This is a genomic window from Streptomyces sp. NPDC049627 (assembly GCF_044465645.1).
Lineage (GTDB): Bacteria > Actinomycetota > Actinomycetes > Streptomycetales > Streptomycetaceae > Streptomyces.
In genome coordinates, this window is record NZ_JBITLW010000007.1 from 410308 (window position 1) to 521551 (window position 111244).

The 111244-nt window shown below is 70.8% G+C and carries 108 protein-coding genes and 1 riboswitch; of the genes, 54 read left to right on the forward strand and 54 right to left on the reverse strand.

Annotation, left to right across the window (positions count from 1 at the left end; translation table 11 throughout):
• Positions 1 to 121: 121 nt before the first annotated feature.
• From ACIBU0_RS21500 to ACIBU0_RS21515, 4 genes are all read right to left on the reverse strand, one after another.
• Positions 122 to 1072: an AAA family ATPase gene (locus tag ACIBU0_RS21500; RefSeq protein WP_398820587.1), complete on the reverse strand. Its 951-nt coding sequence runs from the start codon at positions 1070 to 1072 to the stop codon at positions 122 to 124.
• A complete protein-coding gene (locus ACIBU0_RS21505) occupies positions 1069 to 3222 on the reverse strand; it encodes a trypsin-like peptidase domain-containing protein (protein WP_398820590.1) in 2154 nt (717 codons plus the stop codon). The genes ACIBU0_RS21500 and ACIBU0_RS21505 overlap by 4 nt, the downstream gene beginning before the upstream one ends.
• Before the next feature lie 2 nt (positions 3223 to 3224).
• Positions 3225 to 3611, reverse strand: coding sequence for a CU044_2847 family protein (locus tag ACIBU0_RS21510; RefSeq protein ID WP_398820593.1), 387 nt, complete (start codon positions 3609 to 3611; stop codon positions 3225 to 3227).
• 65 nt (positions 3612 to 3676) lie between these two features.
• Positions 3677 to 4585, reverse strand: a complete 909-nt coding sequence (locus tag ACIBU0_RS21515) for a GNAT family N-acetyltransferase (RefSeq protein ID WP_398820596.1) — start codon at positions 4583 to 4585, stop codon at positions 3677 to 3679.
• Between the two features lie 204 nt (positions 4586 to 4789).
• Here ACIBU0_RS21515 and ACIBU0_RS21520 point away from each other — a divergent pair, with 204 nt between their 5' ends.
• From ACIBU0_RS21520 to ACIBU0_RS21540, 5 genes are all read left to right on the forward strand, one after another.
• Positions 4790 to 6316, forward strand: coding sequence for an aldehyde dehydrogenase family protein (locus ACIBU0_RS21520; protein ID WP_398820599.1), 1527 nt, complete (start codon positions 4790 to 4792; stop codon positions 6314 to 6316).
• Positions 6317 to 6379: 63 nt separating this feature from the next.
• The gene (locus ACIBU0_RS21525) at positions 6380 to 7909 is read left to right on the forward strand and encodes a GMC family oxidoreductase (protein ID WP_398820602.1); all 1530 of its coding nucleotides are present in this window, start codon (positions 6380 to 6382) and stop codon (positions 7907 to 7909) included.
• An 80-nt stretch (positions 7910 to 7989) separates the two neighbouring features.
• Positions 7990 to 9051 carry a glycine betaine/L-proline ABC transporter ATP-binding protein gene (locus tag ACIBU0_RS21530; RefSeq protein ID WP_398820844.1) on the forward strand — a complete coding sequence of 354 codons (1062 nt, stop codon included), beginning with the start codon at positions 7990 to 7992 and terminating at the stop codon, positions 9049 to 9051.
• Complete coding sequence (locus tag ACIBU0_RS21535) at positions 9051 to 10997, forward strand: ABC transporter permease (RefSeq protein WP_398820604.1); 1947 nt, start codon at positions 9051 to 9053, stop codon at positions 10995 to 10997. Before ACIBU0_RS21530 ends, ACIBU0_RS21535 begins: the two co-directional genes overlap by 1 nt.
• Before the next feature lies 1 nt (position 10998).
• Entirely contained in the window at positions 10999 to 11964 is a 966-nt protein-coding gene (locus tag ACIBU0_RS21540; RefSeq protein WP_398820607.1) for an ABC transporter substrate-binding protein, read from the forward strand.
• Between the two features lie 3 nt (positions 11965 to 11967).
• Here ACIBU0_RS21540 and ACIBU0_RS21545 read toward each other — a convergent pair whose 3' ends face one another.
• The 3 genes from ACIBU0_RS21545 to ACIBU0_RS21555 all read right to left on the reverse strand — a co-directional run bounded on the left by ACIBU0_RS21545 (position 11968) and on the right by ACIBU0_RS21555 (position 13746).
• Positions 11968 to 12720, reverse strand: coding sequence for an isocitrate lyase/phosphoenolpyruvate mutase family protein (locus ACIBU0_RS21545; RefSeq protein WP_398820610.1), 753 nt, complete (start codon positions 12718 to 12720; stop codon positions 11968 to 11970).
• 76 nt (positions 12721 to 12796) lie between these two features.
• On the reverse strand, positions 12797 to 13243 hold the full coding sequence (locus ACIBU0_RS21550) for a carboxymuconolactone decarboxylase family protein (RefSeq protein WP_398820613.1): 447 nt from the start codon (positions 13241 to 13243) through the stop codon (positions 12797 to 12799).
• Complete coding sequence (locus tag ACIBU0_RS21555; protein ID WP_398820616.1) at positions 13240 to 13746, reverse strand: carboxymuconolactone decarboxylase family protein; 507 nt, start codon at positions 13744 to 13746, stop codon at positions 13240 to 13242. Before ACIBU0_RS21555 ends, ACIBU0_RS21550 begins: the two co-directional genes overlap by 4 nt.
• 47 nt (positions 13747 to 13793) lie before the next feature.
• Here ACIBU0_RS21555 and ACIBU0_RS21560 point away from each other — a divergent pair, with 47 nt between their 5' ends.
• Complete coding sequence (locus ACIBU0_RS21560; RefSeq protein WP_398820618.1) at positions 13794 to 15179, forward strand: PLP-dependent aminotransferase family protein; 1386 nt, start codon at positions 13794 to 13796, stop codon at positions 15177 to 15179.
• A 22-nt stretch (positions 15180 to 15201) separates the two neighbouring features.
• Here ACIBU0_RS21560 and ACIBU0_RS21565 read toward each other — a convergent pair whose 3' ends face one another.
• Positions 15202 to 16110: a hypothetical protein gene (locus tag ACIBU0_RS21565; RefSeq protein ID WP_398820846.1), complete on the reverse strand. Its 909-nt coding sequence runs from the start codon at positions 16108 to 16110 to the stop codon at positions 15202 to 15204.
• Between the two features lie 138 nt (positions 16111 to 16248).
• Between ACIBU0_RS21565 and ACIBU0_RS21570 the strand changes: the two genes are divergently transcribed.
• Together ACIBU0_RS21570 and ACIBU0_RS21575 are read left to right on the forward strand one after the other, a co-directional pair.
• On the forward strand, positions 16249 to 16611 hold the full coding sequence (locus ACIBU0_RS21570) for a hypothetical protein (protein ID WP_398820621.1): 363 nt from the start codon (positions 16249 to 16251) through the stop codon (positions 16609 to 16611).
• Between the two features lie 35 nt (positions 16612 to 16646).
• Entirely contained in the window at positions 16647 to 17831 is a 1185-nt protein-coding gene (locus tag ACIBU0_RS21575; RefSeq protein ID WP_398820624.1) for a glutathionylspermidine synthase family protein, read from the forward strand.
• Between the two features lie 10 nt (positions 17832 to 17841).
• Here the strand turns inward: ACIBU0_RS21575 and rocD are convergent, their stop codons facing one another.
• Positions 17842 to 19047, reverse strand: coding sequence for an ornithine--oxo-acid transaminase (gene rocD, locus ACIBU0_RS21580; RefSeq protein WP_398820627.1), 1206 nt, complete (start codon positions 19045 to 19047; stop codon positions 17842 to 17844).
• Positions 19048 to 19139: 92 nt separating this feature from the next.
• Positions 19140 to 19237, forward strand: a riboswitch (ZMP/ZTP riboswitch).
• Between the two features lie 33 nt (positions 19238 to 19270).
• Here rocD and ACIBU0_RS21585 point away from each other — a divergent pair.
• On the forward strand, positions 19271 to 20719 hold the full coding sequence (locus tag ACIBU0_RS21585) for a glycine hydroxymethyltransferase (RefSeq protein ID WP_398820630.1): 1449 nt from the start codon (positions 19271 to 19273) through the stop codon (positions 20717 to 20719).
• 406 nt (positions 20720 to 21125) lie between these two features.
• On the opposite strand, the gene ACIBU0_RS21590 is transcribed toward ACIBU0_RS21585, so the two are convergent.
• The 3 genes from ACIBU0_RS21590 to ACIBU0_RS21600 form a co-directional block, all read right to left on the reverse strand.
• A complete protein-coding gene (locus tag ACIBU0_RS21590; RefSeq protein WP_398820633.1) occupies positions 21126 to 21830 on the reverse strand; it encodes a hypothetical protein in 705 nt (234 codons plus the stop codon).
• Positions 21831 to 22031: 201 nt separating this feature from the next.
• Positions 22032 to 23051, reverse strand: a complete 1020-nt coding sequence (locus ACIBU0_RS21595; RefSeq protein ID WP_398820635.1) for a hypothetical protein — start codon at positions 23049 to 23051, stop codon at positions 22032 to 22034.
• Positions 23038 to 23598, reverse strand: a complete 561-nt coding sequence (locus ACIBU0_RS21600; RefSeq protein ID WP_398820638.1) for an RNA polymerase sigma factor — start codon at positions 23596 to 23598, stop codon at positions 23038 to 23040. Before ACIBU0_RS21600 ends, ACIBU0_RS21595 begins: the two co-directional genes overlap by 14 nt.
• 131 nt (positions 23599 to 23729) lie before the next feature.
• Here ACIBU0_RS21600 and trpS point away from each other — a divergent pair, with 131 nt between their 5' ends.
• Together trpS and ACIBU0_RS21610 are read left to right on the forward strand one after the other, a co-directional pair.
• A complete protein-coding gene (trpS, locus tag ACIBU0_RS21605; RefSeq protein ID WP_398820641.1) occupies positions 23730 to 24743 on the forward strand; it encodes a tryptophan--tRNA ligase in 1014 nt (337 codons plus the stop codon).
• 125 nt (positions 24744 to 24868) lie between these two features.
• Positions 24869 to 25441, forward strand: coding sequence for a 2'-5' RNA ligase family protein (locus ACIBU0_RS21610; protein WP_398820644.1), 573 nt, complete (start codon positions 24869 to 24871; stop codon positions 25439 to 25441).
• Between the two features lie 127 nt (positions 25442 to 25568).
• Here the strand turns inward: ACIBU0_RS21610 and ACIBU0_RS21615 are convergent, their stop codons facing one another.
• Both ACIBU0_RS21615 and ACIBU0_RS21620 read right to left on the reverse strand, forming a co-directional pair.
• Positions 25569 to 26324 carry a decaprenylphospho-beta-D-erythro-pentofuranosid-2-ulose 2-reductase gene (locus tag ACIBU0_RS21615; RefSeq protein ID WP_398820647.1) on the reverse strand — a complete coding sequence of 252 codons (756 nt, stop codon included), beginning with the start codon at positions 26322 to 26324 and terminating at the stop codon, positions 25569 to 25571.
• Between the two features lie 77 nt (positions 26325 to 26401).
• Positions 26402 to 27757, reverse strand: a complete 1356-nt coding sequence (locus ACIBU0_RS21620; protein WP_398820650.1) for an FAD-binding protein — start codon at positions 27755 to 27757, stop codon at positions 26402 to 26404.
• Between the two features lie 133 nt (positions 27758 to 27890).
• Here ACIBU0_RS21620 and ACIBU0_RS21625 point away from each other — a divergent pair, with 133 nt between their 5' ends.
• Genes ACIBU0_RS21625 through ACIBU0_RS21640 form a run of 4 tightly spaced genes read left to right on the forward strand, consistent with a single transcriptional unit; the run spans position 27891 to position 31018 of the window.
• Positions 27891 to 28436, forward strand: coding sequence for a phosphatase PAP2 family protein (locus ACIBU0_RS21625; RefSeq protein WP_398820652.1), 546 nt, complete (start codon positions 27891 to 27893; stop codon positions 28434 to 28436).
• Positions 28429 to 29433, forward strand: coding sequence for a decaprenyl-phosphate phosphoribosyltransferase (locus tag ACIBU0_RS21630; RefSeq protein ID WP_398820655.1), 1005 nt, complete (start codon positions 28429 to 28431; stop codon positions 29431 to 29433). The genes ACIBU0_RS21625 and ACIBU0_RS21630 overlap by 8 nt, the downstream gene beginning before the upstream one ends.
• Positions 29427 to 29936, forward strand: coding sequence for a GtrA family protein (locus ACIBU0_RS21635; protein WP_398820658.1), 510 nt, complete (start codon positions 29427 to 29429; stop codon positions 29934 to 29936). The genes ACIBU0_RS21630 and ACIBU0_RS21635 overlap by 7 nt, the downstream gene beginning before the upstream one ends.
• Before the next feature lie 2 nt (positions 29937 to 29938).
• On the forward strand, positions 29939 to 31018 hold the full coding sequence (locus ACIBU0_RS21640; protein WP_398820660.1) for a YihY/virulence factor BrkB family protein: 1080 nt from the start codon (positions 29939 to 29941) through the stop codon (positions 31016 to 31018).
• Here the strand turns inward: ACIBU0_RS21640 and ACIBU0_RS21645 are convergent.
• Positions 30966 to 32252, reverse strand: coding sequence for a D-alanyl-D-alanine carboxypeptidase family protein (locus ACIBU0_RS21645; RefSeq protein WP_398820663.1), 1287 nt, complete (start codon positions 32250 to 32252; stop codon positions 30966 to 30968). The two genes, ACIBU0_RS21640 and ACIBU0_RS21645, sit on opposite strands and share 53 nt — an antisense overlap.
• A gap of 91 nt (positions 32253 to 32343) precedes the next feature.
• Between ACIBU0_RS21645 and ACIBU0_RS21650 the strand changes: the two genes are divergently transcribed.
• The 4 genes from ACIBU0_RS21650 to ACIBU0_RS21665 all read left to right on the forward strand — a co-directional run bounded on the left by ACIBU0_RS21650 (position 32344) and on the right by ACIBU0_RS21665 (position 36336).
• Positions 32344 to 32583, forward strand: a complete 240-nt coding sequence (locus ACIBU0_RS21650) for an SCO4848 family membrane protein (RefSeq protein ID WP_398820666.1) — start codon at positions 32344 to 32346, stop codon at positions 32581 to 32583.
• Between the two features lie 57 nt (positions 32584 to 32640).
• Positions 32641 to 34065 carry a metallophosphoesterase gene (locus ACIBU0_RS21655; protein ID WP_398820668.1) on the forward strand — a complete coding sequence of 475 codons (1425 nt, stop codon included), beginning with the start codon at positions 32641 to 32643 and terminating at the stop codon, positions 34063 to 34065.
• Positions 34066 to 34269: 204 nt separating this feature from the next.
• The gene (locus tag ACIBU0_RS21660; protein WP_398820671.1) at positions 34270 to 35826 is read left to right on the forward strand and encodes an ABC transporter substrate-binding protein; all 1557 of its coding nucleotides are present in this window, start codon (positions 34270 to 34272) and stop codon (positions 35824 to 35826) included.
• A 96-nt stretch (positions 35827 to 35922) separates the two neighbouring features.
• Positions 35923 to 36336, forward strand: coding sequence for an ATP-binding protein (locus tag ACIBU0_RS21665; protein ID WP_398820674.1), 414 nt, complete (start codon positions 35923 to 35925; stop codon positions 36334 to 36336).
• A 15-nt stretch (positions 36337 to 36351) separates the two neighbouring features.
• On the opposite strand, the gene ACIBU0_RS21670 is transcribed toward ACIBU0_RS21665, so the two are convergent.
• Positions 36352 to 37836 (reverse strand): ATP-binding protein, encoded by a 1485-nt coding sequence (locus tag ACIBU0_RS21670; protein WP_398820677.1) that lies wholly within the window; start codon positions 37834 to 37836, stop codon positions 36352 to 36354.
• Positions 37833 to 38522, reverse strand: coding sequence for a response regulator transcription factor (locus ACIBU0_RS21675; RefSeq protein WP_398820680.1), 690 nt, complete (start codon positions 38520 to 38522; stop codon positions 37833 to 37835). Before ACIBU0_RS21675 ends, ACIBU0_RS21670 begins: the two co-directional genes overlap by 4 nt.
• A 164-nt stretch (positions 38523 to 38686) precedes the next feature.
• Between ACIBU0_RS21675 and ACIBU0_RS21680 the strand changes: the two genes are divergently transcribed.
• Complete coding sequence (locus ACIBU0_RS21680) at positions 38687 to 41101, forward strand: MMPL family transporter (protein WP_398820848.1); 2415 nt, start codon at positions 38687 to 38689, stop codon at positions 41099 to 41101.
• 18 nt (positions 41102 to 41119) lie between these two features.
• Here ACIBU0_RS21680 and ACIBU0_RS21685 read toward each other — a convergent pair whose 3' ends face one another.
• The 5 genes from ACIBU0_RS21685 to ACIBU0_RS21705 form a co-directional block, all read right to left on the reverse strand.
• Positions 41120 to 41920, reverse strand: a complete 801-nt coding sequence (locus ACIBU0_RS21685; protein ID WP_398820683.1) for a TetR/AcrR family transcriptional regulator — start codon at positions 41918 to 41920, stop codon at positions 41120 to 41122.
• Between the two features lie 53 nt (positions 41921 to 41973).
• Positions 41974 to 42990 (reverse strand): trypsin-like serine peptidase, encoded by a 1017-nt coding sequence (locus ACIBU0_RS21690; RefSeq protein WP_398820850.1) that lies wholly within the window; start codon positions 42988 to 42990, stop codon positions 41974 to 41976.
• Between the two features lie 192 nt (positions 42991 to 43182).
• Positions 43183 to 43719: a thiol-disulfide oxidoreductase DCC family protein gene (locus ACIBU0_RS21695; RefSeq protein ID WP_398820686.1), complete on the reverse strand. Its 537-nt coding sequence runs from the start codon at positions 43717 to 43719 to the stop codon at positions 43183 to 43185.
• A 13-nt stretch (positions 43720 to 43732) separates the two neighbouring features.
• Positions 43733 to 44140, reverse strand: coding sequence for a hypothetical protein (locus tag ACIBU0_RS21700; RefSeq protein WP_398820689.1), 408 nt, complete (start codon positions 44138 to 44140; stop codon positions 43733 to 43735).
• 99 nt (positions 44141 to 44239) lie between these two features.
• The gene (locus ACIBU0_RS21705; RefSeq protein WP_398820692.1) at positions 44240 to 44650 is read right to left on the reverse strand and encodes a VOC family protein; all 411 of its coding nucleotides are present in this window, start codon (positions 44648 to 44650) and stop codon (positions 44240 to 44242) included.
• Positions 44651 to 44833: 183 nt separating this feature from the next.
• Between ACIBU0_RS21705 and ACIBU0_RS21710 the strand changes: the two genes are divergently transcribed.
• Entirely contained in the window at positions 44834 to 45460 is a 627-nt protein-coding gene (locus tag ACIBU0_RS21710; protein WP_398820695.1) for a Uma2 family endonuclease, read from the forward strand.
• Between the two features lie 16 nt (positions 45461 to 45476).
• Here the strand turns inward: ACIBU0_RS21710 and ACIBU0_RS21715 are convergent, their stop codons facing one another.
• On the reverse strand, positions 45477 to 46262 hold the full coding sequence (locus ACIBU0_RS21715; RefSeq protein ID WP_398820696.1) for a hypothetical protein: 786 nt from the start codon (positions 46260 to 46262) through the stop codon (positions 45477 to 45479).
• A 100-nt stretch (positions 46263 to 46362) separates the two neighbouring features.
• On the opposite strand from ACIBU0_RS21715, the gene ACIBU0_RS21720 reads away from it, so the two are divergent.
• Entirely contained in the window at positions 46363 to 46782 is a 420-nt protein-coding gene (locus ACIBU0_RS21720) for a hypothetical protein (RefSeq protein ID WP_398820698.1), read from the forward strand.
• Between the two features lie 82 nt (positions 46783 to 46864).
• Here ACIBU0_RS21720 and ACIBU0_RS21725 read toward each other — a convergent pair whose 3' ends face one another.
• The 5 genes from ACIBU0_RS21725 to ACIBU0_RS21745 all read right to left on the reverse strand — a co-directional run bounded on the left by ACIBU0_RS21725 (position 46865) and on the right by ACIBU0_RS21745 (position 51034).
• On the reverse strand, positions 46865 to 47626 hold the full coding sequence (locus ACIBU0_RS21725; RefSeq protein ID WP_398820700.1) for a succinate dehydrogenase iron-sulfur subunit: 762 nt from the start codon (positions 47624 to 47626) through the stop codon (positions 46865 to 46867).
• Positions 47626 to 49380: a succinate dehydrogenase flavoprotein subunit gene (gene sdhA / locus ACIBU0_RS21730; RefSeq protein ID WP_398820702.1), complete on the reverse strand. Its 1755-nt coding sequence runs from the start codon at positions 49378 to 49380 to the stop codon at positions 47626 to 47628. Before sdhA ends, ACIBU0_RS21725 begins: the two co-directional genes overlap by 1 nt.
• Positions 49381 to 49402: 22 nt before the next feature.
• A complete protein-coding gene (locus ACIBU0_RS21735; protein ID WP_398820704.1) occupies positions 49403 to 49885 on the reverse strand; it encodes a succinate dehydrogenase hydrophobic membrane anchor subunit in 483 nt (160 codons plus the stop codon).
• Positions 49886 to 49890: 5 nt separating this feature from the next.
• Complete coding sequence (gene sdhC, locus ACIBU0_RS21740) at positions 49891 to 50271, reverse strand: succinate dehydrogenase, cytochrome b556 subunit (RefSeq protein ID WP_078504082.1); 381 nt, start codon at positions 50269 to 50271, stop codon at positions 49891 to 49893.
• Positions 50272 to 50437: 166 nt separating this feature from the next.
• Positions 50438 to 51034 carry a 2-oxo-4-hydroxy-4-carboxy-5-ureidoimidazoline decarboxylase gene (locus ACIBU0_RS21745; protein WP_398820706.1) on the reverse strand — a complete coding sequence of 199 codons (597 nt, stop codon included), beginning with the start codon at positions 51032 to 51034 and terminating at the stop codon, positions 50438 to 50440.
• A 233-nt stretch (positions 51035 to 51267) separates the two neighbouring features.
• Here ACIBU0_RS21745 and ACIBU0_RS21750 point away from each other — a divergent pair, with 233 nt between their 5' ends.
• From ACIBU0_RS21750 to ACIBU0_RS21760, 3 genes are all read left to right on the forward strand, one after another.
• Positions 51268 to 52881 carry a glycoside hydrolase family 20 protein gene (locus tag ACIBU0_RS21750; RefSeq protein ID WP_398820852.1) on the forward strand — a complete coding sequence of 538 codons (1614 nt, stop codon included), beginning with the start codon at positions 51268 to 51270 and terminating at the stop codon, positions 52879 to 52881.
• Between the two features lie 92 nt (positions 52882 to 52973).
• Entirely contained in the window at positions 52974 to 53471 is a 498-nt protein-coding gene (locus tag ACIBU0_RS21755) for a hypothetical protein (RefSeq protein WP_398820708.1), read from the forward strand.
• 115 nt (positions 53472 to 53586) lie between these two features.
• Positions 53587 to 54159, forward strand: coding sequence for a hypothetical protein (locus tag ACIBU0_RS21760; protein WP_398820710.1), 573 nt, complete (start codon positions 53587 to 53589; stop codon positions 54157 to 54159).
• Between the two features lie 60 nt (positions 54160 to 54219).
• On the opposite strand, the gene ACIBU0_RS21765 is transcribed toward ACIBU0_RS21760, so the two are convergent.
• Entirely contained in the window at positions 54220 to 54714 is a 495-nt protein-coding gene (locus ACIBU0_RS21765) for a DUF1877 family protein (RefSeq protein WP_398820712.1), read from the reverse strand.
• Between the two features lie 184 nt (positions 54715 to 54898).
• Here ACIBU0_RS21765 and ACIBU0_RS21770 point away from each other — a divergent pair, with 184 nt between their 5' ends.
• A complete protein-coding gene (locus tag ACIBU0_RS21770; protein WP_398820714.1) occupies positions 54899 to 55306 on the forward strand; it encodes a hypothetical protein in 408 nt (135 codons plus the stop codon).
• Positions 55307 to 55818: 512 nt separating this feature from the next.
• Here the strand turns inward: ACIBU0_RS21770 and ACIBU0_RS21775 are convergent.
• Complete coding sequence (locus ACIBU0_RS21775; RefSeq protein WP_398820716.1) at positions 55819 to 56709, reverse strand: septum formation family protein; 891 nt, start codon at positions 56707 to 56709, stop codon at positions 55819 to 55821.
• A 374-nt stretch (positions 56710 to 57083) separates the two neighbouring features.
• Here ACIBU0_RS21775 and ACIBU0_RS21780 point away from each other — a divergent pair, with 374 nt between their 5' ends.
• The 6 genes from ACIBU0_RS21780 (at position 57084) to ACIBU0_RS21805 (ending at position 62137) form a co-directional block, all read left to right on the forward strand.
• Positions 57084 to 57476, forward strand: coding sequence for a hypothetical protein (locus ACIBU0_RS21780; RefSeq protein WP_398820854.1), 393 nt, complete (start codon positions 57084 to 57086; stop codon positions 57474 to 57476).
• The gene (locus ACIBU0_RS21785; protein ID WP_398820718.1) at positions 57473 to 58339 is read left to right on the forward strand and encodes a hypothetical protein; all 867 of its coding nucleotides are present in this window, start codon (positions 57473 to 57475) and stop codon (positions 58337 to 58339) included. The genes ACIBU0_RS21780 and ACIBU0_RS21785 overlap by 4 nt, the downstream gene beginning before the upstream one ends.
• A gap of 104 nt (positions 58340 to 58443) precedes the next feature.
• A complete protein-coding gene (locus tag ACIBU0_RS21790; RefSeq protein WP_398820720.1) occupies positions 58444 to 59061 on the forward strand; it encodes an RNA polymerase sigma factor in 618 nt (205 codons plus the stop codon).
• A gap of 215 nt (positions 59062 to 59276) precedes the next feature.
• On the forward strand, positions 59277 to 60080 hold the full coding sequence (locus ACIBU0_RS21795; RefSeq protein WP_398820721.1) for a hypothetical protein: 804 nt from the start codon (positions 59277 to 59279) through the stop codon (positions 60078 to 60080).
• 435 nt (positions 60081 to 60515) lie between these two features.
• On the forward strand, positions 60516 to 61178 hold the full coding sequence (locus tag ACIBU0_RS21800) for an RNA polymerase sigma factor (protein WP_398820723.1): 663 nt from the start codon (positions 60516 to 60518) through the stop codon (positions 61176 to 61178).
• Complete coding sequence (locus ACIBU0_RS21805; protein ID WP_398820725.1) at positions 61178 to 62137, forward strand: hypothetical protein; 960 nt, start codon at positions 61178 to 61180, stop codon at positions 62135 to 62137. Before ACIBU0_RS21800 ends, ACIBU0_RS21805 begins: the two co-directional genes overlap by 1 nt.
• Positions 62138 to 62395: 258 nt before the next feature.
• On the opposite strand, the gene ACIBU0_RS21810 is transcribed toward ACIBU0_RS21805, so the two are convergent.
• Complete coding sequence (locus ACIBU0_RS21810) at positions 62396 to 63238, reverse strand: L,D-transpeptidase family protein (protein ID WP_398820856.1); 843 nt, start codon at positions 63236 to 63238, stop codon at positions 62396 to 62398.
• Between the two features lie 139 nt (positions 63239 to 63377).
• Here ACIBU0_RS21810 and ACIBU0_RS21815 point away from each other — a divergent pair, with 139 nt between their 5' ends.
• Together ACIBU0_RS21815 and leuE are read left to right on the forward strand one after the other, a co-directional pair.
• Positions 63378 to 64958 (forward strand): methylmalonyl-CoA mutase, encoded by a 1581-nt coding sequence (locus ACIBU0_RS21815; RefSeq protein WP_398820727.1) that lies wholly within the window; start codon positions 63378 to 63380, stop codon positions 64956 to 64958.
• Between the two features lie 16 nt (positions 64959 to 64974).
• Positions 64975 to 65622, forward strand: coding sequence for a leucine efflux protein LeuE (gene leuE / locus ACIBU0_RS21820; RefSeq protein ID WP_398820729.1), 648 nt, complete (start codon positions 64975 to 64977; stop codon positions 65620 to 65622).
• A 34-nt stretch (positions 65623 to 65656) separates the two neighbouring features.
• Here leuE and ACIBU0_RS21825 read toward each other — a convergent pair whose 3' ends face one another.
• Positions 65657 to 67081 (reverse strand): FAD-dependent oxidoreductase, encoded by a 1425-nt coding sequence (locus ACIBU0_RS21825; protein ID WP_398820731.1) that lies wholly within the window; start codon positions 67079 to 67081, stop codon positions 65657 to 65659.
• Between the two features lie 73 nt (positions 67082 to 67154).
• Between ACIBU0_RS21825 and ACIBU0_RS21830 the strand changes: the two genes are divergently transcribed.
• Positions 67155 to 67805, forward strand: coding sequence for a TetR/AcrR family transcriptional regulator C-terminal domain-containing protein (locus tag ACIBU0_RS21830; protein ID WP_398820733.1), 651 nt, complete (start codon positions 67155 to 67157; stop codon positions 67803 to 67805).
• A 25-nt stretch (positions 67806 to 67830) separates the two neighbouring features.
• Here the strand turns inward: ACIBU0_RS21830 and ACIBU0_RS21835 are convergent, their stop codons facing one another.
• The 4 genes from ACIBU0_RS21835 to ACIBU0_RS21850 form a co-directional block, all read right to left on the reverse strand.
• Positions 67831 to 68751, reverse strand: coding sequence for a class I SAM-dependent methyltransferase (locus tag ACIBU0_RS21835; RefSeq protein WP_398820735.1), 921 nt, complete (start codon positions 68749 to 68751; stop codon positions 67831 to 67833).
• A gap of 605 nt (positions 68752 to 69356) precedes the next feature.
• The gene (locus ACIBU0_RS21840; protein WP_398820737.1) at positions 69357 to 70526 is read right to left on the reverse strand and encodes an acyltransferase family protein; all 1170 of its coding nucleotides are present in this window, start codon (positions 70524 to 70526) and stop codon (positions 69357 to 69359) included.
• Positions 70527 to 70775: 249 nt separating this feature from the next.
• Positions 70776 to 72110 carry an alpha-2,8-polysialyltransferase family protein gene (locus tag ACIBU0_RS21845; RefSeq protein ID WP_398820739.1) on the reverse strand — a complete coding sequence of 445 codons (1335 nt, stop codon included), beginning with the start codon at positions 72108 to 72110 and terminating at the stop codon, positions 70776 to 70778.
• The gene (locus tag ACIBU0_RS21850; RefSeq protein ID WP_398820858.1) at positions 72107 to 73084 is read right to left on the reverse strand and encodes a glycosyltransferase family 2 protein; all 978 of its coding nucleotides are present in this window, start codon (positions 73082 to 73084) and stop codon (positions 72107 to 72109) included. The genes ACIBU0_RS21845 and ACIBU0_RS21850 overlap by 4 nt, the downstream gene beginning before the upstream one ends.
• 198 nt (positions 73085 to 73282) lie before the next feature.
• Here ACIBU0_RS21850 and ACIBU0_RS21855 point away from each other — a divergent pair, with 198 nt between their 5' ends.
• The 4 genes from ACIBU0_RS21855 to ACIBU0_RS21870 all read left to right on the forward strand — a co-directional run bounded on the left by ACIBU0_RS21855 (position 73283) and on the right by ACIBU0_RS21870 (position 78173).
• Positions 73283 to 74605 (forward strand): DUF6716 putative glycosyltransferase, encoded by a 1323-nt coding sequence (locus ACIBU0_RS21855; protein ID WP_398820741.1) that lies wholly within the window; start codon positions 73283 to 73285, stop codon positions 74603 to 74605.
• 161 nt (positions 74606 to 74766) lie between these two features.
• Positions 74767 to 76026 (forward strand): cytidylyltransferase domain-containing protein, encoded by a 1260-nt coding sequence (locus tag ACIBU0_RS21860; protein WP_398820743.1) that lies wholly within the window; start codon positions 74767 to 74769, stop codon positions 76024 to 76026.
• A gap of 13 nt (positions 76027 to 76039) precedes the next feature.
• The gene (locus tag ACIBU0_RS21865) at positions 76040 to 76978 is read left to right on the forward strand and encodes an N-acetylneuraminate synthase family protein (protein WP_398820745.1); all 939 of its coding nucleotides are present in this window, start codon (positions 76040 to 76042) and stop codon (positions 76976 to 76978) included.
• A 124-nt stretch (positions 76979 to 77102) separates the two neighbouring features.
• The gene (locus ACIBU0_RS21870; protein ID WP_398820860.1) at positions 77103 to 78173 is read left to right on the forward strand and encodes a hypothetical protein; all 1071 of its coding nucleotides are present in this window, start codon (positions 77103 to 77105) and stop codon (positions 78171 to 78173) included.
• Here ACIBU0_RS21870 and ACIBU0_RS21875 read toward each other — a convergent pair.
• Both ACIBU0_RS21875 and ACIBU0_RS21880 read right to left on the reverse strand, forming a co-directional pair.
• Entirely contained in the window at positions 78121 to 78351 is a 231-nt protein-coding gene (locus tag ACIBU0_RS21875) for a DUF397 domain-containing protein (protein WP_398820747.1), read from the reverse strand. The genes ACIBU0_RS21870 and ACIBU0_RS21875 overlap by 53 nt on opposite strands.
• Before the next feature lie 7 nt (positions 78352 to 78358).
• Positions 78359 to 79210 (reverse strand): helix-turn-helix transcriptional regulator, encoded by an 852-nt coding sequence (locus ACIBU0_RS21880; protein ID WP_398820749.1) that lies wholly within the window; start codon positions 79208 to 79210, stop codon positions 78359 to 78361.
• Positions 79211 to 79436: 226 nt separating this feature from the next.
• Here ACIBU0_RS21880 and ACIBU0_RS21885 point away from each other — a divergent pair, with 226 nt between their 5' ends.
• Complete coding sequence (locus ACIBU0_RS21885; RefSeq protein WP_398820751.1) at positions 79437 to 79850, forward strand: ATP-binding protein; 414 nt, start codon at positions 79437 to 79439, stop codon at positions 79848 to 79850.
• Position 79851: 1 nt separating this feature from the next.
• Here ACIBU0_RS21885 and ACIBU0_RS21890 read toward each other — a convergent pair whose 3' ends face one another.
• Entirely contained in the window at positions 79852 to 80550 is a 699-nt protein-coding gene (locus ACIBU0_RS21890) for a class I SAM-dependent DNA methyltransferase (protein WP_398820753.1), read from the reverse strand.
• A gap of 1868 nt (positions 80551 to 82418) precedes the next feature.
• Between ACIBU0_RS21890 and ACIBU0_RS21895 the strand changes: the two genes are divergently transcribed.
• The 9 genes from ACIBU0_RS21895 to ACIBU0_RS21935 all read left to right on the forward strand — a co-directional run bounded on the left by ACIBU0_RS21895 (position 82419) and on the right by ACIBU0_RS21935 (position 93064).
• A complete protein-coding gene (locus tag ACIBU0_RS21895; protein ID WP_398820862.1) occupies positions 82419 to 83639 on the forward strand; it encodes a M20 family metallopeptidase in 1221 nt (406 codons plus the stop codon).
• A 307-nt stretch (positions 83640 to 83946) separates the two neighbouring features.
• The gene (locus ACIBU0_RS21900; protein WP_398820755.1) at positions 83947 to 84996 is read left to right on the forward strand and encodes a BMP family protein; all 1050 of its coding nucleotides are present in this window, start codon (positions 83947 to 83949) and stop codon (positions 84994 to 84996) included.
• A 313-nt stretch (positions 84997 to 85309) separates the two neighbouring features.
• The gene (locus ACIBU0_RS21905) at positions 85310 to 86359 is read left to right on the forward strand and encodes a BMP family protein (RefSeq protein ID WP_398820757.1); all 1050 of its coding nucleotides are present in this window, start codon (positions 85310 to 85312) and stop codon (positions 86357 to 86359) included.
• 269 nt (positions 86360 to 86628) lie between these two features.
• On the forward strand, positions 86629 to 88215 hold the full coding sequence (locus ACIBU0_RS21910; protein ID WP_398820759.1) for an ABC transporter ATP-binding protein: 1587 nt from the start codon (positions 86629 to 86631) through the stop codon (positions 88213 to 88215).
• Positions 88215 to 89336 carry an ABC transporter permease gene (locus ACIBU0_RS21915; RefSeq protein WP_398820761.1) on the forward strand — a complete coding sequence of 374 codons (1122 nt, stop codon included), beginning with the start codon at positions 88215 to 88217 and terminating at the stop codon, positions 89334 to 89336. The genes ACIBU0_RS21910 and ACIBU0_RS21915 overlap by 1 nt, the downstream gene beginning before the upstream one ends.
• Positions 89333 to 90610 carry an ABC transporter permease gene (locus ACIBU0_RS21920; protein WP_398820763.1) on the forward strand — a complete coding sequence of 426 codons (1278 nt, stop codon included), beginning with the start codon at positions 89333 to 89335 and terminating at the stop codon, positions 90608 to 90610. Before ACIBU0_RS21915 ends, ACIBU0_RS21920 begins: the two co-directional genes overlap by 4 nt.
• On the forward strand, positions 90607 to 91014 hold the full coding sequence (locus tag ACIBU0_RS21925) for a cytidine deaminase (RefSeq protein ID WP_398820765.1): 408 nt from the start codon (positions 90607 to 90609) through the stop codon (positions 91012 to 91014). Before ACIBU0_RS21920 ends, ACIBU0_RS21925 begins: the two co-directional genes overlap by 4 nt.
• 84 nt (positions 91015 to 91098) lie before the next feature.
• On the forward strand, positions 91099 to 92382 hold the full coding sequence (locus ACIBU0_RS21930; protein ID WP_398820767.1) for a thymidine phosphorylase: 1284 nt from the start codon (positions 91099 to 91101) through the stop codon (positions 92380 to 92382).
• Positions 92383 to 92476: 94 nt separating this feature from the next.
• The gene (locus ACIBU0_RS21935; protein ID WP_398820769.1) at positions 92477 to 93064 is read left to right on the forward strand and encodes a Uma2 family endonuclease; all 588 of its coding nucleotides are present in this window, start codon (positions 92477 to 92479) and stop codon (positions 93062 to 93064) included.
• Positions 93065 to 93069: 5 nt separating this feature from the next.
• Here the strand turns inward: ACIBU0_RS21935 and ACIBU0_RS21940 are convergent, their stop codons facing one another.
• On the reverse strand, positions 93070 to 93990 hold the full coding sequence (locus tag ACIBU0_RS21940) for an AEC family transporter (protein WP_398820771.1): 921 nt from the start codon (positions 93988 to 93990) through the stop codon (positions 93070 to 93072).
• A gap of 128 nt (positions 93991 to 94118) precedes the next feature.
• On the opposite strand from ACIBU0_RS21940, the gene ACIBU0_RS21945 reads away from it, so the two are divergent.
• On the forward strand, positions 94119 to 94505 hold the full coding sequence (locus tag ACIBU0_RS21945; RefSeq protein ID WP_398820773.1) for an STAS domain-containing protein: 387 nt from the start codon (positions 94119 to 94121) through the stop codon (positions 94503 to 94505).
• On the opposite strand, the gene ACIBU0_RS21950 is transcribed toward ACIBU0_RS21945, so the two are convergent.
• The 3 genes from ACIBU0_RS21950 to ACIBU0_RS21960 all read right to left on the reverse strand — a co-directional run bounded on the left by ACIBU0_RS21950 (position 94389) and on the right by ACIBU0_RS21960 (position 97269).
• Entirely contained in the window at positions 94389 to 95405 is a 1017-nt protein-coding gene (locus tag ACIBU0_RS21950; protein ID WP_398820775.1) for a sigma-70 family RNA polymerase sigma factor, read from the reverse strand. The two genes, ACIBU0_RS21945 and ACIBU0_RS21950, sit on opposite strands and share 117 nt — an antisense overlap.
• A 190-nt stretch (positions 95406 to 95595) precedes the next feature.
• The gene (locus ACIBU0_RS21955; protein WP_398820777.1) at positions 95596 to 95967 is read right to left on the reverse strand and encodes an ATP-binding protein; all 372 of its coding nucleotides are present in this window, start codon (positions 95965 to 95967) and stop codon (positions 95596 to 95598) included.
• Between the two features lie 138 nt (positions 95968 to 96105).
• The gene (locus ACIBU0_RS21960) at positions 96106 to 97269 is read right to left on the reverse strand and encodes an adenosine deaminase (RefSeq protein ID WP_398820779.1); all 1164 of its coding nucleotides are present in this window, start codon (positions 97267 to 97269) and stop codon (positions 96106 to 96108) included.
• A 148-nt stretch (positions 97270 to 97417) separates the two neighbouring features.
• Here ACIBU0_RS21960 and ACIBU0_RS21965 point away from each other — a divergent pair, with 148 nt between their 5' ends.
• Positions 97418 to 98179: an alpha/beta hydrolase gene (locus ACIBU0_RS21965; RefSeq protein WP_398820781.1), complete on the forward strand. Its 762-nt coding sequence runs from the start codon at positions 97418 to 97420 to the stop codon at positions 98177 to 98179.
• A gap of 86 nt (positions 98180 to 98265) precedes the next feature.
• Here ACIBU0_RS21965 and ACIBU0_RS21970 read toward each other — a convergent pair whose 3' ends face one another.
• Positions 98266 to 99228 carry a LysR family transcriptional regulator gene (locus tag ACIBU0_RS21970; protein WP_398820783.1) on the reverse strand — a complete coding sequence of 321 codons (963 nt, stop codon included), beginning with the start codon at positions 99226 to 99228 and terminating at the stop codon, positions 98266 to 98268.
• A 63-nt stretch (positions 99229 to 99291) separates the two neighbouring features.
• Between ACIBU0_RS21970 and ACIBU0_RS21975 the strand changes: the two genes are divergently transcribed.
• On the forward strand, positions 99292 to 100560 hold the full coding sequence (locus tag ACIBU0_RS21975) for an MFS transporter (RefSeq protein WP_398820785.1): 1269 nt from the start codon (positions 99292 to 99294) through the stop codon (positions 100558 to 100560).
• A 63-nt stretch (positions 100561 to 100623) separates the two neighbouring features.
• Here the strand turns inward: ACIBU0_RS21975 and ACIBU0_RS21980 are convergent, their stop codons facing one another.
• The 5 genes from ACIBU0_RS21980 to afsQ1 form a co-directional block, all read right to left on the reverse strand.
• On the reverse strand, positions 100624 to 100833 hold the full coding sequence (locus ACIBU0_RS21980) for a PspC domain-containing protein (protein WP_398820787.1): 210 nt from the start codon (positions 100831 to 100833) through the stop codon (positions 100624 to 100626).
• 113 nt (positions 100834 to 100946) lie between these two features.
• The gene (locus ACIBU0_RS21985) at positions 100947 to 101498 is read right to left on the reverse strand and encodes a VanZ family protein (protein WP_398820789.1); all 552 of its coding nucleotides are present in this window, start codon (positions 101496 to 101498) and stop codon (positions 100947 to 100949) included.
• A gap of 154 nt (positions 101499 to 101652) precedes the next feature.
• Positions 101653 to 102285, reverse strand: a complete 633-nt coding sequence (locus ACIBU0_RS21990) for a hypothetical protein (RefSeq protein WP_398820791.1) — start codon at positions 102283 to 102285, stop codon at positions 101653 to 101655.
• A complete protein-coding gene (locus ACIBU0_RS21995; protein ID WP_398820793.1) occupies positions 102282 to 103874 on the reverse strand; it encodes an ATP-binding protein in 1593 nt (530 codons plus the stop codon). Before ACIBU0_RS21995 ends, ACIBU0_RS21990 begins: the two co-directional genes overlap by 4 nt.
• Positions 103871 to 104548 (reverse strand): two-component system response regulator AfsQ1, encoded by a 678-nt coding sequence (gene afsQ1 / locus ACIBU0_RS22000; RefSeq protein WP_037886857.1) that lies wholly within the window; start codon positions 104546 to 104548, stop codon positions 103871 to 103873. Before afsQ1 ends, ACIBU0_RS21995 begins: the two co-directional genes overlap by 4 nt.
• A gap of 264 nt (positions 104549 to 104812) precedes the next feature.
• Between afsQ1 and ACIBU0_RS22005 the strand changes: the two genes are divergently transcribed.
• The gene (locus ACIBU0_RS22005) at positions 104813 to 105559 is read left to right on the forward strand and encodes a SigE family RNA polymerase sigma factor (RefSeq protein WP_398820795.1); all 747 of its coding nucleotides are present in this window, start codon (positions 104813 to 104815) and stop codon (positions 105557 to 105559) included.
• Between the two features lie 184 nt (positions 105560 to 105743).
• On the opposite strand, the gene ACIBU0_RS22010 is transcribed toward ACIBU0_RS22005, so the two are convergent.
• The 5 genes from ACIBU0_RS22010 to deoC form a co-directional block, all read right to left on the reverse strand.
• Positions 105744 to 106073, reverse strand: a complete 330-nt coding sequence (locus ACIBU0_RS22010) for a DUF6281 family protein (protein WP_398820797.1) — start codon at positions 106071 to 106073, stop codon at positions 105744 to 105746.
• 57 nt (positions 106074 to 106130) lie between these two features.
• Positions 106131 to 106835 carry a uridine kinase gene (locus ACIBU0_RS22015; protein ID WP_398820799.1) on the reverse strand — a complete coding sequence of 235 codons (705 nt, stop codon included), beginning with the start codon at positions 106833 to 106835 and terminating at the stop codon, positions 106131 to 106133.
• Between the two features lie 114 nt (positions 106836 to 106949).
• Positions 106950 to 107870: an aldehyde dehydrogenase family protein gene (locus ACIBU0_RS22020; RefSeq protein WP_398820801.1), complete on the reverse strand. Its 921-nt coding sequence runs from the start codon at positions 107868 to 107870 to the stop codon at positions 106950 to 106952.
• The gene (locus ACIBU0_RS22025; RefSeq protein ID WP_398820803.1) at positions 107863 to 109299 is read right to left on the reverse strand and encodes an aldehyde dehydrogenase family protein; all 1437 of its coding nucleotides are present in this window, start codon (positions 109297 to 109299) and stop codon (positions 107863 to 107865) included. The genes ACIBU0_RS22020 and ACIBU0_RS22025 overlap by 8 nt, the downstream gene beginning before the upstream one ends.
• A gap of 5 nt (positions 109300 to 109304) precedes the next feature.
• A complete protein-coding gene (gene deoC, locus ACIBU0_RS22030; protein ID WP_398820805.1) occupies positions 109305 to 110297 on the reverse strand; it encodes a deoxyribose-phosphate aldolase in 993 nt (330 codons plus the stop codon).
• 229 nt (positions 110298 to 110526) lie between these two features.
• On the opposite strand from deoC, the gene ACIBU0_RS22035 reads away from it, so the two are divergent.
• The gene (locus ACIBU0_RS22035) at positions 110527 to 111228 is read left to right on the forward strand and encodes a PH domain-containing protein (protein ID WP_398820807.1); all 702 of its coding nucleotides are present in this window, start codon (positions 110527 to 110529) and stop codon (positions 111226 to 111228) included.
• The last annotated feature ends 16 nt before the right edge of the window (positions 111229 to 111244 follow it).

Here is a 111244-nt window from a genome sequence, read left to right on the forward strand (position 1 = left end):
GGAGACCGCGATCGCGGCGGAGCCGCGCATGCCACAGCCCCGCACCCCTGCACGGCGCAGTGCCCCCGCCCCGGGGGCGACCCTTCGGGGCCGCGCACCACCCCCACCACCCCCATCGCCGTCACAACGCCCCGGTCAGCTGGTGCAACACGGCGTCCAGCAAGCCCTCCGCGTCCAGGTCCACCCCGCCGTTGCGCAGGAACACCGCGTTGAGGAGCTGGTCCGTGGCCAGCTCGCCCGGGGCGCGGCGGCGCAGGAAGGCCTCGATCAGGTCGTCCGCGTCGCGCAGGGCCTCCTCGCCCAGGTGGGCGGTGACGATGGCGCGCAGGCGGGCCTCGTCGGGGACCGGGAGGGCGAGGCGGACGCAGCGGCGCAGGAAGGCCGGCGGGAACTCGCGTTCGCCGTTGCTCGTGATGACGACGACCGGGAACTCGGCGCACTGCACCCGTCCCTGGTGGACCATCACCGTGCCGCGGTGGTCGGCGGTCTGGACCTCCACGTCGGCCATGTCCTCGGGGAGGCGGGTCAGTTCGGGGATGTCGAAGTAGCCCTCCTCGAAGACGGTGAGCAGGTCGTTGGGCAGGTCGACGTCGCCCTTGTCCATCTCGTCGATGAGCAGCGCCCTCGGGGCCGCCGACGGGACGAGCGCCGTGCCCAGGGGGCCCAGCCTGATGAAGGTGCCGATCGACGGCTCGCGTTCGCCCCGGTCGCGGCTCAGCGTCGTCTCCCGCAGGCGGCCGATCGCGTCGTACTGGTAGAGCGCCTCCCGTACCGTCGACCGGCTGTTGATGGACCAGCGCAGCAGCTCGCCCAGCCGCAGCTCGTGCGCGATCGCCCGGGCGAGCGACGACTTGCCGGTGCCGGCCGGTCCGGTCACCAGCAGCGGGCGGCGCAGATGCAGGGCGGCGTTGACGACGTCGGCGTGCTCCGGCTGGATCAGATACGGCAGTTCGGGGCGGACGGACGGGGTCGGGGTGAACCGGCGCCACGGCGGCGCCGAGGGCAGGGTGACGGCGCGCGGGACGCCGTCGCCGCGGAAGAGGCGCCAGTCGGCCTCGGGAGCGGAGGTCATGCGCTCTCCTGTGGTTCGCTCAGGTGCAGTCGGGGCACGGTACGGTCGGCGTCGGCCCAGGCGAGGACCGGGCGGCCGGGGAACTCGGGGGCGCGGGTGCCCCGGGCGTTGGCCCGGTAGACCCGTACCCCGTCGGGCAGTTCACGGGTGGCGACGTCCGCCATGTGCTTGGTGACATGCGAGGGCGTGTCCCGGCCGCGGTCCCACACCACCACCGGTATGCCCACGGCGAGACAGATCTGAACGATGGCTTTGCGCGGCTCCGGCGGCACGTCGACGGAGACGCGGACCGTGTCGAGCCGTCCCATCAGCTCGTAGTAGATCTGGTTCGGGTCCTGCGCCGGATCCGAGACGACGAGCGTCTCGCCGGAGTCGAGCTGTCTCCACCGCTCTCGCCAGTCGGGAAGAAAACGCTCGTGCCGGCGCAGGAGTTCCGGACAGTGCACGACCAGCGGGAACTCCACGCCGAGCACCCCCGGCACGACCTCGCCGGGTACCTGGGCCGCCCATTCGTCGACCGGCAGGTTGAGATCGTCGCGGTCCACCAGCACCTCCACCAGCGGCCGCCCGCCGTCCTCGGCGGAGGGCGTGAGGGACTCCAGGACGCGCAGCAGTTCGCGGGCCGCCTGGGACGCCGTGTGGGAGGCGGTGCTGTCCGTCGACACCTGCCGGGGCCCGCTGCCCTCGTCGCACCAGATGCGCAGCCGGTGCCGCCCCCGCCCGGCTCGCGCCACCTGGACCAGGACCCGCTTGCGCGGGGCGCGGCCGCGGAGCATGCGGGCCCAGTCCTGGGCGTCCGAGCGCCGCTCCCGCAGGGCCGCCTCCGGGATGCCGAGCCGCACCCGCACACCGTCCGACCACAGCCGGAGCTCCGCCTGCCGGGGCGCCGGGCACAGCACGGCGACGTACTCGACGACCCGCAGCAGGGCCGGGACCCGGGGCTCGCCGTCGTCGGAGTGGCCGTCCCCGGACAGCTCCTCCAGTCGGTCCAGCAGGACGTCCAGGGTGTCCCCGTCGGTCGGGACGGCCACCCGTTTGGCGGCCTCGCGCACCGCCTCGGGGATCCGCTCCAGCACCGGCCGGTCCACCTTGCGCAGCAGCTGGTGCAGTCGCTGGCGTTCGCGGGGTGAGAGCAGCAGCGGGGTCCGGGAGAGCCGGCCGGCGACCAGCACGCGGTTGGTGGCCGCCGGGTTCCTGGGCCGCAGGATCTCGGTGAAGGCCGCCAGGGCGCGAGGATGGCGGAGCAGAAAGGCCGCGAACTCCTCGATGGGGGGAGGACTGACGGGGCTGCCCTGCCCGACGTCGCACGCGAGTGCCAGCTGGCGGGCGGTGTCGCCGAGGGAGTACGGCGACGGCAGGGCGTTGCGGACCGCGCTCACGAGCATGCCGAAGGCGGGTTCGTCCGGGCCGGTGTCCTCGGTGTCCTCGGCGTCCTCGGTGAGGAGTACGCCGAGGGGACGCAGCTCGGCCTCGATCCGCTGCCAGGGGATGCCCCAGCTGCGCCGGATCATGTGCTGGGGGCTGTGCGGCAGCGGGGCCCCGCCGGCATCGCAGGGCGGCATGAAGTGCGCGGCCACGAGTCCTACGACGGCTCCGTCCTCCTCGGACCACAGCGGACCGCCGCTGTAGCCGGGGCCGACCGCCATGCCCGTGCCCTTGCCGTCGAGATAGCCGATCGGGCCGTCGAGAGCGGCGACCCGCAGATCGGCGAAGGTCGCGCTGTACCCGCTGCCGTGCCAGGCGCGCACCTTCTGACCGGGCACCATGGCCGTACGGCGGTCGGGCGCGGGGACCCTGCCGGGCGGCGTCTCGATCCGCAGCACCGCCAGATCGCCGAGCCACTCCCCGTCGCCGTCGCGCACGGCTCCTCCGTCGCGGGCCCGCGGTCCGACCCAGTGCGCCACGCGCGCGGGGTACCGCTCGGTCTTCCGGTTCAGCTCGACGAACAGCTCGTCGAGACCGGGCGGCCGGGACTCGAACATGGGTCTGCCCAGGGCGTCGTTGACGACGTGCGCGCACGTCAGCACCGTGTCGACGCCGAGTACGACCGCCGCGCCCGCCGTCTTGCCGTCGGCAGCCCGGCACACGGTCGCCACACAGGGGCCGGCGTCGTCGCCGGGCACGGCCTGGACCTGCTTGAACCACCCCACGGTCACTCCGCGCCGGGCGACGGCTTCCAACTGGCGGTGACGGTGAGGTGCGCCTGCCCGTTGCCGCCGACGATCCCGAGCTTGAGGTCCTGCCCGACCTGCACGCCGAAGGTCACGCTGAGTTCGCTCGGCGGATTCGGTGCGGCCGAGGCCGCGTCGTGCACCTCCTGCAGCAGCGGCCCGAGCGGCTTGAGCGCGCTGCGCAGAGCGCCGGTCGCGAGACGGGCGACGGTCCGGCTCCCGCCCGTGGCGACGGGGACGGCCCGCCCCATGCCCTCGGGGAGGTCGTCGTCCCGTGCGGGGGGTGGTTCGGGGGCCGCCGCCGGGGGAGTGAGCAGGAACCTCACCGGCGTACCGTCGTCGAGCTCTGATTCCAGGTAGGTGGACACGACAACATTGTGGCGTAACTTCCGTGGCCGGAAGGAGAGTTCAGAACGGCGACCGGCGGATCCGGCTATGTGGTACGGGTCTGCGGCAGCCGCTTCTCGAACCAGTGGCCGCCGTACACGTCGTCGTTGTAGGCCGGGATCTCGGTGTACCCGCACGCCCGGTACATCGCCTGCGCCTCGGTGAGCACGGCGTGGGTGTCGAGGCGTACCACGGCCAAGTGCCGTGCGGCGGCCTCCTGTTCGAGGGCGGCCAGCAGGCGGCGGGCGAGGCCGAGGCGGCGGGCTTCGGGGTGCACCCAGACATGGCGGATCTCGCCGACGCCGGGTTCCAGGCGCCGCAGCGCCCCGCAGCCCACGGGACGGCCCTCCTCGCGGGCGACGAAGAAGGCGCCGGCGTCGCCGGACACCTCCTCCGGCCGGACCAGCCAGGCCCTGTCGTACCCCTCGGGGAACCGCTCGTCGATGTCGGCCGCGTACACGTCCAGGCAGGCCCGGGCGTCCGGCGCGGCGCCGTCGACCAGGTCGACGGTGATGCCCGCGAGGCGCAGGAGGCGCTGTGCGGTGGCCATCGCCTCGGTCAGTTCGGTGCGCTGCGGAGCGCTGAGGCCTTCGAGCAGCCCGGCGACGACCGCGCCCGCCCGCCGGTTCTGCTCCTTCAGCTCCACCCGCCCGGCCGGGGTCAGTTCGATCATCCGCAGCCGGTTGTCCTGCGGGTGCGCACTCAGCCGGACCATGCCCTGGGACTCCAGCGCCTTCGCCATCCGGCTCAGGTATCCGGCGTCCAGCCCGAGCCGGCTCCTGAGCTCCCGCAGGGACGCGCCGGCCGGGAACTCGGAGATCTCGAAGAGCAGCCGTGCCTCGCCGAGCGGGCGGTCCTGGCCGAGGTAGTGGTCGTCCAGTACGCCGATGCGGCGTGTGAAGTAACGGTTGAAGCGGCGGAAGGCCGTCACGTGCTCCGTCGGTACTGGCTCCATATTTCTTTGACTTTAGTCAAAAAACCTTGCCGCCGTCTACGGATTCCTTTTTTATCCATTTTGTCCTTATGTTCAGTGACCCGGCGCACTTTCGGTCACGGATCGCGCATGCATCCGGAGGCGGGGGGCAGGCGCACTCGGTCCCCGTGTGTGACACCTGTGTGACGCAGGGGCTCTGAACAGGAACGGAAGGCAACACCGATCATGGCGGAAAGTACGGAACTCACGGCGCGCAGCACCATCCACGTGGGAGGGGAGTGGCGTGCGGCCGGCTCCGGCGCGACGCGCGAGATCCTCGACCCCGCGGACGCGGCGCCGTTCGCCGTGGTCGCGGAGGGTGACGAGAAGGACACCGACCTGGCGGTCGCGGCCGCCCACCGTGCCTTCGACGGAGGCCAGGGCGAGTGGCCGCGCACGCCCGTCGCCGAGCGTGCCGCCCTGCTGCGCCGCGTCGCCGACCTGCTCGTGCGCGACCGCGAGAAGCTCGGCCTGCTGGAGAGCCGCGACGCCGGCAAGACCGTCGAAGAGGGCCGGGTCGACATCGACTGCGTCGCCGACGCCTTCCGCTACTTCGCCGAGCTCGTCGCCGCCGAGGCCCCGGGCCGGGTCGTCGACGCCGGCTCGGCCGACATCCACAGTGTCGTCGTCCATGAGCCGGTCGGCGTGTGCGCGCTGATCACGCCCTGGAACTACCCCCTCCTCCAGGCCAGTTGGAAGATCGCGCCCGCCCTCGCCGCCGGGAACACCTTCGTGGTCAAGCCGAGCGAGATCACGCCGATGACGACCATCGCGCTCATCGAGCTGCTGGTCGAGGCCGGGCTGCCCGCCGGGGTCGCGGGCATCGTCACCGGCCCCGGCCACTCCGTCGGCGCCCGCCTCGCCGAGCACCCCGACGTCGACCTGGTCTCCTTCACCGGCGGACTGATCAGCGGCACCAAGGTGGCCCAGGCCGCGGCGCCCACCGTCAAGAAGGTCGCCCTCGAACTCGGCGGCAAGAACCCCAACGTCGTCTTCGCCGACGCCTGCGCCACCGACGAGGCCTTCGACACCGCCGTCGACCAGGCCCTCAACGCCGCCTTCATCCACAGCGGCCAGGTCTGCTCGGCGGGCGCCCGCCTCATCGTCGAGGAGTCCGTCAGGGACCGCTTCGTGGCCGAACTCGCCCGCCGGGCCCAGAAGATCCGCCTCGGCCGCGGCACCGCCGACGGCGTCGAGTGCGGCCCGCTCGTCTCCGAGCAGCAGCGCGCCAAGGTCGAGGGGTACGTCGACTCCGCGCTCAAGGAGGGCGCGGTGCTGCGCTCCGGCGGCAAGCGCCCCGAGCCGTCGGCCGAGCGGCCCGCGAACGGCTACTTCTACGAGCCGACCGTCCTCGACCACTGCCACCGCGAGATGAGGGTCGTACGCGAGGAGGTCTTCGGGCCCGTCCTCACCGTCGAGACCTTCCGCACCGAGGACGAGGCCGTCGCCCTCGCCAACGACACCGAGTACGGCCTCGCCGGCGCCGTCTGGACCGCCGACGCCGGCCGGGCCCGGCGCGTCGCGGGCCGCCTGCGCCACGGCACCGTCTGGATCAACGACTTCCACCCCTACCTCCCGCAGGCGGAGTGGGGCGGCTTCGGCAAGAGCGGAGTGGGCCGCGAACTCGGCCCCGCCGGACTCGCCGAGTACCGCGAGACCAAGCACGTCTACCAGAACCTCGCGCCCAAGCCGGTGCGCTGGTTCGCGGGCTGACCCCTACCCCCACCCCCCCACCCCGGTCAGCCCTGATCAACCCCCCCCTTGGAGTACCACCCCATGCCCGAGAAGACCCACGAGTACGACTACGTCGTGATAGGCGGCGGCACCGCAGGATCCGTCATCGCCTCCCGCCTCACCGAGAACCCCGACGTCACCGTCGCCGTCATCGAGGGCGGCCCCAGCGACGTCGGCCGCGACGACGTCCTCACCCTGCGCCGGTGGATGGGCCTGCTCGGCGGCGAGCTGGACTACGACTACCCGACCACCGAGCAGCCCCGCGGCAACTCCCACATCCGGCACAGCCGCGCCCGCGTCCTCGGCGGCTGCTCCTCGCACAACACCCTCATCTCCTTCAAGCCGCTCCCGTCCGACTGGGACGAGTGGGAGGAGGCCGGCGCCAAGGGCTGGGGCGCGGTGCCGATGGAGGCGTACTACGCCCGGCTGAAGAACAACATCGTCTCCGTCGACGAGAAGGACCGCAACGCCATCGCCCGCGACTTCGTGGACGCCGCCCAGAGCGCGCTCGGTGTCCCGCGCGTCGAGGGCTTCAACAAGCAGCCCTTCACCGAGGGCGTCGGCTTCTTCGACCTCGCCTACCACCCCGAGAACAACAAGCGCTCGTCGGCGTCGGTGGCGTATCTGCACCCTGTGATGGACGAGCGCGAGAACCTCACCATCCTGCTGGAGACCTGGGCGTACAAGCTGGAGCTCGACGGCACCCGCGCCGAGGGCGTCCACGTGCGCGCCAAGGACGGCGAGGAACTGCTGATACGGGCCCGGCGCGAGGTCGTCCTGTGCGCGGGCGCCGTCGACTCGCCCCGCCTGCTGCTGCACTCCGGGATCGGCCCGAAGGCGGACCTTGAGGCGCTCGGCATACCCGTGGCGCTCGACCTGCCGGGCGTCGGCGAGAACCTGCTCGACCACCCCGAGTCGGTGATCGTCTGGGAGACCAACGGCCCCATCCCCGACAACTCCGCGATGGACTCGGATGCCGGGCTGTTCGTGCGGCGCGACCCCGAACACCAGGGCCCCGACCTGATGTTCCACTTCTACCAGATCCCCTTCACGGACAACCCGGAGCGACTGGGCTACGAGCGGCCGGAGTTCGGGGTGTCGATGACCCCGAACATCCCCAAGCCGAAGAGCCGCGGCCGGCTGTACCTGACCAGCGCCGACCCGTCGGTGAAGCCCGCCCTCGACTTCCGCTACTTCACGGACGAGGACGACTACGACGGGCGGACCCTGGTCGACGGGATAAAGATCGCCCGCGAGATCGCCAAGGCCGAGCCGCTCGCCGGTTGGCTCAAGCGCGAGGTGTGCCCCGGCCCGGACGTCACGGGCGACGAGGAGATCGGCGAGTACGCCCGCAAGGTCGCGCACACCGTGTACCACCCGGCCGGCACCTGCCGTATGGGCGCCGCCGACGACGAACTGGCCGTGGTGGACCCGCAGTTGCGGATCCGCGGACTGGATGGAATCCGAATCGCCGACGCCTCCGTGTTCCCGACGATGACCGCAGTGAACCCGATGATCGGGGTGCTCATGGTCGGGGAGAGGGCGGCGGACCTGATGGGAGGTGAGGCGTGATGAGTACGACCCCTGAGACGACGCCCGAGACCACGACATCCGAGACCACGACACCCGAGAACACGACGACGGAGAACACGATGCCCGAGACCCGCAAGCCGCCGACCGCGGCGCCGGTCTTCTCCGTCGAGGGCCTGTGGAAGGTCTTCGGCCCGAAGGCGCACCGCGTCCCCGCCGACCCGGAGCTGGCCGCGCTCGCCCCCGCCGAGCTGCGCACGCGCACCGGCTGCACGGCGGCGGTCCGGGACGTCTCCTTCGACGTCCGCAAGGGCGAGGTCTTCGTCGTCATGGGCCTGTCCGGCTCCGGCAAGTCCACGCTGGTGCGCTGTCTGACCCGGCTGATCGAGCCCACCTCCGGCACGATCGCCATCGACGGCGAGGACGTCCGCGCCATGGACAAGACCCGCCTGCGCGAGCTGCGCCGCCACCGCGCCGCGATGGTCTTCCAGCACTTCGGCCTGCTGCCGCACCGCACGGTCCTCGACAACGTGGCCTACGGCCTGGAGATCCAGGGCGTCGGCAAGGCACAGCGCCGCGAGCGGGCCGCCGAGGTCGTCGCCAAGGTCGGCCTGGAGGGCATGGAGCACCGCAGGCCCGGCCAGCTGTCCGGCGGTCAGCGTCAGCGCGTGGGCCTCGCTCGGGCGCTGGCCGTGGACCCCGAGGTCCTGCTCTTCGACGAGCCCTTCAGCGCGCTCGACCCGCTGATCCGGCGCGACATGCAGGAGGAGGTCGTCCGCCTGCACCGCGAGGAGGGCCGCACGATGGTCTTCATCACCCACGACCTCAGCGAGGCCCTGAAGCTCGGCGACCGCATCGCCCTGATGCGCGACGGCGCCGTCGTCCAGCTCGGCACCCCGGAGGAGATCGTCGGCTCCCCGGCCGACGACTACGTCCGCGAGTTCGTCCGCGACGTCCCGCGCGAACAGGTCATGACCGTCCGTACGGCGATGAGGACCGCGTCGGCGAGCGAGCAGGGCAACGGCCCGGCGGTCGCGCCGGACGCGACGGTGTCCGAGGCGATCGAGGCGGTGGCACGGGCGGGCGCTCCCGCACGCGTCGTCGACGAGGGCCGGTGCGTCGGGGTGGTGGACTCCGAGGCGCTGCTCGAGGTGGTGGCCGGGACCGCCAAGGAGGCGGTCTGATGGCAACGATCACCGCACCGACTCCCCGCACGCTCCCCGGCATCCTGAGAAACCGCGCTGTCGCCAAGCTCGCCCTGCTGGCCCTCGCCGCCGCGGTCCTCGTGCCGCTGGCCAACGCCCGCTGGGCGAGCGGCAGCTGGCCGGACGCACTGACCGTCGACCTCACCGACCCCCTCACCAGGACCAGCACCTGGATCATCGACAACCGGGACAGCCACCCCCTGTTCCTGTACTTCTTCGGCCACATCAGCAACGCGGTCGTCGTCTCCGTACGCGCCGTCTACCTGGTGCTGCTCGCCGCCGGCTGGGCCGGCGTCACCGCCGCCGCGGCCCTGATCGCCTGGCGCGTCGCGGGCCTGCGGCTCGCCGCCGGTACCGGTGTCGCGTTCCTGGCGTGCGGGTTCCTCGGCATGTGGATCCCGACCATGCAGACCCTCGCGCTGATGGTCGTCGCGGTCCTCGCCTCGGTCGTCGTCGGCGCGCTGCTGGGCCTCGCCGCCGGCCTGTCCGACCGCATGGACCGGGCCCTGCGCCCCCTCCTGGACACCATGCAGGTGCTCCCGGCGTACGCCTACCTGCTCCCCGTCGTCCTGGTCTTCGGCATGGGCGTTCCCGCTGCCGTCCTGGCCACCGTCGTCTACGCCGCCCCGCCGATGGCCCGCCTCACCGCCCTCGGCCTGCGCGGCGCCGACAAGGAGGTGCTGGAGGCGGTCGAGTCGCTCGGCACCACCGCGCGGCAGCGCCTGCTGACCGCCCGTATCCCGCTGGCCCGCAAGGAACTCCTCCTCGGCCTCAACCAGACGATCATGATGGCGCTGTCGATGGCGGTCATCGCGTCGGTCATCGGCGCGGGCGGCCTCGGTGACCGCGTCTACCAGGCGCTGGCCTCGGTCGACGTCGGCGCGGCACTCGCCGCCGGCATCCCGATCGTGCTGCTGGCCGTCGTCCTGGACCGGGTGACCGGCGCGGCGGGCGAGGGGCTCGGTGACGAGCCGCAGCCGAACGGCCGGGCGCGCTGGGTGTACGCCCTCGTGGCCGCCGTCGCCGTAGCCGTCGCCGGACGTCTCACCGGCCGCCTCGACTGGCCCGACGCCTGGACCCTGAACATCGCCGAGCCGGTCAACCGCGCCGTCGACTGGATGACCGACCACCTCTACTCCGGCGTCCCCGTCATCGGCGGCACCGCCGACTGGGCGGCCCACTTCACGACCTGGATCCTCGACCCCGTGCGGGACGGCCTGCAGTGGCTGCCCTGGTGGTCGGTCCTGCTGATCGTCGCCGCCCTGGCCTGGCTGATCGGCACCTGGCGCACCGCGCTGACCGCCGTCCTCGCCATGGCCGCGATCGGCGTCCTCGGTGTGTGGGGCCCGTCGCTCGACACCCTGTCCCAGGTCCTGGCGGCCGTCGCCGTCACCCTGGTCCTCGGCTTCGCGACCGGCATCGCGGCCGCCCGCAGCGACCGCTTCGAGCGGCTGCTGCGCCCCGTCCTTGACGTCTTCCAGACGATGCCGCAGTTCGTGTACCTGATCCCGGTCGTCGCGCTGTTCGGCGTGGGCCGCGCCCCCGCGGTCGCCGCGGCCGTCGTCTACGCCCTGCCCGCCGTCGTCCGCATCACCACCCAGGGCCTGCGCCAGGTCGACGCGGCCGCCCTGGAGTCGGCCCGCTCGCTCGGCGCGACCCCCGCCCAGCAGCTGCGCCAGGTCCAGCTCCCGCTGGCCCGCCCGGCGCTGCTGCTCGCCGTCAACCAGGGCGTCGTCCTGGTCCTCGCCGTCGTCATCATCGGCGGCCTGGTCGGCGGTGGCGCGCTCGGCTACGACGTCGTCTTCGGCCTCGCCCAGGGCGACCTGGCGACCGGTCTGGTGGCCGGCGCGGCGATCGTCTGCCTGGGCCTGATGCTGGACCGGGTGACCCAGCCCACCGAGCGCCGCGCGAAGAAGGGAGCGTGACATGCGACTTCGCACCACGACCGCCGCGGTGGCCGGTGTCTCCTCGCTGTCGCTGCTGTTGCTGACCGGCTGCGGCGCCGCCGACATGACCAAGCAGGCCTCGCCCTTCGCCAACGCCCAGGGCGCCAAGTCCGTGACCCTGTCCGTGCAGTCCTGGGTCGGCGCGCAGTCCAACGTGGCCGTCGCCCAGTACCTGCTGGAGCACGAGCTCGGCTACCGCGTCGACACCGTGCAGATCGACGAGGTGCCCGCCTGGGACGCGCTCAGCCAGGGCCGCGTCGACGCGATCATGGAGGACTGGGGCCACCCCGACGAGGAGCAGCTCTACGTCAAGGACAAGAAGACGATCGTGCCCGGCGGCGACCTCGGGGTCACCGGGCACATCGGCTGGTACGTCCCGACGTACTTCGCCAAGCAGCACCCGGACGTCACGAACTGGAAGAACCTCAACAAGTACGCGGATCAGATGCGCACCGCCGAGAGCGGCGGCAAGGGCCAGCTGATGGACGGCTCGCCGTCCTACGTCACCAACGACAAGGCGCTGGTGAACAACCTGGACCTGGACTACCAGGTGGTGTTCGCCGGTTCGGAGGCCGCGCAGATCACGCAGATCAGGCAGTTCGCCAAGGAGAAGAAGCCCTTCCTGACGTACTGGTACGAGCCGCAGTGGCTGTTCAAGAAGGTCCCGATGACCGAGGTGAAGCTGCCGGCGTACAAGGAGGGCTGCGACGCGGACCCGGAGAAGGTCGCCTGCGCCTATCCGCACACCCCGCTGCAGAAGTACCTCAACGCGGACTTCGCGAAGGACGGCGGCAAGGCGGCGGCCCTGCTGAAGAAGTTCAAGTGGACGACCGAGGACCAGAACGAGGTCTCCTTGATGATCGCCGACCAGAAGCTGTCGCCCGAGGAGGCGGCGAAGAAGTGGGTGGACAGCCACGAGTCCACATGGAAGGCGTGGCTGTCCTGACGGTCACTTCGTGAGGTCGGCCGCGATGTCCCGCAGCGCCTGAGCGGCACTGCGCTGGAATCCCGGCCCGAACGTGATCCGGGTGGCCCCGAGTTCACCGAGTTCGGTGGGCGAGGGGCCGTCCCCGGTCACCGTGCCGTGCACATTGATCGGCCCCTGGATCCCGGACCGCAGCAGCGGCAGTACGTCGGTGGGGGCGCCGATCGGATACACGCAGTCGGCGCCCGCGGCGACGTACAGCGCGGCCCGCTCGATGGCCCGTTCGGCGGCCTGCTTGGGGTCGGCGGCACCGGGCGGGCGGATGAAGGTGTCGATGCGGGCGTTGACGAACAGCCGGTCGGCGGCGGCCGCCCGCACCTCGGCCAGCCAGTCGGCGTGCCGGTGCGGGTCCTGGAGGACGCCGTGCTCGGAGTCCTCCAGGTTGCAGCCCACGGCCCCCGCCTCCAGCAGCCGCTCCACCAGCTCCTTCGGCGCCAGCCCGTACCCGCCCTCGATGTCCGCCGACACCGGCACGTCCACGGCCCGGGTGATCCGGGCGACGGCCGCGAACATCTCGTCGGCCGGGGTCCGCCCGTCCTCGTGACCGAGGGAGGCGGCGACTCCGGCGCTGGGCGTCGCGAGCGCCGGGAAGCCGGCCTCGACGAAGACCCGGGCACTGGCCGCGTCCCAGGGTCCGGGCAGGACCAGCGGGTCACCGGGCGAGCGTCGGCGGTGCAGGGCGCGGAACGTGTCGGCCTTGGTGATGGTCGTGCTCATGGTGTGTGACCCCCGTCGCTGTTCATGGCGGGTAACCCCCGCGTGCTGTTCATGGCGTGTGTCCCCCGGGTGCTGTTCATGGCGTGTGTCTCCCGGGCGGGATGCGTCGGCCGACCATCACCCGGTTCCAGTTGTTGATGGCGACGATCAGGCCGAGGAGATGGGCGAGCTCGACGTCGTCGAAGTGCGCGGCGGCCTTCTCGTACACCTCGTCCGGCACGAAGCCGTCCGTCAGGACCGTCACGGCCTCCGTCAGCTCCAGCGCGGCCCGCTCCCGCTCGTCGAAGACGTCCCCGGCCTCCTCCCAGGCGGCCAGCAGATCCAGCTGCTTCTCGCTCACGCCGTCCTTGCGGGCGATGGCGAGATGCATGTCGAGGCAGAAGGCGCAGTGGTTGATCTGCGAGGCGCGGATCACCACGAGCTCGGCCAGCGCGGGATCGCCCAGGCCCTTCTTCGCGGCGGCGCTGACGGCGGACATGGCCCGCCCGACCGCCGGGTCGAGGAGCCGGGTGCGGACCGTCACTTGTGCTGTCCCGGCTGGTAGTGGCCCGGTGTCATACGGCAGGCCACCCCGAACCGGTTCCACGCGTTGATCACCGTGATCGCGGCGATCAGCTGCGCCAGTTCGGCCTCCTCGAAGTGCTTGGCGGCCTTCTCGTACACCCCGTCCGGCACGAAGCCGTCCGTCAGGACCGTCACGGCCTCCGTCAGCTCCAGCGCCGCGAGCTCCTGCTCGGTGTAGAAGTGCCGCGACTCCTCCCAGGCGCCGAGCTGGATGATCCGCTCGACGCTCTCGCCCGCGGCGAGGGCGTCCTTGGTGTGCATGTCGAGGCAGAAGGCGCAGTGGTTGATCTGGGAGGCGCGGATCTTCACCAGCTCGTACAGCGTCGGGTCCAGCCCCTGCTTGGCGGCCGTGTCGAGCCGGATCATCGCCTTGTAGACGTCGGGGGCCAGCTTGGCCCACGCCAGACGGGGGGTGAGTTCGGCGGCGTACTCCACGGGCGTCTCGTGGTTCGTCGTGGTCATGTCCTCGACCCTAGGAGCCGGGTAGCCCAGGAGTATGGTCCATTTCCATGGCGAAACCATGGGCCACTTTCGGTGTCGACCTGCATGTGGAACCGACCGGACCGGGCCTGCGCCGCGGCCTGACCGACGCCCTGCGCGAGGCGGTGCGCTCCGGCCGGCTCGCCCCCGGCACCCGGCTGCCGTCGTCCCGCGCGCTCGCGACCGACCTGGGCATCGCCCGCAACACGGTCGCCGACGCCTACGCCGACCTGGTCGCCGAGGGCTGGCTCACCGCCCGGCAGGGCTCGGGCACCCGGGTGGCGGAGCGACGGGTCGTCCCGCCGGCCGGCGCGGCACCCCGCCGCCGCGAGCTCGGCCGCCCGGAGTACGATCTGCGCCCCGGCTTCCCCGACCTCGCCTCCTTCCCGCGCACGGAGTGGCTCAGGGCCGCCCGCCGCGCCCTCGCCCGCGCCCCCTACGACGCCCTCGGCTACGGCGACCCGCGCGGCCGCCCCGAACTGCGCGCCGCCCTCGCCGGCTACCTCTCCCGCGTACGGGGCGTGCGCGCCGACCCGGAACGGATCGTGGTCTGCGGCGGGTTCGCCCACGGCCTGAGGATCCTCGGCACGGTCCTGAGGGCGCGTGGCGTACGGACGGTCGCGGTCGAGTCGTACGGCCTCAGGGAGCACTGGAGACTCCTGCGCGCGGCGGGCCTGCACACGACCCCGCTGCCGTTCGACGAACTCGGCACGGACCCGCGCGAGTTGGACCACGCCGGCGCCGTGCTGCTCACCCCCGCCCACCAGTTCCCCATGGGCGTGCCCCTGCACCGGGACCGGCGGGCGGCCGTCGTGGACTGGGCGCGGCGCACCGGCGGGCTGGTCCTGGAGGACGACTACGACGGGGAGTTCCGCTACGACCGCCAGCCCGTCGGCGCGCTCCAGGGCCTCGACCCCGACCGGGTCGTCCACCTCGGCACCGCCAGCAAGTCCCTCGCGCCCGGCCTGCGGCTGGCCTGGATGGTGCTGCCGCCCGCGCTGGTGGAGGAGGCCGCGGCGGTGAAGGGCGGCGTCGACACCTGCGGGGCGCTGGACCAGCTGACGCTGGCGGAGTTCCTCACCTCCGGCGCCTACGACCGCCATGTGCGCGCCTCCCGGCTGCGTTACCGGCGCCGCCGCGACGCCCTGGTCGCCGCGCTCGCCGCCCGCGCCCCCGAGGTCCGGGCCACGGGCATCGCGGCCGGACTGCACGCCGTCCTGCGGCTCCCGCCCGGCACCGAGCAGTCGGTCGTGCAGGCGGCCCACTGGCAGGGCCTGGTGGTCGACGGCCTCGCCCGCTACCGCCACGCCGACGCCCGCGCCGAGCCGATGGACGCCCTGGTCGTGGGCTACGGGACACCGCCGGACCACGGCTGGTCGGGGGCGCTGGACGCGTTGTGCGCCGCGCTGCCCTGACCGGATGACGCGCGTGCAGAGCTCATGCGTCCGCATCCGCATCCGCCTGCGCGTCCGCCTCCGCCTCCGTGTCCGCCGCGCCCTCGCGCACGCCCTCCTCGCTCACGGTCCGCTCGCCCGGAGCCTCCCCGAACCGTGCCAACGCCAACGCTCCCGCCACGGCGACGGCGAATCCCAGCACCGCCAGCCACGCCAGCCCCTCGCGAGTACGGTCCCCGAGCCACACCACGCCCACCGCCGCGGGCCCGACCGTCTCCCCGATCACCATCGCCGCGGTGGCCGTGGTCACCGAGCCCCGCTGCAAGGCCGAGGTGAGCGCAAGAAACGCGGCGCCGCCGCCCAGCACCAGCGCATACGCGGCGGGGTTGCCGACCGTGTCCGACACGTCGACCGAGTCGACCAACCGCACCGCCACCTCCACCACCCCGAACCCGAACCCCGCCGCCAGCCCGAGCAGCACCCCCCGCCCCCGCTCCGGCAGCCACCCACCCGCCAAGCCCAGCGCCAGCACCGCCACGGCCACCCCGAGCATCGCGAACTTCAACGCGTCCGACCCGCCCCGGTCCCCTTCCGTGCCCGACGCGAGCCCGAGCATCGCCAGCCCGGCGCACACCACCGCCACCGCGCCCCACTCCCGCCGGCTCAGCCGCACCTCCAGCAGCCACGCCGCGACCACGGCGGTCACCGCGAGACTGGACGCGAGTGCGGCCCCGACGGCGTAGATGGGAAGGGACCGCAGTGCCGCCACCTGCAACAGGAACCCGACCCCGTCCAGGGCCAGCCCCACCAGATACCGCCACTGCCGCAGCGCGCGCAGCAGCATCCCCGCCTCGCCGCCCGCACCCCCTTGCGCGCTCGCCGCCCGCGCGGCCATGGCCTGCAACACCGTGGCCGTACCGAAGCAGATCGCCGCACCCAGCGCACACACCATCCCAAACAGCACAAAGCGACTTTAGGGGGGAGCGGGCCACCCGGGGGGCCTTGCCCGGGCGCTGTCACCGATCTCTAGGCTGTCCGCCGGACACCAACCGGCTCATCGGCACCACAGCAGGATCATCGGGGGACACACATGGCAGAAACGCGACGCCGGCTGCGCTCCAGCACGGTCGTACTCGGCGGCATGGGAGTCATCGCCGCGGCCCTGACCTCCTGCGGCTCGGAACCGGACCGCCGCTGCGTGGACCGCGACAGCTACACCTACGAGGGCTACAAGGTCATCGCGGACAAGAACTGCAAGTCCGGCTCCACCTCGTCGGGCACCTCCTACGGCAAGGGCCGAAAGAAGACCGGCTCCGGCAGCAGTGCCGACGCCGCCTGGTACTACGACGCCGACGTCGACGACGGCCGCGCCGACTACGGCACCTTCAGTCGCAGCGAGGCCGTCGACCGCGGCGGCTTCGGCTGCTCGGGCTCGGGCAGCGGCGGCGGCTGAGCAGGCAACCGGCAGAACACCGTCAGGACACGCACATGCAGCGCCGCACGATCGAGCCCCGCCCCGGCTGGCAGCAGACCGTCGAGGAACAGGGGCTCGTCTACCCCCTCACCCGTCACCCGGACAACTCCCTGCGCCCCTACTGGGACGAGAGCGCCCACTACGTCTTCTCCCTGGAGGAGGTCGAGGCGCTGGAGGAGGTCGTCGAGGAACTCCACCGCATGTGCCTGACGGCCGCCGAGCACATCGTCACCGGGAACCGCTTCGCCGACCTCGGCATCACCGACCCGCGCATCGCGGACGCGGTCGCCGAGGCCTGGCGCCGCCGCGCCGAACTCCCCTCCGTCTACGGCCGTTTCGACCTCCGCTACGACGGCACCGGCCCGGCGAAGCTCCTGGAGTACAACGCCGACACGCCCACCTCACTGGTCGAGGCCGCCTCGCCCCAGTGGTTCTGGATGGAGGAGCGCTTCCCCGGCGCCGACCAGTGGAACTCCCTCCACGAACGCCTCGTCGCCGCCTGGAAGAAGCAGTCCGCCCTGCTCCCTCCGGGCAGCCCGCTCTACTTCGCGTACTCCTCGGCCGACGAACTCGGCGAGGACCTGATGACGGTCGCCTATCTGAAGGAGACCGCGGAGCAGGCGGGCCTGGACACCGGCTGGATCTCCATGGAGGAGATCGGCTGGGACCGCCTCTCGGGCCGCTTCGTCGACACCCAACTGCGCTTCATCCGCAGCTGTTTCAAGCTCTACCCCTGGGAGTGGCTCACCACCGACCGCTTCGCCGGCCACGTCCTCGACACCCTCGACAACGGCGGCGGCACCGGCACCACCCTCTGGATCGAGCCCGCCTGGAAGATGCTCCTCAGCAACAAGGCCCTCCTCGCCATCCTCTGGGAGCTCTACCCGGACCACCCGAACCTCCTCCCCGCCTACCTCGACGGACCACGGGAGCTGGCGCGGACCACGGGCTACGTCGCCAAGCCCCTGCTGGGCCGGGAGGGCGCGGGCGTCACCGTGCACGACAAGGGCGCGGCCCCCGCCCTGCGCGACGAGCCCTGCTGCTACCAGCAGTTGGCCCCGCTGCCCGCCTTCGACGGCAATCACGTCGTCCTCGGCGCGTGGGTCGTCGAGGACGAGTCGGCGGGCCTCGGCATCCGCGAATCGTCCGGCCTGATCACGGACGAGTACGCCCGCTTCCTGCCGCACGTGATCCTTTGATCCGGTCGGCTCACCCCCCGAGAACACCCCGTACCTGGTCAATCCCCCAGTCCAGATCCTCCTCCCCGATCACCAGCGGCGGTGCGATGCGGATCGTCGGCCCATGGGTGTCCTTCACCAGCACACCCCGGTCCATCAGCTTCTCGGACACCTCCCGCCCGGTGCCGTACGCCCGGGCGATGTCGACGCCCGCCCACAGCCCGCGCCCCCGGACCGCCGTCACCCGCCCCGTCCCCGTCAACGCCCCCAGCTCCCGGTGCAGATGCTCGCCGAGCTCCGCCGCCCGCGCCTGGAACTCGCCCGTCCGCAGGATCGCGATCACCTCCAGCGCCACCGCACAGGCCAGCGGATTCCCGCCGAAGGTCGACCCGTGCTCCCCGGGCCGGAACACCCCGAGCACCGCGGCGCTGGACACCACCGCCGACACCGGCACGATCCCGCCCCCGAGCGCCTTCCCGAGCACATACACATCCGGCACGACCCCCTCGTGCTCGCACGCGAAGGTACGGCCCGTGCGCCCCAGCCCCGACTGGATCTCGTCCGCCACGAACAGCACGTTCCGCTCCCGCGTCAGCTCCCGCACCGCGGGCAGATAGCCGGCCGGGGGGACGAGAATCCCCGCCTCGCCCTGGATCGGCTCCAGCAACACGGCGACCGTGTTCTCCGTCAGCGCCTCCCGCATCGCCGTCAGGTCCCCGTACGGCACGATCTCGAAGCCCGGCGTGTACGGCCCGAAGTCCGCCCGCGCCTCCGGGTCGGTGGAGAAGCTGATGATCGTCGTCGTACGCCCGTGGAAGTTGTTCCCCGCGACCACGATCTTCGCCATCTCCGCCGGCACGCCCTTGACCCGGTACCCCCACTTCCGGGCGGTCTTCACCGCCGTCTCCACGGCCTCCGCTCCCGTGTTCATGGGCAGCACCATCTCCATGCCGCACAGCTCGGCCAGCTGCTCGCAGAACGCCCCGAACCGGTCGTGATGAAACGCCCGCGACGTCAGCGTCACCCGCTCCAACTGCGCCTTCGCCGCCTCCATGATCCGCCGGTTGCCATGCCCGAAGTTGAGCGCCGAATACCCGGCCAGCAGATCCAGATACCGCCGCCCCTCGACATCCGTCATCCACGCCCCCTCGGCGGTGGCGATGACCACGGGCAGCGGGTGGTAAGTGTGCGCGGTGTGCGCGTCGGCCGTGGCGATGAGTGTCTCCGTAGCGTTCACGGGATCTCCTTGGGGTGGCAGTGGCCTCCTTCCTATCGTCGCTCGCATGGTGGACACGGGAGCTGGGCCGGTCGGCTCGCCCGGTAGGCTGATCAGCGGGCCGTGACTGGCGCGCTGGGATGGACCAACCATCGGGGAGCGGCCCCTGGACCGAAGTCCAGACCGAGTGCCGTGCGCCTGGGCCGTACCGTGAACGCTGAACGCCAACGTCCGGAGGTCCCTGATGTCAGCCGAGCCCCTCTCCACGGAGTCCACCGCCTTCCGTTCCGCCCTCGACGTGATCCGCGCCGTCGAGCCGCGCGTGGCCGACGCCATCGGCCAGGAGGTCGCCGACCAGCGCGAGATGCTCAAACTGATCGCCTCCGAGAACTACGCCTCCCCGGCCACCCTCCTGGCGATGGGCAACTGGTTCAGCGACAAGTACGCCGAGGGCACCGTCGGCCGCCGCTTCTACGCCGGCTGCCGCAACGTCGACACCGTCGAGTCCCTCGCCGCCGAGCACGCCCGCGAGCTCTTCGGCGCCCGCCACGCCTACGTCCAGCCGCACTCCGGCATCGACGCCAACCTCGTCGCCTTCTGGGCTGTCCTCGCCGACCGCGTCGAAGCCCCCTTCCTGGAGAAGACCGGCGTTCGCCAGGTCAACGACCTCACCGAGGCCGACTGGGCCGAGCTCCGCCAGGCCTTCGGCAACCAGCGCATGCTCGGCATGTCCCTGGACGCCGGCGGCCACCTCACCCACGGCTTCCGCCCGAACATCTCCGGCAAGATGTTCGACCAGCGCTCCTACGGCACCGACCCCGCCACCGGCCTCATCGACTACGACGCCCTGCGTAGCCAGGCCCGCGAGTTCAAGCCGCTCATCATCGTCGCCGGCTACTCCGCCTACCCCCGTCTCGTGAACTTCCGGATCATGCGTGAGATCGCCGACGAGGTCGGCGCCACGCTCATGGTCGACATGGCCCACTTCGCCGGTCTCGTCGCCGGCAAGGTCCTCACCGGTGACTTCGACCCCGTCCCGCACGCCCAGATCGTCACCACGACCACCCACAAGTCGCTGCGCGGCCCGCGCGGCGGCATGGTCCTGTGCGACGACTCCCTCAAGGACCAGGTCGACCGCGGCTGCCCGATGGTCCTCGGCGGCCCGCTCCCGCACGTCATGGCCGCCAAGGCCGTCGCCCTCGCCGAGGCCCGCCAGGAGTCCTTCCGCGACTACGCCCAGCGCATCGTCGACAACTCCCGGGCGCTGGCCGAGGGCCTGATGCGCCGGGGCGCGACCCTCGTGACCGGCGGCACCGACAACCACCTGAACCTGATCGACGTCACCTCCTCCTACGGCCTCACCGGCCGCCAGGCCGAGGCGGCCCTCCTCGAGTCCGGCATCGTCACCAACCGCAACGCCATCCCCGCCGACCCGAACGGCGCCTGGTACACCTCCGGCATCCGCATCGGCACCCCGGCCCTGACCACCCGTGGCCTGGGCACCGCCGAGATGGACGAGGTCGCCGCCCTCATCGACCGCGTCCTCACCACCACCGAGCCCGGTACGACCAAGTCGGGTGCCCCGTCCAAGGCCGCTCACGTCCTCGACGCGAAGATCGCCGACGAGATCTCCCACCGCGCCACCGACCTCGTGGCCGGCTTCCCGCTGTACCCGGAGGTCGACCTGGGCTGAGGCCGAGGGGCGTCGACGCCCAGGGCCGACGCCCAGGGCCGATGCTCGGGGTCGCGGCTGTCGGCTGCGGTCCCCGGACCGAGGGCGCGCGGTCGGTAGCCTGCACCTGATGGCGTTCAGGTGAGGTGGCCGGCCGCAGCTCCCGGTCGGCGGTTGAGGGCTGTCGGGTGACGGACTGACCGGTCATGCCCTGCGGTGAGCGCAGGGCGGAGCTTGGCATCGGGCACGGGTTCGCCCATGACAGCCTCAGCTCACAGCTCTCCGCAGGCTCGCGGGCGATGGTCCTCGGCGCCGACGGCGGCAGCAGCGGGGCAGGCGGCACGGTGCCCGGCGTCAAGCGGCAGGCTCTCAGCCTGGGCCGATGTCTCCACAGCCCTTCACCGTCCCGGTCGGTCCATCGCTGCCCTCATATGTCGCGCAGCTCCTGCCTCGGCCCCGGCTCGTCCCGCAGGCGGCTCCGTGGCAGGCGGGCGATGAAGGGGCGCAGGACCAGTGCCAGCACCGCCCCGGCCGCCGCGCCCGGCACTGACCACCACCACTCCGATCCGTCACCCGGCCCCGACGACTGGGCCCGGGACGCCTCGGTCGCCGCAGGCGCCTTGGCCGCAGCCTCGGCCGAGCCCTTCGCCCCGTCGTCAGCCCCGTACACCTCCCACGCCGGCGGGAAGATCGCTGAGCTTCCCTCGCCCGTGGCCTTGCCCATCAGTCCCAGCTTCTTGAGCAGTGCACGCAACTGGGCCGGATGATCGGCACGGTGCCAGGTGCCGTTCGTCGTCGTCTCCAGGTTGGCCGCCGTGTGTATCCAGACGGCCTGCCCGTCATCGACCGGGAAGACCCGGTCGAGGCGCCAGGGCGTCACGTCGTGGACCATCCAGGTGACGTTGATCTGGCGGGCTGCCAGCAGACCTGCCTCGGGCGGCTTGTCACGCGTGCCGGTGCCCGGGGTGCCGAGCAACCGCTCCAGCTTGCCGTACTCCTTGTCGGAGTAGTACAGCGAGGCTGTCTCCGTGCTCTCCGGTGAGACCAGGAGGACGCTCGTGGGTCCTCCGGCCGACGCGGGCACCGCACCCCACACCAGGAGGGCGAGCGCCGCAGCCAGTGCTCCTGTCACGGCCCCCAGTCCGGGCCCACGCGACCGATCTCCCGAGCAGCCGTCCCGCTGTCCCCGTCGGCGTAACCGGTCTCCCCAGCGGCCGAGCCCATGTCCGCCCATCCGAACCCCCAAACCGAGCGATCCCTGTGCGGCCCGTCCGAGCCGCAATGTCACTTCTGGTACACCGCCCGACCCACCTGGGTTCCCACTCCGGAGCGACTATTTGACGGACCTCGCGATCTCCACCGCCCGCCCCTTCGACGCCACGCCCTCCAGCCGGACCGTCACGTCGGCGCCGTCGCTGCCGTCGCTGCCGTCGCCGTCGCCGTCGCCGCCGTCGGCCTCGGGTGCCCTGTGCGTCCACAGCAGCGTCGGCCCGGCCGTGCGGACCTGGCGGGTGTAGCGGCCTCCCTCCGGGTCCAGCAGCACGAACCTCAGCAGGTGCGGCCGGGGAAACCACAGGGCGGGGTCCGAGAGGTCGCCGTCCGGGCCGTCGTCCTCCAGCGAGATCCACTCCGGCTGCTCACGCACGGTCTTCGTGAAGGCGATGTCCAGGCTCGCCCGCCGCTCGTCCAGCCGTATCGTGCGCCCGTCCTCGCGCCAGCACAGGCTCACCACGAACCGTCCCCCCGGCTCACCCGACACCGTGATCGCGTCCGGCCCGCCCAGCTCCGTCGGCACCACGGGCCGGAACCCGGCCCGGCGCTCGGCCTGCGCCAGGGACACCGAGTGGCCGCAGCCGGGGACCTCGGCGCCGGGCGAGGGGACCGCCGACGGGTCGTACCGCACCTCGGCTCCGGCAAAGCCGAACCAGTCGAAGACCGCCGCCCGCACCGGGGGCGTGAGCACGAGCACCGTCAGCAGGCCGCACAGCACCGTGGTCAGCGCCCGCCACCGCGCCCGCGTCCAGCGCCGCACCGCCCGCAGCCGCTCGGCGGCACCCGGCGGCTCGGCCACCGGGACAGGCGCGTGCTCGGCGAGCAGCTGCCCGAGCACCCGCTCGACCATCGTCTCCGCGCCGTCCGCCGCCCCCGGCGCGTCCAGGGAGCGCCCGAGCGCCCGCAGCTCCTCCGGCAACCGCGCGGCGTCGGAACGCCGACCACGATCACCGATGCCGCGTCCCCCGCCGGGCCGGCCACGGCCACCGGTGCCTCCGCCTCCGCCCCGCCGACCAGGCCACTCCGCGCCTCCGTGGCCTCCGCCGCCGTCGGGCGGCGTCCCGCCGTCACCCATGCTCATCACCCCCTTCCCGGGGCTGGAAGTCCGGCAGCAGCCGCCCCAGCTTCCGCAGCGCGCGGTTCAGCCGGGATTTCACCGTGCCCCGGGGCCAGCCCAGGGCCTGGGCCGTCTCGGATTCGTCCATCTCCAGCAGATAGCGGTAGGTGACGACCAGGCGGTGCTCCTCGCTCAGCTTCTCCAGGGCGGCCTGCAGAGCGGCACGGCGCTCTATCTCCAGCGCGGCCACCGCGGGGTCCGCCGATTCCGGTATCAGCGGCTCCGCCTCCACGAACGCGGCCTCGCGCCCCGCGAGCGTGCGCTGGCGGGCCGCCGTGCGCACTGTGTTCCTCGTCTCATTGGCCACGATGGACAGCAGCCACGGCTTGAACGCCGCGCCGTCCTTGAACCGGCCCAGCGAGCAGTACGCCTTCACAAAGGCCTGCTGCACCACGTCCTCCGCGTCCGCACCCGCCCCGAGCGCGGCGGCCGCCCTGAGCGCGATGCCCGTATGGGCCCGCACCAGTTGCGCGTACGCCTCCGGCTCCCCGGCGCGTACGCGTGCGATCACCGCGGCCTCATCGACGATGCGGCCCCCCTCCCGCGTCCTCACACTCTTGTTACACCGCGGAAGACGGATCGGTTCCCATCTGTTTCCGACCAGTTCCGGTCCGGCCCCGGAGACCTGAGAGAATGGTGAGCATGGCCTCTGACCGACCCCGCGTGCTCTCCGGAATCCAGCCCACCGCAGGCTCGTTCCACCTCGGCAACTACCTCGGCGCCGTCCGCCAGTGGGTTGCCCTGCAGGAGTCCCACGACGCGTTCTACATGGTCGTCGACCTGCACGCGATCACGCTCCCGCAGGACCCCGCCGACCTGCGCGCCAACACCCGCCTGGCCGCCGCCCAGCTCCTCGCGGCCGGACTCGACCCCGAGCGCTGCACGCTGTTCGTCCAGAGCCACGTCCCCGAGCACGCCCAGCTCGCCTGGGTCATGAACTGCCTCACCGGCTTCGGCGAGGCGTCCCGCATGACCCAGTTCAAGGACAAGTCCGCCAAGCAGGGCGCGGACCGGGCCTCCGTCGGCCTGTTCACGTACCCGATCCTCCAGGTCGCGGACATCCTGCTGTACCAGGCCAACGAGGTCCCGGTCGGCGAGGACCAGCGCCAGCACATCGAGCTCACCCGCGACCTCGCCGAGCGCTTCAACGGCCGCTTCGGCCAGACCTTCACCGTCCCGAAGCCGTACATCCTCAAGGAGACGGCGAAGATCTACGATCTTCAGGACCCGTCGATCAAGATGAGCAAGTCGGCGTCCACGCCGAAGGGCCTCATCAACCTGCTCGACGAGCCGAAGACCACCGCGAAGAAGGTCAAGAGCGCGGTCACCGACACCGAGACGGTCATCCGCTACGACGTGGAGAACAAGCCGGGCATCAGCAACCTGCTCACCATCTACTCGACCCTCACGGGGACGGGAATCGCGGAACTGGAGCAGAAGTACGACGGCAAGGGCTACGGTGCGCTCAAGACGGACCTCGCCGAGGTCATGGTCGAGTTCGTGACGCCCTTCCGGGAGCGCACCCAGCAGTATCTGGACGACCCGGAGACGCTGGACTCGATCCTGGCCAAGGGCGCGGAGAAGGCGCGCGCCGTCGCTGCGGAGACGCTCTCCCAGGCGTACGACAAGGTGGGCTTCCTGCCCGCCAAGCACTGAGCCCGCACAGCGCTGCATATCACTACGGTTGCGCCTGCCCGCAGCCCGGCCATAGCCGTACAGTCGATAGCCGAGTGGCTGCCACGGCGGCCACCCGCGCTCACCAACAGACGACAGGAGACGACGTGGGGACCGTAACGATCGGTGTGTCGATCGCGGTCCCGGAGCCTCACGGCAGCCTGCTCCAGGAGCGGCGCGCGGGCTTCGGCGACGCCGCGGCTCACGGCATCCCCACCCATGTCACGCTGCTGCCGCCGACAGAGGTCGACGCCGCGCTGCTGCCCGCGATCGAGGCGCATCTCGTCGAGGTCGCGGCCGCCGGCCGTCCCTTCCCGATGCGGCTGTCCGGCACCGGCACCTTCCGGCCCCTCTCACCGGTCGTCTTCGTCCAGGTCGTCGAGGGCGCCGAGGCCTGCACCTGGCTCCAGAAGCAGGTCCGGGACGCCTCCGGGCCCGTCGCACGCGAACTGCAGTTCCCGTACCACCCGCACGTCACGGTCGCGCACGGCATCGACGACGAAGCGATGGACCGCGCCTTCGCGGAACTCGCCGACTACGAGGCCGGCTGGCCCTGCACCGGCTTCGCCCTCTACGAACAGGGCGCCGACGGCGTGTGGCGCAAACTGCGGGACTTCGCCTTCGGGAGTGCGGTGGTGCCGCCGCAGGCCGGGCATGTGGAGCGCGAAGCGCTCCGCTAGGAGGGCCGCGACGGGTGGGTGCCGCGATGGGTGGGTGCCGCGATGGGTTGTCGGTCGTGTGCGGGTGCGTCGTGGCTGGTCGCCGCGCAGTTCCCCGCGCCCCTGAGGGCGCTACGGCGCCCCTGAGCTAGAGCGGCAGACGTCGGAACAGGCCCCGTGGGGCATGCCGTAGCGCTGACATCACCAGGCGCAGTGCGCCCGGTACCCACACCGTCTCCGAGCGGCGGCGCAGGCCCCCCTCGATCGCTGTCGCGACCGCTTCCGGGGTCGTCGCCAGGGGCGCTTCCTCCAGGCCGGTCGTCATCTTCGACCGTACGAATCCGGGGCGTACGACCATGACGTGGACGCCGGTGCCGTGCAGGGCGTCGCCCAGGCCCTGGCAGAAGGCGTCCAGGCCGGCCTTGCTGGAGCCGTAGATGAAGTTGGCGCGGCGGGCCCGCTCGCCGGCGACGGAGGAGAGGACGACGAGCGAGCCGTGGCCCTGGGCCTGGAGTGCGCCCGCGCTGACCAGGCCGGCCGACACGGCGCCCGTGTAGTTGGTCTGGGCGACCCGCACGGCGTTCAGCGGCTCGCGCTCGTCGCGCGCCTGGTCGCCGAGGACTCCGAAGGCGAGCAGCACCATGTCGACGTCGCCCTCCGCGAAGACCTTGCCGAGCACCGTCTCGTGGGACTCGGGGTCGAGCGCGTCGAAGGCCACGGTGCGTACGTCCGCTCCCAGGGCGCGCAGGTCGGCCGCGGACTGCTCCAGGGCGGGTGACGGGCGGCTCGCCAGCCAGACCGTGCGGGTACGGCGCGCGATCAGGCGGCGTGCGGTGGCCAGCGCGATCTCGGACGTACCGCCGAGGACGAGCAGGGACTGGGGGAGGCCGAAGGCGTCCTTCACGACAGCTCCTAGGGGTCTGGGAGTCCGGGGTCTGGGAGTCCGGGGGTCCGGGAGTCCGGAAGATCCGAGGGCGGGTGCTACAGGTCCAGGCGGCGGGCCAGGTCCGACATGAACACCCCGTGCGGGTCCACCTCGGCGCGCAGCGCGCGGAAGTCGTCCAGCCGCGGGTACATCGCGGCGAGCAGCTCGGGCCGCAGCCGGGAGTCCTTGGCGAGGTAGACGCGCCCGCCGGCCGCGGCCACCTCCTCGTCCAGTTCGTCGAGGAACGCGGGGAGGCCGGGCAGGCCGGCCGGAATGTCCAGGGCCAGTGTCCAGCCGGGCACGGGGAAGGACAGCCAGCCGGGGTCGGCGTCCCCGAAGCGCTTGAGGACGGCCAGGAAGGACGGGCAGCGCTGCTCGGAGATACGCCGCACGATCCGGCGCAGCGTGTCCTCCTGGCCGTGTCCGACCACGAACTGGTACTGCACGAAGCCGCTTCGGCCGTAGATCCGGTTCCAGTGGGGCACGCCGTCCAGCGGGTGGAAGAAGGTGGCGAGCGACTGCAGTTCGCCGGTACGCGCGCGTGGCGCCCTGCGGTACCAGAGCTCGTTGAACCAGCCCACGGTACGGCGGCTCAGCAGTCCTTCCGGAAAGAGGGCGGGCGCGGCGGGCAGGCGGGACGGGCGGAAGGCGAGCGGGTCTCTCCACGCGCGCGTGCCCTCGTGCAGCGCCTCCAGGGGTGCGTGGTCGCCGCGCGTGAGCACGGCACGCCCCGTCGCGGCGCCGCGCGCCAGCAGGTCGATCCACGCCACCGAGTAGCGGTAGTGATCGTCGGTGGCGACCAGGCGGGCCATCAGGTCGTCCAGGTCCCGGGCGCGTTCGGTGTCGACCGACATCAGCGAGGTCTCCACAGGCTGGAGTTGGACCGTCGCGGTCAGGATCACGCCGGTCAGGCCCATGCCGCCGGTGGTCGCGTCGAACAGGGGTGTGCCGCGGCGGACGGTGCGGATCCCGCCGTCGGCGGTCAGGAGCTCCAGGGACAGGACATGGCGGGAGAAGGAGCCCGAGACATGGTGGTTCTTGCCGTGGATGTCGGCGCCGATCGCGCCGCCGACGGTGACATAGCGGGTGCCGGGGGTCACCGGCACGAACCAGCCGAGGGGCAGCAGGACCTCCATCAGCCGGTGCAGTGAGACGCCCGCGTCGCACAGCACCGTGCCGCCGTCCGCGTCGATCGCGTGGACGCGGTTCAGGCCCGTCATGTCGAACACCGCGCCACCCGCGTTCTGCGCCGCGTCCCCGTACGCCCGCCCCAGGCCCCTCGGGATGCCCCCGCGCGCCCCGCAGTCCCGGACGGCGGCCACGGCCTCCTCGTACGTCCGGGGACGGATCAGACGGGCGGTGGTGGGGGCGGTGCGGCCCCATCCCGTGACGGAGACGGTGTCGGCAGGCATGTCGGCGACCGTAGCGCCCCTGTGCGGGCGATCAGTTATGAAACATCCTGCCTCTCCCCGAAATGGGTGATTAATGGGATGTCGTTCAATATTGCCGTAGTTCTTGCAGGGTCGGCGTGAACAGTGGGTCCACATGGACCACCTCGACCGCCTCGACGACATGGACCACCGAAGCCTCGCAGGAGCGGACCGCCGGATCCTCTCGGCGTTCCATGCCCGCGGCCGTGACCCACGCGTCGCCGCCGCCGCGCGTGCCCTCTCCCGGGCGGGCGAGCACGGCGCGCTGTGGCTGGCGGCGGGACTGGCGGGGGCCGCCGTGGACGGTGGGAGACGCGGCGCCTGGTTGCGGGGAACGGCGCTCACCGCGGGGGCGCACCTCGTCAGCATGGGGGTGAAAAGGGTGGTGCGCCGCCCCCGCCCCGCGCACGTCGTGCCCCTCGTGCACACCGCGGGCCGGCACTCCTTCCCCAGCTCCCACGCGACCTCCGCCGCGGCGGCCGCCGTCGCCTTCGGCATGCTCGGCGCGTATGCGATCCCGCCGCTCGCCGCCGCGATGTGCGTCTCGCGCCTGGTCGTCGGCGTGCACTACCCCTCGGACGTGGCGGCGGGCGCGGCCCTGGGGGTGTTCGCGGCGTGCGTGGGGGCGGCCTGGATGAGGAGCGGGGGCGCACATGACTGAGACCGCGCCCTTCACGAGTGCCGCGCGCACCAGGCAGGCGGCGCTGCACGAGCAGCGCACGCCCCCACGCCAGTCCGCACCGCAGCCCCGCAAGCGCGGTCCGCGCGCACTTCTGAAAGGCCTTCTGAAAGGCCTCCTCAGGACCGCACGCCCCAAGCAATGGGTCAAGAACTTCCTGGTCGTCGCCGCCCCGGCCGCCGCGGGCCGGCTCTTCTCGACCCATGCCCTGACTCAACTCGCGCTCGTCTTCGCGCTCTTCACGGCCTGTGCCGCCGCCGTCTATCTGATCAACGACGCCCGCGACGCCGAGGCGGACCGCGCCCACCCCACCAAGCGGCACCGCCCGGTCGCCGCCGGACAGGTCCCCGTGCCCGTCGCCTACGCCGTCGGAGGCGCCCTCGCCGTCCTCGCGCCGGCCGCCGCGGCCTGGCTGACCTCGCCCGCCGTCGCGGCCCTGCTCGCGTCGTACATCGGCATGCAACTGGCGTACTGCGTCAGCCTCAAGCACGTCCTGGTCGTCGACCTCGCCGTCGTCACGACCGGGTTCCTGATGCGGGCGATGGTCGGCGGGCTCGCACTGGGCATCCCCCTGTCGCGCTGGTTCCTGATCACGACCGGGTTCGGGGCGCTGTTCATGGTGTCGGCCAAGCGCTATTCCGAGGCGGTGCAGATGGCCGGGAAAGCGGGTGCCACGCGCGCGTTGCTCACCGAGTACACCACCGGCTATCTGCGCTTCGTCTGGCAGCTGGCGGCCGGGGTCGCCGTCCTCGGGTACTGCCTGTGGGCCATGGAGGAGGGCGGCGTCCCGCACACCGGCGTGCTGCCCTGGCGGCAACTGTCCATGGTCGCCTTCATCCTCGCGATCCTGCGCTACGCCGTCTTCGCCGACCGCGGCACGGCCGGCGAACCCGAGGACGTCGTGCTGCGCGACCGGGCGCTCGCCCTCATCGGAGTGGTGTGGCTGGCGATGTACGGGCTGGCGGTCGCCAATTGGTAGGCACGCGCGCGTGGGACGACCGAAACGAACCGTCGCGCACGCGCGCGTGGGCCGACCGAGCCGAACCCGCGCCCCACCGCCCCCTCACCGGGCCGAAGGCCACCCGCCGCGAGCTCGTCGGCTTCGCCACCGTCGGTCTTCTCGCCTACGTCGTCGATCTCGCCGTCTTCACCTGTCTGCGCGGGCCCGCCGCCCTCGGCCCCCTCACCGCCAAGGCCCTCGCCTTCGTCGCCGGCTGCACGGTCGCCTACGCCGGAAACGCCCTCGGTACCTACCGCCACACCCACCCGAGGGGCGTGCGCCCCTACGCCGTCTTCTTCGCGGTGAACAGCGCCGGGGCCGCCGTACAGCTGCTGTGTCTCGGCATCAGCCACTACGGCCTCGGCTTCACCTCCCAGCGCGCGGACACCGTGTCCGGCGCAGGAATCGGCATGGTGCTGGCTACGGTCCTGAGGTTTTGGGGCACTCGGACATTGGTCTTCCGCACGGAGGGCAGAGTCTGATCATGGACTGGCTGAAAAAACTCCCCGGCGTCGGGCCCATGGTGGCCCGGCTGATGACCACGCACGCGTGGCGGTCGTACGAGCGCATGGACCGGGTGAAGTGGACGAGGCTGGCCGCGGCGATGACGTTCATCAGCTTCGTCGCGCTGTTTCCGCTGCTCACCGTTGCCGCGGCGATCGCTGCCGCGACGCTCAGCCAGGCGCAGCAGGACAAACTGGAGGACAAGCTCGCCGATCAGGTGCCGGGCATCTCCGACCAGCTCGACATCGACGCCCTGGTCCAGAACGCCGGCACCATCAGCCTCATCGCCGGCGCCGTGCTGCTGTTCACCGGCATCAGCTGGGTCGGCTCCATGCGGGAGTGTCTGCGCGCCGTGTGGGAGCTGCCCGACGACGAGGAGAACCCCGTCCTGCGCAAGGCCAAGGACGCGGGTGTCCTGGTCGGCCTCGGCGGCGCGGTCCTGGTGACGATCGTGGCCTCCACGGTCGCCTCCGCCATGGTCGGCTGGATCACCAGGCAGATCGGCATCGACGAGGGGGGCTGGGGCGGCGTCCTGCTGCACATCGCCGCGTTCCTCGTCGCCGTACTCGCCGACTTCCTGCTCCTGCTGTACGTGCTGACCCTGCTGCCCGGTGTCGAACCGCAGCGCCGTCGGCTGATGGTGGCGGCGCTGATCGGCGCGATCGGCTTCGAACTGCTGAAGCTGCTGCTGAGCGGCTATATGCAGGGCGTGGCCACGAAGAGCATGTACGGCGCGTTCGGCGTGCCGGTCGCGCTCCTGCTGTGGATCAACTTCACCGCCAAGCTGGTGGTGTTCTGCGCCGCCTGGACGGCGACCCAGAGCAAGGAGACCGAACTCGCCGGGGAGGGCGATACCTCAGACGGTTCAGAGGACTCAGGTGAGTCCGAAAGTCCCCGCGAGTCCGAAAGTCCCCGCGAGTCCGAAAACCCCCGTGAGCCCGAAGGCCCCCGCGAACCCGATGACTTGGGCGGGCCCCAAGGCTCGGGCCCGCCCGCGAAGCCCGGCGTCAGGGGCGGCTCCGACGGCGCACCAGGTCGGGCAGCGGCCACCGGCGGTTGACCAGGAACACGCCTGCCGCGAGCAGCACCAGCACCCCGCCGGTGATGCCGAGCGCGATCCCGACACCGCTCGAACCGCTCGCGGCCGAGGCACCCACCGCCGGCTTCGAGGACTTCTGGCCGTCCCCGCTGCCCCCGGCCTCCCCGGCGTCGTTCGCACCCGGCTGCGCGCTGGCCTGCACCGCGCTCTTCGGCGGCACCAGCTCGCCCACCGGCTGGACCTTGCCCGCCGCCTTGAAGCCCCAGTCGAAGAGCCGCGCGGTCTCCTTGTAGACCTCGTTGTGCTCGCTCTTCTCCGGATTCATGACGGTGACGAGCAGCACCTTGCCGTCGCGCTCGGCCACGCCGGTGAACGTGGCGCCGGCGTTCGTGGTGTTGCCGTTCTTGACGCCCGCGATGCCCTGGTAGACGGGGATGTCGCTGTCGCCCGCCAGCAGCCGGTTGGTGTTCTGGATCTCGAAGGACTCGCGGACCGACTTGCCCTTCTTGCCCTTCTTCGTCTCACCCGGGAACTTGGCGGTGACGGTCGAGCAGTACTCGCGGAAGTCCTTCTTCTGCAGCCCGGAGCGGGCGATCAGGGTGAGGTCGTACGCCGACGAGACCTGGCCCGGAGCGTCGTAACCGTCGGGCGACACGGCGTGCGTGTCGAGGGCCTGCAGCTCCTCGGCGTGCTCGTTCATCTCCTCGACGGTGTTCTTCAGGCCCTGGTTCATCTTCGACAGGACGTGCACGGCGTCGTTGCCGGAGCGCAGGAAGACCCCCAGCCACAGGTCGTGGACCGTGTACGTCTCGCCCTCCTTTATCCCGACCATGCTGGAGCCGGAACCGATGTCCGCCAGGTCGGAGGGGACGACCTTGTGCTCCATGGTCTTCGGGAACTTCGGCAGCACGGTGTCGGCGAACAGCATCTTCATGGTGCTCGCGGGTGCCAGCCGCCAGTGCGCGTTGTGCGCGGCGAGCACGTCGCCCGTCTCGGCGTCGGCGACGACCCAGGAGCGGGCGCTCACGTCCTTGGGCAGGACGGGGACGCCGCTCGCGAGATTCACCTGTGTGCCGGGCCGGCCCAGCCGTTCGCCGCCCACGGTCGACATGTTCGCCGGGGGAGTGGCCGACGGGCTCGTACTCGGTGACGGCTTGGGAGCCGCGTGGGAGACGGGCGCGGTCAGCGCGAGGGACGACAGGACGGCGGAAGTGACCAGCAGGGATCGCCTGGCGGTCTTCTTGGGTGCGGGCACGACGGAGAAAGTACATGCCGTTCCCACGGAAGTCCCGCTTCCCTCCCCACCCCGCTCGGGGAACCGGACACGCAACGGTGATACTGAACCTATGAAGCTCAGCCGCCCCGTCTCCTGGTTCCTGCTCGCCTTCGGGGTGTGGAGCTGGGTCATCTGGGTCACTTTCGTCAAAAACCTGATCAAGGACAGCAGCGGGCTCGCGTTCGACGACGGTCACCCGACGGCGTACTTCTGGGTGCACCTGCTGCTCGCAGTCGTCTCCTTCGTATTGGGGACGGTCATCGGCGTCATCGGGTTGCGCGGAGTGCGCGCACTGCGCCGGACGTCATAGGAACTCGGCCACGGCCCGGGACGTTCACTCGGCACGTAAAGGAAAGGGAACGTCGGCGTGGTCATCGTCTTCGCGCTTGTCGCACTGCTTGTGCTGTCCGCCCTGGTGGCGGGCAACTGGTTCGTGTGGCGCCGCCTCTTCCGCGACACGACCCGCGGACCCGGGTTCGTGCGCCGCGCGGGCGCGGTGGTGATGGTCGGCGGCTGGGCGCTGATGGTCGGAGCCCTCGTCGCCGAACGGGCGGGCGCGCCCTTCCTGCTTCAGCAGATGCTGGGCTGGCCGGGCTTCCTGTGGCTGGCCCTGTCGCTGTACCTGCTGCTGGGGGTGCTGGCGGGTGAAGCCGTACGACCACTGCTGAGGCGGTGGGTCGAGCGGCGGGCGCGCGCCCAGGAAGCCGTACGGGAGCCGGAGCCGGAGCCGGTCCCGGCAGGAGTGACAGCGGCCACATCCCCCGACCTGGACGCGGACCCGACGCCGGCGGTCACGACCGACCGGTCCCCGGCGGTCACGACCGACCGGTCCCCGGCGGTCACGACCGACCGGTCCCCGGCGGTCACGACCGACCGGTCCCCGGCGGTCACGACCGAGCCGTCCCCCGCGGTGACAACCGACCCGTCCCCCGCGGTCACGACCGACCCGTCCCGCCCCCTTGCCACCCCCACCCGCCGCCTCTTCGTCTCCAGAGTCGTCGCCGGTGCCGCCGCGACGGCCGCCGTCGGCACCGTCGGCTACGGCACGTACGGCGTGCTGCGGGGCCCGAAGGTGAAGCGGGTCACCGTCCCGCTGGCCAAGCTCCCGCGGGCGGCGCACGGTTACCGGATCGCGGTCGTCAGCGACATCCATCTGGGCCCGGTCCTGGGCCGGGGCTTCGCCCAGAAGGTCGTCGACACCATCAACGGCACCCAGCCGGACCTGATCGCGGTGGTCGGCGACCTGGTGGACGGCAGTGTGAAGGACCTCGGCCCGGCGGCCGCCCCGCTGGCCCAACTGCGGGCCCGGCACGGCACGTTCTTCGTCACCGGCAACCACGAGTACTTCTCGGGAGCCGAGCAGTGGGTCGAGGAGGTACGCCGACTGGGCATGCGCCCCCTGGAGAACGCCCGTACCGAGCTGCCCCACTTCGACGTGGCCGGTGTCAACGACGTCGCGGGCGAGGACGAGGGCCAGGGCCCCGACTTCGCCAAGGCCCTCGGCGACCGGGACACGGCACGGGCGTGCGTGCTCCTCGCCCACCAGCCGGTCCAGATCCACGACGCCGTGGACCACGGCGTGGACCTCCAGCTCTCCGGGCACACCCACGGCGGCCAGCTCTGGCCCGGCAACTTCATGGCGGAGCTGGCGAACCCGACCGTGGCCGGTCTGGAGCGGTACGGCGACACCCAGTTGTACGTCAGCCGGGGCGCGGGCGCCTGGGGCCCGCCGACGCGCGTGGGCGCCCCGTCCGACATCACGGTCGTCGAGCTGGCGTCCCGTCAGGCCTGACGGGCACGCTGTGAACAGCCTGTGAAACCCGCTGGAAACGCCCGTAGGTAAGTTCTTTCCCATGTCACCAAAATCCCCTTCCCCGTGGTGAAACACGTGTGATTAGGTGTGCGCGCCACTAAGGGGAGTGGCCGCCACCAAGGGGAGTGGCGCACATCCATTGCTCATGCGGGGGCCCGTCAGGGCCTGGGGAGAGGCACACCCATGCGTTCTGTTCGCATGCGGATTCTCGCGACGCTGCTCGTGCTGGCGGCCGTGGGAGTGGGCGGCTGGCAGTTGTTGCCGTCGCAGGAGGACCAGGGCAGGACCATCGCCGTCGGGACGACGGACGCGGTCACGTCGCTCGACCCGGCCGGCGCCTATGACGCCGGGTCCTGGGCGCTGTTCAACAACGTCTTCCAGTCACTGCTGACGTTCGAGCCGGGCGGCGCCACACCCGTGCCGGACGCGGCCCGAAGCTGCGGCTTCGTCGGCACCGGACTGAGTACCTACCGCTGCGAACTGCGCGAGGGCCTCACGTTCCCGAGCGGACGCGCCATGACCGCGCAGGACGTCAAGTACTCCTTCGACCGCGTCAAGCGGATCAAGTCGGACGTCGGTCCGTCCTCCCTGCTGGACACGCTCGGCTCGGTGAGTGCGAGCGGATCCACGGTCACCTTCCATCTGGCGTCGCCCGACGCCACGTTCCCGCTGAAGGTGGCCACCGGGGCGGGTTCCATCGTCGACCGCGAGAAGTATCCGGCGGACGCGCTGCGCTCCGACAACGGTGTCGACGGCACCGGCCCGTACACCCTGGCCGCGTACACGAAGGACAAGAAGGCCGTCCTCGCCCCCAACACCCACTACACGGGCGCCCTCAAGGGCACCGGCCGCCCCGTCGAACTGCGCTACTACAAGGATGCCGACGCCCTCGACGACGCCTGGAAGGCGAAGCAGGTCGACGTCGCCACCCGCACGCTGCCGCCCCGCGTCCTCGCCGGCCTGAACGCCGCCGACCCGCACCAGCGCGTCTCCGAGGCGGACAGCTCCGAGATCCGCAACCTGTACTTCAACACGCGCCAGGGCTCACCGCTGCACGACGTCCGGGTCCGGCAGGCCATGGCCTGGCTGATCGACCGCGAGCGGCTGGCGGCCACGGTGTACAAGGGCACCGTCGACCCGCTGTACTCGCTGATCCCGACGGGCATCACCGGCCACACGACGTCGTTCTTCGACACCTATCCGAAGCTCAGCACCGCCAAGGCGCGCGCCCTGCTCACCGAGGCCGGCGTGACCCGGCCCGTCCGCTTCACCTACGGCTACGCCACCGGCCGCGGCGCCGCCGCCGAGGAGGCCGCGGAGATCAAGCGGCAACTGGAGGCGACCGGCCTGTTCAAGGTGACGGTCAAGGGGTACGAGTGGGCCGACTTCCAGAAGCGCTGGGCGGGCGGCAAGCTCGACGCGTACGCCGTCGGCTGGGTCGCCGACTACCCCGACCCGGACACCTACGGCAGCGCGCTCATCGGCACCGACGGCACCATGAACACCGGCTACAGCGACAAGGGCGTCGACCGGCTGATCACGGCGAGCCAGCAGTACGCCGACCGCAGCGAGGCCATCCGGGACCTCCGCTCGGTGCAGGAGACCGTCGCCCGCGACGTCCCGGTCATTCCGCTGTGGCAGGCCAAGGAGTACGTCGTCACCAGCGAGGACGTCGGCGGCGGCCAGTATCTGTCGGACGGCACCGGTGTCTTCCGGCTCTGGCGCCTGTCCTGGATCTGACGCGATCTCGCGGCCTTGACATTCCCCCTGGTGGTGCCAGGGGGTCACTCCGCGCTGCACCATGTGACCAAGGTGTGCGCGGGGTGAGGAGCAAACGTGGTCAGACGCAACGCCTTTCGGCTGCCCCGGCACCCGGCGTCCGTCGGTCTCGCCCGGCGCCGGGTCCGGGACCACCTGGCCGACTGGGGGCACGGGCCACGGGATCCGGCGCTGGAGGACGCGGTGCTGCTCGTCTCGGAACTCGCCACCAACGTCGTACGCCACGGGCCTCTCCTGGAGCGGGAGTTCGAGGTCGCGGTGACCGCGCTCGCCGACGGATCCTGTCTGATCGAGGTGTCGGACGAGGGCCGGCACGAGCCCCGCCCACGGATGGTGGGGGAGTGGGAGGAGACCGGCCGGGGCCTGCACCTGGTGGAAAGCCTCGCTGCGGCCTGGGGGGTGTGGAGCCGCGGGCACCACGGGAAGACGGTGTGGGCGCTGGTCATCGCCCACGCCGCCGCCGACACATGAGACGCAGCAGACCGGTTACGACCGTAAAGGCGCCCCTGGCGTGGGCAGTGTCACCGTCACCTTCAAGCCCTCACCCGGCGCCGTCCGCACGCTGACCTCCCCGCCGTGCGCCTCCACCACCCCCTGCACGATCGCCATCCCCAGACCGCTGCCCGCACCCCCGCCGGCCCGGAAGAACCGGTCGAAGACGCGTGCCGCGTCCTGCGCGCACAGTCCCGGCCCCTCGTCCTCGACACACAGCCGTACGACCCCGTCGGCCCGCTCCACCCCCAGCCGCACCGGCACCTCGGCGAGCGTGTGCGTGCGGACGTTGCCGATCAGGTTGCCCAGCACCTGGCGCAGCCCCGACTCGTCGGCGCGCACGAGCAGCGTGCCGTCGGCGCAAACCGTGAGGGGCCGCTCGGGCTGCTGCACCCGCAGGTCCTCGGCGGACTCGCGCACCAGACGGCTCACGTCGACGTTGCGGAAACGCAGTTCGGGCCGCTGGTCGAGGCGGGCGAGGGTGAGCAGCTCGTCGACGAGGCGGCCCATGCGGTCGACTTCGCCGTTCATCCGGTCCCATGCGCGCTTGCGCTCGGCCGGCTCGACCAGCATCCCCTTGTCGTACAGCTGGAGGTAGCCGCGTATCGCGGACAGCGGGGTGCGCAGCTCGTGCGAGGCATCGCCGACGAAGCGGCGCAGCTGGGCCGCGCTGCGCTCGCGCGTGCGGTACGCCGACTCCACCTGGTGGAGCATGGAGTTGAGGGCGACCCGGAGCTGTTCGACCTCCAGGGTGGCCTCTCGGCTGGAGGGGACGCGCCGAGCCAGGTCGCCCTCGGCGATGGCGGACGAGGTCTCCACCATGTCCTCCAGCGGCTGCATCCGACGGCGCACGCTGAACATCGTCAGACAGCCGAGCAGCGCCAGCAGCAGCGTGCCGACGGCCAGGTCCATCCTGAGCGCCTTGCCCATGCCCTCGTGCAGGCCCTCGGTCGGGACGGCGATCAGCACCACCGTGCCGTCCGACAGCCGGGCGGCGGCCATCCGGTAGCGCTCGCCCTCGACCCGTACGTCCCGCGGCTCCTCGTCGGCGGCGAGGGCGACCGGGTCCTGCGCGGCGGCGGCGAGCGCATGCTGGCGGGGTGTCGGCTTCAGCGGGCCCAGGGCCACCGGCCGGCCGGCGGAGTCGACCGCGACGTACACCATGGTCGGGCTCGGCAGCGGATCGGTGTCCGTGGCTCCGTCGCCGGTGAACTTGTCCAGTGCGATGCCCAGTTCGCTCAGCGACTCGATCTGCTGAAGGGTGAACCCGGCGTTCCCCAGCGTGGTGCGGGCGCTTTTCAGCTCGGTGTCGACCTTGTCGAGCAGGTAGAAACGCGCGGTCATCAGGCTGACCGCGGTGGCGACGGCGATGCCGACGGCCAGCAGCGCCACGTTCGCCAGCGTCAGCTTGCCGCGCAGCGAGTGGATGCCGCGCCGGCGGCAGAAGTCGAAGATGCCGAGGATCCTGGGGGCCCTCATGCCAGCCCGTATCCGACGCCCCGCCGCGTGGTGATCACCGGCGGTCCCAGGGCGTCCAGCTTGCGCCGCAGATAGCTGATGTAGGTCTCCACGACGGTCGACTCGGGCGGGGTGTGCTCGTACTGCCAGACGTGGCGCAGGAGTTGCTCCTTGGGCACGATCCGGCCGCCGTTGCGCACCAGGAAGCGCAGCAACGCGTATTCAGTGGGGGTGAGCTCGACGGTCCGGCCCGCGCGGCGCACCGAGTACGTCGTCTCGTCCAGCTCCAGGTCGCCGTAGCTGAGCGGCGGTCGCTGCGGCAGGACGTCGGCCGGCCGGGTCCGGCGCAGCACTGCCGTGATCCGCGCGACCACCTCGTCGATGTTGAACGGCTTGGTGATGTAGTCGTCGCCGAAGCCGAGCGCGCCGACTATCTCGGCCGGTGCGTCGCGCGCGGTGAGGAAGACGAGCGCCAGGTCGGGGCGCCGCTCGCGCAGTTCACGCCCGAGGGCGCGGCCGTCGCCGTCCGGGAGCATGACGTCGAGCAGCGCCACGTCGGGCCGTGTGCGCTCGGCGAGGGCGAGCGCCTCGCGGACCGTGCCCGCGATCATGACCTCGAAACGGTGGTAGCGCAGGGCGATGGCGAGGACGTCCGCGATGGACTCCTCGTCCTCCACGACCAGCACGGTGCCGGAAGCCGTCGTCATGCCCCCAGTATCGGCGGGGCCACTGACAGTCGGGCGGTTGTTCGCTTTGGAGTTCCTTGAGAGTCATGGCTCACGCCTGCCACGCGCGCGTGCCGCCGCCAATCCTGTTGCCCAGGACCTGGGGGACCGACCGAACCGAATAAGGAGCGTTGAGCGTGGCGGCATTGGCACGGTGGTGCTATCGGCACCGGCTGGTGGTCCTGTTGCTGTGGTTGGGGGCACTGTTCGGCCTGGGTGCGGCGAGTTCGGCCGCGGGCACGAACTACGCGAACGTCTTCTCCCTCCCGGACACGGACTCCGCGACCGCGTACGACCTGATGGAGAAGGCCTTCCCGGAACGCGCGGGTGACACCGACACGGTGGTGTGGAAGGTGGACGACGGTTCCGTACGGGACGATTCCGTACGGTCCCGGATCGAGCCCGCGCTCGAGGAGATCGGGCGGATGAAGGGGGTCGGTGAGGTCACCGATCCGTACGCGGCCCAAGGAGGCGCGCAGATTAGCCGGGACGGGCGGATCGCGTACGCCCAGATCACCTTCACCGAGCAGGCGAACGCCGTCCCGATCGACCTGGTCGAGGACGTCGTCGACACGGCGCAGGCCGCCGAACGCGACGGTCTCCAGGTCGAGCTGGGCGGCCAGGCGATCGCCCGTACCCAGGAGCCGCCGCAGGGCATCGCGGAGGCGGTCGGCATCCTCGCGGCGGCGGTCGTGCTCTTCCTCGCCTTCGGCTCGCTCTTCGCGATGCTGCTGCCGATCGTCGTGGCGATCGCGGGCGTCGGCACCGGCATGATCGCGACGATGCTGATGAGCCATGTCACCGACGTGCCCGAAGTGGCCCCGCTGCTCGGCTCGCTGATCGGCCTCGGCGTCGGCATCGACTACGCCCTGTTCATCGTCACCCGGCACCGCCGCGGCATCCTGCGCGGGATGAAGCCGGAGGAGGCCGCGGTGACCGCCCTCAACACCTCCGGCCGCGCGGTGCTGTTCGCGGGCGGCACGGTGTGCATCGCGCTCGCCGGCATGCTGGTGATGAACATGCGGTTCCTGGACGGCGTGGTCGTCGCGACCTCGCTCACCGTCGTCCTGAGCGTGCTGGCCGCGATCACCCTGCTGCCCGCCCTCCTCGGACTGCTCGGCATGCGGGTGCTCAGCCGCCGGCAGCGGCGCAAGCTGGCCGCGGCGGGACCGGAACCGGAGGAGACGAGCGGACTCGCGGCGCGCTGGTCGTCGTACGTCCAAAGGCGCCCGCGTCCGGTCGCCGCGCTGGCCGTCGTCGTCATGGCGGTCCTCGCCATACCGGTGCTCTCGCTCCGCCTCGGCGCCACCGACCAGGGCAACCACCAGGAGTCCACCACGACCCGCCAGGCCTACGACCTGCTCGCCGAGGGCTTCGGCCCGGGCTTCAACGGCCCGCTCCAGGTGGTCGTCGAGGGCGACGCCCCCGCCGGGCTGGTCGAGGGCATCCGCTCGACCGAGGGAGTCGCCCAGGTGGCCGGCCTCCCGCCCGCGAACGGTGTCACGGTCATCCAGGTCGTTCCGGACACCTCGCCCCAGTCCGAGCAGACGGACCGGCTGATCGACCGGTTGCGCGACGACGTGATCCCGCAGTCCGGGGCCGAGGCGCACGTCGGCGGGGTGACGGCGGTGTTCAAGGACTTCGCGTCGGTGACCGGCGACCGCCTGCCGTACTTCGTCGCGACGATCATCGCGCTCGGCTTCCTGCTCCTGCTGGTGGCCTTCCGCTCGCTGGTGGTGCCGCTGACGGCCGCCCTGATGAACCTCATCGCGGCCGCCGCGTCCTTCGGCGTCCTGGTAGCGATCTTCCAGTGGGGCTGGGGGACGGAACTGATCGGCGTCGGCAAGGAGGGCCCGATCACCTCCTTCCTGCCGGTCATCATGCTGTCCCTGCTGTTCGGCCTGTCCATGGACTACCAGGTGTTCCTGGTGAGCCGGATGCACGAGGAGTGGGTCCACACGAGGGACAACGCGCGCGCCGTCCGCGTCGGTCTCGCGGAGACCAGCCGGGTCATCAACTCGGCCGCCCTGATCATGATCTGCGTGTTCAGCGCGTTCGTGCTGAGCGGCGACATGGAGGGTGCGATGGCGGGCATCGGTCTCGCGGCCGCCGTCGCCCTGGACGCCTTCATCCTGCGGACGGCCCTGGTGCCGGCCGCGATGCACATGCTCGGGAAGGCGAACTGGTGGCTGCCGGACTGGCTGGAGAAGCGGCTGCCGCACCTGGCCGTCGAGCCGAAGGAGGAGGCCGCGCCGGTGGCCGGGGCAGGTCCGGTTCCGGCGGGCAGCGCCTCGGTCGTGCACGGCTTCGTCCGCACCGCCGACGGTGAGCCGGTCGACGGCGCGGCGGTGACGCTGCTGACGAAGGGCGGGCGCCGGCTGGACCGGGTGACGTCCCTGGCCGACGGCTCGTACATCGTCTCGGTGCCGGCGCCGGGGACGTATCTGCTGGCGACGAGCGCCGAGTCGTACGGGTCCCGGGCGGGCCAGGTGGTCGTGGCGGACGGGCCGCTGGTGTACGACGTGGAGCTGGCCGAGGGCGGGGTGGACGCCGTCAACTGAGCGTCGCCCGAGGCGGTTTCAGGGGCGCTCGTCCTCGACGGGCGCCCCCTTGGCGCTCCCGTCCGTCTTCCTCTTCGCCGGATCCGGAATCGCGTTCGTCATCCCCGGCAGGAAGTCCGTGAACAGCTCGTGTACCTCGCGCACCAGCGGCCGCAGTACGCGGAACCGCGCCAGGGACACGCCCCGCGCGGTCAGCCGGGCCCCCCGCTCGGCCAGCCGGTAGCTGCGCTCGCGCCCTTCCGTCCGGTCGAAGATCCAGTACAGGACGAGCCCCATCTGCGAGAGCCACATCAACTCCGGCAGTACGTCCCGCAGCTCCTCGGGCACCTTGGTCTTCGTCGCGCCCGCCAGTACCTGCCGCTGGATGTCGATGGCCTCCACGCGCGCGTGCTCCGACTCGGGCGAGAAGGGGCTGAGCGGGCTGTCGGGGTCGGCGGCGTTCTTGAAGAACTGCACGGCGAACTCGTGGTACGGCGTGGCGATGTCCAGCCACGCCTTCAGGACGCCCGCCAGCCGGGCCTCCAGGTCGGTCTCCCGGGCCAGGACGTCCCGGACCGCCGCCTGGTGCTCGGCGGCGATCCGGTCGTAGAAGCCCTGGATCAGGTGTTCCTTGCCCTCGAAGTAGTAATACGCGTTGCCTACGGAGACCCCGGCCTCCTTGGCGATCGCCCGCATCGTCGTCTTGTCGTAGCCCCGCTCCTGGAACAGCCGCATGGCGGTCTCCAGGATCAGCGCACGGGTCTGCTCGGACTTGGCGCGGGTCTGCTCGGACTTGCTGGGCGTGTCGCCCTGTTCAGGGCTTTCGTTCTTCGAGGGCACGGAACGAGAGCCTAACGAGTGCTGTTTCGGCCGTCCGTCAGGAGGACCGTCGGTCAGGATGCCTGTGCCGTCTGGTACAGGTTCTGGGCGTCGGCGCCGAAGTACGGGCCGTACATCCGGTTCGGCAGGAAGTTGTACTTGAAGCTGTTCACCGAGGACAGCAGGCCGGTGCCGGTGGACTCGTCGAACTTGGTGAACCAGGGGCCGCCGCTGGCGCCGCCGGTCATGTTGCAGTTCATGCCGTGGTCGTTCGACAGCAGGAAGTCCCGGCTGGTGGTGCCGCTGCAGTAGATGAACTTCTCGCCGTCGTACGGGGAGGCGGCCGGGAAGCCGAACGAGTACATCGGCAGGTTGTAGCCGGTGTTGAAGGCCAGCCCCTGACCGCCGACGACGTCTGTCAGCCGCTTGCCGTCCAGCGGCGCCACGACCGCCGCGCCGACGTCGTAGTTGATGTCCTCGCTCGCCGTCCACTGCGGCGTGGACAGCGTCTTCGACGCGGTCCAGCGGCCGTACGGGGCCTGCCCGTCGTGGTAGCCGGGCACGAAGACCCAGTTGGTGTGCCAGGCGCCCTCCAGTTTCACACAGTGGCCCGCGGTGATCACGGTGCTCTTGTTGGCGCTGGTGACGGCGTTGCCGGAACAGGACGCCGTACGTCCCTGGTAGGTGAAGAACACCCGGCCCGCCGTGGACACGACCGCACCGCCGCCGGACCACTGGCCGCCGCTGTTCGGGAAGGCCAGCAGGCCGATGTCCGCGGCGGCCTGGCCGGCCGTGGCGGCCGGAGCGCTGGGCGCGACGGTGGTCGCGCGGCCCTTGAGGGGTGCCGAGCCTCCGTCGAAGTGGCCGTTGACGTCGACCAGGTCGAGCGGGGTGGCCTCCCGCATCCGTTCCGACGTCCAGAAGTCACGGGCCTGCCGCTGCGCGCCGGACGAGACCGAGCTGACGCCGCTGGCGCCGTCGGGCCTGGGCGCGGCGCCCGCGGGTGCGGCCAGGGCGCCGGCGGTGAGCAGTGCGGTGACACCGACCAGGGCGCCGAGGAAGGGGCGGGGTATGCGGGTGACGCGGGTCATGCCTCTCACGCGTACTCCTTCTGCGATGGGGGGACCGGGCAGCCGGGTGGGCCGCCCGGCTGACAGACAGTCGGTCGAGAGCGGAGTGGAGAACCGGGAGGCAGCGTGCCAACCCGCGGGCGGTTTTGGAAGGGCGCATGCCAAAACCGGGTGAGAAAGCGGGTCGTTAAGGACGGGTTGGACCTTCTCGGCTCACTGCGTCGTGCAAGTACCGCTGTCGCAGCCCGGCGGGTTGTACGTCCAGCCCCAACTCGGGTCGTACGACCACCCGTCCGCGCGCCGATACCCGCGCCCGCCCCACTGCGCGCCACGGTTCTGCGCCCCGCCCCACTGTGCCCCGCGCCACTTGGCGGCGGCGAGTGCGGCCCCCCTGGCGAGCCGTATCCCCGACGGAGTGCTGAGGCGATGCGCGAGTCCCCTGTGCTCGCGCAGCGCCCACAGCGTGACGATCCAGGCGGCGCCGCCCCGGTAGACCTGCCCGGCGTCGCCGACGACGGTGATCTCGTCGAGCGTGGCGCCGTGGTCGAGGCCGGGGTGGCGCCGCCGGGCCTCGTCGGACCCGGCCGGCACCAGCTCCAGCGGCACCAACTGCGGCTGCTTCGCGAGCCAGTCGCGCAGGAAGGCGCACAGGGAGCAGTCGGCGTCGTAGAGGACGGTCAGCCGGCGGACCGGGGCGGCGGGCCCGGGGCTCGGTGCCTGGGGCCCGCCGGCCGCGGCGGCGTTCGTCATGCCGGCCACTCGGTCACGCCCCGGCGGTCGGAGCGACCCAGTCCTGCGGGGCGACCGGCGGTACCTGCTCGCGCTCCATCATCCCGCGCCGACGGATCTTGTTGAGCACGTAGACGTTGCCCAGATGCATCACGCCGAGCACCAGGAGCACCACGCCGAGCTTGGTCGACAGGGCCTCGAAGACGCCGCGTGTGTCGAGGATGGTGTCGTCGTCGCTCAGGTACAGGGCGACGAAACCGAGGTTGACGAGGTAGAAGCCGACCACCAGGAGGTGGTTCACGGCGTCGGCGAGCTTCTCGTTGCCGCGCAGCACGTCGGCCAGGAAGATCCGTCCGTTGCGGCTGAGTGTGCGGGCCACCCAGACGGTCAGGGCGATGCTGACGACCAGGTAGATGACGTAGGCGATGACCGTGCGGTCCATGGCCTCCCCCTTCTTTGAACGCGTTCAAAACGCTGACAGGGAAGACTCTAGACCTGGCTTTGAACGTGTTCAACTCAAGGGTGTGAGGCCTGCGTCACGTCATGATCTGCGCGCCAGCTCCGGCCGCTTGGTGTAGTCCGTGAACCCGACGACGTTCCCCCAGGGGTCGGCGACCTCGACGGTCCAGCCGGTGGCGACGGAGAAGGGCTCGTCGAGCGGTGCGATGCCCGCGTCACCCAACGCCCGCGCGGCCGCCCGCGCGTCCGGCACCTCCAGCCACACCCGCGGGTACGGCCAGGGCGGCGGCCGGTGTCCCAGCGCCTCCTCGTGCCGCAGCAGGATCCCGGGCGTCTCGCCCCCGACCTTCAGCAGCGCGATCCCGGCCTCGTCGAGCCGGAACCCGACCGCGAACCCGGCACGTTCGTAGAACCGGACGGCCTCGCCGAGGTCGCCGACCGGCAGCAGCACGTTGTCGAACCCGAGCAGCTCGTACGACTCGTCATCTGACATACCGTCAGGGTAAGGCGATGATCGGCCGGAAACGGGGATTGTCCGGGGTGACTCGTCCTGTCGCCGGCAGGGGCCTGGCGGTACGGCGGCGCCGGTTCTGGATCACTCGTTGAGGCGAGGCGCCCGGCGTTCCTGGTGGATACGCTGAATCGACTGGCGAGACTCCGCCCCATGGGAGTACTGATGAGCGCCGCATCCGACGACGGCCCGGACGACGGCCCGGACGACGAGCCGGCGTACCGCCGGCCGATCCCGCCCCCTGAAGGCTGGACCGCGGACGGCCTCGACCGGATTCCGGACCTCCCGCCGCACACGGAGTTGATCGACGGGAGCCTCGTTTTCAGGAGTCCGCAAACCCGGTTCCACGGTCGCACGATGCGTCTGCTGGACAACGCCCTGCTGGCGCAGGCGCCGGACCGGCTGGACGTCATGCGGGAGATGACGATCAAGCTGGACGCGAAGAACCGGCCGGAGCCAGACATCCTGGTCTTCCCCGTGGAGGCGAACACCGGACCCGATCAGACCTGGTACAGCCCCGAGGACATTCTCCTCGCCGTCGAGGTCGTCTCCGCCGACTCCCGCGAGCGCGACCGCGAGGTCAAGCCCCGCAAGTACGCGGCCGCGGGCGTCCCCCATTTCTGGCGTGTGGAGAAGGACGAGGAGAAGGGGCTGCCCGTCGTCTACGTCTACGAACTCGACCCGGCCACCAAGTCCTACGGCCTCACCGGCATCTTCCACGACCGGCTCAAGGTCTCCGTGCCGTTCGACATCGAGATCGACCTGACGGCGGTCGACCGGCGCGGTAGGTGACGGAGACCCGCTGGTGTCACCCGCCGGCGGCGCAGCCGCCCGGCTTCCGCGTGCTCACCGCGATGTCGTCCATGCGGATGTCGTACGACGACGGCGTCGGGCCGGCCTGGTACAGCTGCCAGCCCAGCTTCAGCTTGTCGAAGGCGGGGAAGACGAAGGGGTCCGACGTGCCGCCGTGCCGGTTCGTGGAGACCGTCAAGTCGGGCTGTTCCACGCCGTCGAAGTAGACCGTGACGCGGTTGTCCGTCGCGTCCAGGTGGAATTCGACGCACTGCCAGGCCCCTGCCCGGGCGGGCGCCGAGGTCTTCCAGGACGTCCAGTCGCCCGTGGGGCCGAGATCGGAGCCGACGCCCCAGAAGTTGCCCTGGTCGGTGGGGGCGTACTGGCCGCCCAGGGGCCGGACCAAGGTGGGGGAGCCCTGTCCCGATGCCTCGGCGATCGTCCAGTGCGCCCAGTCGGGGGCCGTCGGGAAGGCGTCCACGCGCAGGCGCAGACGGGCCCAGTAGCTGTTTCCGGGGGCCGTCAGGCCGGGGAAGACCAGGAAGGCCCGGCCATTGCCCTCGGTGTGGATGCGGAGTTCGCGGCCGTGGCCCGTACTGCTGGGGGCGACGGTCAGCGTGCCGTCGGAGGCGTCGGTGGTCCAGCCGGGCCCTTCCGTCACCGGACCCAGAGGGAGACGGTCGAAGTTCTCCCGCGCGAGCGTCCCGTAGTGAGCGGGACCCGCCGAGGATGTGGGGGATGTCGCGAGCAGTACGGCCGCCACGGCGGAGAGTACGGCTGCGGTTTTCCTCAGGAGTGCCATGGGGGGCAGTGTGCAACTTGAGCCACTCAAGTCACAGTGCTCTCAGGGTAGTTGGCTGGTCCCGGTGCCATGGGTGTCTTGATCGCAAGGAGGTTTGAGGGTGGCTGTTCCGGCGGCGAAGGTCTTTTTCGAAGAGGTGCGTGCGGCATTCGACAGCGTCGCAGCCAGGCTCGGGCTTGAAGGTCCGGTGGAGACCGAGAGAGTCCTGCCTGTGGCCACTTACACGCGTGGCGTCTTGGAGTACGAGACCTACCTGGATCAACGGGAGGCGTCCCTGGAGATCCACGTGGGCGTGAGGACGAAGCCCACCTTGTTCACAGCCGGCGTCGAGCCGCTGGCCATCGCCGCCGGCATCGTGGAGAGGCGGGGCGGCGTTTCCTTCAGTGCCCACAACCTGAAGCAGATGAAGAAGTCCCTGGCAGGCCAGCTGCGGTACGTCGAGCTCCTGCATCCCTTGCTGGCCGGCGACACGGACTCGGCCGTCGAACTGATGCGCAAGGCTGATGCCAGGGAGTGGTGAACGACGGAGGGCCCCGTTCCCCGGTATCGAACCGGGGAACGGGGCCCTCACCGCTGTACGGAGTGCCGTACTGCGGGCGATCTCAGAAGCGGCGCGTGATCAGTGCCTTCTTCACCTCGGCGATCGCCTTCGTGACCTCGATGCCGCGCGGGCAGGCGTCCGTGCAGTTGAAGGTCGTGCGGCAGCGCCAGACGCCGTCCTTGTCGTTGAGGATCTCCAGGCGCTGTTCGCCCGCCTCGTCACGGCTGTCGAAGATGAAGCGGTGGGCGTTGACGATGGCCGCCGGGCCGAAGTACTGGCCGTCGTTCCAGAAGACCGGGCAGGAGGACGTGCAGGCGGCGCAGAGGATGCACTTCGTCGTGTCGTCGAAGCGCTCGCGGTCCTCGGCCGACTGCAGCCGCTCGCGCGTGGGCTCGTTCGTGTCCTTCGTGATGAGGAAGGGCATGACGTCCCGGTACGCCTGGAAGAACGGCTCCATGTCGACGACCAGGTCCTTCAGGACCGTCAGACCCTTGATGGGCTCGACCGTGATCGGCTTCTCGGGGTTGATGTCCTTGATGAGGGTCTTGCAGGCAAGACGGTTCTTGCCGTTGATCCTCATCGCGTCCGAGCCGCAGATGCCGTGGGCGCAGGAGCGGCGGAAGGTCAGCGTGCCGTCCAGGTCCCACTTGATCTTGTGGAGGCCGTCGAGGACGCGCTCCTTCGGGTCGATCTCCAGCTGGAAGTCTTCCCAGGTCGCCTCGGCCGAGACCTCCGGGTTGAAGCGGCGGACCCGGAAGGTGACCGTGATGTACGGGGACGCGGCGGACTCGGCCTCCACCTTGTCCATAACGGGGGTTGCCATCAGTACTTACGCTCCATCGGCTGGTAGCGGGTCTGGACGACCGGCTTGTAGTCCAGGCGGACGGTCTCGGTGCCGTCGTCGCCCACCTCGCGGTACGCCATGGTGTGGCGCATGAAGTTGACGTCGTCGCGGTTCGGGTAGTCCTCGCGGTAGTGACCGCCGCGGGACTCCTTGCGGGCCAGCGCCGACACGGCCATGACCTCGGCCAGGTCGAGCAGGTTGCCCAGCTCGATGGCCTCCAGCAGGTCGGTGTTGAACCGCTTGCCCTTGTCCTGGATCGAGACGTTCTTGTAGCGCTCGCGCAGCTCCGCGATCTTCTCGACCGCCGTCTTGATCGTCTGCTCGGTGCGGAACACCATGACGTTCGCGTCCATGGTCTCCTGCAGCTCCTTGCGGAGCGTCGCCACCCGCTCGGTGCCGGTGGAGGTGCGCAGCCGCTCCACCTGCTCGATCACGAGCTCGGCCGGGTTCTCCGGCAGCTCGACGAAGTCCGCCTTCTGGCTGTACTCCGCCGCCGCGATACCGGCCCGCTTGCCGAACACGTTGATGTCCAGCAGCGAGTTCGTGCCCAGACGGTTGGCGCCGTGCACGGACACACAGGCGACCTCGCCGGCCGCGTACAGGCCCGGGACGACCGTCGTGTTGTCGGCCAGGACCTCACCCTCGACGTTGGTCGGGATGCCGCCCATCGCGTAGTGGGCCGTGGGCTGGATCGGGATCGGGTCCGTGTACGGCTCGATGCCGAGGTACGTACGGGCGAACTCCGTGATGTCGGGCAGCTTGGCGTCCAGCTGCTCCGGCGGGAGGTGCGTCAGGTCCAGGTAGACGTGGTCGCCCTCGGGGCCGCAGCCGCGGCCCTCGCGGATCTCCGTGTAGATGGAGCGGGAGACGACGTCACGGGACGCGAGGTCCTTCATGACCGGCGCGTACTTCTCCATGAAGCGCTCGCCGTCCTTGTTGCGGAGGATGCCGCCCTCACCACGGGCGCCCTCCGTCAGCAGGATGCCCATGCGCCAGATGCCGGTCGGGTGGAACTGGAAGAACTCCATGTCCTCCAGCGGCAGGCCACGGCGGTAGACCGCCGCCTGGCCGTCACCCGTCAGCGTGTGCGCGTTCGACGTCACCTTGAAGAACTTGCCGCAGCCGCCGGAGGCGTAGATGACCGCCTTGGCCTGGAAGATGTGGATCTCGCCGGTGGCGAGTTCGTACGCGACGACGCCCGCTGACTTCTTGACGCCGTCTTCCTCGGTGATCAGCTGGTCCAGGACGTAGAACTCGTTGAAGAACTCCACGCCCTCCTTGACGCAGTTCTGGTACAGCGTCTGGAGGATCATGTGGCCGGTGCGGTCGGCCGCGTAGCAGGACCGGCGGACCGGGGCCTCGCCGTGGTTGCGGCTGTGACCGCCGAAGCGGCGCTGGTCGATCGTGCCGTTCGGGGTGCGGTTGAACGGCAGGCCCATCTTCTCCAGGTCGAGGACCGAGTCGATGGCCTCCTTCGCCAGGATCTCGGCGGCGTCCTGGTCGACCAGGTAGTCACCGCCCTTGACCGTGTCGAAGGTGTGCCACTCCCAGTTGTCCTCCTCCACGTTGGCCAGCGCGGCGGCCATGCCGCCCTGCGCGGCGCCCGTGTGGGAGCGGGTGGGGTAGAGCTTGGTCAGCACGGCGGTGCGGCTGCGCTTCGTGGACTCGATGGCCGCGCGCATGCCCGCGCCACCGGCGCCGACGATGACGGTGTCGTACTTGTGGATCTTCATGGTGGTTGCCTCAGCCCCGTGCCTAGCGGATGTTCGGGTCGAAGGTGAAGATCACCAGCGTGCCCAGCAGGATGGTGAACACCGTGGCGGTGTAGAGCAGGCCCTTGAGCCACAGCCGGGTGTTCGCGCGCTCCGCGTAGTCGTTGATGACCGTGCGCAGGCCGTTGGCGCCGTGCAGCATCGCGAGCCACAGCATGAGGAGGTCCCAGACCTGCCAGAACGGGCTCGCCCAGCGGCCGGCCACGAACGCGAAGCCGATCTTCGACACGCCGCCGTCCAGCACGAGCTGGATCAGCAGGTGGCCGATGACCAGGACGACCAGCACGATGCCGGACAGGCGCATGAACAGCCAGGCGGCCATCTCGAAGTTGCCCCGCGTGGACTTCGGGGTCTTCTTGGTGCGCTTGCGCGGAGCCTCGATGTAGGGGGCCGGGTTGTCGACGTTGTAGAGGGACTCGCCCTCGACGGGGCCGATACCGGTGGCGGTCTTCTCAGTGGTGGACATGCGCGTCAGCTCCCGAACAGTTCACGAGCGGCGTGGCCGAGAACGGGGTAGATGGCCCCGAGCATCAGCACGAGCCACAGGCCGACGACGGACCAGAGCATCTGCTTCTGGTAGCGCGGGCCCTTCGACCAGAAGTCGACGGCGATGACGCGCAGGCCGTTGAGCGCGTGGAAGAGGATGGCGGCGACGAGGCCGTACTCCAGCAGCGCGACGATCGGCGTCTTGTACGTGGCTACGACCTTGTCGTAGTCCTCGGGGGAGACACGGACGAGAGCGGTGTCCAGCACGTGAACGAACAGGAAGAAGAAAATGAGGACGCCGGTGACTCGGTGAGCCACCCAGGACCACATTCCTTCCCGGCCGCGGTACAGCGTTCCAGCCGGCACGGAAGTTCCTCCGGGAGCGGGGATTGGGGCCGCGCCGGCTTGCCTGTCGGTCGGGCCCGGCCGGGTACGGTCCACCGGCCCCCAGCATCGTAGCCATGCGCTGCCGCTGGGCTGAGCGGGGGGCGTGCGGTGTGATCAAACTGGCACGCGGATGGGTTATTGGCGGCTAATGGGCTGGTGCGTCCTGTTTTTTGCCGGGTGCGGCGTCGTTGGGGCTGGTCGCGCAGTTCCCCGCGCCCCTCAGGGAGCCGACCAACCGGCCCCTTGCGAGGCGCCGGAGTTCCTCTGCCGCCACGACCCGCTCTTCTTCCGGATCGTTCGTCAAACGTGACCGGATGCCCGCCAGGACGTGGTCCAGGGCCTCGTCCGGCGGCAGGTGGTCCAGGCAGATCACGAACGCGTGGCCGAAGCGTGCCTCATAGGCGGCATTTGCTGCGCTCAGTGCCGTATGTGCTGCTCCGTACGTGCTCTCCGGCAGCACCGGCAACGTTTCTCCTGACAGCGCCTCCGCCAAATCGCCCGGGGCCAGGTCGTACGCCGCCTCGTCCGAGGCCGCCAGCAGGGAGTCGACGTCGGGATACGGGCGGTGGCCTGCGATGCGGGTGGCCCAGCGCGGGCTGTGCAGGCAGGCGAGGAGAGTCTCGTGGACCTCGTCGGCGGGAGCGGTGTTGAAGGACTCCAGCGCATTCGGGGACGGTGGAGTGCGGGTCTGCTCGGGGAGCGACGGTATGGCGACTCGGCCAGGAAGGTGTGTGGGCGTCACGTGGGTTTCGGCAGGGGATTTTGGGAGAGGAGTGGCGCCACGTTATCGAGTGTGGACGTGACGTGTCCGACGGATGCCCGAATTTCAGTCGAACGGGAGAGTTTCGGAACGTGTGGTGGACGGCTGACGGAGCTCGCGGGGCGAGTGTCCCCGGGCTCGCTTAGGTTGGCGCTGTGAGCCAGCACAAGCACAAGCGCCGGTCATCGGCGAAGAGCGCGCTGACGCAGACGTGGGTGCTGATCGTCGCTGTGGTCGTCGTGACGGTCGCGGCCGGGGTGAGCCTCGGACTCCTGGCCACCGGCGACGACGGAGACGCCGGCGGGTCGCCGCAGGGGGGTACGGCCCCCGGCACGTCACAGGCCGCCTCGCCGCCGGGCTCGCAGAGGACGACCGCCCCGACCCCGACACCCACCCGGTCGTACCCGCTCTCCAAGGCGCCCCGGACGATCCCCGCCGTGCGCTCCCACACCGCAGCCCGCGGACCCGGCTGGCGTCCCGCGCGCGGGGAGCGCGTCGTGGTGAGCGACGCCGGGCTCGCCGACGAGGGGCGGCTCATCGCGGGTGAGCTGGGGCTGACGTACGCCGGCGAGAAGAAGGACGTGCGCGCCGGGGACGTGCGGCTCGCCCTGAAGAGCGGGGCGGGTGCGGGAGCGGAGTCGTACACCATGACCGTGCGCGATGGGCGCGTGGAGATCAGCGGGCCCGGTGAGGCCGGGGTCTTCTACGGGACCCGGACGCTCAAGCAGGAGGTCCACGGCGGGGGTACGGCGCCGGAGGGCGTCGTGCGTGACGCGCCCGCGAAGCCGGTGCGCGGGTTCATGCTCGACATCGCCCGCAAGCCGTTCACCGCGGACTGGATCGAGGACCGGGTGCGGGAGCTGGGCGACCTGAAGTTCAACCAGCTCGGTCTTCATTTCTCCGACGACCAGGGCTTCCGGATCCAGTCCGACAGCCATCCCGAGATCGTGTCCCAGCAGCATCTGACCAAGGCGCAGGTTAGGAAGATCGTCGCGCTGGCCGCCGGCCGGCACATCACCGTCGTACCGGAGATCGATTCGCCCGGGCATCTGGGGGCGGTCATCGCCGCGCATCCCGAGCTGCAGCTGCGCAAGGCGTCCGGCGTGGCCACTCCCGGGGCGATCGACATCTCCAAGGACGAGTCCGCCGACATCGTCGACGACCTGCTGAACGAGTACGCCGGCCTCTTCCCCGGCGGCCAGTGGCACCTCGGCGGCGACGAGTACCAGGCGCTGGTGGTCTCCGATCCGGAGGCGTCCTACCCGCAGCTCGCCGCCGCCGCCCGCGAGGCCTACGGCTCCGGCGGCACCGTCGCCGACCTCACCACCGGCTGGCTCAACGACCGCGCCGCCACCGTCCGCGCCCACGGCAGGACCGCACTGGCGTGGAACGACGGCTTCTTCCGGGACACGTCGGTGCAGCCCGACAAGCGGATCCAGGTCGCGTACTGGACGGGCAAGGAGATCGGTGCGCGGGTGCCCGTCGCGTATCTGGACGCGGGGCGCAAGCTGATCAACTACAACGACGAGTTCCTGTACTACGTGCTCGGGAAGCCGCGGATGTTCCCCCTTCCGACCGGCGAGAGGATCTACGAGCAGTGGACGCCGCGGGTGCTGCGGGGCGCGGTGGCCGTGCCCAGTGCGTACGACGGCCAGATCCTCGGCGGGTCCTTCGCGGTGTGGTGCGACATCGCCGACTCGCAGACCCAGGCGCAGGTCGCCGCCGGGATCCGGATGCCGCTGAGGGCGACGGTGCAGAAGCTGTGGGACGCGAGGAGCCCGGCGCTTTCCTGGACCGAGTTCCGCGGGCTGGCCGACCGGCTGGGCTAGCCGAGCTGTCGATTGGCCCATACGGCTGCGGACATCCGTACGACTGTGGTGTATTCGGCCCGAGCCGAACCGAACAGCCAGGGGGAACCGGGATGGGCTACTGGGGGTACTTCGTCGTGGGCCGCGGGGAGCGGCCGCTGGCGGAGCTGGACGCGCTGTCGGGTGTCGAGGGCCTGGCCCTGCGCGAGCGGGCACCGGGCGACTGGCAGGTGTGGGAGTACCCGAGCGGGGAGGGCGACGTCGGGAACATGAACGACCTGGCCCGCGAGACGGGGGCGCCCGCGCTGTTCGGGTACGTCATGGACAGCGACTGCGTGGTCGTGGAGGCCGCGGCGCCGCAGAGCGGGGCGTGGACGACCTGTCTGGGGCGGACCGCGATGGCCGCGTACCTCGGCGAGGACGGGCTCACGGTCGAGGACTACTTCCTCGACCCCTCCGACGCCGCCGAGCGGGCCGTCGCCTGGGCCGCCGAGGCCGGGCACGAGGTGAACGCCGAGTCGCTCGTGGACGTACTCACCGCTGAAGCGGACCCTTTGGCCGAAAACCTCTTCTTCCGGCTGCTCGACCGGCTGGGTGTCGTTTCGCTGTGACACTCAGGGCCCGTCGCACGCAGTAAGGGGAAGTGCGGGCTCCGTTAGGAAGGGGCCTGCCAGGGGCCTGTGCGGGGACCCCGACCCTCACAAAAGACCCGCTTAGGAGGCGTGGATGAGCCTGGTGGAACTGATCGCTCAGGCCGACGAACGCGGACTGGCCGCCAGCGGGTTGGCTTGTTTGGATCGGTGTGTGCCCCTGCTGGGCGGTGACGACGAGGTGCTGCGGCCGCTCTGGGCGAACCTCGCGACCGGTGGGGACCCGGCCGCCTGGGGTGGGCTGCTGGAGCAGGTGCGCGCCAAGCTGGGCATCGCGGAGGTCATGGACGACGAGGGCGTCGAGGACGAGGCCGCGCTGCTCGCCCGGCGCATGCTGGCCGCCGCGCCGGCCGTCCGGTCCGCCGCCGAGGCGCGGATATGGGCCGACGCCTGCTCGGTCGCCTCGCTCCAGGTGCACCGGCTTCTCGACCCCGCGGAGGACGAGGCGTCCTCGGTCGACGCACGCCGTGAGGGCCGTACGGAGGGCATGTCGCCGCTCGTCGCCGCCGAGCTGCGCCGCCAGGTCAGCGTGCTGGAGCTGCTCGCCGGGCATGGCGCGGGCGGGCTGCGGCGGGCGCTGGAGGTGTCGACGGAGGGACGGCGCGTGCTGCGGGCGGTGGTGTCGCGGCGGGCCCGGGGGAGGGTCTGACGCGCTGCCCCTCTGTTCGGCAGGTTCTGTTCGTCGGGTTCTCGTCGTGAGGCCTGTTTGTCAGACCATCAGCCACTTCACCACCGCGTCGCCGTAGTGGGCCGTCTGTGCGTAGAACGCGGTCAGGTCGCGGTGTGTCGCAGCGAAGAGGCCGCGCACTTCGGCTTCCGCGTCCGGCACGGAGTACGGCCGCAGCAGCTGCATGCGCGCGTGCCGCCACAGGCCGTCGAAGTCGGCCGCCTTGAGGTACGCGGCGACTCCGGTCACCTGGGAGGCGGTGAGCAGCAGGAACGGCGGCAGGGCGGAGTCGGTGTGGAACACCGGGCGGCCGCCGAGGACCACCTGGGTCCGGGGGCCTTCCGGCGCGTGGTTCGGGGGGATGCCGGAGTAGAGGGTCTCGACGTCGCCGTACAGCTTGTCGAGCACCTCCTCGCGATGCCGGCCGATCCGCTCCCGCACGGTGTTCCAGTCGTCCTCGAACAGACGCTGGAACCAGGTCGCGCTGTTGCGCAGCGCCGAGGGCGGCACCGCGCGCAGATGGAGGTACGTGCTCATCAGTGACTGGAGCGCACGGGAGCGGCGAAGCGTCACTCCCGCGTCAACCCGGCGCCTCGCGTAAACCTGGTTCGTGAGGGAGTCCTGTGGGCGTCGTGGGACGGAGGTGCGGCGGTCCTGCACCGGTCCCGGAAAGCCCCCGGATCCGGGTGACGAAAAGCAGTTCGGCCACGCTCTCCCCAATGTGACGACTCAGCAGGAAACCAGGCCCTCAGCTGCGACGAAGCCGGTGCGGTGGGCGGCGGACGCGGTGGCGGTGATGCGCGAGGGAGCGCGGCTGCGGCTCGACTACTCGGCGCAGAGCCTGTGGCGGGTCGACCGGATGATCGACGGCCTGCGTGACGAGGGCACGCCGTATGCCGCCGTGGAGACCACACTGCGCGGTCTCGGCGCGTACGCCGGGGAGGTGATCGTCCGTCAGACCGGCGCGGAGTGGTGGGCGTCGGGCGGCGATCACTGGATCCGTACGCCGGACGGGCGGCTGTGGGACCCGATCGACGAGGCGCGGCGGTGTTTCGCGGGCGACGGATCGCTGCGGTTGCTGTGCCGGGACGCGACACGGGGCCAGTCGCGCGAGCAGGCGCGGTGGTAGCGCGCCGCGGCCGGGCATGACCCGGCCGGGACCCCGTGAATGGGTGGGGTCCCGGCCGGGTCAGGTGACCTCGCATCCTCGGCGCCGGGCGCTCCGCACGTGTCCCGGGAGATGCGACCCCGCCTGCCCGAGGGTGTCAGCGCCCGCCCGAGGGCGTCAGCTCGACCAGACCTCGGCGTCGAACGGCAGGTCCGTGAGGTCATGGCCGGGCAGGTCCGCGAGCGGAACCGACGGGCCGAACGGGTCGCCGGTGTCCGCGGAGGCGGGCGCTCCGCACGTGGCCGGGGAGTTGCGACCCCGCCTGCCCGAGGGTGTCAGCGCCCGCCCGAGGGTGTCAGCTCGACCAGACGTCGGTGTCGGACGGGAGGTCCGTGAGGTCATGGCCGGGCAGGTCCGCGAGCGGAACCGGCGGGCCGAACGGGTCGCCGGTGTCCGCGGAGGCGGGCGCTCCGCATGTGGCCGGGGAGTTGCGACCCCGCCTGCCCGAGGGTGTCGGCGCCCGCCTGAGGGCGTCAGCTCGACCAGACCTCGGCGTCGTCGGCCGGGACGGTGGTGGCCAGGCCCAGTTCCTTGCGGGCGGCGACCGTCTTGTTCGGGTCGAGGCCGGTGAAGGCCGGGTCGTAGGCGATGTAGAACGCGTCGGCGTCGGCGGCGTTCGCGGCCTTCTTCCAGCTCTGGGCCGTCTTCGTCAGCTGCTCGCGGAGCTTGCCGACCTCCGTGCCGTCGATGCCCTTCAGGCCCGCGAGGTGCGTGTCGAGGGCGGCCGCGACGGCCTTGGCCTGCTTCTTGTAGCCGGCCAGGTCGTCCTCGACGGTGTCCGACTCCGGCTGGTTCGCCCACAGCGCGTCGTAGACGGCGTTCGCGCCCTTGAGGTACGTGGTCTGCTCGGGCTTCAGCGACTTCGCGTCGGCCGTCATCGAGCCGGTGAACCGGCCCTTCTCCTTGGTGTAGGTGCAGGTCACGGCGCGGTCGCCGGTCGCCCAGCTCTCCTTGGTCGGGGTGTAGTAGAAGACGGCGACCCCCTTGGGCAGCGCCCAGGTGTCCGGGGCGACCTTCCCCGCCTCCACCGGGCACTGCTTGTCGGCGACCGCCCAGACCTTCTCGTCGCCGGGGTACGCCTTCGCGTCGTCGAGCTTGAAATCGCCGACGACCTGGCCCTCGTGCGCCTCGTCGCAGGGCACGATCTCGACGAGGATCTCCTCGCCCTCACCCTTGGTGTTCGGGTTGTAGCAGTCGCCGATCTCCAGCGAGAACACCGACCGCTGGCGGGCCACCTTCTTCGCGCCGTCCTTGGCGCTGTCGACGGCGTCGGAGACATCCGAGCAGCCCGCCGCGCCGATCGCGAGCAGGGCGACGGCGGCAGATATGCCACGAACCGAACGGAATGGGCTACGGATAGACATGACGTGTACATCCTCTTACGCGGGCTTTATGAGGGGGGCGCGCGCATCGTATGCCATTCCTGAAACCTGGCTGTGCGAAGTCCCCGCCGCTCAGCGCGGGTGCGCGGCAAGGTCTCTGACCCCCGATCAGCCGCAATGGTTGTACGGGGACACCGCGGCGGTTCGACGCTCATGGCCGGACACACGAGGAGTCGAAAGGTTGTACGCGTCGGGTGACTTCACCGTGTGGGAAGGAACACGCCCGTTACCAGTGATGCTCACGAGGCATCGTCCGCTGGGTCAGCGGGGGGACCGGCAGGAGTCCCTCCGCCGAACGAGCAAAGGGGTGGGGTCCCGTGGGCACAGCGGAGGAACGGGCGCCGGGCGCCCGCGGGATGGGACCGTACGCCGCGGCCTTCGTCACCGGTGTCACCGCCAGGCACCGGCTGCCGCTGGACTACTCGGTGGCCAGCCTGCGCATCGTCGACTCCCTGATCGACGGACTGCGCAAGGGCGGCGCCGACCGGGAGGGCGCGCGGGGGACGCTGCTGGGGCTCGGGGCGTACGTCGGTGAGGTCCTCGTGCGCCGGGCGGGGGCGGTGTGGGTGGACTTCGACGCCGACCAGTGCGCCTACTTCGGCCAGCGGGTCGGAGTGCGCATGCCGGACGGGCGGGTCTGGAACCCGCTCGGCAAGGTCCTCAACCGGTTCGAGCTCGGTGGCCCCGAGGAGTCCCTGCAGATCTTCTATCTGACCCTGCACGGGCGGGCGCGGAGGGCCGTGGCATGAGAACACCGCTCACGGCGACGGCCGCGCTCCTCCTCTCCGCCGCCCTCACGGGGTGCGCGGCCGACGACGCGCCGCCCGCCGAACCGAGCCGCCCGGCCGCCGCACCCGCCCCCGTCGACTCCTCCTCCGCACCCGCACCCGAGACCTCCGCCGACTTCCTCGCGCTGGCCGAGAAGGCGATGGCCGCCCAGAAGGGCTGGCGGTTCACGGTGAAGGGGAGTGAGGGCCTGGTCCTCCAGGGCCGGACCAGCGGCGCCACGTACTCCGCCACCGTGCACCGGACGACCGGCGCCTCATGGGCGCTGCACTCGGTCGGCAGCATCCGCAGCAGCAAGGGCACGACCAGGTCCGAGGCGGTCTACGTCGTCGACGGCGTCGGGTACGTCAAGGACGGCGACGCCGCCTGGCGGCACGGGCCCCTCACCGACCCGGAGATCGCGGACAAGGTCGAGGACCCGATGGCCGCCCTCGACGCCTTCGCGGACTACGGGGACGCCGTCACCCTCACCGCCTCGGACCGGAGCGTCGAACTGCGCGTCCGTACGACGTCCGCCGCGCTGCCCGCCGTGCGGGACCAGGGCGTCGTACGCAAGGCGCTGCGCGAACTCGCCCCGACGCTGGAGCAGTTGCGCGCGGCCGGCGTCACGGCACCGGAGAGCGGGATCACCGTGGAGCGGGCCGAGGAGACGCTCGTGCTGAACCCCTCGACGTACCGGATCACTTCGCACACCTTCCGGTGCGTCCTGCGTATCCCGTACGGAACCCAGGGCATCCGCTATGCCCAGGAAGTGACCGAGCGGACGGCGGGGCCGTACACGGGGGCCGTCGCCCTGCCGGAGGGAGCGGCGACGTCCGCGCTGTGACACTTCTGTGAAGCCAGGCGCTGTTGTGCGTGGAGGGACGTCGACAACGTGGGCGTGCCGCAAGGTGCGGATTCGTCACGAACCGGTACGGACGAGGACAGTTCTTGGGCCACGGAGGGAAACCCCGCCGCGTGCACGCGCACGACGAGGAATTGGGCGCGTCTGTCGCGAGGGCCCAGGAGGGCGACGAGGCCGCGTTCGCGGTCGCGTACCGGCTGGTGCAACCGGGGCTGCTCGGGTACCTGCGCGGGCTGGTCGGGGGAGACGCGGAGGACGTGGCGTCCGACGCCTGGCTGGAGATCGCCCGCGACCTCGGCCGGTTCAAGGGCGACGGAGCCGGGTTCCGGGGCTGGACGGCGACGATCGCCCGGCACCGGGCGCTGGACCATCTGCGCCGGCAGAAGGTACGGCCCCGGTCGTCGGCGCTCGAACAGGACGTACTGGACCTGCCCGGTCCGGACAGCACGCACGACCAGGCGCTGGAGTCGCTCTCCACCGAGCGCGCCCTGGAGCTGCTCCGGGGGCTGCCGCGGGACCAGGCCGAGGCGGTGCTGCTGAGGGTCGTCGTAGGCCTCGACGCCCCCGCCGCGGCACGCGTCCTCGGCAAGCGCCCGGGTGCGGTGCGCACGGCCGCGCACCGGGGACTGAAGCGCCTTGCCCAGCAGCTGGGCGCCGCAGGTGTGACGGATGACGGCCCCCGGACGCTGGGGGAATCGAAATGAACGGCGCGATGAGTCGTACGGAGCGTGGGGGACGTACAGGCTCTACGAGGTTGTGAGCCACAGCAGTCATACAGGTCACGTAGATCACGTACGACGCGGGGGGACCAAGGGCCGTAACGGCAGACAGAGCAGTTCGACAGGAACGGGAAGCGGACATGGGTGAACAGCAGAGCGGCGGTGGAGCCCTCGGCCGTCGGCGTGTGCACCCTGACGGCATGACCCACGGCCACGCGTCCGGCCGGGCCCTGGCGCTCGACGACGCCGAGCTGGAGGCGCTGCTCTCCGCCGCCGTCCTGCGCGGGCACCCCGTGGACTCCGAGCGCGAGCAGCGTGCCGTGGCCGCGTACCTGGCCGCCCGGGCCGCCGGGGCCCACCGGGCGCGCACCCGGCACCGGGACGACTGGCGGCCCCGGGAGCAGCGGCGGCTGGCGCGGTCGCTGAAGACGGCCCTGTCCCTGTTCGCCGCGAGCCTGACGCTGGGCGGAGTGGCGTTCGCGGCGATCGGCTCGTCCCACGCGCCGGACGACGCCGGCGACAAGGGCGGACCCACCCCGTCGGCCGGTGCCTCCGACCGGCCGGGCACCGGACCCTCCTCCGCGGCGTCCGGCGCCGCCTCCGGCAAGCCCGAGCACCCGGCCGCCGCCCAGGACACCGAGGCCAAGTGCCGTGCCTACGACGAGGTCGGGGGCCGCGGCGACGCGCTGGACTCGACGGCCTGGCAGCGGCTGGTCACGGAGGCGGGCGGCGCGGACAAGGTGGCCGCGTACTGCGCCGAGCAGCTGGCCCGGACCACGCCCACGAGCAGGCCGGGCCAGACGGCCACCCCGGGCCGCGGAGCGGGCGACGCGGCGAACGGGGCCGACGGCAGTGCGGCGAACGGTGCCGACGGCGGCGGCGCGGACAACGCAGGCAATGCGGAGAGCGGCGCCGACAACGCCGAGGGCGGCGCGGGCAACACGAACAGTGGCGCGGGTGAGGACCAGGGCGACAAGGCCCCGGGGAACGGCTCGAAGAACTGACGCTCGGCGAGAGGCCCTGACCGCGCCCGCCGTCTCTCGTCCGGCGGCGCTCGATATCCGCTGTCTCCACCCGCCAGGGGCCGTGCCCCGTGCGCCGAGGCGACGGCCGGGGCCGCCACCCCCCACAGGAGAGGCCCCGGCCGTCGCGCGGCACGGGCCGCGCGGCGGCCCGTACTCTCTACAGCGCCGCGACTGCGTTTTCTGTCACACCCGGGCGGACACTTTCGCAGATTCCCAGGTGGTTGCATGTTGTACGGACATGGACGAGCAGCGCTTTCACGCCGTAACGTGCCTTTCGCGCCGACGGCGGAGGAGAAAAGACCACCCGACGGACCAGCGGCCCTGGACCGTAGTCACTATGAGGAACCACGACGGCGAGAATTCCGGTCCGCGAGAGCGGCGCCGGCTTGGGCGCAAAGAAGGGCACCACCACCAGTGCTGGGGGACGACGCGGAGCTGACAGCCGCGGTGCTTGCGGCACAGGACGGGGACGAGACCGCGTTCCGGACTGTGTACCGATCCGTGCACCCGCGGCTGCTCGGGTACGTACGGACGCTGGTCGGCGACCCCGACGCCGAGGACGTCGCGTCGGAGGCATGGCTGCAGATAGCCCGTGACCTGGACCGCTTCAGCGGGGACGCGGACCGCTTCCGCGGCTGGGCCGCCCGGATAGCCCGCAACCGTGCGCTGGACCACATACGCATGCGCGGCCGCCGCCCCGCCATCGGCGGCGACGAGACGGAGCTGACCGGGAAGGCCGCCGAGTCCGACACCGCGGGGGAGGCCATGGAGGCCCTGGCCACCGACGGCACCCTCTCCCTCATCGCACGGCTGCCGCAGGACCAGGCCGAGGCCGTCGTCCTGCGCGTGGTCGTGGGGCTCGACGCCAAGACGGCCGCGGAGACGCTGGGCAAGCGTCCGGGTGCGGTACGGACCGCCGCGCACCGGGGCCTGAAGCGGCTGGCCGAGCTGCTCGGCGACGATCCGGAATCGGCCGGGGTCCTCGACGCCCTGCCTCCCCAGCGAGGAACCCGCGACCGCGCGGTGACGTCTGCGAGTGTGACGCAGATGCGTCCGCGGACGCAGAAGGATGTGTGATGGCCGACGAGCAGTACAGGTGGCTGGACCGCGATACGGCGGAGCGACTGCTGCGCGGAGAGTCACTCGAAGCTGTCGACGCGGCTGATCGCGACCAGGCCGAACAGCTCGCCAAGACCCTTGAGGCTCTGACCCTCGAACCCCCGCTGAGCAGCGCGGAACTCCCCGGAGAGGCGGCCGCGCTGGCGGCGTTCCGCGCGGCGCGCGCGGACCGTGACGACGTTGCCATGACGGTCGGCCACCGCTCCGGCTCCCCGGCCTCCCGGGCCGGCGACGTGGGGCTCGTCCGCATCGGCGGCCCCGCCCGCGCCGCCCGTCGCCCCCGCTGGGGCCGTCCGGTGCGGTTCGGCCTGGCCGCCGCGCTGGCCGTCGGCATGGTCGGCGGGGTCGCGGTCGCGGCCGGAACCGGAGTGCTCAGGACGCCGTTCGGCGGCGACGACCCGGCCCGCCCCGCCGCCTCGGTCTCGGCGGCGGTGCCACCGGAACGCCCCCTCATCTCGCCCTCGCCGGACCTCGGCGCGCGGAACGAGCCCACGCCCCCCGGCACCTCGAAGAACTCCCCCGGACCCGGCGCCCCGCGGGGCACCGCACCGGGTGGCTCCGCCGGGGACCGTGAGTCCGCCGGTGAGCACGGGGGCAAGCAGTCGGGCGGCCGGCGGAAGTCCGTCTCGGCCTGCCGCGACATGCGCGACGGCAAGCAGCTGTCCGGCGACCGTCGCCGTGCCCTGGAGAGCGCGGCGGGCAGTGCCGCGCGTGTGTGGAAGTACTGCACGGGAGTCCTGACCGGCGCCGGTGAGAGCACGACCGCCCAGCAGGACGAGGGCAAGGGCGGCGACGGAAAGGACGAGGGCAAGGGCCGCGGCAAGGGCGGGCACGGCGCCGAGCACCCCGCGCGGGGCAACGGCCACCGCACGAACGGTGCCGCCGCGACCCCGAGCCCGTCGTACAGCGCGCTCTGAGCTGAGTGCAGCTCCTGGCCGTCACTCCCGCCACAAGCCGCTGACCTGCGGTTTTGTATCTCGTAGAAAAATCTTCGCGCCGGGAGTGACGTTTTCGGACCGGGTGGCGCTGATGAAAGTGAGCCGACTGGTCATCGGCCGTCGCACAGAGCCGGGGTTCCCCCCGTACCTGCGGCTCGTGCATCGGCGCGGGCGGGACACGTTCCCCCGGTCCCGCCCGCGCCCCACTTCTCCCGCACTTCGGGGAGCCCCCCCGCCTCACCAGTGGACGACGACCTTGTCGCCGGTCCTCACCCGGGCGAACATCTCCGCGATGGCCCGCTCGTCCGCCACGTTGACGCAGCCGTGCGAGGCACCGGCGTAGCCCCTGGCCGCGAAGTCGGACGAGTAGTGCACCGCCTGGCCGCCGCTGAAGAACATCGCGTACGGCATGGGCGAGTCATAGAGCGTCGACACATGGTGCCGGGACTTCCAGTAGACGCTGAACACACCTTCCCGTGTCGGTGTGTACTGCGCCCCGAACCGCACCGGCACCGTCAGGACCGTCCGCCCGTCGACCATCCAGCGCAGCGTCCGGCTCGACTTGCTGATGCACAGCACCCGGCCGGTCAGGCACCGCGCGTCCGGCGCGTCGGCCGGCTGCCCGCCCATCAGGTACAGATCCCACTTGCCGGGCTCGCGCGTCATCCTCAGCAGCCGCTGCCAGGTGACCTCGTCGGTCTTCCCCGTCTTCGGCAGCCCGCGCTTGCCCTGGAAGCCCCGCACCGCCTGCTCGGTCAGGTCGTCGTACGTCCCCGTCGGCCCGTCGAAGAGCCAGGCGATCTGCCGCAGGCGGGCCTGGAGCTCGCGTACGTCACGGCCCTCGTCGCCCCGCGACCACAGCACGGCGGGTGCCGCCGGCGGGGGCGTGGCGCTCGGCTTGTCGTCGTCGGGCGGGGCGGACTTCGCGGACGGCGTGCTGCTCGGGAGCTCTATGCGCACCGGCGAACGGTGCTCTTCGCCCGAGGCCTGCACGGTGCATCCGCACAACACCGCGAGCACGGCACCCGAGGCGAGCACGGCGGCCGGTGTACGCCGGGCCCTGACGTGGATCCTCCCCATGCCCCTGGTACGCATCCCGACCCCCCGTCGTCTCAGAGATGTTCCCCAGGGATGTTCCCCGCGCGTGACCGGTTGCGAACCAGGGGGCATGGTGGGAGACAGGGTGAACCAACCAGCACAGCGGACGCGGAGGCACACCATGGCGCGCGAGTCGGAGTCCGGACTGCCCATCGAGCCGGTCTACGGGCCGGACGCGCTGAGCGACTGGGACGCCTCCGAAAAGCTGGGCGAGCCCGGCGCATACCCCTTCACCCGCGGTGTCTATCCCTCCATGTACACCGGCCGCCCCTGGACCATGCGCCAGTACGCCGGCTTCGGCACGGCGACGGAGTCCAACGCCCGCTACCGCGACCTGATCGCACACGGCACGATGGGCCTCTCCGTCGCCTTCGACCTGCCCACCCAGATGGGCCACGACTCCGACGCGCCGATCGCGCACGGCGAGGTCGGCAAGGTGGGCGTGGCGATCGACTCGGTCGACGACATGCGGGTGCTGTTCGGCGGGATCCCGCTGGACAAGGTGTCGACGTCGATGACGATCAATGCCCCCGCGGCCCTGCTCCTGCTCCTCTACCAGCTGGTCGCGGAGGAACAGGGCGTCAGCGCGGACCGGCTGACGGGCACGATCCAGAACGACGTGCTGAAGGAGTACATCGCGCGGGGCACGTACATCTTCCCGCCCAAGCCCTCCCTCCGTCTGATCGCCGACATCTTCAAGTACTGCAGGGCCGAGATCCCGAAGTGGAACACGATCTCGATCTCCGGGTACCACATGGCCGAAGCGGGCGCCTCGCCCGTGCAGGAGATCGCGTTCACGCTGGCGGACGGCATCGAGTACGTCCGCACGGCGGTGGCGGCGGGCATGGACGTCGACGACTTCGCGCCCCGTCTGTCCTTCTTCTTCGTGGCCCGTACGACGCTCCTGGAAGAGGTCGCCAAGTTCCGCGCGGCACGCAGGATCTGGGCCCGGGTGATGCGTGAGGAGTTCGGCGCGAAGAACCCCAAGTCCCTGATGCTGCGCTTCCACACGCAGACGGCCGGCGTGCAGCTGACCGCCCAGCAGCCGGAGGTGAACCTGGTGCGCGTCGCCGTCCAGGGCCTGGCGGCGGTCCTCGGCGGCACGCAGTCCCTGCACACCAACTCCTTCGACGAGGCGATCGCGCTGCCGACGGACAAGAGCGCCCGCCTCGCCCTGCGCACCCAGCAGGTCCTGGCGTACGAGACGGACGTGACGGCGACGGTCGACCCCTTCGCGGGCTCGTACGTCATCGAGAAGATGACGGACGACGTCGAGGCGGCCGCCGTGGAGCTCATGCGGAAGGTCGAGGACCTCGGCGGCGCGGTCGCGGCCATCGAGCGCGGCTTCCAGAAGGGCGAGATCGAGCGCAGCGCCTACCGCATCGCCCAGCAGACGGACTCCGGCGAGCGGGTCGTGGTCGGCGTCAACCGCTTCCAGCTGGACGAGGAGGAGCCGTACGAGCCGCTCCGCGTGGACCCGGCCATCGAGGCCCAGCAGGCGGAACGGCTCGCGAAGCTGCGGGCGGAACGGGACCAGGGGGCGGTGGACTCGGCCCTCGACGCCCTGAAGAAGGCGGCGGAGGGGGAGGAGAACGTGCTGTACCCGATGAGGGAGGCGCTGCGGGCCCGGGCGACGGTGGGGGAGGTGTGCGACGCCCTGCGCGAGGTGTGGGGCACCTACGTGCCGTCGGACGCGTTCTGAGTGCGACACTCCTTCCATGCTCGGTGTCATAGACCTTCCCACCTATCTGGCAGGCCTCGTCCTGATCGTCCTGCTTCCCGGCCCCAACTCCCTGTACGTCCTGTCGGTCGCCGCCCGGCGAGGGGTGCGGGCCGGATACACCGCGGCGGCCGGGGTGTGGTGCGGGGACACCGTGCTGATGACGTTGTCCGCCGCCGGGGTCGCCTCCCTCTTGCAGGCCAACGCCGTGCTGTTCGGGATCGTGAAGTACGCGGGGGCCGGGTATCTGACCTGGCTTGCGGTGGGGATGCTGCGAGCCGCGTGGGGGATGTGGCGGGCCCGCCGGTCGCCGGTGGCCGAGGCGGCGGAGCCCGTGGACGCCGGTGAGCGGCCGTACCGCCGTGCGCTGGTCATCAGCCTCTTCAACCCCAAGGCGATCCTGTTCTTCGTCGCCTTCTTCGTGCAGTTCGTCGACCCCGGGTACGCCTACCCGGCGCTCTCCTTCGTCGTCCTGGGGGCGTTCGCCCAGCTCGCGAGCTTCCTGTACCTCAGCGCGCTGATCTTCAGCGGGACGAAGCTGGCCGACGCCTTTCGCCGTCGGCGGCGGTTGTCGGCGGGGGCGACTTCGGCGGCGGGGGCGTTGTTCCTCGGGTTTGCGGTGAAGTTGTCTCTCGCCAGTGCCTGACTCCCGCGCCCGGCCAGTGCATGACGCCAGTGCCTTACCGGAGACCTGCTCCCGCCAGGTACTCCCGCAATCCGTCGCCCCTGTCACCCGCCCACCCCACATAGCCGTCCGGCCGTACCAGGAACAGGCCGGTTCCGTACGACGCCTGCGCCTCTCCCCGGACCACGCCGATCGACCCGGGCAGCTCCGGGGCCTCCACTCCGACTGCCACCAGCGTCCAGTGCGGCCCCCGGAAGGCGTCGAAGAGCCGTACGCCGCCCAGCGTGCCGTCGGGTGCGCGGTCGCCCGCTCGTACCGGACCCGGCGTCGCCCGCGTCTCCGTCGTGAGCGTCGACTCGCGGTAGCCCAGGGCGAGTTGGCGGGTGGCCTCGCCGCGCCGGATCTCGCCGCGGTGGACGCCGGTCGACAGGCCGAGCATGTCGGCGGCGATGGGGCGCCGCTCCTCCTCGTACGTGTCCAACAGAGCGGCATCCGCCCCCTCCCGCAGTACCGCCCCCAGCTTCCACCCCAGGTTGTAGGCGTCCTGCACGCTGGTGTTGAGCCCTTGCCCGCCCGCCGGTGAGTGGACATGCGCGGCGTCCCCCGCGAGGAACACCCGCCCGTCCCGGAACCGGTCCGCGAGCGCCGCCCGCGGCCGGAAGTCCGAGGCCCACCGCACCTCGGTCACGTCCTCCGGCGCGAGGTGGGAGCGCGCGGCGACGACCTTGCGTACGCCCTCCAGCGAGACGTCCACGGCCGCCCCCTCCGCGAACTGGGCCACGACCTGGAAGTCCTCCGTACCCGCGAGGGGGCAGATGGCCAGAAAGCCCTCGGCCTCCCCGCTCGGTGGGAAGACGTGCCAGTTGTCGCGGTCCAGGCCGGTGATCCTGACGTCGGCCACCAGGATCGGGCTCGGGTCGACGGTCTCCCCGGTCATGCCGATGCCGAGAGACCGCCGTACCGCGGAACGGCCGCCGTCGGCGGCGACGACGTACCGCGCGCGGACGCTCTCGCCGCCCGCGAAGCGGACCGTCACTCCCTCCTCGTCCTGGATGATCCCGACGGCCTCCCGGCCGAAGGCGACCTTTCCGCCCAGCTCCTCCAGCCGCGCGAACAGCACCTCCTGCGTCCGCCACTGCGGCACCATCCACGGCTCGGTGTACGGCGAGTCCTCCGTCGCCTCGGCCGGGTCGAACATCCGGTGCTCGCCCACGCGCTGGCCGTCCTGCCAGATCATCCCGACCGGATAGTCGCCGCCCGCCGCGCGGATCGCGTCGAATACGCCCAGGTCGTCGAAGACCTCCATCGTGCGCGGCTGGATGCCCTTGCCGCGTGAGCCCGGGAACAGCCCGTCGGCCCGCTCCACGACCAGCGCGTCCACCCCGCGCCGGGCCAGGTCGATGCCGAGGGCCAGGCCTGTCGGGCCGGCGCCGACGATCAGGACGTCGGTGTCGAGGTCGATGCCCATATCGGTACGCATCGGGTGATCCTCCTTAACGCTGTTAAGTGCCGTCGGTCATGAGCGTGCCCTTAACGCCGTTAAGCTGTCAAGCGTGAACGCAGAACGCCGAGCGCCCCTCGACCGCCACCGCGTCGCCGACACCGCCCTCAAGCTCCTGAACGAGGTCGGACTGGACGGCCTGACCCTGCGCGCCATCGCCAGGGAGCTGGACGTCAAGGCGCCGGCCCTCTACTGGCACTTCAAGGACAAACAAGCGCTGCTGGACGAGATGGCGACGGAGATGTACCGCCGGATGGTCGCCGCGGCCCCCCTCGACCCCGCGGACACCTGGCAGGAACGCCTGCTCAAGTCCAACCGCGGACTGCGCGCGACGCTGCTCGGCTACCGCGACGGCGCGAAGGTCTTCAGCGGCTCACGCTTCACCGGCATCGAGCACGCCGAACAGATGGAGGACACCCTGCGCCTGTTCACGGCTGCCGGCTTCACCCTCGCCCGGGCGGTCCGGACGGTCACGACGACGTACCTCTACACCCTCGGCTTCGTCACCGAGGAACAGGGCGTCCAGCCGCTGCCGGGCGAGCGCCGCGAGGGCTACGAGGTGGATGAGCGGGCCCGCCTGATGGCCGACTTTCCGCTGTCGGCGCAGGCGGGCGCGGAGATCTTCACGGACTACGACCGGCACTTCGAGGAGGGGCTGGCCCTGGTGATCGCAGGGGTCGAGGTGCGGTACGGGATCGGCTGAGGGCGGCGGCGGAGGGGGCCGCGGATCAGCGCGTCCGGCGCCGGGAGTTGCGGACCGCGCGGGTGACGACCGGTGGGAGCAGGTCGGCGGCGAGCTTGCGGGCGCGGCTGCGGGGGGCCGTGGGGCGCGCGGGGTTGGGGGCGGGCGCGTCGGGGGAGGCGGGCTGTGCGGGGATGGCGTTCGCGTACCGGGACGGCGGGAACGGCGGGGCCTGGGTGCCCTTGGACTTGAGGCGGATGATGCGGTGCCCTGCCGCCTGCTGGACGCTCAGGCGGCAGTCCGTGCGCGCCCGCACCATCTCCAGCAGATCGTCCTGGACGGGCTTGGGGTCGCCCCACGTCCCGTACAGCTTCTGGGTGCTCAGGCATATCGGGCGCAGGCCACGGCTGAGCACGGCCTCCCAGGCGGCTATCGCGACGCCCGGTGTGTGCTCGGAGCGGAAGTCGTCCAGGACCACGATCCCGTCGGGCACCAGCAGGTCCTGGGCCGCGCCGATGTCGCCGTACACATGTTCGTACAGGTGCGAGGCGTCGACGTGGACGAACCTGCAGGAGCGCGGTGCGACCTCGTCGGGCACGATCGAGCTGGGACCATGCAGGACCCGGGGCAGCTCGGCGTGGAAGGAGAGGTAGTTCTCCTCGAAGGCCCGCCGGGTCAGCGAGCCGTACGACTTCTGCGACTCGGCCCGGTTGGCGTCGTCCGGTGCGTCCCCCTCGAAGAGGTCGCACACCGTGTAGCGCTCGCCGGGCTGGAGGCGGCGCCCGAGGAATATCGCGCTCTTGCCCATGTACACCCCGACTTCCAGCAGGTCGCCCCGCATCCCCGCGGATTGCTGCCGGTCGAGAAGCCAGTCGAAGAGCATCTGGTCGAGCGCGGGGAACCAGCCGGGGACGTCGTCGAGGGTGCCGGGGCGGCGGGCGGCGGGTGTGGACTCGTTGGCTGCCATGGGCGAGCACTCCGTTGGGGAACCTGCGGATCGGACGGGCACTCGGGCGCCTGCCCCCGGTGGGCAGTCGAAACCGGCCACGAGATGAACGACGGGACAACATCGCGTGGGGGCGGGGCGCAGGGGGGCCGGGCGGTGTGGCGACGGCTTCCCGGCTTGAGCTGGATGTGCCTGGGCGTGGATCGCTGTGGCGGAAGTTGTCCCGGTGAGGGGTGGGGGTGGCCGGTCTGGCCGGGAGTCGCCCTGCCTGGGTCGGCTCCGTCACCGGTGTGTGGGGGAGTTCGGTGGCCGGATCGGCTGTGTGGGGCTGGATGCGGCTGGACGTGAGCCGCTGCCTTGGGGCGTCGCCCCCGGCGGCGCGCGGGGCCGGCGTTCAGACGGGATATCCCCATGCCTGCGCCACCTCGGCGAGGCGCAGGCAGAGTTCGACGTTCGGGTGGGCGGCACGGGCGGCCCGGGTGCGGCCGGACTTGAGGGCGCTGGACCAGTCGCCCAGCTGAAGGCGGAGCGTACGTTCAGGCTCCCGCGCGGTGGGCGTCGTATCCCCGCTGACCAGGTGTCCTACCGCTTCCCTGATCCTTCCTCGGGATCCGCTCTTCCTGGAGTCAGCTCTTCCTGGAGACCCCGGACAGCTCGCGGCGTATCAGCGGCGTTGCCCAGTCCTCCACGTACCGGTTGAGCAGCCGGGCGAGGAGCAGCATCGCGGCGACCGTGAGCAGGACGGTGGCGTACGACGGAATGTTCAGCCCCTGGTGGAGTGCCTTGATGACGACCCAGCCCAGGTGTTCGTGGACGAGGTAGAACGGGTACGTCAGCGCGCCCGCGACCGTCAGCCAGCGCCAGTTCGCCCAGTGGAGCCAGCCCAGCGCGATCGCGGCCACGGCGACGAAGCCCAGGGTGACCACCAGGACGATGCCGAAGGAGCTGCGGTAGGAGAACGCGTCCACGTCCGGCGCGTGCCACAGGCGGTCGACCGCGTAGTGCTGGCCGATCAGCCAGCTCACGATCACGATGCCCCAGGCGTACGCGTCCCTGCGGTCGCGGTGCACCAGGTACAGGCCGACGCCGCCGATGAAGTACGGGGCGTACTCGGGCATCAGCACGATGTCGAGGAGCGGCTGGTTCGCGGCCTCCGCGATGGCGGCCGCGAGTGTCCAGCCGGCGCAGAAGAGGATCACCCGGCTACGGGTCGCGCCGGGCAGTACGACACACAGCGCGAACAGGGCGTAGAAACGGACCTCCGCCCACAGGGTCCAGCACACACCCAGCACCCGGTCGACCCCCAGCGGCTGCTGAAGCATCGTCAGGTTGAGGAGCGCGTCGCTGGGCGAGACCGCCTTGTAGGTGACGACCGGCAGGGCGAAGACGGCCGTCACGAGGATGATCGCCGCCCAGTAGGCCGGCAGCAGCCGGGCGGCGCGGGACGCGAAGAACGACTTCAGCGGCCTGCCCCAGCCGCTCATGCATATGACGAACCCGCTGATCACGAAGAACACCTGGACGCCCAGGCAGCCGTACGCGAAGTAGCCGTGCAGCGTGGGGAACTGCTGGGTGGGCGAGGTTCCCCAGGCATCGGTGACCTCGCCGCCGCGGCCGCCGTAGTGGTACGCCGCCACCATCAGCGCGGCGATCAGCCGCAGCCCGTCCAGGGCGCGCAGCCGGGTCTCACGGGGCTTGTCCGGCTTGGGCGGGCGGGACGTGACGGCCGGTGGCAGGACGGTGCGGACCACGGTGCCCGTGGAGGTCACTTGAGTGTCCTCGGGCGAGTCGATCACAGGATTCCCCTCGCTGGGATTCAGCCGGACCACAGCACACTAGTCCGATTCCGTCCCATGACTTCGGCCCGAGAGGCAAGGTTCGTCCGGTCGTCCGCGTGAGTTCACCTTTGTGTCGCTTCGGTGTCCGGGCCGCCCACCGTGCTTGATGAAGCCCGGTGCGGTACCGCGCCCCGTAAGGGGCGCGGGGAACTGCGCGACCAGCCCCCACCGGCCCGCGGATTCATTACCGTGCTTCCAGCGGAGCGCCTAGCGGCGAACCGCCCGCCGCAGGCTGCGGGCCTTGCGGGCGACGCGGCGGACCGTGGCGTTGCGGGGGATGAAGGCCAGCTGGGCCGGTACCCCGCCGGGCAGCGCCAGTGAGGTCAGGCGCTTGCGCTTGAAGTAGCGCATCGTGCGCTCGCTCAGGTTCTTCGCCAGGTACTGCTCGGTCTTCTCACGCAGCCGCGGCAGGATCTTCGGCTGCATCGCGAAGCCCACCGCGCTCACCAGCGCGCCCAGCGCGTCGACGTCCATGCCCCGGCGCTGCTCGGTGACCGCCGCACGGTCGCCCAGCTCCGGGAGCAGGGCGTCCACGATGGTGACGGGCACCCGGTTGCTGTTCTCGTAGGGCGTCAGCCGCTCCAGCAGCAGGTCCGTGCCCACGCGGGCGACGGGAAGGCCGTACAGCGCGGACGCGGTGAGCAGGGCGGTGGAGAAGCAGCCGACGACCAGCGCGGGGCGCGTCCGCTGGTACAGCACCTCGGCCAGGACCGGCGAGTCGAGCACGGTGAGCTCGACGCCGAGCTTCTCCGCCTCCTTCTCCAGACTGCGGGTGAAGCGGGCGGGCGCGGCGGGGTGCGGCTTGAACACCACCTTGTCGTGGCCGAGTGCGGCCGCACCCTTCAGCATCCGCACATGCAGCTGCTCCTCCTCCTCGGCGGTGAGGATGTCGAGCGCGGAGAGATACTGCCCGAGCAGCAGCGCGGGCTCCTCGATCTCCGGCAACGCCTCACCGGAGCCCACGAGTTCCGCCAGCACCTTGGTGATGGCCGGCGTCGGCACGATCTCCGCCGGCACGTCGAACTCCGTGAGCAGCAGCGGCTTCAGACCCGGCACCAGGTCGAGGTGGAGCACCCGGTCGACCCGGGTGCCGACCAGCGGGTCGATCTTGTTACGGGTCGGGCCGTAGCTCATCAGGCCGTCGGCGTAGACGGTGACCGGGGCGCCGGTGAAGATCTGCGCGAGGGCCAGCGACGGGTTGACCTGGATCGACTCGACGGCCAACTCGACGTCGTCGTCCCCGAGCTGCCACTCGTGGCGCAGATACCGCTCCCAAAGGGGCAGGTCGTCCTGCCGGGGCGACCAGCCACCGGGGTGGAAAGGGAAGATCGCCTCGTTGTACGACACCACGTCGTCGAAGCGGTCGCGCAGCCGCTCGAAGCCGGACACCTCGTCCGGGCCGGGTGTCGTCTCGGGCGTCGCCGCGTTGTTGCAGACCAGCAGGATGCGCCGGTCGGCGGGGCGGAAGCAGCCGGAGTCCAGGGCGGCGGCGAGGGTGGCCGTGCCGTACAGCGTCGACGCCTGGAAGATCTGGGTGGTCACGCGGCGGCCCCCGCGGGGGCGGGGCGGCGGCGCAGCCGGCGCAGCCTCGCGGCGCGCTGGATGTCCATGGAGTCGAGCGCCTCGTCCAGTACGTTCTGCGGCATGCGCCGCAGGGCCGCGGCACTCATGGATTTCAGCTTTTTCGCCACCGCGGGCTCGAACCTTTCGATGGATCCCAGATGATGGGAAATGATGGCGCAGTAAGTGCGCACGGCCTTCGGCAGGAGTGTCTCCGCCTGCGCGTCCTGCGCGGTTTCCTCGATGACCTGGTCGAACGCGCGAATGAAATCGAGTTGCCGCACATCACCGATCTGGGTGAGCGACGAGGCGACCCCGCGCCGGTAGAAGACGCCGAGCAGGCTCACCACGGCGAAGGAATCCGCCTCCCGGTGCAGCTTCCAGATCCAGGGCCGGTCCTCGGCCGTGCGCAGCCCGTCGGTGAAGTGCAGCAGCCCCTTGTCGACCAGTCGGCGGTGGTAGATCCCCGCCCAGGCGTACGCGTAGTCGACGGACGTGGAGCGGTCGGCGGGCAGGATCGCCTCGCGCGGCGTCATCACGACGTTCCGGCGCCCGTGCGGCACGCGTTGCACGGAGCGCGCCCGGGCGGTGCACTGGACGTGGTCGGTGCGCAGGAAGTCGCAGTCCAACTTCTCGATGGCGGCGACGAGTTCGGCGTAGTAGCCGGGGGCCAGCCAGTCGTCGCCGTCGAGGAACGTCAGGTACTCGCCGCGCGCCCGGTCGATACCGGTGTTGCGCGCGGTCGCGAGTCCTCCGTTCTTCTCGTGTCTGACATGTACCGCGCCTGGAAGCTCGCGCTCCGCGCGCGCGAGGATCTCTGGTGTCCCGTCGCGCGAGCAGTCGTCGACGAGAATGAATTCGAAGTCCTCACGTGCGTTCGCACGCAGGCTCTTCAGGGTGTCGGGCGCGTATTGCTGCACGTTGTAGAACGGCACGATGACGGAGAGCTTGACCACGCAATGGACGTTAGGCCGAAGCCCGGCATTCGTCTTGACGCTCGCCTTGATTCGAGGTGAACGACGCGTGGCGATGCCGTGAACCGGGCTTCTTTTCAACGACTCCGGGTCCCGATTCGCCGTTCGTCGATGTGCTGTTAACCGTTTGTTGCATTCGGGTTGGGCAGAACCTCGGAATCGCTTCCTAGCGTCTTCGACGTGCCAGTAAGTGCGACGAAGACCCGGCGAGTTGCCGTACTCGCGGATTCCGATACCCGGTGGAAATGGGGTGCGCTCACCGCGAACCGTATTGCACCGGAGAACAGCGAAAAATCGGACATCCGTCTGGACGGATATCTCCTGCGCGGCCGGGCCACCCCCACCGCCCGCCAGCTGCAGGAAGTCGGCGTCCACGCCGACTCCCTCCGTGAGGTGACCGCCGTCGAGTTCCTGCGCACCATGGCGCAGGAGTCGTACGACGTCCTGGTCCTCGCGCTCGTGGGCGGCGGTGTGCAGGCCATGCTGCACGGCCTGAAGCGGGTCTGGGAGGGGAAGCCCGGGCGGCCCGTCGTCGTCACCGGCTATGTCGGCGTCGTCTACGAGAAGCTCGCCGACGGCCTGCTGCTGCGGCACGGCGCGGACCTCGTCCTCGCCAACTCCCGCCAGGACGCCGAGCGTTTCCGCGCGGTGTACGAGGGAGTCGGCGCCGACGCCTCGTCGGTGACCGAGGTCGCCCTGCCGTTCCTCGGCGGGGAGCCCTACACCGGCGAGCACGACCCCTACACGGTCGTCTTCGCCGCCCAGCCCTCCGTGCCGGACAGCCGCAAGGACCGTACGTACCTGCTGGACCGCCTGATCCGGCACGCCCGCAGGCACCCCGAGCGCGAGGTGCTGCTGAAGCTGCGCTCCAAGCCGGGCGAACACACCACGCACATCGAGGAGTTGCCGTACCAGAAGCTGGTCCAGCGGCTCGACCCGCCGGCCAACTTCCGTCTGGTCTACGGCAACATGGGCGAGGTCCTCGACCGCACCGACCTGCTGGTCACCATCAGCTCCACGGCGGCGCTGGAGTCGCTGCACCGCCGAATCCCCACCGTCGTCCTCACCGACCTCGGTGTGCGCGAGGTGCTCGGCAACCACCACTTCGTCGGCTCCGGCTGCCTCGCCTCCTGGGACCAGCTGGACGAGGGCCACCGCCCGGTGCCCGACGAGGAGTGGGTGTCCCGGCAGGGCGTGTGCGCCGACGGCACGTACGCCACCGCCTTCGACGCGGCCCGCGAGCGCATCACCGAGCTGCTGGACCGCCCGGGCGGCATGCCCGCCCTCACCCCGTACTACACGCCGGCCACCGCGCCCGGCTATCTGCCCGGCATCCTCGCCCGCCACCACCTCGGCGTCGACGGCAGTCCGCTGCCAGGCGCTCCCGCGCACGACAAGGAGCCGGGGCCTGTTCGGCAAATAGTGCGCCGGGCCGCTCGGGGGGCTTATCGGCACGGGGTGCAGCGGGTGGCCCCGGTGATCCGGCGGATGGGGGAGCTGTGAGCGCCTCGGGAAATGCCGCTTCGGATCGTCGGGCGGCTGCGGCGCCGTCGGGGCCGGTCGCGCCCCGCGGTGGAGCCGCTGATCAAGACAGCCCCGCGCCCCTGTCGGGCGGCTCCGCCGCCCTCCATAGCTCTGCGAACTCTGCGCAAGGAGTGCAATCCATGTCTGACTCCCCGTCACGCGAGGGCGCATCGGTACGCCGAGTCCTCGCCGTGATCCCCGCGCGCGGCGGCTCCAAGGGCGTGCCCGCGAAGAACCTCATGCCCGTCGGCGGCGTCCCGCTCGTGGCGCGCGCGGTGCGCGAGTGCCGGGCGTCCCGCCTGGTGACCGACGTCGTCGTCTCCACCGACGACCAGGGCATCGCGGCCGCCGCCCGCCAGGCCGGCGCCGAGGTCGTGCTGCGCCCCGCCGCCATCGCCGGCGACACCGCCACCTCCGAGGCGGCCGTGCTGCACGCCATGGACGCCCACGAGGCGCTGCACGGCGCGCCGGTGGACGTGGTCCTGCTCGTGCAGTGCACCAGCCCCTTCATCGTCCGCGAGGACATCGACGCCGTCGTCAAGGCCATCGTCGCCAACGGCGCCGACACCTCCCTGACCGTCGCCCCCTTCCACGGCTTCGTGTGGCGCCACGGCGACGACGACGCGACCGCCGCCGAGACCGAGCGCGCGGCCACCACCGGCGGCTACGGCGTCAACCACGACAAGTCCTTCCGCCCCCGCCGCCAGGACCGCCCCCAGGACTTCCTGGAGACCGGCGCCGCCTACGCGATGGACGCCAGAGGCTTCCGCGAGCACAAGCACCGCTTCTTCGGCCGCACCGAGCTCGTGCGCACCGACCCCGCCCGGGTCCTGGAGATCGACGATCCCCACGACCTGGCCCGCGCCCGGGCGCTGGCGCCGCTGTTCGACGCGGACCGGCCAGGCGCCCTCCCGACCACGGACGACATCGACGCGGTCGTACTGGACTTCGACGGCACCCAGACCGACGACCGGGTGCTGATCGATGCCGATGGAAAGGAGTTCGTCTCCGTGCACCGCGGAGACGGCCTCGGCATCGCCGCTCTGCGCAAGAGCGGCCTGAAGATGCTGATCCTCTCCACGGAGCAGAACCCGGTCGTCGCCGCCCGCGCACGGAAGCTGCAGATTCCCGTGCTGCACGGCATCGACCGGAAGGACCTCGCACTCAAGCAGTGGTGCGAGGAGCAGGGCATCGCGCCTGAGCGCGTGCTCTACGTCGGCAACGACGTCAACGACCTCCCGTGCTTCGCCCTCGTGGGCTGGCCCGTGGCGGTCGCGAGCGCCCACGACGTCGTGCGCGGCGCCGCACGCGCGGTCACCGCCACCCCCGGTGGCGACGGCGCGATCCGAGAGATCGCCAGCTGGATCCTCGGCCCCTCTCTCGATTCCCTCACCAAGTAAGGACATCTCTGCCATGAGCACCTACTCCCGCATCCGCAACTTCGGTTCGCGCGAGGTCGGCCCCGGCCGCCCCGTCTACATCTGCGGCGAGATCGGCATCAACCACAACGGTGAGCTGGAGAACGCCTTCAAGCTCATCGACGTGGCCGCCGAGGCCGGCTGCGACGCCGTGAAGTTCCAGAAGCGCACCCCGGAGATCTGCACCCCGCGCGACCAGTGGGACATCGAGCGCGACACCCCCTGGGGCCGGATGACCTACATCGACTACCGCCACCGCGTGGAGTTCGGCGAGGACGAGTACCGCCAGATCGACGAGTACTGCAAGGAGAAGGGGATCGACTGGTTCGCCTCCCCGTGGGACACCGAGGCCGTCGCCTTCCTGGAGAAGTTCGACGTCCCCGCCCACAAGGTCGCCTCCGCCTCCCTGACGGACGACGAGCTCCTGCGCGCCCTGCGCGCGACGGGCCGCGCGGTCATCCTCTCCACCGGCATGTCGACGCCGAAGCAGATCCGCCACGCGGTCGAGGTCCTCGGCTCGGACAACATCCTGATGTGCCACGCCACCTCGACGTACCCGGCGAAGGCCGAGGAGCTCAACCTCCGCGTGATCAACACGCTGGAGAAGGAGTACCCGAACGTCCCGATCGGGTACTCCGGCCACGAGACCGGCCTGCAGACCACGCTGGCCGCCGTCGCCCTCGGCGCCACCTTCGTCGAGCGCCACATCACCCTGGACCGCGCGATGTGGGGCTCCGACCAGGCCGCCTCCGTCGAGCCGCAGGGCCTCACGCGCCTCGTTCGCGACATCCGCACCATCGAGGCCTCCCTCGGTGACGGCGTCAAGAAGGTCTACGACTCCGAGCTCGGCCCGATGAAGAAGCTGCGCCGCGTCGCCGGCGTGGTCGCCGAGGCGGAGATCGCCGCGGCGGCGGGCGAGCCGGTCTCGGTCTGAGACAGAACCTGCTGAGTCCGGGTCCGAGTGCTCCCCGCGGGGCGCTCGGGCTCGGAGCCGGTTTGAGCGACTTTCTGAATACGAGCGCCGCATGAGCGCCTTACGACGGGACGGTCGTACGTCGATGAGCCCCCGCGCCGGGAACACCGGCCCCCACACTCTCGCCTTCGTCGAGAGCCCGGTACAGCTCCTGAACGTGCTGGAGTGGGCCCACGCCCACGCGCACACCGTCGGCGCGGGACTCACCCTCGTCGTCCTGTCCCCGATCGACCCCATGACCCGCGGCCAGCTGCGCCGGATGGCCGAGCTGGCACGCGACGACGGGCACGAGGTCCGCTGGGAGGAGGCGCGGGGCGGCGCGGCGGCCCCCTTCCAGACGATCGGCGGCTTGACGGGTCTGCTGCGCCGCGCCGAGCGCGTGGTCCTGGGCGACCCCTTCTCCCGGTATGTGCAGCTGTTGTTGACCATCACGCGCGCCCGCGACCTGGTCGTCGTCGACGACGGCACGGCGACGATGGAGTTCGTGGCCCAACTCGCCCGCGGCGAGCGCCTGGTCCGCTGGCACCGCAAGGGCGGCCGGCCCGGCCCGAGGGATCTGGTCTTCGCGCCGGTGTCTTCGGCGGCACGGAAACGTCTGACGCCTAGCGCGGGCAGGACGGTCGAGATCTTCTCGTCCATGCCGATGGAGGAGACACCGGAGGGCGTCACGGTCACCGCCAACACCTTCGCCTGGACCCGCGCCCGCTTCGGCCCGCCCCGCATCACCAAGGGCGCGGACATGGTGGGCACGTCGCTGGTCGAGACGGGAGTGGTGGACGGCGACCGCTACCTGGAGGCCGTCCGCTCCCTGGCCAAGGCCCATGGGGCCACCCGCTACTTCGCCCACCGCCGCGAGAGCGCGGACAAACTCCACCGGCTGGCGGTGGAGACGGGCCTGGAGGTCGTACGCCCGGACCTGCCGCTGGAGCTGATCGCCCGCCGCGGCCCGATCGGCCGTACGATCCTGAGCTTCCCGTCGACCGTGGTGCACACGTTGCCGCTGGCGCTGACCGGCACGGAGGTCCGGGTCGCCGTGTGCGACATCGACCCGGCGTGGCTGACGGAGAACGCGTCGCCACGGGCGCAGGGGTTTTTGTCGGGGGTTACGGGGACGGCGCGGGATGTGCACCGGTTGTCGGCGGTTTCGGCTGTGTGATCTTCAGGGCTTCGATGAGGGGGGTGAAGGCCTCGGTGGGGAAGGTGAGGGTTCCGTGGGCCGGGGCCTTTGAGTCGCGGATAGCTATGTGGGTGCGGCGGTCTGAGACTTCCACGCAGGCGTTGCCGTCACCGCCACCGGAGTAGGACGACTTCCGCCAGTTGTCCGGAGTGTTCACCGTTGCCTCACAGCTCCTGGGCCACCTTGTGGATCAGTTCACGCGACCGTTCGGGGTCGAGTGATGCAGCTTCTACTCTACGGAAAAGCGTTCGAAAGACGCCGAGCTGGGCTTCGGAGTCGATGAACGTCGTGCCGTGAGGACCGTCGCGCATCACGGTGTCCAGTTTCGGGACTGAGCCGCCTGCATAGATCATGGAGCTGCCAGTGTCGTCGAAGCGTTCGAGAGCGAAGGGGATGACACGGACAGTGACGTGGTCCGCTTCGGAGATCTCCAGGATGCGGGCGAGTTGAGCTTGTGCGGCGGCCCGGCCGCCGACTCTGATCCGCAAAGCTGCCTCGTGGATCACCGCCTCGTACGGGATCGGCGTGGCCCCTTCGATGATCCGGCGCCGTTGCATGCGATGTCGAACGCGCAACTCAAGGTCATTCTTGGGCAGTTCCGGAATGCGGGTCGAGAAGAGTGCCCGTGCGTAGTCCTCGGTCTGCAGAAGGCCTGACACATGGAGCAGGTCCACGTCCCACCGGAAGGTGGCGTTGTGTTCCAGCTCGGACAAGTCCAGGAACGATGTGGGCAGATGGCCTCGGTACTCTTCCCACCAACCGCGTGTCCGGTCCGTCGCCATGGCCACCAACGCCTCGATCAGCTTGGTGTCCGTACAGGCGTAGTGGGCGGCAAGCCGTCGTACGCGCTCCTCGCTCACACCGGCTGTGCCGAACTCGATCTGACTCAACTGAGCCGAGTCCGTCCCGAGCAGCGCTGCGGCGTCGCGTCCCTTGAGCCCTGCGGTCTCGCGCAGTTTGCGCAGCTCAGAGCCCAGACGCTCCTGGCGTGCGGTGGGCTGTTTCCTGCGCGCCATGCCTTCCTCCTCGCACCCAACTGCCTTGAGAGAGCACCTCGTTCGAGGGGCAGATTACGGCAACGACTTGCACGGTCCCAAATTGTGGCCCTACCGTCGGTGATGCGACGCACACTCTGCGGAACGCCGGACCTCCGGAAGCGCACCACTCCGTCCTGCCACGACGGCTGCGGCACTGCCACCGCCCGCCGACCGCAACCCCACCCCACCGAAGAGGAGCTGACGCATGCCCGAAACCGAGTCCGAACCCTGGGAGTACACCCTCTACATCCCGAACGACCTCCGAGCCGTCACCGTCTCCCGCCGCACCCTCCGCCTGATCCTCACCCTGCACGGCCTGATCAACCTCGTCGACACCGCCGAACTGCTCGCCGCCGAGCTGGTCTCCAACGCCGTACGCCACACGAAGGGCCCCGCCGCCCTACGCGTGCGCTGGTCGGCGGGCGTGCTGCGGATCGGGGCGTGGGATGCCGACCCCGAACCGCCCGAACCCCCAAGGTCGTTGGATCAGCCGGCCGACCTGGGGGAGGACGGTCGCGGCCTCGCCCTCGTCCGGGCCTGCGCCGACCTGTGGGGGTGGCAGCCGCTTGCCCGGCACGGCAACCGGGGCAAGTTCGTCTGGTGCGAACTGGCCACGTAGATCACGGACGCTTGCGGGCCAGGACAAACGCGCGAGGCCGTGTCTCCTCGCCGACCGGTTCACGCAGGACGCGGGCCTGGAGCTGGAGGCCCGCCTTGGCCAGGTGGGCGGCGACGGTGTCCGGGGTGCGCCAGTAGTAGTCGAGCGAGATGTCGTGGCCGAAGCGCTCCGCGAGGTGGAGGTGTTCCTCGTCGCCGTCGGGCGAGCCGGACTGGAACCCGAGGAGTACGTGACCGCCGGGCACCAGGACGCGCTGGAACTCGGCGAACGTGGCGGCGAGGTGCTCGGTCGGGATGTGGATGATCGAGTACAGCGCGACGATCCCGCCCAGCGTCTCGTCCGGGAGGTCGAGGGAGGTCATCGAACCCACGTGGAACCGCAGCTCGGGGTGCGCGCGGCGGGCCAGCGCCACCATCTGGGGCGAGATGTCGACACCGAAGACCGGCAGGCCGAGGCCGTGGAGGCGGGCGGTGATGTAACCCGGCCCGCTGCCGAGATCGGCGACGGGCGCCGGGGCGTTGTCGCGGGCCAGCTCGGCGAAGGCGGTGACCAGGGAACGGTCCAGCGGAGAGCTGTCGGCCAGCCAGTCGGGGAAGGCGTCCGTGTAGGCGGGGGCGATGGCGTCGTAAGAGGCTCTGGTCGCCTCCAGGAAGCCCGTGTGCTCGGGGGGCGAGGGGTTCTGGGCGTTCTCGGCGGTCACGTGGTCGCACCCTAGTGCGGTGGGTGCAGAGGCGTCCGGGAGTTCACCCGGTTGGTGCCGTAAGTTCCCTGTCCGCGGGTAATCGGGCTGGGCGGACGTGTGGCCGGGTAGAACTCAGTGGCGCCGGTGAGGTCACAGAGCATGTGGGCGGGGAACGGCTGGCAGTTCAACTGATCCAACCCGGCGCTGTCACTCGGGTTGTGCGCGAGGGGTCAGGAAGCACTTTGCCTTCCTGCTCGAAATGGTCACGGCCGATGACAACGGCTGAGAATTCGGGCTGGCGGGCAGCGTGTTCGTGCGGTAAGGCACCGCGACCACCGGCACCCGCCCAGCCAGCGGAAAAGCCGTGACCGACCCCGCATCACCTCAACAAGCCTGCAAGCTGCGTCACTTGCGGCCTGATGAAGGTTCCACTCACATCCGCTATGCCCTCGACGCGCCGGTCAGGTCACGGCAGGCAGATGCCAGCTTGCAGCCTCGTGCAACTTGTCTGGTGGCCGCTGACATGTGCCCTGTGCCACGTGCACCGATGGTCAAACTACCTCGATCGGTGACGGCCTCAATCGCCGTACCGCGTCCGTGGGCGTGATGCTATTTCTGGTCATGGCGGCAACCGTTGTCCGAAATCCGCTCGCCGCATTCAGTCAACTCGGCTAGCCTCAGTGCCGCTCGCCGAAACGCTCCCTGGTGCAGTACGGGCTAGTTTACGGACCCTCACATTGGCTGCACCCAACTTGACTTTTGCGAGGACTCCATTGAACAGACTCAAGAACCATGCAGCAGGCCTCAGAGTCCTGGTGGTTGCCGGACTTGCGGCGGGCATGATGACCGCCTTCAGCGGTACTGCACAGGCAGTCGTATCTGACTGCCATGCCGAGCGCGTTAGCGACGTTAACATGGCAGTTGCCTGGTGTGATGGCGGGTTCGGGTCGTATCGTGTCGCGGCTAAATGCGACTCGGCCAGCTACCCTTACTCTATTACCGTCTACGGTGCTTGGGTGACGAAACGCACGGGTCATAGCGGGGCGGAGTCGGTGGTCGAAGGTGACAGGTACAATTGCCACATCGTGAGGGCATGGGTGGACACGCATTAGCCTCTCTTGCAAAAGGGTCCGTCAGTAAGCTGACGGACCCTTTTGTTCGTTCCGAGCGGGCTTCTTTTGGCGGGCAGGCTTATCGCACGGCTGCCGCGTCGGGTGGGCACCGGGTTCCACCGCTCCAGGGTGGTGCTGCCTTTAGGGACGGGATGTTGTCGGTCGGCCAGGGTGTCGGGGGGGACGTTGATCCGCGTTAGAACGCTGTGATCGCGTCGGCTCATGGTCAATGGCTTTCCATGCAGAGGATGTGGCGGCAGTCGGTGGTAATGAGCTGGGCGGCAGAGAAAGCCACAGCCGAAGGCGGCGAGGTTTCCAGAGCCGGGCGGTGCAGCAGGGGCATCCGGGTGAGCCGGTCGAGGGCGATCTGGATGAGCTCCAGTAGATCTGGTTCGGTGCGTGTAGAGCCAGCTTGCGCGGGACAGTCGCGCGGATGCGCTCCCCGGAGAAGACCCACTGGCGATAGGCCAGATCCGGCCCGCAATCAGGATGCAGGGTGTTACCCACGAGCGGCGGCCGTGCTCTGTGCGGCCGCCTGGCGGCGAGGGCTCTGGGACGGAAGCTCTCTTTCGTACAGCACGATCCCATCAGGTGGACAAAACCGTCGAGGTGGCGCTGAGCGTGGTATGGGTAGAGAGCAGAAGTACCTACCCATCTCAACCGACACCCATGCGTCTGGCGGCCAGGATTTCTTCCCCTAACGGGTTGAACTTTTGTTGATCGAGGCTCAGTTGGCCACCTCGGCGTCCTACCCTTCAGAGGGTGAACAAGTTGATGTCCCCAGAGTCCGAGGCCGACAAACCCGGGGAAGCCGTCCTCCCTGGCACCCTGCCGGAGGCGCTCCGTGCCGAACTCATCGAGTTCCGGCGCGACTTGCACATGCACCCGGAGCTCGGCAACCAGGAGTTCCGTACGACCGCCGCGATCAAGGCCCGCCTGGAGAAGGCCGGCCTCCAGCCGCGCGTGCTCGCCATCGGAACCGGACTCATCTGTGACATCGGGGAGCCGGATGGCGAGCGGCCCATGCTCGCCCTACGCGCCGACATCGACGGTCTGCCCATCCCGGACACGAAGAGTGACTGCCCGTACCGCTCCACGGTGCCCGACCGGGCGCATGCGTGCGGGCACGACGTGCACACGACCGTCGTGCTGGGCGCCGGGCTTGTCCTGGCCGAGCTGCACCGGCGCGGGCAGCTGCCCCGCCCCGTCCGGCTGATCTTCCAGCCTGCCGAGGAGGTGCTGCCCGGCGGCGCCGCCGACGCCGTCGAATGCGGGGTGCTCGACGGGGTGGGCCGGATCCTCGCCCTGCACTGCGACCCCAAGGTGGACGCCGGGAAGATCGGCCTGCGGCAGGGCGCGATCACCTCCGCCTGCGACCGGCTCGAAATCTCCCTCGACGGGCCGGGCGGCCACACCGCCCGCCCCCACCTCACCACCGACCTCGTCACCGCCGCAGCCCGGGTCGTCACCGACGTCCCCGCGCTCGTCGCCCGGCGCACCGACGCCCGCAGCGGCCTCGCCGTCACCTGGGGCCGCATCGAGTCCGGCCACGCGCCGAACGTCATCCCGCAGCACGCCGAGCTCGAGGGCACCGTCCGCTGCCTCGACCTCGACACCTGGCGGCAGGCGCCCGACCTCGTCGTCGCCGCCATCGACGAGATCGCCAACCTCCACCGCGCCAAGTCGGAGATCAACTACATCCGAGGCGTCCCGCCCGTCGTCAACGACCCCGAAACGACCGACCTCCTCCGCGACGCCATGACCGCCCGCCGGGGCCCCGACTCCGTCGAGGGCACCGAGCAGAGCCTCGGCGGCGAGGACTTCTCCTGGTACCTGGAGCACGTCCCCGGCGCCATGGCCCGCCTGGGCGTGCGCACCCCCGGCGACCGCATCGGCCGCGACCTCCACCAGGGCGACTTCGACGTCGACGAGTCGGCGATCGCGGTGGGGGTGGAGCTCTTCACGGCGGCGGCGCTGCTCGACGGCGCCGCCTGACAGTGACCCGACGCCTCCACTCCGGTTGCGGCCGGAGTGGAGGCGAGGCAGCCTGGAGCGCATGGCGATCAGACCTGAGCGCATGCCATCACGCTGAAGGCACCCCAGGTATACGGAGCGTGTGGTACGGAAGAGGTGCAACGCCCTCATGTGCCCCTTTCGATCCGGTGGTTCACATGGACTTAACCGGCCATCGGCACGAATGGATAACGGCCATGCGGAACCCCGTTCCCAGGAGTGTCTACGCGCGTTAATGTGCGCCGAACTCAGCACCCACTGCGGGGCTTGGAGAATGGGGAACTTCACGATGCGTCGGATATCCAAACTGACCCGTGTCGCGGTGGGGGTCGCGTCGCTCGCGCTCGCTGCCACGGCGTGCGGTGGTACCAGCAGTGACAGCGGCGGCGACGGCGGCGACGGGGGCGACAAGGGCCTCGCCATCGCGTACGACGTTGGCGGCAAGGGCGACCAGTCCTTCAACGATGCCGCGTACTCCGGTCTGGAGAAGGCGAAGAAGGAGTTCGGCTACAAGACCGCCGACATCGAGCCCACCGAGGGCGAGACGGACGCCGACAAGGAGCAGCGCCTGGCCTCGCTGGCCAAGCAGGGCTACAACCCCGTCATCGGCATCGGCTACGCCTACGGCCCGGCCATAACGGCCGTGTCCAAGAAGTACCCGAAAACCACCTTCGGGATCGTCGACTCCACGGTCGAGGGTGACAATGTGGCATCCCTCGTCTTCGCCGAGGAGCAGGCTTCCTATCTCGCCGGGGTCGCTGCCGCCAAGGCCACCAAGTCGAACGTCGTCGGTTTCGTGGGCGGTGTGGATATCCCGCTGATCCACAAGTTCGAGGCCGGCTACAAGCAGGGCGTGCTGGACACCAACCCCAAGGTCAAGGTCCTGTCGCAGTATCTGACGCAGACCGCCGAGGAGGGTGGCTTCGCCAGCCCCGACAAGGGCAAGGCAGCGGCCGAGGGCCAGATCGAGAAGGGCTCCGATGTCGAGTACGCCGCCGCCGGTCTGTCCGGCCAGGGCGTCATTGAGGCCGCCGCGAAGGCAAAGGTCTGGGCGATCGGTGTCGACTCCGACCAGTACAAGCAGGCCGCCCTCGCCACTTACAAGGCGTCCATTCTCACCTCCGCCCTCAAGGACGTCGGTGGCGCGGTCTACGCGCTGGCCAAGTCCGTCGAGGACGGCAAGCCGCTGACCGGCACCCAGACCTTCGACCTGAAGGTCAACGGTGTCGGCCTGTCCGAGTCCAACCCGGAGTACGCCAAGATCGCGGGCCTCGCCGACGCCGTGAAGACGGCCAAGGAGAAGATCATCGCGGGCGAGATCAAGGTCAAGACCGAGTAGTCGCAGCGGCTGTGCACCGGTGACAGCCGTGTGCCGGTGACCTCTGTGAGGCGGGCGGGCATCCGAGGGTGCCCGCCCGCTTCGCCGTTCCCGGATGTCCGCGTTCCGCGTCACCCACCGCCACCCTCCCTTTGCTGTCGGCAAGCCCTTGGTCAAGGCCGCGCGTGGAGTTGGCCACGGCCGGATAACAAGGTGAACAGAAGGGGTGTTCGGGGAGGTCTACGCGCGTTACTCTGCAGCGAAAGCCAGCGCCGTAGCTGCAAGCTGTACCGAGCTGTACCGTCCGGCGCTTGTACGACAGGAGCTACAACACATGCGCCGGATTTCCCGGATCACGGTCGCAGGCGCAGCGACCGCCTCTCTGGCCCTCGCGCTCTCCGCCTGCGGCGGCACCTCGACGTCCGCGTCGTCGGACTCGAAGGGCGGCGACAAGGGTCTCGCCATCGCGTACGACGTCGGCGGCAAGGGCGACCAGTCCTTCAACGACGCCGCGTACGCGGGCCTGGAGCAGGCGGCGAAGGAGTTCGACTACAAGACCGCCGATGTCGAGCCCACCGACGGTGAGACGGACGCCGACAAGCAGCAGCGGCTGGAGTCGCTGGCGAAGCAGGGCTACAACCCGGTCATCGGCATCGGCTACTCCTACGCCGCCGCCGTGAAGGGCGCCGCGGAGAAGTTCCCGAACACCACCTTCGGCATCGTGGACGACTCCACGGTCGAGGCGAAGAACGTGGCCGACCTGGTCTTCTCCGAGGAGGAGGCCTCGTACCTGGCCGGTGTCGCCGCCGCCAAGAGCACCAAGACGAACACGGTCGGCTTCGTGGGCGGTGTGGACATCCCGCTGATCCACAAGTTCCAGGCCGGCTTCGAGCAGGGCGTCCAGGACACCAACCCCAAGGTCAAGGTCCTGACCCAGTACCTCACGCAGACCGCGGAGGAGGGCGGCTTCTCCAGCCCCGACAAGGGCAAGTCGGCCGCCGAGGGCCAGATCGAGAAGAAGGCCGACGTCGTCTACGCGGCCGCCGGTCTGTCCGGCCAGGGCGTCATCGAGGCGGCCGCCGCCAACAAGGTGTGGGCCATCGGTGTCGACTCCGACCAGTACAACCAGGAAGCCCTCGCCAAGTACAAGGACTCGATCCTGACCTCGGCGATGAAGGACGTCGCCAAGGCGGTCTACAACCTGGCGAAGTTGGTCGAGAACGGCAAGCCCGAGACCGGTATCGTTCGTGGCGATCTGAAGACCGGCCAGGTGAGCCTGTCGAACTCCAACCCGAAGTTCGCGGACGACGCCCAGGTCCAGGAAGCCATCAAGACGGCCAAGGAGAAGATCGTCAAGGGCGAGATCAAGGTCAAGACGAGCTGAGCACAACAGGGGGTGTCCCATGGCCGTCGGCAGGATCCGTGCGACACCCCCTCACACCCTGAGCAGCGGTAACCCAGGGGTTACGTCCGCTCAACGGGGTACGGGGAGGCTCTCCCTCGGGAGGTGTTCCCCCGTACCCCGTTGTCGCGGTGCGTCGGCCCCCTTTCAGGCCATAGGGGCGCTACGCGCGTAGACGACCCCCGTCCCCAGGAGAGTGCGCCATCAACGCGTCCAGCAGCCCTCCGGCCGGCGCGGCGGTCAACGGTCAGGTGACCGCCGTCGAGCTCGCCGGGATCACCAAGCGTTTCCCGGGCGTCGTGGCCAACCACGACATCCACCTCAGCGTCCGCAAGGGCACCGTCCACGCCCTCGTCGGTGAGAACGGCGCCGGCAAGTCGACGCTGATGAAGATCCTCTACGGCATGCAGAAGCCGGACGAGGGCACCATCGCCGTCGACGGCGAGCAGGTCAGCTTCTCGTCGCCGGCCGACGCCATCGCCCGCGGTATCGGCATGGTGCACCAGCACTTCATGCTCGCCGACAACCTCACCGTCCTCGAGAACGTGGTGCTGGGCAGCGAGAAGCTGTACGGCATCGGCGTCAAGGCCCGCCGCAAGATCAAGGAGATCTCCGAGCGCTACGGGCTCGGCGTCAAGCCCGACCTCCTGGTCGAGGAGCTCGGCGTCGCCGCCCGCCAGCGCGTGGAGATCCTCAAGGTCCTCTACCGCGGCGCCACCACGCTGATCCTCGACGAGCCGACCGCCGTGCTCGTCCCGCAGGAGGTCGACGCGCTCTTCGACAACCTGCGCGAGCTGAAGGCCGAGGGCCTGTCGGTCATCTTCATCTCCCACAAGCTGGGCGAGGTCCTCTCCGTCGCCGACGAGATCACGGTCATCCGCCGCGGCACGACCGTCGGCACGGCCGTCCCCGCCGAGACCACCCCGCGCCAGCTCGCCGAGATGATGGTCGGCAGCGAGCTGCCCACGCCGGAGACCGCGGAGTCGACGGTCACCGACCGGCCCGTCATCGCGGTGGAGAAGCTGCGCCTGGCGGCACCCGGCGGCAAGGCCCTGCTGGACGACATCACCTTCACCATCCACGCGGGCGAGGTCCTGGGCATCGCCGGCGTCGAGGGCAACGGCCAGACCGAGCTGGTCGACGCGCTCATCGGCCTCAAGCCCGCCGACTCCGGCACGATCACCCTGATCGACGAGGAGATCACCGGCTGGACCACCCGCAAGCGCCGTGAGCAGGGCATCGGCTACATCCCCGAGGACCGCCACCGCCACGGCCTGCTCCTGGAGGCCCCCCTCTGGGAGAACCGCATCCTCGGCCACGTCACCGAGAAGCCCAACGCCAAGGGCGTCTGGCTCGACCCGAAGGCCGCGCAGGCGGACACGCGCCGCATCGTCGAGGAGTACGACGTCCGTACCCCCGGCATCGACGTCACCGCCGCCTCCCTGTCCGGCGGCAACCAGCAGAAGCTGATCGTCGGCCGCGAGATGAGCCACAAGCCGCGCTTCCTCATCGCCGCGCACCCCACCCGGGGTGTGGACGTCGGTGCGCAGGCCGCGATCTGGGACCACATCCGTGAGGCCCGCCGCGAGGGCCTGGCCGTGCTGCTGATCTCCGCCGACCTGGACGAGCTGATCGGCCTGTCCGACACGCTCCGGGTGATCTACAACGGCAAGCTGGTCGCGGACGCCGACCCGGCCACCATCACCCCGGAGGAGCTCGGTTCGGCGATGACCGGTGCCGCGACCGGTCACCTGGAACACGAAGAGACCGCCGAGCCCGGCGCAGACACCCCCGAGATCCGTAAGTCTCCCGAGGCTCCGGAAGACGAGGCCCGCTGATGAAGAAGTTCGACAAGGAGCGCGTGCTCCTCGCGGTGGCCGGACCGGTCATCGCGCTCGCCGTGGCCTTCGTGCTCAGCGCGATCGTGCTGCTCGCCTCGGGCAAGAGCCCGGTCGAGCCGTACACCCTGATGTTCGAGCAGGCCTCGTACTCCGACATCCAGGTGCTGATCATCAACCAGGCCTCGATGTACTACATCGCGGCCCTCGCGGTGGCCATCGGCTTCCGGATGAACCTGTTCAACATCGGTGTCGACGGCCAGTACCAGCTCGCCGCCATGATGACCGCCATCGTCGGCGCCCACGTGGACCTGCCGGCTGCGATCCAGATCCCGCTGCTGCTCCTCACCGCGCTCTTCACGGGCGCCTTCTGGGCCGGCATCGCCGGTGTCCTCAAGGTGACCCGGGGCGTCAGCGAGGTCGTCGCGACGATCATGCTCAATGCGATCGCGACCTCCGTCATCGCCTACCTGTGGCTGCCGAACGTCTTCGGCGTCAAGGTCGGCAACAACAACACCACCGGTGAGATGCACGAGTCCGGCTGGGTCCCCGGCATCGACATGGGCGACGCCGGCGAGATCTACGGCCTGGTCTTCCTCGCCGTCCTGCTCGGCATCGGCTACTGGGTCGTCCTCAACCGCACCCGCTTCGGCTTCGACCTGCGCGCCTCGGGCGCCTCGGAGTCGGCCGCGGCGGCCTCCGGCGTCGACCCCAAGCGCATGGTCCTCACCGCCATGCTGCTCTCCGGCGCCATCTCGGGTCTCGCGGGCCTGCCGATCCTGCTCGGCGACACCCACACCTACAGCCTGAACTTCCCCACCGGCATCGGCTTCCTCGGCATCGGCATCGCCCTGCTCGGCCGCAACAGCCCGGTCGGCATCGCGTTCGCCGCCCTGCTGTGGGCCTGGCTCGACAAGGCATCGCCCGAGCTGGACTTCCACGGCTACGACAAGGAGATCGCGGTCATCATGCAGGGCCTGATCGTGCTCTCGGTCGTCGTCTCCTACGAGGCCGTACGCGAGTGGGGCCTGCGCCGTCAGCAGCGCCGGGTCGGCGCGGAGCTGGCCGCCGGGAACGTGCTCGGCGCCAACAACACCAAGAAGGAGGTGGCCGGCCGATGACCACCCCGCAGACTTCAGCGGTCGACGTCAACCAGCCCTCGCTGCAGCCCGCGGCACCGACCGGCCGCCGCCTGTCGTGGCCCGTCCTGCTGCTGGTCATCGCCGGAGCCCTGGCGCTGACCTCCATCGTCCGCATCGTCACCGGCGCGGACGGCATCACCAACGTCAGCCAGATGTCCACCGCGCTCCAGCTCGCCGTCCCGATCGGCCTCGCCGGTCTCGGCGGCCTGTGGGCCGAGCGGGCGGGCGTCGTCAACATCGGTCTCGAGGGCATGATGATCCTCGGCACCTGGTTCGGCGCCTGGGCCGGCTTCCAGTGGGGCCCGTGGACCGGTGTTCTGGTCGGCATCATCGGCGGCTGCATCGGCGGCCTGGTGCACGCCTTCGTCACCGTCACCTTCAACGTGAACCACATCGTCTCCGGTGTGGCGATCAACATCCTCGCCCTCGGCGCCACCCGCTACCTCGCGCCCCTCGCCTTCGAGGGCCACCCGGGCGGCTCCGCCAAGCAGTCCCCGGCGGTCGACTCCCTCGGCCACTTCACCGTGCCGGGCCTGTCCGACGCGCTGCGGGACCTCAACAAGCAGGGCTGGTTCTTCCTCTCCGACATCGCCGGCCTGCTCGGCGGCCTGGTCACCAACGTCTCGTGGCTGACCCTGATCGCCGTCGCGCTCATCCCGGCGACCTGGTGGATCCTGTGGCGCACCGCCTTCGGCCTGCGCCTGCGCTCCTGCGGTGAGAACCCGGTCGCGGCCGAGTCCCTCGGCGTCAACGTCTACAAGTACAAGTACATCGCCGTGATCATCTCCGGCGGCCTGGCCGGCCTCGGCGGCGTCTTCCTGTCCACCGTGGCCAACCCCTTCTACCTGGAGGGCCAGGTCAGCGGCCGCGGCTTCATCGGCCTCGCCGCGATGATCTTCGGCAACTGGATGCCGGGCGGCCTCGCCCTCGGCGCGGGCCTGTTCGGCTACACCGACAGCCTCAACCTGCGCGGCGGCTCGGAGAACGTCCACGCCCTGCTGCTGCTCGGCGCGCTTCTGCTGATCATCGGCGCCATCTGGCTGGTGCTCACCAAGAGGTACGCACCGTCGATGATCACCGCGGTCGTCGGCGCCCTGGTGTTCGCCTGGTACGCGAGCACCAACGAGGTCCCGAACCAGGTCGTCTCCGCCACGCCGTACGTCATCACGCTCATCGTCCTCACGCTGTCCGCGCAGCGCCTGCGGATGCCGAAGGCGGACGGTCTGCCGTACCGGAAGGGTCAGGGCAAGTGACCTCGGCCGCCTCCCACGACGTCGACTGGGACAAGCTGCGCGCGGCGGCCCGGGACGCCATGTCCCGTGCCTACGCCCCGTACTCCGAGTACCCGGTCGGCGTCGCGGCCCTGGTCGACGACGGCCGTACGATCACCGGCTGCAACGTCGAGAACGCCTCGTACGGTCTGTCGCTGTGCGCCGAGTGCGGGCTGGTCTCGGAGCTGCAGAACACGGGGGGCGGCCGGCTGACGCACTTCACGTGCGTGGACGGCCAGGGCGAGATCCTGGTCCCGTGCGGCCGCTGCCGCCAGCTGCTGTACGAGTTCGGCGGTTCGGAGCTGCTGCTGGAGACCCCGGCGGGGATCCTGCCGCTGTCCCGGATGCTGCCCCAGGCCTTCGGGCCGGGCCACCTCACCAAGTAACTCCTGTGCGGCCCTTCCGAGTTGCTCCAGCGAGCCGCTCGGAGGGGCCGTACCGTTTCTGAATGTTCGGCCGGAAGGAAAGCCATGGCCATGGACGCAATCTCTGTCATCCGCACCAAGCGGGACCGCGGTGAGCTCAGTGACGAGCAGATCGACTGGGTCATCGACGCGTACACCCGCGGGGAGGTCGCCGACGAGCAGATGTCCGCGCTCGCCATGGCGATCCTGCTCAACGGCATGAACCGCCGCGAGATCGCCCGCTGGACGGCCGCGATGATCGCCTCCGGCGAGCGCATGGACTTCTCGTCCCTGTCCCGCCCCACGGCCGACAAGCACTCCACGGGCGGCGTCGGCGACAAGATCACCCTCCCGCTGGCGCCCCTGGTGGCGGCCTGCGGTGCCGCCGTCCCCCAGCTGTCCGGCCGCGGCCTCGGCCACACGGGCGGCACCCTGGACAAGCTGGAGTCGATTCCCGGCTGGCGCGCCCTCCTCTCCAACGAGGAGATGCTGCACGTCCTCGACACGACCGGCGCGGTGATCTGCGCGGCGGGCGACGGCCTGGCCCCCGCCGACAAGAAGCTGTACGCGCTCCGCGACGTCACCGGCACGGTCGAGGCGATCCCGCTGATCGCCTCCTCGATCATGTCGAAGAAGATCGCCGAGGGCACGGGCTCCCTGGTCCTGGACGTGAAGGTCGGCACCGGCGCCTTCATGAAGACCATCGAGGACGCGCGGGAACTGGCGTCCACGATGGTGGGCCTGGGCACCGACCACGGCGTGAAGACGGTGGCCCTGCTGACGGACATGTCGACCCCGCTGGGCCTGACGGCGGGCAACGCCCTCGAGGTCCGCGAGTCGGTGGAGGTCCTGGCGGGCGGCGGCCCCGCGGACGTGGTCGAGCTGACGGTCGCCCTGGCCCGGGAAATGCTGGAAGCCGCGGGTGTCCGTGACGCCGACCCGGCGAAGGCCCTGGCCGACGGCTCGGCGATGGACGTCTGGCGCCGCATGATCGCGGCCCAGGGCGGCGACCCCGACGCGGAGCTGCCGGTGGCGCGCGAGCAGCACGTGATCAAGGCCCCGTCCTCCGGTGTCCTCACCCGCCTCGACGCCTACGACATCGGCGTCGCCGCCTGGCGCCTGGGCGCCGGGCGCGCCCGCAAGGAGGACCCGGTGCAGGCGGGCGCGGGCATCGAGATGCACGCCAAGCCGGGCGACACGGTCACCGCGGGCCAGCCCCTGCTGACCCTGCACACGGACACCCCGGAGCGCTTCGAGTACGCGCTCCAGGCGGTGGAGGGTTCGTACGACGTCGCGGCGCCGGGGACGGACTTCACGGCGTCGCCGGTGGTGCTGGAGCGTATTGCCTGACCTGGGGTTTCCTCATTCGGGTCAACGGGATCGGTGGACCGGCGCCGGTCCCGTTCGGCATGCTGGGATCGGTGACGACCGATTGGAGACCGCCATGGGCGCACTCGCCGCCGAGTCCGGCTCCCCCGGGAACACGGACTGGGACGAGCTCGTCCGTGTCTGGGAGGGGACGGACGCTCCCGAGGGCAGCAAGGTGGAGATCATCGAAGGGATCGTCACCGTGTCGCCTCCGCCGTCCGAAGAGCACAACGACACTGCTGAGCTGGTTCAGCGTCGCCTGTACACAGCGATTCCGGACGACTGGGGCATCTATCAGACACTCGGCCTCACGTGCCCGGAGACGGGCGGGCTCTTCATGTCCGACCTGTGCGTGGTGCCGCGGGCTGCCCTGCGCCGTGGCACGCGCGTGCATGCCGGCGAAGCCGAACTCGTCGTCGAGGTCACGTCCAAGAGCAATGCGAACCACGATCGCATCAAGAAGGCCCACGGCTACGCCGTCGCGGGCGTACCGCTCTACCTCCTCCTGGACGCCTGGCAGTCCGGGCGTCCCACGGCGACGCTCTACGGAGAACCGCAGAGCGGCACATACCGAGTCCTCGATTCGGTGGAGTACGGCGAGGAGCTGACGCTGCCCGCACCGTTCAAGCTGGTCCTCGACACCGGCATCTTCCCGCTGAGCTGACGTCTTCAGCCCAACAACGCGGCGACGACCACGAGTATCGGCACCGACAACACCGTCGACACCAGAATCGAGTCCCGCGCCAACCGCTCGCCCACCCCATAACTCGACGCATACGTGAACAGGTTCTGCGCGGCCGGCAGCGCCGACGTCACCACCACGTCCAGCAGCGGAGCGCCCCGCAGGCCGAACACCCCCGCCGCCAGCGCCCAGGCCGCCGCCGGCTGGCCCACCGACTTCAGGGCGACCGAGAGCAGCACCGGCAGACGGTCCGGGCCCCGCCCGGGCATCGTGCTGCCGCACAGGGAGATGCCGAAGGCCAGCAGGACCGCCGGGACCGACATCCCGCCGATCAGGGTCAGGGGGTCCAGGACGGGGGCCGGCACCTTCACGCCGGCCGCCGACACCGCGACGCCCGCCAGTGAGCCGACGGCGATCGGGTTGCGCAGCGGCGTGAGCAGCCGCCGCCACAGCGGGCCCTTCTCGCCCTCGCCCGACAGGTCGAGGATCGTCAGGGCGATCGGCGTGACCCCGACCAACTGGAACAGCAGCACCGGCGCCACCAGCGACGCGTCGCCCAGCACATACACCGCGATCGGGATGCCGAGGTTGCCCGAGTTGACGTAGCTGGAGCACAGGGCGCCGATCGTCGTACGGCCCACGCCCCAGCGCCGTACGACACCGACCGCGACGAAGACCGAGGCCGCCGCGGCCGTACTCAGGGCCGTGACCAGCAGACGGCTGGAGAAGATCACCGACAGGTCGGTCTGCGCGAGCGTGGTGAAGAGCAGGGCGGGGGACGCCACGTGGAAGGCCAGCTTGGTGAGGACCTCGCGGCCCTGGTCGCCGAGGTAGCCGCGCCGGCCGATCACATAGCCCACCCCGATGACGACCGCGATCACCGCGAACCCGGTCAACACCCCCTGCACGGAACCCCCTTGGCGGGCAGGGGGCCGCAGGGTATTCGGCGATGCGCTGATGGATGTGGCATACAGGCAACCCTCCGGGGAAGGAGGGGGACGGGTCAACGTGATCTCGGTCGGCGGACGTCCGGCCGATGAGTTACGCCCGCCCGCCCGGTCTACCGATCGTGGACGCCATGACACCCGCTGTACTCGTGCTCGCCGGCCCCGTCACCCGGGACGAGGTGCCGGAGCTGTGCGAGGCGGTGCGGGCGTGGTTGGAAGCCACCGGGGCAGGGGTCGTGGTGTGTGACGTCGGCGGGCTCGGGCCGCCGGGCCTCGGCACCGTCGACCTGCTGGCGCGGTTGCAGCTGGCCGCCCGGCGGGCGGGGGGCCGCATACGGCTGCGCGACCCCGACCCCGCGCTACACGCCCTCCTCGACCTGGTCGGCCTCCGCTTCGAGGTGGAGAGGGAGCCCGAACAGCGGGAACCAGCGCTGCGTGTCGAGGAAGCAGTGGAACCCGGTGATCCGGCCGTCTGATATCTCCAGGACCTGGACCGCCCAGGGGCTGAAGCCGCCCTTCTCCGGGTCCGGCTTGTACTGGGCGAACCCCGGCAGCCCGTTGACCTGGACCGGCACCAGACGCGAGCCCGCGCACGGGGCGCCCAGTGTCGTCATGAAGCCCGTGATGTCCTCGACGCCCGTCAGCCACAGGTCGAACGGCGGCATCGTCATGATGGCGTCCTCGTGCAGCAGGGCCGTCAGCGCCGTCATGTCGTAGCCCTCGAAGGCCGCGACATAGCGCTCCAGGAGCTTTTGCTGCTCCTCGTCCAGCGGGTCGGAGACGGCGGCGGCGCCGCCCGGCTGCTGCTGCTCGGCGAGCGTCGCGCGGGCCCGCTGCAGCGCGCTGTTCACCGACGCGACCGTCGTGCCGAGCAGCTCGGCGACCTCGCTCGCCCGCCAGGCCAGCACCTCGCGCAGGATCAGCACCGCCCGCTGCTTGGGCGGCAGTTGCTGCAGGGCGGCCATGAAGGCGAGCCGCACCGACTCCTTGGCGACGGCCGCCTCCGCCGGGTCGTCGGTCGTGGGCAGCACCCGGCTGTCCGGCATCGGCTCCAGCCAGGTGTTGTCCGGCCGGGGGGAGAGCGCCGCCCGGGCGAGCGGTGTCGACTCCGTCAGGTCCATCGGCCTCGCGCGCTTGTTGCCGGCGGTCAGCATGTCCAGGCACACGTTCGTCGCGATGCGGTACAGCCACGAGCGGAGGCTGGAGCGCCCCTCGAACTTGTCGTAGCTCCGCCAGGCGCGGACCATGGTGTCCTGCACCGCGTCCTCGGCCTCGAAGGACGAGCCGAGCATGCGGTAGCAGTACCCGGTCAGTTCGACGCGGTGTTGCTCCAGCCTGACATCGAGGTCCGTCGTCGTCGCCGTACGGTCGCTCATCGTCCACCCACCCCTGGGGCCGTATCCCGTGGTGCGCCTCGTCGCGCCCACCACCTCGGAAGCTACCGCAGCCCACTGACAATGGCCCCCGGAGTGGGCGAAAGCGCAGGTCGAACGGCATCTCGCCGACACACCGCTGGGGCGCACCCCGTCGGCGGGCGCGCCCCAGCGAGGGGATGGCGAGGCGGGCTCAGGCGAGCGGAACGCCGTTCAGCGGCAGGGTCTGCAGGGGCAGCCCCTCGGCGCCGGGCAGCTGGACCGGCACACCCCCGAGCAGCGCGGCGGCCACACCGGTCGGGCCGCCGACCACGGCCTGCTCGGCGGCCGGCTGCGCGGCGGCCACTCCGGTGGTGAGCGCCTCCTGGCCCTGGGCCAGACCCGCGGTGGCGGCCGGCGTGGCCTGGGAGATGTTCTCGGCCGGGAGCGTCCTGGTGACGGTGTCCAGCGCCGCGCCGGCGGCCTCCGGGCTGACCGGCGCGGCGTTCGCGGCGCCGGCGCCCGCGGCGGCGAAGGCGGCACCGAGAGCGGCGACACCGAGGGTCCTGGCAGCAGACTGCTTCATGAAATGCGTCCTCGAAATTCGTTAACGGGGTTGTGAGCGGTTCTCGACCGTAAACACGCGCCGCACGCCTCCGCAAACATCGAAATGAGGACGGATTGTGAATGAGGTTCGCGCTCCGTGTGGGTGCAGCTGGGCGCGTCACTCCTGCCGGTCGGGAGAATCGCTGGTAGACGTGGTCTGTCGGAAAAGCCACTCGGACTTGAGTTCGGCATATCCGGGCTTGATCACGTCATTGATCATGGCCAGTCGTTCATCGAAAGGAATGAACGATGATTTCATCGCATTGACGGAGAACCACTGCATGTCGTCGAGCGTGTAACCGAATGCCTCGACAAGGTGCTCGAATTCCCGGCTCATGCTGGTGTGGGACATGAGGCGGTTGTCGGTGTTCACCGTCGCGCGGAAGTGCAGGCGGCGCAGCAGGCCGATGGGGTGGGCGGCGTACGAGTCCGCGGCGCCCGTCTGGAGGTTGGAGCTCGGGCACAGCTCCAGCGGGATGCGCTTGTCGCGGACGTACGAGGCGAGCCGGCCGAGCTTCACCGAGCCGTCGGCGTGCACCTGGATGTCGTCGATGATCCGCACCCCGTGTCCGAGCCGGTCGGCGCCGCACCACTGCAGGGCCTGCCAGATGGACGGCAGGCCGAAGGCCTCGCCCGCGTGGATCGTGAAGTGGTTGTTCTCGCGCTTGAGGTACTCGAAGGCGTCGAGATGCCGGGTCGGCGGGTGACCGGCCTCGGCGCCCGCGATGTCGAAGCCGACGACGCCCAGGTCGCGGTAGCGGTTGGCGAGTTCGGCGATCTCCAGGGCGCGGGCGGCGTGCCGCATGGCGGTGAGCAGGGCGCCCACGCGGATGCGGTGGCCGTTCTCCCGCGCGAGCCGCTCGCCCTGCCGGAACCCGTCGTTGACGGCCTCGACGACCTCTTCGAGACGGAGCCCGCCTTCGAGGTGCTGTTCGGGGGCGTACCGCACCTCGGCATAGACGACCCCGTCCTCGGCGAGGTCCACGGCGCACTCGGCGGCGACCCGGACGAGGGCGTCGCGGGTCTGCATGACGCCGACGGTGTGTCTGAACGTCTCCAGGTACCGCTCCAGGGAGCCGGAGTCGGCCGCCTCGCGGAACCAGACGCCGAGCTTGTCGGGGTCCGTCTCGGGCAGTTGGGCGTAGCCGGTCTCGCGGGCGAGGTCGACGATGGTGCCGGGGCGGAGCCCGCCGTCGAGGTGGTCGTGCAGCAGAACCTTCGGGGCCCGGCGGATCTGGTCCGAGCTCGGGATGTTCGCCTTGGGGGCAGTCTCGCTCGTCATTTCCGCACTGTAAGGCCTATGCGCGTAGATTGCTGGCTGATCGTTCCATTTCTTTCGGTGACGTTCGGGCGGTGTACGAATCCGTCGATACGTAACGGTGACCCCACGGACGGGTGGCGTACACCCTTCCTTCTGACACTGTTCTGTCATGGCACAGCAAGCGACGCCGGTTCGCAGAGCCCGGCTGGGCAGGGCGATCGGGCCGGAGCCGACAGCGGTGAGCGGCGTGGTGCTCCTTCTTCCCGGTGGTGACGAGGTCTCACAGCGCAAACCGGCGCCGCTGCTGGCGACGTCGTATCTGCGCACCCTGGGGCGCCGTTTGATGCGGGCCGGGCGGGGCGAAGGGCTCGCCGTGCATGTCGTTCACTACCGGTTCCGCGGGTGGAACGGCAGCGCCGCGAACCATGCGAGCGATGCGTTGTGGGCCGCGGACGAGGTCGTACGGCGCTACGGCGACGTTCCGGTGTGCCTCGCCGGGATCGACATGGGCGGGCGGGCGGCCCTGCATGCGGGGGGCCATGAAGCCGTCAACTCCGTGCTGGCGATAGCCCCTTGGCTGCCGGAGGAGGACGTGGCGGCCTCGCCCGAACCGGTGAAGCAGCTCGGAGGGCGGCGGGTGATGATCGTGCACGGCACGAATGACGAGGTCTGCGACCCCGAGCTGTCCTTCAGGCTGGCGGCGCGGGCGAAGAAGGCGAATCGGGAGGTGTGCCGGTTCGAAGTGCACTCGGATCGGCACGGGTTGCATCAGCACCGGGATGAAGTCCTCGCACTGGCCGGGGACTTCGTCATGGGGGTGCTGTTCGGTCGGGACTTCTCCCGGCCTGTTCAGGATGCGTTCGCTGCGCCGCCGCCGTTGGGGTTGCGGATGCCGTTGGCTGCGGGGTTCGGTAAGTCGTTGCGCCGGTAGCGTCGTTGGGGTGAGTGGTTCGTCGGCGGGTGCGGGTCGTCTTGGGCCGGTCGCGCAGGTCCCCGCGCCCCTTAGGTCCGCTGCCCTTAGGTGGGCAACAAGTTGCCCCTTCTTGAGAGCAAGAACTTCTTGAAGGCGGCCACCGGGGGTGTGTCCGGGCGGTCGGCCAGCCATGCGACGCCGATTTCGCGGGCCGCGCGCGGGGCCGTGACCGTCAGCTCGGCCACCCCTGGGCGTGGTACCGCGGGCGGGGGCAGGAGGGCGACGCCCAAGCCCGCCGCCACCAGGCCCCGCAATGTCTCCGCCTCCTCTCCCTCGAAGGCGATGCGCGGCTTGAAGCCCGCCTCCTTGCAGAGGTCGTCGGTGATGCGGCGGAGGCCGTAGCCGGGCTCCAGGGTGACGAAGATTTCGTCGCAGGCCTCTGCCAGGCGGATGCGTTTGCGGGTGGCGAGGGGGTGGTCGGCGGGGACGACGAGGCGGAGTTTCTGTTCGTCGAGGCGGCGGGCCACCAGGTCCGGGGCGTCCGGGACCGGGGAGGTCAGGCACAGGTCCAGTTCACCCGCCCGGAGCCGTTCGATCATGGCCTCGCCGTAGTTCTGGACCAGGCTGAAGCGGACGCGCGGGTGGTCGGCGCGGAAGGCGTGCAGGAGGCCGGGGACCGTTTCCGCGCCCATGGTGTGCAGGAAGCCGAAGGCGACCTTGCCGGTGGACGGGTCGGCGTCGGCCCGTACCTCCTCGGCGGCGCGGCGGATCTCGGCGAGTGCGCGTTCGGCCGAGGCGAGGAAGGTGCGGCCGGCGGGGGTCAGGGAGACGGTGCGGCCGTGGCGGGCGAACAGGTCGACGCCCAGATCCTGTTCCAGGCGGACCATGGCGCGGGAGAGCGTGGACTGCGGGACCTGCATCTCGTGGGCGGCCCGGGTGACGTGCTCGGTGCGGGCGACGCCGACGAAGTAGGCGAGGCGGGGGGCGAGCAGCCTCGACAGGTCTGTCATGTCTTCTGTGTCACTGGATGGTGACAGGCGAGGCTGTGAGCTGTGTTGATGCGTCATGGGAACGATTATGGAGAGTTCATGCATTGGACGGATGAGTGGGGCGGTACGTAGCTTCGAAGCATGTCTCCCGCCAGTACCGGGGCGTCCACCCTCGTGGGCGCCGCACCCACTGTCCCTGTCGTCGACTCCCGAATGGCCCCGGGCGGCCCCGGCTACCGCCGGATGAGCCTCGCCCTCTTCCTCGCCGGTGTCGCGACCTTCGCACTGCTCTACTCCACGCAGGCCCTTCTGCCGCTGATCTCCGGCGAGTTCGGGGTGGCGGCGAGCGAGGCGAGCTGGACGGTGGCGGCGGCGACGGGCGGTCTGGCCCTGTTCGTGCTGCCCATGAGCGCGCTGTCGGAGCGGTTCGGACGCCGTACGGTCATGACGGCGTCGCTGGCGGTCGCGGTGACCGTCGGGCTGCTGGTCCCCTTCGCGCCGAACCTGACCGCCCTGGTCGCGCTGCGGGCGGTCCAGGGCGCCGCGCTGGCGGGTCTGCCGGCCTCGGCGACGGCGTATCTCGCCGAGGAGGTCCGGCCCAAGGCTCTGGTCACGGCGATCGGGCTGTTCGTCGCGGGCAACAGCGTCGGCGGGATGAGCGGCCGTGTCATCACCGGCTGGGTCGCGCAGGAGTGGGGCTGGCGGGTCGCGGTCGGCGTGATCGGCGCCATCGCGGTGGCGTGTGCGGTCGCCTTCCGGCTGCTGCTTCCGGCACCCCGGCACTTCAAGCCGGGCTCGCTGCGGCCGCGGGTGCTCGTGCGTACGGTGCGCGGCCATCTCTCCGACCCGCTGCTGTGCCGTCTGTACGCGATCGGCGCGCTGTTCATGACGGTCTTCGGCGGCGTGTACACGGTGATCGGATACCGCCTGACGGAAGCGCCGTTCGGCCTCCCCCAGGGCATCATCGGCTCGATCTTCCTGGTCTACCTCGTCGGCACCGTGTCGGCGTCGACGGCGGGCCGGCTGGTGGGCCGCCTGGGCCGCCGCGGTGCGCTGTACGCGGCGGGCGGTACGACGGCCGCGGGTCTGCTGCTGTCCCTGGCGGGCTCCCTCCCGCTGGTCCTGCTGGGCCTGGTCCTGATCACCGGCGGCTTCTTCGCGGGCCACGCGGTGGCCTCCTCCGCGGTCAGCAAGACGGCCACGCACGGCCGCGCCCAGGCCTCGGCGCTGTACCAGTCCGCCTACTACATCGGCTCCAGCGCGGGCAGCACGGTGGGTGCCGTCGCCTTCCATGCGGGCGGCTGGGGCGGGACGGTCACGGTCGGTCTGCTGGCGGTGCTCGGTGTCGTGACGATCACCGTCCTCGGAACGCGTGCGGCTCGGGCCCAGCAGCGGCTCGCGACGGCCTGAGCCGCACGTCCGCTTCCCCCTGACCGGGGTCGGCCGGTCAGGGGGATTGCTGTTTCCCGTGGTTCACCAGGCCGTGCGTGTCCTGTTCGCCTTGTCCTCCGAGGGGAGCAGGATCCACAGGGCTATGTAGAGCAGGAACTGCGGGCCCGGGAGCAGGCAGGAGAGCAGGAAGATCACGCGCATCGTCGTCGCGGAGGTGCCGAAGCGCCGTGCCAGCGCGGCGCACACTCCGCCGATCATGCGGCCATGGGTGGGTCGGGCGAGCGCGGTCATGGTGCGGCTCCTTCGCGAGCGTCGGCCGAAGGCCCCCTGGCGGGGCCTTCCGAGTGGATGCCTTGCCTCATCTGACATCCACGCTATGGCGACGAAGCGGGCAAAGCGTCACTCTAGGGAGCTATCCCGACCCTGGGAATCGTCGGGGTCCGACCCTGAGTGAGCTCCTCCTGGGGGGTCGTCGTGCGATGTGCGCGACGGGACCTGCGGCGGAGCCAGGCGCGGGCCGCGGGCACGATCGCCGTGTGCGCGAGGGCCACGCCCACGGTGTTCAGCAGGAGTGAGTCGACGTCCACGACCTGGCCGGGGACGTCGGTCTGCAGCAGTTCGATGCCGAGGGAGATCAGGGCGCCGGCGGCGACCGTGCGGACCAGGGAGCCGAGGGGGGAGGCGTCGAGCCTGCCGTGCGCCATCGGGATCAGCACCCCCAGCGGGGCGAGCAGCGCGAGACCCTCGACGATGCGGCGGGCGGCCTCCTGCCAGCCCAGGGCCAGGTCGGCTCTTATCCCGGCGAACGGCCGCAGGTTGGCCGGCATCACCCAGGGGACGTCCAGGGGGCGCAGCGTGAGCCAGGCGACGAACGCGAGATGCGCGACCAGGAGCACACCCCCCGTCGCACGGATGCGGATCGCGGCGCTGCCGCCGATGGAGCCTTGACGCTGCACGCCCCCCTAGACGCGCCCCCCGGCACGATCGGTTCCGGGAGACGCCGGACCGGTGTGAGGTGTCCGCCACACGGTCCTCCGGTCTCAGCCCAAGACCCGCGTCAACGCCGAGCGTTGCCGAGCCGCGCGTGATGGTCCGGCCCGGCCGACGCAGTCACCCCGTCACCTCGGTCGAGGGGGGATCGTTGCTGCCCGGCCTCGTGCGGACCTCGTCCGTGCACTCGTAGCGGCGCGGGGGCTCCTCCGTCGGGCCGCCCAGGATGACCGAGCCGTCGCCCTCGGCGGCCGTGGAGTCCGAGAAGGTGCAGACGATCTGGGCGAGGGCGTACGACGTGAGGTCGTGCGGGGGCGTGCTCAGGCGCAGGGTGTCGTCGGGGTCGTCGCGGCGCGGGCTGCTCACGCTCATGGCGCCGCGGACGTCCGTCGTGTAGCCGGCCTCCTTCTCGTCGGCCGACGGCGACGCCTCCAGCGCGTCCAGCAGGCCCTGCGCCACCAGCACGCGCCGCTCCGAGTCCGCAGTGCCGTCCGGTACCCGTACCGTCCGCTCGACGGCCACCAGCTGCGACCCGCACAGCAGGAACACCTGCACCGGAAGCCCGCGCGAGGCCTGCGTCGACACGTTCGGTTCGGAGAGGGAGCAGCGCACCCGCGAGGGCGCCGGCCCGAAGTCGGTCGGCACCTCCGTGGACCGTATGCCGCAGCCGGTCAGGAGGGCGGCGGCCAGCGCCGAGAGGGTCAGCACCCGGCCTATGTGCGGGTGCCGTTCCCGGGGTGAGGCCACGTTCATCGGGCGTCCCCCTTCTTCGTGTCGCCGGCGTTCTTGCCGTTGCCCCCGTTGCCCTCATTGCCGTTCGTCCGCTGAGCCAGCTCCGAGGCGTCCCGGGGCAGCCGCAGGGTGAACACCGCGCCGCCCTCGGGGGAGTTGGCGGCGGTGATCTCGCCGCCGTGGATGTGGGCGTTCTCCAGGGCGATGGACAGGCCGAGGCCGCTGCCCTCGGAACGCGGGCGGGAGGCGCTGGCCTTGTAGAAGCGGTCGAAGACGTGGGGGAGGACGTCCTCGGGGATGCCCGGGCCGTGGTCGCGCACCTGAATGACGATCTCGCTGTCCTCGGCGCGCACGGACACCCGCACCGGCGAGCCGCCGTGCTTGAGCGCGTTGCCGATGAGGTTGGCCAGGATGACGTCCAGACGGCGGGGATCCAGGCGGGCCATGATGCCGCGCTCGGCGTCCAGGTCGACCGCGTCCAGCCAGGCGCGGGCGTCGATGCACGCCGTGATCTGGTCGGCTATGTCGACGTCGTCGAGGACGAGGCGGGCCGTGCCCGCGTCGAAGCGGGTGACCTCCATCAGGTTCTCGACAAGGTCGTTGAGGCGGCGCGTCTCGCTGACGACGAGGCGTACGGCGGGCTCGATCATGGGGTCCATGGAGCCGGACTCCGCCTCCAGCTCCTCCTCCAGGACCTCGGTGACCGCGGTGATCGCGGTGAGCGGGGTGCGCAGCTCGTGCGACATGTCCGCCACGAACCGCCGGGACGCCTCGTCCCGCGCCGCCATGTCGGCGACCCGCTTCTCCAGCGCCTCCGCGGCGTTGTTGAACGTCCGCGAGAGATCGGCCAGTTCGTCCGTGCCGGAGACCCTCAGGCGGGTGTCCAGCTTGCCCTCGCCGAGCCGGCTGGCGGCGACACCGAGGCGCTGCACCGGCTTCAGTACGGTCGTGGCGGCGGCCTGCGCGAGCAGCGCGGAGCCGATCAGGGCGAGGCCCGTGGCGATACCGAGCGACCAGGCCAGGGAGTTGAGGTCCTTGGCCTCCTGCTCCAGGGACTTGAGCATGTAGCCGGTCGGACCGCCGCCGTTCACGCGCGTACCGGCGATCAGGTACGGGGTGTCGTCGTCCGAGATCCGCTGCCAGTACAGGCGGTACTCGGACTTGTTGTCGACCTGCTGCTTCTCGTTCACCGCCGTGCGCAGCGACTTGGGCACGTCCGCGAGCGTGAAGCCGTCCAGGCCGCCGGAGCTGCCGTACATGGGGTTGCCGTCGGCGTCCTGGGCGACGAGCAGCACGGTGAAGCGCTGGCTGCTGTTGGCCATCTGCCCGGCGGTGTGCTGCAGTTCGTCCTGCGTCGGGTTCTGGGGCAGCAGGCCCGCGCGGTTCTGCATCTGCTGCTCGAAGTCGCGCAGCACCGCGTCCTGGGTGCGCCTGAGCACCGCCTCACGGTTGAGCCAGTAGGCGATCCCGGACGCGGACACGGCGGCCGTGAGCGCCACCAGTCCGAAGACGACCACCAGCCGCAGCCGCAGGCTGGTGAAGCGCAGCCTCGACCACACTCCCTTGCGAGCCGCGACCCAGCCGCGGAAACCCCCTTGCGCGTCGGTCACTGAGGCGCGTCCAGGCGGTAGCCGACCCCACGGACGGTACGGATCAGAGTGGGGGAGGAGGGCACGTCCTCGACCTTGGCGCGCAGCCGCTGGACGCAGGCGTCCACGAGGCGGGAGTCGCCCAGGTAGTCGTGCTCCCAGACCAGGCGCAGCAGCTGCTGGCGGGACAGGGCCTGACCGGGGCGGCGTGACAGTTCGAGCAGCAGGCGCAGCTCGGTCGGGGTCAGCTGGAGGTCCTCGCCGTTCTTCGTCACGGTCATGGCCGCGCGGTCGATGACCAGGCTGCCGAAGGTCGCGGCGTCGTTCGACTCGCGCTCCCCGCGCCGCAGCACGGCCCGGATCCGGGCGTCGAGGACCCGCCCCTGCACCGGTTTGACGACGTAGTCGTCCGCGCCGGACTCCAGTCCGACCACGACGTCGATGTCGTCGCTGCGCGCGGTCAGCAGAATGATCGGCAGCTGGTCCGTGCGCCGGATGCGCCGGCACACCTCGAACCCGTCGATGCCGGGCAGCATCACGTCCAGCACGATCAGGTCCGGCCGCTGCTCACGCAGCAGTTTCAGGCCGTCCTCGCCGGTGGCAGCCGTGGCCACACGGTGTCCCTGGCGCGTCAGTGAGAGCTCCAGGGCCGTGCGGATGGCGTCGTCGTCCTCGATCAGCAACAGGGAAGGCACGGGGGTCATTCTGGCCCATGCGAGGCGGGGTTTCGACACCTGTACGAGCTGTACGGCTACGCGCACGTAGCGCTTCTGTCTGTGGTGGTGCTGTCCCGCGCCTGGGGCCACCTGTGACACAGGCCCCTGTGACAGGTCTGTGACAGTCGGCGGACACGGCGATGAAGGTGCCCGGGCAAGCTTTTCGGCACAGGCAGGACAGCAAGCCGCACCACAGCAAGACGTACGAGCAGAACACCGGAAGTCCACGACGGGGGGCGCGAGATGAACACGCTGCACGGCACCAGCACCAGCGCAGTGATCACGCGCCTGCACGACGTGAACGGGGGCCGGGGTTCGGAGAAGTCCGGTGCCGTGAGCGGGCGGGGGTGCGCTCGCGGCACCGGACGTCAGCACACCGCGTACATGACGGTGGTTGACGGTTTCACGGGGGAGGCTCACGGGGGAGCCGCGTACAGGGAGGACTCGGGGGAGCGGCGTCGCTCGCTGTCGGAGGCGGAGTTCACCGCCTACGTCCAGGAGCGCCGCGCCTCCCTGTACGCAACCGCCTACCACCTGACCGGTGACCGCTTCGAGGCCGAGGACCTGCTGCAGAGCGCGCTGTTCTCGACCTACAAGGCCTGGGACCGGATCAGCGACAAGGCCGCGGTCGGCGGATACCTCCGCCGCACCATGACGAACCTGCACATCAGCGCGTGGCGCCGCCGCAAGCTGAACGAGTACCCGACCGAGGAACTGCCGGAGACGCCCGGCGACACGGACGCGATGCGCGGCACCGAGCTGCGCGCGGTCCTGTGGCAGGCGCTCGCCCGCCTCCCCGAACTCCAGCGGACGATGCTGGTCCTGCGCTACTACGAGGGCCGCACCGACCCGGAGATCGCGGAGATCCTCGACATCAGTGTCGGCACGGTGAAGTCCAGCATCTGGCGGTCGCTCCGCCGGCTGCGCGAGGACGAGGTCCTCAGCTTCGGCCGTGACGAGGAGGACGCCTTCGGGGAGCTTGTCGCCTGAAGGTCGTGGGGGGACCGCTCGGGGGAGCGGTGGCAAGTGGGGGGACCCACGGGGGCCGGGGGGCCCACGGGGGACCAACGGGGGAATGTAACGGGGGGTGCTCCGCCACGGGGGAAACGGGGGAGCACAACGACAGCGGGGCTGGAGGGCCGGGGGGTCCGTCCAGTCCCGCTTCGCTGTGCGGTCAGCGGGCGGCCATGGGAGCCGCCCCGGCGGGAGTGTCGCCGACGGCGATGGCCTCGGCGGGATCGACGCCCTCGATCGTGTAGGCACCGGTCGTGCTCTGCGGGATGGCGACCCCCGGATCGTCGGGCGTGTCGTCGCACTCCGCGACCGTGGCGGTGCCCAGCCGCTCGCCGACGGTGAAGACGGACTTCTCGGTGGGCAGGTAGTCGCGGCCGTCGTAGGTGACCAGCCCGGCGCAGGAAGCGTCGCCGGAGCCCTCGCCGCTCGCAGCCGTGCAACCGGCCCCCGCCAGTACCGCGGCCGTCACCAGCAGAACCGCACGCTTCATCGTGGTCCTCTCCGTCGCAAGATCTCAGGCCTACGACGGAGAAGGCGCCGAAGTCGTTCAGCCCGCCGGCGTGGAAGCCGCCGGGCAGCGGCCCGCCGCGGCCGCGGTGAGGCGGCCGAGGGCCTCGTCCCGGTCGCAGGCGTGGGCGCCGAGGGCGGTCTGGCGGGCGATGATCGAGCGTTCCAGGCGCATCAGGCGCCAGCCGCGGCGCAGCAGGAAGGGCACCGACTTGCGGCCCTCCTTCAGGTCGCGCAGGAAGCGGCGGCGGAAGGTCTTCACCGGGCCGCGGCTCAGGCACAGCGCGTCGGCCAGCACACCGAGTTCCCGGCAGCGCGTGACGATCTCGGCGGCGAAGATGCCCTCCGCGATGAACAGCGGGGTCCGCCCGATCTCGACCGTCTCCGCGCCGGTGCGGGCGCTGAGCGAGATGTCGTACAGCGGCACGTCCGTACGGCCCGTGCGGCACAGCTCCACGATCGCCGCCACGGCGGTGTCGGCGTCCCACGAGTCGGGGTGGTCCCAGTCGATGTCGGAGCTCCCGGGGACCTGCGGCAGGGTCGGGTCGTCGCCCTCTTTGTAGAAGTCGTCGAGCCGCAGGACCGGAAGACCGGAACGGGCCGCGAGGAGGGACTTGCCGGAGCCGGAAGGGCCGCAGAGCAGCACGACTCGCGTCGGTATGGGCGGTTGGGAACTCACGGGACACCAGTGTGAGGCATCGCCCGGCCGCAGAACGACCCGGCGGACCTCGTTTGATGCGCGCATCACACGTGGACTACACCTCGTGTTCACCCGGCTACCTTGCGCTGCGTACGGGAACGGCGGAGAGCCGCGCCTCCCCCGGACGGAGGGGAAGCGCGGCTCTCCGGTTCGAGGGGCTCAGTACGACGAGCCCGACGCGCCCAGCGACCCCGTCGGGTGCCAGACCGTCTTGGTCTCCAGGAACGCCGTCATACGGTCGATGCCGGGGTCGGCCGACCAGTCGGCCTCGTCCACAGGCTGTGGACGCAGGACGCGCTTGAGGTTGTCCGCCGCGGCGATCTCCAGCTCCTTCGCCAGGACGTCGTCAGCGCCCGCCAGATCGATCGCGTTGACGTCCTGGTGCGCGGCCAGCGGCGTCGCGATCTCCGCCGTACGGCCGGAGAGGACGTTGACGACACCGCCGGGCAGGTCGGAGGTGGCCAGGACCTCGCCGAGCGAGAGGGCCGGGAGCGGCGACTTCTCGGAGGCCACGACCACGGCCGTGTTGCCGGTCGCGATCACCGGGGCGACCACCGAGACCAGGCCCAGGAAGGACGACTCCTGCGGGGCCAGGACGGCCACGACGCCCGTCGGCTCGGGAGAGGAGAGGTTGAAGAACGGGCCCGCGACCGGGTTCCCGCCGCCGACCACCTGGGCGATCTTGTCGGTCCAGCCCGCGTACCAGACCCAGCGGTCGATCGCCGCGTCGACCTGAGCCGCCGCCTTGGACTTCGACAGGCCCTCCGCGTCGGCCACTTCACGGACGTACTGCTCGCGCCGGCCCTCCAGCATCTCGGCGATGCGGTAGAGGATCTGCCCCCGGTTGTAGGCGGTGGCCCCGGACCACGCGCCGAACGCCTTCCGGGCGGCGACCACCGCGTCACGGGCGTCCTTGCGGGAGGACAGGGGGACGTTCGCCAGCCAGTTGCCCTTTGAGTCCGTCACCTCGTACACCCGGCCGCTCTCGGAACGCGGGAACTTCCCGCCGACGTACAGCTTGTAGGTCTTGAAGACGGAGAGCCGCTCGGCGCGCTCGGTCTTGTCGTTCTTGTCAGACATCGAGGTACGCCTCCAGGCCGTGGCGGCCGCCCTCGCGGCCGAAGCCCGACTCCTTGTAGCCGCCGAACGGCGAGGTCGGGTCGAACTTGTTGAACGTGTTGGACCAGACGACGCCGGCCCGGAGCTTGTTCGCGACGGCGAGGATTCGCGATCCCTTCTCCGTCCAGATGCCCGCCGACAGGCCGTACGGCGTGTTGTTGGCCTTGGCGACGGCCTCGTCCGGGGTGCGGAAGGTGAGGACCGACAGGACCGGGCCGAAGATCTCGTCCCGGGCGATCCGGTGCGCCTGGGTGACGTTCGTGAAGAGCGTCGGGGCGAACCAGTACCCGGAGGTCGGGATCTCGCAGGCCGGGGACCAGCGCTCGGCGCCCTCCGCCTCGCCCTGCTCGACGAGCGTGGTGATGCGGGAGAGCTGCTCCTCGGAGTTGATCGCGCCGATGTCGGTGTTCTTGTCCAGCGGGTCGCCGAGGCGGAGCGTGGAGAGCCTGCGCTTGAGGGACTCCAGCAGCTCGCCCTGGATCGACTCCTGGACCAGCAGACGGCTGCCCGCGCAGCAGACCTGGCCCTGGTTGAAGAAGATCCCGTTGACGATGCCTTCGACGGCCTGGTCGATCGGGGCGTCGTCGAAGACGATGTTGGCGCCCTTGCCTCCGAGCTCCAGGGTGATCTTCTTGCGGGTGCCCGCGACGGTCCGCGCGATCTCCTTGCCGACGGCCGTGGAGCCGGTGAAGGCGACCTTGTTCACGTCCGGGTGGGCGACGAGCGTGGCGCCCGTGTCGCCGTAGCCCGGAAGGATGTTGACGACGCCCTTGGGCAGGCCCGCCTGGCGGCAGATGTCCGCGAAGAAGAGCGCGGAGAGGGGGGTCGTCTCGGCGGGCTTGAGCACCACGGTGTTGCCGGTGGCGAGCGCGGGCGCGATCTTCCACGCCAGCATCAGCAGCGGGAAGTTCCACGGGATGACCTGGCCGGCGACGCCGAGGGGCTTCGGGTTCGGGCCGAACCCGGCGTGGCCGAGCTTGTCGGCCCAGCCCGCGTAGTAGAAGAAGTGCGCGGCGACCAGGGGGAGGTCCGCGTCGCGGGTCTCCTTGATCGGCTTGCCGTTGTCCAGGGTCTCCAGGACCGCCAGCTCGCGGCTGCGCTCCTGGATGATCCGGGCGATGCGGAACAGGTACTTCGCGCGCTCGGAGCCGGGCAGCGCCGACCACTTCTCGAAGGCCTTGCGGGCGGCCTTCACCGCGCGGTCGACGTCCGCCTCGCCGGCCCGGGCGATCTCGGAGAGGACCTCCTCGCTGGACGGCGAGACGGTCTTGAAGACCTTGCCGTCGGCGGCCTCGGTGAACTCGCCGTCGATGAACAGGCCGTACGAGGGCGCGATGTCCACGATCGCGCGGGACTCGGGGGCCGGTGCGTATTCGAATACGGAAGCCATGGTGATCAGTCCACCGTCACGTAGTCGGGGCCGGAGTAGCGGCCGGTGGCCAGCTTCTGGCGCTGCATCAGCAGGTCGTTCAGAAGCGAGGAGGCGCCGAAGCGGAACCAGTGGTTGTCGAGCCAGTCGTCGCCGACGGTCTCGTTGACCAGGACGAGGAACTTGACGGCGTCCTTGGTCGTCCTGATCCCGCCGGCCGGCTTCACGCCGACCTGGATGCCGGTCTGGGCACGGAAGTCGCGTACCGCTTCCAGCATAAGGAGCGTGTTCGCGGGGGTGGCGTTGACGGCGACCTTGCCGGTGGACGTCTTGATGAAGTCGGCGCCCGCCAGCATGCCGAGCCAGCTCGCCCGCCGGATGTTGTCGTACGTCGACAGCTCGCCGGTCTCGAAGATGACCTTGAGGCGGGCGCTCGTCCCGCAGGCCTCCTTCACGGCGACGATCTCGTCGTACACCTTCATGTAGTTGCCCGCGAGGAACGCCCCGCGGTCGATGACCATGTCCACCTCGTCCGCGCCGGCCGAGACGGCGTCGCGCACGTCGGCCAGCTTCACGTCGAGGGCGGCGCGGCCGGCCGGGAAGGCGGTGGCGACGGAGGCGACCTTGACGCCCGAGCCGGCGACGGCCTCCTTGGCCGTGGCGACCATGTCGGGGTAGACGCAGACGGCCGCGGTCGCCGGGGTCGTCGGGTCGGTGGGGTCGGGGTGGACCGCCTTGGCGCCGAGCGCCCGGACCTTGCCCGGGGTGTCCGCGCCTTCCAGCGTCGTCAGGTCGACCATCGAGATGGCGAGGTCGATGGCGTACGCCTTGGCGGTCGTCTTGATGGAACGGGTACCGAGGGACGCGGCCCGCCCCTCCAGGCCGACCGCGTCGACGCCGGGCAGCCCGTGGAGGAAGCGGCGCAGCGTGCTGTCGGACGCGGTGACGTCCGTGAGTGCGTGAGCGATGGGGGTACCTCCCACGCTTTCGGCAGTGGGGGAGGGTGCATTGGTGGGCATGGTCACCAGACGAGCATATCTACGCGCGTAGCGGCTGTACACCCCAAGAGGACGGCTCGCTCCGAATGCCGGGGAGGTGACCGACCCGGGGGCGCGGGGTTGTATCGATATGCGGCTCCGCCGCGTGGGCGCGAGCAACCACGAACGACCCGCACCCGCAGACAGGCAGCTGCCCCATGGCGCCCGGGCGGTCGGCCAAGCGCCGCAGGCCTGAGGCACAATCGGGCTCATGACGACCCCCGAGCCTCAGTCACCCTCACCGGACCCCGTGTCGAAGGACCGGGTCTACCGCTCGCACATGGGCATCGCCGGCGGTGTCCTGCTGCTGGCCGTCGCGCTCTGGCTCGGCATCGACGCACTGGTCCGGGGCGAGGGCCGCACGCAGTGGCTCGCTCTCGCGGCGCTGATCCTGATCGTGCCGCTGGTGTCCGCCTTCACCCTGCGGCCCGCCGTCCACGCCAACGAGGACCGGCTGCGCATCCGCAACCCGCTCCGCGTGATCGTGCTGCCCTGGGGGCAGATCGCCTCCCTGCGGTCCGGTTACTCGAACGAGGTCGTCGCCAAGTCCGGCACCAAGTTCCAGCTCTGGGCGGTTCCCGTCTCGCTGCGGGCCCGCAAGAAGGCGGCGCGGCGGTCGGCCCAGGCTGCCGCGGAGCGGGGCACCGGGGCGCGGGACCAGCGCGGCGGCCGCGGCCGCGGGGGACTGGGGCTGGACCGGCTCGAGTTCGGGGCGCCGGTGGCGGACAGCGAGGCGCACGGGCTGGTCCGGGCCGAGACCGACCAGATCGTGGACGACCTGCGGGAACTGCTGGAGCGCCGGGAGAACGCGGAGTCCGCGCAGGGCGAGATCACCGTGCGGTGGGCCTATGAGGTGGTCGGGCCGGCGATCGCGGGGGCCGTACTGCTGCTGATCCTGCTGACCATGCAATGAGACCGGGGCCCGGTCG

Coding starts and splice junctions, on each gene's coding strand:
- ACIBU0_RS21760 (WP_398820710.1), top strand. CDS start 53,587: ATGAGCCTGGTGGAACTGATCGCTCAGGCCGACGAACGCGGACTGGCC.
- ACIBU0_RS21895 (WP_398820862.1), top strand. CDS start 82,419: ATGTCCCCAGAGTCCGAGGCCGACAAACCCGGGGAAGCCGTCCTCCCT.
- ACIBU0_RS21865 (WP_398820745.1), top strand. CDS start 76,040: ATGAGCACCTACTCCCGCATCCGCAACTTCGGTTCGCGCGAGGTCGGC.
- ACIBU0_RS22020 (WP_398820801.1), bottom strand. CDS start 107,870: ATGTCTGACAAGAACGACAAGACCGAGCGCGCCGAGCGGCTCTCCGTC.
- ACIBU0_RS21625 (WP_398820652.1), top strand. CDS start 27,891: ATGGACCACCTCGACCGCCTCGACGACATGGACCACCGAAGCCTCGCA.
- ACIBU0_RS21585 (WP_398820630.1), top strand. CDS start 19,271: ATGTCAGCCGAGCCCCTCTCCACGGAGTCCACCGCCTTCCGTTCCGCC.
- ACIBU0_RS21530 (WP_398820844.1), top strand. CDS start 7,990: ATGCCCGAGACCCGCAAGCCGCCGACCGCGGCGCCGGTCTTCTCCGTC.
- leuE (WP_398820729.1), top strand. CDS start 64,975: ATGCTCGGTGTCATAGACCTTCCCACCTATCTGGCAGGCCTCGTCCTG.
- ACIBU0_RS21725 (WP_398820700.1), bottom strand. CDS start 47,626: ATGGCAACCCCCGTTATGGACAAGGTGGAGGCCGAGTCCGCCGCGTCC.
- ACIBU0_RS21540 (WP_398820607.1), top strand. CDS start 10,999: ATGCGACTTCGCACCACGACCGCCGCGGTGGCCGGTGTCTCCTCGCTG.
- ACIBU0_RS21950 (WP_398820775.1), bottom strand. CDS start 95,405: ATGAGCGACCGTACGGCGACGACGACGGACCTCGATGTCAGGCTGGAG.
- ACIBU0_RS21965 (WP_398820781.1), top strand. CDS start 97,418: ATGGCACAGCAAGCGACGCCGGTTCGCAGAGCCCGGCTGGGCAGGGCG.
- ACIBU0_RS21960 (WP_398820779.1), bottom strand. CDS start 97,269: ATGACGAGCGAGACTGCCCCCAAGGCGAACATCCCGAGCTCGGACCAG.
- ACIBU0_RS21595 (WP_398820635.1), bottom strand. CDS start 23,051: ATGAGCATGGGTGACGGCGGGACGCCGCCCGACGGCGGCGGAGGCCAC.
- ACIBU0_RS21575 (WP_398820624.1), top strand. CDS start 16,647: ATGCAGCGCCGCACGATCGAGCCCCGCCCCGGCTGGCAGCAGACCGTC.
- ACIBU0_RS21835 (WP_398820735.1), bottom strand. CDS start 68,751: ATGGCAGCCAACGAGTCCACACCCGCCGCCCGCCGCCCCGGCACCCTC.
- ACIBU0_RS21565 (WP_398820846.1), bottom strand. CDS start 16,110: ATGGTGTGTGCGCTGGGTGCGGCGATCTGCTTCGGTACGGCCACGGTG.
- ACIBU0_RS21690 (WP_398820850.1), bottom strand. CDS start 42,990: ATGACCCGCGTCACCCGCATACCCCGCCCCTTCCTCGGCGCCCTGGTC.
- ACIBU0_RS21780 (WP_398820854.1), top strand. CDS start 57,084: ATGGGACCGTACGCCGCGGCCTTCGTCACCGGTGTCACCGCCAGGCAC.
- ACIBU0_RS21545 (WP_398820610.1), bottom strand. CDS start 12,720: ATGAGCACGACCATCACCAAGGCCGACACGTTCCGCGCCCTGCACCGC.
- ACIBU0_RS21515 (WP_398820596.1), bottom strand. CDS start 4,585: ATGGAGCCAGTACCGACGGAGCACGTGACGGCCTTCCGCCGCTTCAAC.
- ACIBU0_RS21805 (WP_398820725.1), top strand. CDS start 61,178: ATGGCCGACGAGCAGTACAGGTGGCTGGACCGCGATACGGCGGAGCGA.
- ACIBU0_RS22005 (WP_398820795.1), top strand. CDS start 104,813: ATGAACACGCTGCACGGCACCAGCACCAGCGCAGTGATCACGCGCCTG.
- ACIBU0_RS21535 (WP_398820604.1), top strand. CDS start 9,051: ATGGCAACGATCACCGCACCGACTCCCCGCACGCTCCCCGGCATCCTG.
- trpS (WP_398820641.1), top strand. CDS start 23,730: ATGGCCTCTGACCGACCCCGCGTGCTCTCCGGAATCCAGCCCACCGCA.
- ACIBU0_RS21560 (WP_398820618.1), top strand. CDS start 13,794: ATGGCGAAACCATGGGCCACTTTCGGTGTCGACCTGCATGTGGAACCG.
- ACIBU0_RS21775 (WP_398820716.1), bottom strand. CDS start 56,709: ATGTCTATCCGTAGCCCATTCCGTTCGGTTCGTGGCATATCTGCCGCC.
- ACIBU0_RS22015 (WP_398820799.1), bottom strand. CDS start 106,835: ATGCGCGCATCAAACGAGGTCCGCCGGGTCGTTCTGCGGCCGGGCGAT.
- ACIBU0_RS22035 (WP_398820807.1), top strand. CDS start 110,527: ATGACGACCCCCGAGCCTCAGTCACCCTCACCGGACCCCGTGTCGAAG.
- ACIBU0_RS21885 (WP_398820751.1), top strand. CDS start 79,437: ATGCCCGAAACCGAGTCCGAACCCTGGGAGTACACCCTCTACATCCCG.
- ACIBU0_RS21795 (WP_398820721.1), top strand. CDS start 59,277: ATGACCCACGGCCACGCGTCCGGCCGGGCCCTGGCGCTCGACGACGCC.
- ACIBU0_RS21520 (WP_398820599.1), top strand. CDS start 4,790: ATGGCGGAAAGTACGGAACTCACGGCGCGCAGCACCATCCACGTGGGA.
- ACIBU0_RS21525 (WP_398820602.1), top strand. CDS start 6,380: ATGCCCGAGAAGACCCACGAGTACGACTACGTCGTGATAGGCGGCGGC.
- ACIBU0_RS21930 (WP_398820767.1), top strand. CDS start 91,099: ATGGCCATGGACGCAATCTCTGTCATCCGCACCAAGCGGGACCGCGGT.
- ACIBU0_RS21825 (WP_398820731.1), bottom strand. CDS start 67,081: ATGCGTACCGATATGGGCATCGACCTCGACACCGACGTCCTGATCGTC.
- ACIBU0_RS21640 (WP_398820660.1), top strand. CDS start 29,939: ATGGACTGGCTGAAAAAACTCCCCGGCGTCGGGCCCATGGTGGCCCGG.
- sdhA (WP_398820702.1), bottom strand. CDS start 49,380: ATGAAGATCCACAAGTACGACACCGTCATCGTCGGCGCCGGTGGCGCG.
- ACIBU0_RS21705 (WP_398820692.1), bottom strand. CDS start 44,650: ATGTCAGATGACGAGTCGTACGAGCTGCTCGGGTTCGACAACGTGCTG.
- ACIBU0_RS21755 (WP_398820708.1), top strand. CDS start 52,974: ATGGGCTACTGGGGGTACTTCGTCGTGGGCCGCGGGGAGCGGCCGCTG.
- ACIBU0_RS21900 (WP_398820755.1), top strand. CDS start 83,947: ATGCGTCGGATATCCAAACTGACCCGTGTCGCGGTGGGGGTCGCGTCG.
- ACIBU0_RS21710 (WP_398820695.1), top strand. CDS start 44,834: ATGAGCGCCGCATCCGACGACGGCCCGGACGACGGCCCGGACGACGAG.
- ACIBU0_RS21650 (WP_398820666.1), top strand. CDS start 32,344: ATGAAGCTCAGCCGCCCCGTCTCCTGGTTCCTGCTCGCCTTCGGGGTG.
- ACIBU0_RS21990 (WP_398820791.1), bottom strand. CDS start 102,285: ATGAACGTGGCCTCACCCCGGGAACGGCACCCGCACATAGGCCGGGTG.
- ACIBU0_RS21765 (WP_398820712.1), bottom strand. CDS start 54,714: ATGAGCACGTACCTCCATCTGCGCGCGGTGCCGCCCTCGGCGCTGCGC.
- ACIBU0_RS21660 (WP_398820671.1), top strand. CDS start 34,270: ATGCGTTCTGTTCGCATGCGGATTCTCGCGACGCTGCTCGTGCTGGCG.
- ACIBU0_RS21735 (WP_398820704.1), bottom strand. CDS start 49,885: ATGTCCACCACTGAGAAGACCGCCACCGGTATCGGCCCCGTCGAGGGC.
- ACIBU0_RS21870 (WP_398820860.1), top strand. CDS start 77,103: ATGAGCCCCCGCGCCGGGAACACCGGCCCCCACACTCTCGCCTTCGTC.
- ACIBU0_RS21880 (WP_398820749.1), bottom strand. CDS start 79,210: ATGGCGCGCAGGAAACAGCCCACCGCACGCCAGGAGCGTCTGGGCTCT.
- ACIBU0_RS22010 (WP_398820797.1), bottom strand. CDS start 106,073: ATGAAGCGTGCGGTTCTGCTGGTGACGGCCGCGGTACTGGCGGGGGCC.
- ACIBU0_RS21500 (WP_398820587.1), bottom strand. CDS start 1,072: ATGACCTCCGCTCCCGAGGCCGACTGGCGCCTCTTCCGCGGCGACGGC.
- ACIBU0_RS21970 (WP_398820783.1), bottom strand. CDS start 99,228: ATGACGCATCAACACAGCTCACAGCCTCGCCTGTCACCATCCAGTGAC.
- ACIBU0_RS21715 (WP_398820696.1), bottom strand. CDS start 46,262: ATGGCACTCCTGAGGAAAACCGCAGCCGTACTCTCCGCCGTGGCGGCC.
- ACIBU0_RS21920 (WP_398820763.1), top strand. CDS start 89,333: ATGACCACCCCGCAGACTTCAGCGGTCGACGTCAACCAGCCCTCGCTG.
- ACIBU0_RS21955 (WP_398820777.1), bottom strand. CDS start 95,967: ATGAAGCAGTCTGCTGCCAGGACCCTCGGTGTCGCCGCTCTCGGTGCC.
- ACIBU0_RS22025 (WP_398820803.1), bottom strand. CDS start 109,299: ATGGCTTCCGTATTCGAATACGCACCGGCCCCCGAGTCCCGCGCGATC.
- ACIBU0_RS21620 (WP_398820650.1), bottom strand. CDS start 27,757: ATGCCTGCCGACACCGTCTCCGTCACGGGATGGGGCCGCACCGCCCCC.
- ACIBU0_RS21860 (WP_398820743.1), top strand. CDS start 74,767: ATGTCTGACTCCCCGTCACGCGAGGGCGCATCGGTACGCCGAGTCCTC.
- ACIBU0_RS21555 (WP_398820616.1), bottom strand. CDS start 13,746: ATGACCACGACGAACCACGAGACGCCCGTGGAGTACGCCGCCGAACTC.
- ACIBU0_RS21630 (WP_398820655.1), top strand. CDS start 28,429: ATGACTGAGACCGCGCCCTTCACGAGTGCCGCGCGCACCAGGCAGGCG.
- ACIBU0_RS21670 (WP_398820677.1), bottom strand. CDS start 37,836: ATGAGGGCCCCCAGGATCCTCGGCATCTTCGACTTCTGCCGCCGGCGC.
- ACIBU0_RS21915 (WP_398820761.1), top strand. CDS start 88,215: ATGAAGAAGTTCGACAAGGAGCGCGTGCTCCTCGCGGTGGCCGGACCG.
- ACIBU0_RS21675 (WP_398820680.1), bottom strand. CDS start 38,522: ATGACGACGGCTTCCGGCACCGTGCTGGTCGTGGAGGACGAGGAGTCC.
- ACIBU0_RS21905 (WP_398820757.1), top strand. CDS start 85,310: ATGCGCCGGATTTCCCGGATCACGGTCGCAGGCGCAGCGACCGCCTCT.
- ACIBU0_RS21815 (WP_398820727.1), top strand. CDS start 63,378: ATGGCGCGCGAGTCGGAGTCCGGACTGCCCATCGAGCCGGTCTACGGG.
- ACIBU0_RS21570 (WP_398820621.1), top strand. CDS start 16,249: ATGGCAGAAACGCGACGCCGGCTGCGCTCCAGCACGGTCGTACTCGGC.
- deoC (WP_398820805.1), bottom strand. CDS start 110,297: ATGCCCACCAATGCACCCTCCCCCACTGCCGAAAGCGTGGGAGGTACC.
- ACIBU0_RS21945 (WP_398820773.1), top strand. CDS start 94,119: ATGAGTTACGCCCGCCCGCCCGGTCTACCGATCGTGGACGCCATGACA.
- ACIBU0_RS21785 (WP_398820718.1), top strand. CDS start 57,473: ATGAGAACACCGCTCACGGCGACGGCCGCGCTCCTCCTCTCCGCCGCC.
- ACIBU0_RS21695 (WP_398820686.1), bottom strand. CDS start 43,719: ATGACGAACGCCGCCGCGGCCGGCGGGCCCCAGGCACCGAGCCCCGGG.
- ACIBU0_RS21700 (WP_398820689.1), bottom strand. CDS start 44,140: ATGGACCGCACGGTCATCGCCTACGTCATCTACCTGGTCGTCAGCATC.
- ACIBU0_RS21975 (WP_398820785.1), top strand. CDS start 99,292: ATGTCTCCCGCCAGTACCGGGGCGTCCACCCTCGTGGGCGCCGCACCC.
- ACIBU0_RS21980 (WP_398820787.1), bottom strand. CDS start 100,833: ATGACCGCGCTCGCCCGACCCACCCATGGCCGCATGATCGGCGGAGTG.
- ACIBU0_RS21935 (WP_398820769.1), top strand. CDS start 92,477: ATGGGCGCACTCGCCGCCGAGTCCGGCTCCCCCGGGAACACGGACTGG.
- ACIBU0_RS21810 (WP_398820856.1), bottom strand. CDS start 63,238: ATGGGGAGGATCCACGTCAGGGCCCGGCGTACACCGGCCGCCGTGCTC.